Consider the following 115,343-nt stretch of genomic DNA (forward strand, 5'->3'; position numbering starts at 1 on the left):
CTAGTGACATTTACAGCAGCATTAAATTTAAATTTATTGCTAGATCCAAATTTAGGAGATATAAGTTTTGAAATACTAAAATTCTTATCAATACCTGCTGCTCCAAACCCGGCTTTAAGATCTTTACAAAATATTTTTTTCTGAGCAACTTTTTTCATAAGACCCACATTGCTTAATTCTTTATACATACCCATCTTTTTAAGTGCTTTAAAATCTTTACTTAACCCTAGTGGTGTTTTAACAGCTCCGTATGCTAATGTTGCAACTGACAAAGTAGAAAAAGTTATTTTTCCGTATTTTTCTCCTCCCTTCTTGCCAGCATTAGCACCCTCTTCTCCACCAAATAGATATCCACCAGCATATCCTAATCCACCACCCGCAACTGCCAAAACATCTGAACCACCTTTTTTGTCCAACCACCTTGACCCTGTAGCATTGCCTGTGCTCTTGTAGTTAGCTAATGCGGCTATATCATACCCCATAGAACTAGCTCCCTTAAACAACTCAAACCCTGTACATAATTGAGCTCCAAGTGTAGCTCCAAGCAATGGGCCTAGCGCCGCTAAGGAAAGCCCCCCAGTTGGCATAGCAAGTAAAACTACAGCAACAATCGCAACCACTGCAAGAACATCTTTTGCAACTCCTATCAAATACCTATTTCCACCCTGCCTATACCAATCTTTAATCCCATCTTTAAGACTTCTTATTTCCTTTTGGCTTAATCCCTTTCCACCTAAGATAACATTTGATAATATAGAAATACCATCAGTCTTTACCGCGTCAAGAATAACAGCAAGTCTACTAACCTTAATCCCTTTTTCTTTTTCAAACGCTTTTGTATCTGTAGTTATACGGCTAGCAACACGCTGATCTGTTTTTTGAGCCTTTTGAGAAAATTGGCTCATTTTTGTACCAAATAAATTAAGTTTATCAATTTTAGATTGATACTGTATATTCTTTTTATTTATACACTCATTAGCATTTGCAAGATTGCTCCGCGATGTAGGTACCAATTTAATATTACTAACTAAATGTTCAAAATTTTCTTTTTTACTTTCAAATATATCTGCCAATCTAGTAGCAGTTGAAGTCGCATCACTAATTGCGCCATAATCAATAACCATTACACTCATGATTTCCTCCTATATTTATAATATATTACACCTATGTATTTACACTATTGCCCCATTGATAAAATATTAGCTTTCATGCTCTCTATTTTGGCATCAGCAGCTGCCTTTAGCGCATCTACCGCTTGTCCATTTCCATCTTTAACGTTCTTTTCAACCTCAGCAATTTCCTTTTGAACATTAGCTTTAGCTTCTAATATACTAGCTTTTACAGACGCTATTTTAGCATCTCTAATCGCTTTTTTTTCTGCTGCCTCTTGTTCAATTTCCCTTTGGACAGCGTCAATCTCATATTGAATATTATTCTGAGCACTTATGACATTAGCATCACTCTCAAGTGATCCTTCCTTTAAGTTAGTTATTCTTTCAATTGTATTTCCTAAATTATCACTTTTAACACTACTTATAAAAAATTCGTGTAACCTAAGTGTTTCACCATTAATATTGTCAATTAGAAAACTATCTTGTACCAAAGACCTTTTATACCTTATTAATTCCCTGTGAATTTCCTTCTTATCTATAATTCTCTCCTCCTATTTTCCTACATTTATGCCCCTTAGCTTTAAAATGCACCGCCACCTCCGTTACCACTATTAAATGGATTAGTGCTATTCCCAGTAAACGGATTATTACTACCACCATTAAACTGGTTATTATTATTCCCTGTAAACGGCTTATTGTTACCTCCTAAAACAGGAGGAGTGTACGGTTTTTGAGGAACTGCTGCCTTAGGCTTTAGTTGACCTGCTAACTGAGTATCCCAATCCACATAAGATTTCATACAATCTTGCAAATCCTCTTTTATTGTAAATAAATTATCCTCTTCATCCTTAAGCTGAGTTTTAAGTCTACCATACTGCTTCTCAAAAGAATTCTTGCCTTTTCCCTCCCAATCAAATAATAATTTTTCTGTTGAATCAAATACCCTTTCTCTGGCTACTCTGTAAGTTTTCACTGCTTTTTCAAACCCATTAATAGCCTCCTGGAAATTTTTTGTATCTATTTTTTTTACACTGCCTGTATCTCCTATCATTTATTAACCCCCTACTCATTAAGTATTGTTTTGATTTTTTCAACTTCGCCTCCAAAACATAAATATCCATCACCAGGTTTTATTGGTTTGCTAAATTCTTTCTGCTGTTTAAATTCTATATCAACAAACTTTAAGTTAACTACATCATCAAATACGATTACCTTCTTATTTTCTTTTATTTGTTTAACTATTTCTGGAGTACCATATGCTACTGCTGCGTTATCCAAATTTGTAAATATAACAGCAACTTTTAAGTTCTTTAACTGTTTCGTCATTTTTGAAAACTTATCATAAAGCTCTTTATCTTTCGCTGTTTCCTCAATAAAGCTAGAATTCTCTATAACTAGTAAAATTAATGGATATTCTTTTAGAAGTTCACTCTCAGGTTTTGTACCTCTTCGCTGTATTAAATCACTTTGTCTATTTTCAAGTTTTTCTATAATGTTATCAATCATTCCTGCTATGTCAGCTGTATCAATTGTATATTGTTTAACATAACCAAAATCCTTAACACTTTCAAGTTGACGCTTCATGCTATCGAAAACATATGCTTCTGTCAAATTATTGAAAATAGTTTTATTTATAGTTGTCATAAGGTGTTTAATAAAGTTTGTTTTCCCACTCTTTTCTCTTCCCATAATAGCGAGCATTCCTATTGTTAATAAGTTTATATGATTAAATGCTACTGTTGAATAATCAATACCAATAGGAATTTCATATGGGCTAGCAAACTGAGCTCTATTACTTTCAAATACCTCACTACCCTTAAGTATTTCTGGAACCTCAGGAATTTGTCTTGCTTTCTGCATCGCATACTTAGCTTTGTTATCCTCTACAAATGCCTTCAATTTTTCTGCTCTAATTATTTCCTTATCACCCTTTACGCATAATGCAGTCTGGAATTCTACAATATGCTTATCCATCATGTATAGAGCTCGTCCGGGAGTATCCTTTGGTTGAATCCTACATCTTTCAAAAATGTTAGAATACTCACCTTTGTCATTACAAGTATATGCAATTCTAGTACCAAAATTGGCAAGCGTCTTATATCCCATTGCATTAGTTTGTGTTGCTGTTGTAATTATATTAATTCCCACACTTTGTCCTTCACGTGATAAATTTAATAATTCATCATCATATAAAGGATAATATTCCCTAAATGCAGAAATATTGTCAATTACGAAGAGTATTTGTGGTAAATTCTTAAATCCTGCTTCTTTATATGCCTCAAATGTTCCAACACTATTATTTGAGAAAAAGGTTTTTCTAATATCAATCTCATTATGAAGCATTCTAAACAAATTACTTATTCGTTCTTCCTCAGCTGGTAATACAATACCACCTATATGGTTTGAGTTTTCAAACACCTTCATTGCCATATTTCCACAATCTATTACATAAATATTTACTTCAAGCGGTGTATAATTATCCATAATTGAATATATCATTGTCTGAAGTATCGTTGTCTTTCCTGATTGTGATGAACCGATAATAAAGGTATTACTATCTGATAAATTAATATTTAATTCAGTTTGTAATTGTTGTTCTGGATCATCATACAGCCCAACCGTCGCCATTATACCTGTCACAATGTCTATTACACAAGATTTTAATATATCTAGATAAATTACATTCTCTAATGGAGGTTGGCAAATACCTGCTAATTTTTTAATGTTATCAACTTTGCAATAATTATTTACATATTCAATAACAGCTTGCAATTGAGTCTTTACATTTTTGTCCTCATCAGTCTTTTTATTAGAGTATATTAACTGTTTCTTACCCCATAAATTTAGTTTATTTAATTCAAAAACATTACTATTTCCACCATCTGCTACTATTGCTTTTGCTCCACTGTAGGCAGATTGGAAAAGTTCAAATATTTCATTGTTACCGACTTGCAGATATGCCCTACCTGGTTCAACAATTTCAGCAGCTAGCGGTGTTTTGATTACTTCGTTACTATCCTCTTTAGTTTGAACTTTAAGACATAATTTAAACTTAGAGTTACTCCAAATCTGGTTATCTACTACTCCAGATGGCTTTTGAGTTGCAAGTATTAAATGAACACCCAAACTTCTACCTATTCTTGCCGTACTTATTAACTCCTTCATAAATTCTGGATACTCACTTTTGAGTTCTGCAAATTCATCTACAATTATTATTAAATGAGGTATTGGATCTGTTGCCTTTCCATCCCTATAAAGCTTTATGTATGCATCAATATGATTTACATCATACCTTGAAAACATCTCCTGTCTACGGCGTAGTTCCGCCTTTATCGATAGAAGTGACCTATCTATCTCTCTACCATCAATATTTGTAATTGAACCTATCAAATGTGGTAATTCCCTAAATTGATTGGCCATTCCGCCACCTTTGAAATCAATAATCATAAATCCAACTTCATAGGGATGAAAAAGTGTTGCCATTGATAATATATATGTTTGAAGTATTTCACTCTTACCTGAACCTGTAGTACCTGCAACAAGTCCATGTGGTCCATGATGTTTTTCGTTAAGGTCTAAATATACTATCTGATTTTTAGTTCTAACTCCTAGTGGCGCAGCCATGCTTTTATAAACCCTTGATTCTGACCATCTAGTGTTTAAATCAAGATCATCCACTGACAAAATGTTAAGTAATTCAAAGAGTGATATATTTTTAGTTAGTTCGCTTTCTAAACTAACTGCATCAACTGATACTGCAGTTAACTTCAAAATAGCATCTTCCATTGTTTTGTCTGGTATCTTAGAATATTCAAACTTTGAAACATAATCTCCATTATCACTTTGTAATAAACAACCAGTACTACTATTATCAAGCCTTATTATTTCGCTACATCCCTTGGGAAGAAGTTCTTCATATTCTTCAAAGAACACAAAAGTAAAGTTGTACTTATTACATGTTTCTATATACTTAGATACCGGATGTTTTTCAATACCCTTCTTATCAAAAACAAAAATAACATAACTAGTTTCTATCTGGTCATTGCTTCTCCTTGATAATCCAGCTTCTCTTTTAGAGAGTTCTATAAATAGATTCTCTAATATGTAATTTCTACTTTCTTCGTCATACATTAAATTTCTAATGCTATTGTCTTCATCTTCGTTATTAACATTTTTAAGCCATCTTAACCATGCAAACTTTTCATGGTCCTCTTCTTTAAACATGTAAAATAGCTTTACATCTTTATAAAATTGCCTAGTTGTAATGTCCAATGTAATAGTTTTTAAAATATCATATAATTGATCACGCTTACCTACAATACCAATTGTATTGGATTTTGAGAACTTTGATATTATTGGTGAATTCGCAATAAATCGATACTTTTTTTCTATCTTTTCTGGCATTGACACTAATTCATCATCAGTGTTTTTAAATTCTTGCTTAGTATATTTTATTTTGCAATTTGCTTCATTTATACCTGTTCCAAGTCTTACAAACATGAAGTCCTCATCATTTAAATCTCTTTCAAAGAGATCCTTACCAAAATCTTTTATTGTGGTAATATCATCATCAATAGATCTATATACTTTTTCTAAAATTCTCTGTTCATTACTACGTTTGCCCTGAATTTCTTTTTCTTTTTCTTCTATGTATTCCAGGTATTTTTCCTTACGTTCAATAATAGACTTCTTATAACTTTTTCCATCCGTCATAAATGTAATAATAGACACTAAAACTCCAATGCTCATTGTTGCAGCACTGTATATAATAAACGAACCTCCACCACCCATTGATCCTCTAAGCATAACAACAAGTGCTAACATAGCGAGGGCAGGTAGCAATGTTACTATAATGTTTTTCTTTGGTTTTTGTGGTTTTGTTATTGGCTGCAATACTTCAATTTCTTCTGAGGGTATTACATACTTTACTCTTGTACTTCTATTAAACTTTGGATACTTAAATGCACTTTTCTGTTCGACAGCATCCATATAGTTTAGTTTATCAACTATTAAATTCTCATTTCTAGATGTATATAGGTGCTTATCCTTTAAATAAAAGCTGTATCCTACAAGCTCAAAAAAGTCATAATCCAAAATTTGTGAATATTCATCTATCTTTGTTCCATTTATATAAACACCATACTTTGTATTATTATCTGTAATGTAATACTTATTGTCTTTTAAACTTAGGGTAATGGTGTCACTTTCAAGAAGCGTATCACAAATATAAATATTGCACCTATCAGTTCCGCCAATTGTTATAGACTGTACTTCACCAATATCTATAATACGTTCATAATTTTTTTCTACCAACCCGAAATCAATAAAAAAATTAATCCTGAATATTTCACCGTTGGAATTCTGGTTCTTGACAATAATTTCATCACCATGAGATAAATCCTTTGAATATATTTTCATTACACCATCTACAGTAAAATAAACGCTATCCCCTCCGTTTAACTGCCAACCATCATTAGTCCTAACTAGATTAAACTCGAATTCACCAAAGAAATTATCTTTATTAAATCTGAGCTGACAGTTTTTTGTAGTTCCTACGTTAATTAAATCTTCTTCTGAATTTGATAGCTCATATTCGCGGTAAATATTTTTCCCGAAAATTATTATCTTATATTTAGTATCCTTAAGCACTACTTTTCTCCCCCTACACAGTAATATTTATTACTGTACCGTTTCTAAGTTTATAATCTTTCAATTTAGTATTACCTTTGAGCAAAGCTATCGGATTTTCAGTCTTTAGATAACACTCAGTGATACTACTTACATCTATTCCTAAATTAAAAGCCTGATTCAAAGAAACCACAAGGTCCTTTGCTGTTATATCCAATGGTATTTCAACATCAAATTTTTTACCACTTTTATGAATATATATAACTACAACAATTTTATCCATATCAAATCTCCCCCAATCAAATGAGCGTATAGGCTAGCTTTTGAAAATGTTTATTCATAGCCAAAAATTCAAGGTCAAAGCTTGCATAATCAAGTTCAAAACATTCTATATATTCACTTATTGTACACTTATTATTTAAGTTACTACTTATAAGCCAATTAACTAATTGTCCAGAATACTTATTACAAATAAACATATATTTATTATTATCAGAGCAATCAATGTTTTCAAGTAAACTGTCTAACTTAGAAACAGATACCGCATCCTGACCTGTTATTATCATAACCCTATCACAATAACTCATCATCATCGTTTTTTCGCCCGTAAAATCTGATGAACAATCTACCACTACATAATCATATTGTCCTGCTTCTCTAACAGCTTCTATTAAACGCTTATAATGCTCCATATTAATATTTAAAGAAGATATAGACTGCTTAAATGGTAATAAATAATCAAACATTTCCACTCCAACCGCTGAAGATAAATACTGAGTAATATTTTCCTCTCGCTGTATAATACGTTTTTCAAAGCTATGTGGACAAAATTCTTTATTTTTCAACATAAAATTATATCGCTGCAAGGTTTCTGTATTTATGTATAACACATGTTTATGACACTTTGCAATTGCTGCACTTATACCTAGTGCCACAATAGTTTTACCAGAACCTCCTGAAGGTGAATACACCATTACTACTTTAGTATCTTCCTTCTGATTAATTCTTCTTAACAACTTTGGTGAGGGATTACTCATAATCTCATTAAAAATCTCCTTAACACTTGTATACTTATATATTTTATTAATACTCATATCTTGAGTACTATTAACATCATTTGATTCCGTTAGTATAAATAAGTTTTCAATAGAGTGTTTTTCAAGGTCACGTGTATATAATGTCTCATGTATAATCAATATGTCTATCTTCTTAAGTGAATTAAAATAAGATTTAAAATACTCTTTATCTGATATAACTTCTATATTTGCTTTATCTCCAAACTCCTTAATAAATTTTAATTCTAGTGGCATTAAATATTTTTCGTCTGTATCCGCTAACACTACAACCAATTTGCTCATGAAAAAACACTTTCCTTCCATAATATACTGAACATATAAGTATCATTTACTTGCTGATTCTAGCAAGAATTAAGGTAATATTGTCTGTTTCACCACGATCTTTAACTTCATTTATTATACTTTCACATGCCTTTTCTAAATCCATCTTTTGTTTGCTAACCATTTCCAAAATTTCATTTTCTCCAATGGTCTTATAAATTCCATCACTACACACCATAAAAATATCATTTTTTGAAATTTTGCCTGTTGCACAGTAATAATTAATTTCGGCTCTATTTCCTAAACATTCTGTCAAAGCGCTCTGCTTATATATTTTTCCGTTTATTGTCTTATCCACAAGACAAGAATGATCTATAGTTAATCTTTCAATTTTCCTTGTTACTTTATAAATTCTACTGTCACCTATATGTACAATATAATAGATATTCTTATGAATAAATAAAACAGATAACGTCGTAGCGGTTCTAACATTTTTTAATCTTGAATAGCTCATAATCTCTTCGTTACATTTAGTAAAACATTCAATTAAAGATGGTATCAATTTTCCCGTATCATTATAAAAGTTTCTAAAATCACAATTCCACCATTTATTAAAATTTGAAATCGCTATTGCACTGGATATCTCTCCGTCCTTTAGCCCTCCCACTCCATCTGCCACAGCAAATAATCCTGCATGAGCGTCCTGAACTTCAACTACTTTGTATACAAAACTATCTTGGTTAACTGCTTTTACTATTCCCTTATCTGATATTCCAAAAGAATTAATTTTAAAATTGCCCATGTGATATTTGTCATTCCTCTCGCGTTAAACCCTGCCTAAGTCATTTAGCAGTTTTAACCATAAAGTCACTGTTTGACAATCTTACTTTATCTCCAATTTGTATTTGAACCCGTTGCCCCTTTTGTAGTTTAACTAAATTAACATAAGTTCCGTTAGAACTTTCAAGGTCCTCAATCACATAAGAATTATTAATGTAGGATACCTTGCAATGAACCCTGCTTATTGTTTTATTAAATTGAATAACTCCATCAACAGCTTCAGGGTTTTTACCTATGATAAATTCAGGTTTACTAATAACAATCTTTGTGTTTTCTTTTGTCCCAATTCCTGTTAGCGAAATAGAAGGTACGAATATGCCGTCTAATACTTCAGTAGCTCCGCCTTCATATATTGGCTTGAAATCCATATTACTTGGTGCCTGCACCTTTTTCTTTTTTTTCAAAACAAAAATATAAATCAGTATTGATGTTATTAAATCAATAACTAATATTACAGCAATTGAAATCATAGATGTTTTAGACTTATAATTAAAACTAAGTATTATTCCTACACAAATGAGCACTGTACAAATTTGAATAATAATTAATATAGGTGGCTTTATTAAGTGTATCTTTCTATCATTAGCTTTTGGTTTAATATTTTTAGTTTTGGTTTTAGGTTTAAGTTTATGCATAAGTTTAAGTCTAGGTTGAGCCTTATCCGTATCTATAACCTTTATATTTTCAATTTCTCTGTCCTCAAAATTATCATCTCCAGGTGCTAGTGATTCACTTCCTTGTCCTGTATGCAATGAATTTATAGGTAGCTTCTTACTACCTTCTGATGGTGCCTCTCCACTTTGATTACCAAATTCATTCTTCATTGGATCTCTTATAATAATATTTTTCTTCATATTTTCTTTAATTTCATCTAATCGATAATTCTCATTTTGAAGATCATTATAAAGTCCATATACCATTTCTTTATTTAGATTATTATTTTCAGAAATTGCTTCTGCTAAATTTTTCTTAAGTTCTCTCTCAAATATTCCAATGCTACTTAAGCTCGTATGTGTGTTAACTGGAAGGTATATAAAAAAAACATTCAAATTATTGCTATCAATAAAAATTTTATCTAAATTCACCTCAACGTTCTCACACTGCATAAACCCATTATGTTTAACTTCTGATACAATATTGAGCACTCTAGATACTATTGATAAAAAATTTTCCGGTGTAAGCTGGTGTAATAATGACTTAAGGCTTTTATATTTCGAAATATCATAAACTAACTTTGTTTTTCCATTATGTGAAACTTTAACACATTTTATAAATCCATTTTTCTCTTGATTCTGTAACACCTTATATCCAGTTTCGAAAAAAAGGTATTCTTGTTCCAATATATAACTTATATTAGAATTGTATCTATTTTCTTTAATTAGATCATTTACAACTAAATTGTTCATTTAAGTACCCATTCCCCTTTTTACTAACCGCTCCATCTGTTATTTTTAAAATGTTATTTTCATTTTGAAAAATTTTCAATCATTTATTTATTTTACCTATTATAGAAATAATACCATTCTTTAGCTAAAATATCTACAGCTAATTCGATATTATTATGATTTTCTACATTTTTTTAGCTAATATTACATATTAGTCTATACGTGCAGCAAATTTCTCCCTATTTTTCTTTATATTTTATATTTACATAATACTATTTAACAAACTCAAATATAACTCATTGTTTATTATAAAATAATTTGTTAGTTTATTAATATTTAGAATGTAATTATTTCACTTCCTATTTGAAAATTTTATTTCTCCATAGGTAACGTAAATATAAAATTACTCCCTTTGTCAACTTCACTTTCACAATAAATTGTTCCATCATGTGCTTCTACAATACCCTTTGCTATAGAAAGCCCAATCCCCGAACTCAAAAATTCTGTATCATAGGCACTTATCTTAACAAACTTTTCAAATATTTTCTCATGATATTCTCTAGGAATTCCTTTACCGTTGTCTTTAACAAAAACTTTCATTTTTTCTCCATCTATAAATGCACCTATAGTTATTTTTCCACCAGAATGAGTATATTTAATAGCATTAGAAACTAGATTATTTAATACCCAAGTTATTTTCTCTTTATCTACAATTACATTAGGTAAATCAACTTCTACACTATTATATAAAGTAATTCCTATGTTTTTTGCCTGGACCTCATAATTTTTAACACAGTCACTTGCAATCTCAGCTATCGAATATGCTTTTATATTATATACTGCCTGATCCGACTGTATCTTTGAAAGTCTTAGAAGATCACTAACTAGATCTGTAAGCTTTTCAGTCTCTTCTTTTATAGTATCTAAAAGCTCTTCCTGTTTTTGATTTATGACTCCTACATTTTTCTCAAGTATTAAGCCTACACCCATCATAATAGATGTAAGTGGAGTTTTAAATTCATGAGAAATTGTAGCTATAAAATCTGTACGCACTTTTTCAAGCTCCTTATATTCTGTTATATTTTTTAAAAGTACCACTATAGCATTAATTTTATTTTCTTTATCATAAACTACAGTTACTATAATATTAAAAAAACAAGTTCTATCATTTACCTTAAGGCTTATTATCTTTTCAGTAATCGGAACCTTATTGTCTACCACACAAAAAATATAATCATATAATTCCATATTTCTAATGGTCTCTAAAAAATGACTATTAATCACATTTTGTTCTAATACTCCGAAAATGTTTTCACAAGACTCATTTAATAATTGAATTTTATAACTAGCATCAAGTACTATTAATGGATCTGTTATACTTTTTACAATTGCAATAGATTTATTTCTCTCTGAAAGTAACTTCCCGGTAGTACTCTGCTCAAATTCGTAAAGCCTATTTGTCATATTATTAAATTCCATTGCAAGCATTCCAATTTCATCCTCATTTATCACAGGTGCTTGTTTATTAATTTCTCCTTGTTTAACTGATTTTATAGTCTCAGTAAGTAGATATATAGGTTTTAAAGACTTATTTGTAAATATAAGCGATATTATTAATCCTATAATTGCAGCTATGGAGGAAATTAATAATATAAAATGCATTGCATTTAATGCATTACTTTTTGCATTATCCCTCCCTTTAAACATAGCTTTCTCATTCAGTTTTGCTAAAATTCCTAAATCGGCTTTAACCTTAACTACAGAAGGATAAATTTTAGAATTGTAGAATTTTATATTTTCCTGGCTTGTGTGAGAAGTTTTATATTCGTGAAATTTTGAGAAAGATTTAACAAACAGAAGATAGTCCTCACTTATTTTATTAGTATTATTAGCTTCACCAACTTCAGTTATATTAGTTTTTGCAACATTAAGCCACTTATAAAATTCTTCATTGTTATTATAAATAATATCTATTGTACTTTTATTTTCAAAAGCAATATATCTAAGAATTGTCTTATCCTGAGTTTCAATAACCTCAGTCATTTTAGTTGAAGCATCAATACTCTTGTAATTGTTTGTTATTAATCCATCTATCTTTCCACCTACTCTGTATATGTTAAAGCTTGAGAGCAGTCCAATCATTACTATAACTAAAACTAAAAACACATTAATAATTACAATTTTGCTTTTTAATGTTTTAATAAAACACACCCCCTCGTAAAATTCAATATACCTTTTAATTGTATTCTAGTGAACGGGATCTGCAACCACAAGCACATCAATATATTTGGTATCTCTCATTATCGTTCTAACAATTGAACCCCTTAAAATCTCATGAAATCTAGTTCTAGCAGATGGGCCTATAATTATCTGGGTTATATTATTACAAGTTTTTCATCCACTTCATTTGCAACTTCTCTTAAAGTAAGTTCTCTTAATGCGGTTAGCTTTCTTTTTCATAAGCCTCCACCTACTATCACATCCTAAACATATTTTCATTATCAATATAATTTCTATATAATCATTATATTATGTTTAAATATGTGAATCATTAAATAGTTCATAAATATTATTAAATAATTCTGCTTCATCAAATTTATTTAAGTTCTTATTTACCTCACTTATTAAATTATAAATTTCTTTATTATAAGGGTTTATTCCGAGTACTATTTTTAAAGTATTATGTGCTTCTTCAAATTCTCCCTCTTCAAGCAACTTCTTTGATTTTACTATTAATACCTCTTCTTCTTCTAAATCTTTTGAACTTTCAACAAAACTTTTATCAAGGTTTTCATTTGAAGTAAAGATTTCTTCTAAAACAGAAGTAACTCTATCTGGCGAAAATGGTTTCTGAAGGTAAGCTGCGGCTCCAAGTTTTGTGCAATCAACAGCATTTTTTACCGTAGCAAATGCGGTCATAATAATAACGGGACAATTAAAACCCATATCGCGAATTATCTTTAAAACCTCTGTTCCGCTCATTTCCGGCATTCTTATATCTAAAAATATTATATCAATACTTTGCTTTTCTTCTTTTAATATATCTATAGCTGATTTACCAGAATCCGCAGTAAGAACTTTATAACCTTTTAGTTCAAGACATGTGGTTAATAACATTCTTATATTTTTTGTATCATCTATTACCAAAACCTTTTTCATATTATTCACCTACCTCATTAATTTTATTGTTCACATAAATCTAAGATTGTACTGAAATAATTACATTATATAATAGATTTTTTCCTTTTTAAAGTGTGCCTTTGCTTTTTAATATATTTGCTATATCTAAATTAGCCTTTTTGTTAAATAACACTTGGCTTATTCCAGTCATAGCTAGAGGATATATTAAACCACATAAAACAAAGAGCAGCACAGTTAAAACACTGATTTTTTTAACATATCTTTCATTTCTATCTCTCCTCATAAATTATCACCTGCGAAGCTGTATTATTCGCTACTTCTGAAACCTCATTTAAGCTAATTAGGACGTCTGCTACGTAATATCTTAATTACTTACTATTTTCTAAAAAATGCCTAACCCATTTGCTCGCCTATACCAATCGCCCTTCAAAGCCTGTTTCTTAAGTCTATAGAGATTATAATCCCAATTATCTTTTTACTAAAGCCAAATAATAGCTCGCTTAAAATGTTCTTGTATTCATTAAAGTTCATTAAGACAAACTGTATGCGAGCCTCGTAGTTCTAAGTCGATTATTGACCGTTTTTCTTAGTAGCCTATTTAAAATTGATAATAATACAAATTTAATGTAATATATTGGATTTTGAAAACCAAAAAACATTACATATCTTTATTTTTCTGTTATACTACTATTGAAATCAAGCAAACTAACTCTACAATAAACTTACGAGGAGATTAATAAAATGAAAGATTTTGCATTTATATCCGATTTTGATGGAACCCTTACTAAAAAAGATTTTTATAAAATATTATCTGATACATACTATAAAGAAGAACTTTCACCCATATTTAAATCTTGGAAAAATGGAGAAATGAAGGATAGAGAATATTTGAACTATGTTTTTAATAACGTTAATAGAAACGAAGAAGAGCTTCTCGAAGATATTTTAAATATTGCCTTTGATCCTACAGCTATTGCTTTTATTGATAAGGTTAAAGATGCTGGTGGAGATTTTATTATTATAAGTGCAGGAACAAATTATTACATAGATAAGGTACTTGAAAAAAACCATATAGAAGGAGTAGATGTTTATGCAAATAAAAGTGTTTTCAAAGACAATGGAATTCACTTTGATTTAGATGAACATGATGAATTTTACTCAGACTTATATGGCATTGATAAATTAATTGTATTAAAAAAGTTAAAAGTTAATTACAAAAAAGTATTTTATGCTGGAGATAGTACTCCCGATCTTAAACCTGCATTAGAAGCAGATGTTGTTTTTGCTAAAGGGAAATTAGTAAATCTTTTAAAAGAAAAAAATAAAGATTTTATAGAATTTGAAAATTTCTCAGAAATTTGGGATAAGTTAAAGATACACTTATAAAAAATACACTTATTTACTTAACATTTTCTTAAGTAAATAAGTGTATTTTATTTTAAATTTTCTACATTATTAGTCTATGTAAACTTCTCTTAACATCTTAATTTCTTTTGCATGGCCTTCTAATTCATTAGGAGTTTCTAAATAAAATGGTAAGTGGCGCAACTTTGGATGATTAATAATTCTAGTAATCGCCTCTATTCCGATAGATCCTTCGCCTATTGTTTCATGACGATCTTTATGACTTTCAAATGGATTTTTGCTATCATTTAAATGAATTGCATATAATTTATCAAGACCTATAATTTTGTCAAATTCATTTATGACCCCATCTAGATTATTAACTATGTCATAACCAGCATCATATACATGGCATGTATCAAAACATACTCCCATTTTCCCATGTAATGTAACTCCATCAAGTATTTGTTTTAATTCCTCAAAAGTCCTACCTATTTCCGTTCCTTTACCAGCCATTGTTTCAAGAAGTACAGTAGTTGTTTGTTCTGGCTTTAGTATAGAATTTAGCATATTTATAATATACTCTATTCCAATCTGCGTACCTTGTTTTACATGACTCCCCGGATGGAAATTATAAAAGCTGTTTGGGAAAAATTCCATTCTTTTTAAATCATCTTCCATAATCATTACCGCAAAATCTCTTGTTTTCGCATCAGCAGAGCATGCATTTAATGTGTATGGAGCATGTGCTAGAATTGTAGCAAATTTGTTTTCTTTTAGTATTTCGAGAAGCGCTGCTACATCACTTGGATCAATTTCTTTTGCTTTACTACCTCTGGGATTTCTAGTGAAAAACTGGAATGTATTTGCTCCTATGCTAAGAGCATCTTCCCCCATAGCCTTATAACCTTTAGATACTGATAAATGACAACCTATATTTAACATACTTATTCCTCCAATAAAAAATTATAAATATATTTTGCCCTATTCTACAATAATTAAGTCTTTTGTATAATGGTTTAATACCTCACAACCATCCTTGGTAACTATTACTAAATCTTCAATACGAACTCCTACGTCACCTGGAAGGTAAATACCTGGTTCAATAGAGAAAATTTGTCCGACCTGAACTTTATCAGTGTTCGCAGCAGAAACATCTCCAAAGTCATGTACTTCTATTCCTATTGAATGTCCTAACCTATGAGTAAAATATTTTCCATAACCTTTTTCTGTAATATAGTCTCTAGCTGCAGCATCGATATCACAAAATCTAACTCCCTCTTTAACTTTCTCAATTCCTCTTTTATTTGCTTCCTTAACAATATTGTAAACTTCTCTACTGTGGTCTGATACTGTTTTATAAAAAACAGTCCTAGTCATATCTGAGCAATATGAATCTTTTTTGCATCCGATGTCAATAACTATACTGTCACCTTCTTTAACTTTTGACTCATCCATTTCATGATGAGGGTCAGCAGCATTTGCACCATAACCTATAATTGGATCAAACGAATGTCCCTGAGTGCCCATATCATCCCATATATCTGAAAGTAACTTTCCCATCTTTTTTTCAGAATATTTTTTAGGAATAAGTTTTATCATTTTATCAACAGCAGTATCATTTAGTTTTGACGCTGCTCTCATTAAATCTTTTTCATTCTCATCCTTACACATTCTTACCCTATCTAAAATCTCAGATCCATTAACAAATGTACTACCGCCTTTGAGCTTCATTAGTTTTATTAAGAAATGAGCTGGCCAATTTTTATCTATACCCATTGGCGCATCTTTATCAATATTTTTTGCAAGAATTTCTACTGGACTCTGAGTATCATTGAACCATATTTTTTCTACCCCTAAATCTTCATTTATAGGGAATAACTCATTAATAAACAATTTATTTTGTCCATCTAAATTAATATAGAGCACAAGCATTCTCTCTCCAGATAAAATCCATTTCCCTGTAAGATAGAATATAGCTGCAGGATCAGAAACTATCATTTGAGGTATTTTTTCTTTTGCCATAATTTTCAAAACTTTGTTAAGTCTTTCCTTTAACATTAAAATCCCTCCTAATATATTGTGTTATCCTGCTTTCAATTTATCATAAAATTCAAATAATGTACATGCTTTTTCATATATTTAAATGACCCCAGCATTTCAAACAAAAAAGGCTCTGCTAAGCCTTCTCTACTTTTAATGAACTTATATTAAGATAATTTAATATTTATTTTAATCTCTCCATTTACCAAGCAGTAAGCTATCTCCTCTTCAACCTTTATATATACATCTAAAGTCTTAAGTTCTGTAATCTTATGAGATTTTGTCCATTCTTTATATACTTCTTCTAGTATTGTTCTTTTTGAAATCTCTTTACCTTGATATTGGACATAGAAACCAACATCAATCTTCTTGGCTATTGTTCTTTTGGCTGCTGTCTTTTTTACAGAAGTAGTTGCCTTTGTGGCTTGTGATTTAACATTTTTTGCGATATCTTTTACCACACTAATAGTCTTTTCAACATTTTCTTTTGTGGCATCAGACACTATTGTTATCGCCTCTTCCGTTCCCGCATTAATAGCTTCTTTATCAGAAACTAAAGTATTATCTTTTTCCATATTATTTACCCCCATTTATAAAAAATTTTATATGTTACCTACTATATTCGATATTTTTCTTTAAAACCCTTTTTTTAGGAGAATATTATAAATATTATGATATAACTCTCTGTAATTCACTACTTTGCACTATAAATTTTTTATGTTAGTTTACTTAAGATTTACATTCACACTTGATAGAATGTGGAATATATTAAAGTACACCTATAACTTAATTAATTTCACAATTATGCATTAAGAATTACATTGCCTCTATGTGATGGTCTAATGCTAAGCTAGCCTAATACTTAAGTTAAAGTATAAGATTCTTATTAGAGTACCCAATTAATTTACTTTAGTAGACTCTTAAACTTTTACTTACTAAATAAGGAGGTTATTTATATGAGTCATAGACATAACAATAATTGTTGCTGCAAACCTGTTAGTTGCTGTAAACCTGTTTGCAACTGTGAAAATACCTGTGGAAATGGATGCGGTGGTGGCTTCGGTAATTGCGGAGCTGGCAGTGGCATTTGGATACTTCTTTTACTATTAGGTTGTGGCGGTATCGGCGGACGTGGTGGTCGAGGCTGCGGTGGCGGCTTTGGCGGATTATTTTAGTTAGTTTAAAAAGGCACTTCTAATAATATTATTAGAAGTGCCTTTATTTATTTATTTATTTATTTATACATAAGTTCTAGTTCTTTTTGAACTTCATCATTTTCTACGAATTCATCATAAGTCATTATTTTATCCATTAATCCCTTAGGAGTAATTTCTATTATTCTATTTGCAACTGTTGCAATTAGCTGTGAGTCATGAGACGTTAATAGCATTGTTCCAGTATAGCTAGTTAATCCATTGTTTAAAGCAGTTATAGATTCTAAGTCTAAATGATTAGTAGGCTCATCAAGGATTAATACATTAGCATTGCTAAGCATCATTTTAGATAACATACATCTAACCTTTTCTCCACCAGACAATACACTAGCTTTTTTAAGAGCTTCTTCTCCTGAGAAAAGCATTCTACCTAGGAAACCTCTAATAAAGCTTTCAGCCTTATCCTCAGAATACTGACGAAGCCAATCAACTAATGTACAATCTACTCCATTAAAATATTCAGTGTTATCTTTTGGTAAATAAGCTTGAGTTGTAGTAATTCCCCATTTAACTTCACCACTATCTGGCTCCATCTCTCCCATTAATATCTTAAATAATGTAGTTTTAGCTATTTCGTCAGCTCCTGTAAATGCTATCTTATCTCCCTTACTAACTATAAAAGATACATTATCAAGAAGAACTTCTCCATCCACAGTTTTACTTAAATTCTCAACTGTTAATAAATCATTTCCAGCTTCTCTTTCTGGTTTAAAACCAACAAACGGATATTTACGAGAAGAAGGTTTTATATCATCTAAAGTCAATTTATCTAATTGCTTTTTACGAGAAGTAGCTTGCTTTGCTTTAGACGCATTAGAACTAAATCTTGCAATAAAGTTCTGAAGTTCTGCTATTTTTTCTTCTTTTTTCTTATTTTGATCCTTAGCCATTTGAAGTGCTAACTGACTAGACTCATACCAAAAATCATAATTTCCAACAAATAATTGAATTTTGCTAAAATCTATATCTGCAACATGAGTACATATTTTATTTAAAAAATGTCTATCATGAGAAACAACTATTACAGTACTCTCGAAATTTAGCAAGAAACTTTCAAGCCAATTTTTAGATTTTATATCCAAGTTATTTGTAGGCTCATCTAATAATAGAATATCAGGTTTTCCAAATAGTGTTTGGGCAAGAAGAACCTTAACTTTTTCTGATCCTGTTAATTCCTTCATTTTTTTGTTTTGAAGCTCTTCATTTATTCCAAGTCCCATGAGTAGTGTTGAAGCTTCTGATTCTGCTTCCCATCCATTAAGTTCTGCAAATTCACCTTCTAGTACTGAAGCTCTAATTCCATCTTCATCCGTAAAATCTGATTTAGCATATAATTCATCTTTCTCTTTCATTATTTCAAACAATCTTACATGTCCCATCATTACTGTATTAAGAACTTCATTTTCATCAAATTCAAAATGATCTTGTTTCAAAACTGCAAGTCTTTCTCCTGGTGTTATGAAAACTTCACCTGTATTTGCTTCAATTTCGCCTGATAATATCTTAAGAAATGTTGATTTACCAGAACCATTAGCGCCAATTAATCCATAACAATTACCAGGATTAAATTTTATATTAACATTATCAAATAATTTACGTGCACCATATCTTAAACTTATATTATTTGTACTAATCATATATTTATATATACCTCCATATTAACTGAAAATTCTACACATAGCATATGTAGTCTTTCCACAAAAAATTTTAATTTTATTATATCCTAAACCACTAAGTTATTATAACACATGCAAGGAAACTAGGCTATTGCTATTTATTATCAGTTCTATTATTATGTCCTGCATTCCTATCTTTAGTTATAATTTGGGGTTCAGTAATCTCCCCCCTGTGGATTTCTTTTTGAGTGATTTCTATATTAAAATCTCTTTCATAGTTTTTAATAAGATCAAGTTCTCTCTCTACTGCTATTGATAGTGCAAGGCCACGCTCTCCCATTCTTCCCGTTCTACCTACCCTGTGCAAATAATCTTTCGAGTTTTCCGGTATATCAAGATTAAATATATGGGATACGCCTACTATGTCAAGACCCCTAGCTGCTAAATCAGAAGCCACTAACAATTGGATTTTGCCTTCATTAAAATCCTCAAGTGCTTTCTTTCTATTTTCTTTTTCAGACGATCCATGAATTCCCTCTACTTTTAGATTATGATATCTAAGTTTTGAAGTTGTAATTTCTACTTCATCACTTTTGTTTATAAATATTATTGCCTTCGAAGGTTTAGTTGCACTTATAAGTTTCCGTAGAAGCTCAATTTTATCTCTTCTTTCTACTACAAAATATATGTGCTCTATATTTGGGTTTACAACACTTTTATCTCCTACTTTAATAACCTTAGGTTCCTTCATTAAAGTTTTTGCAATTTCAACTACTTTTAGTGAAATCGTAGCAGAAAATAACATAATCTGTCTATCACGAAGTGTAGTTTTTATTATCGCCTTTACTCCATCTATGTTATCCTCATCTATCATTCTGTCACCTTCATCTATTACTATAGTTTTAACGAAGTGTGATTTTAATTTCTTCATTGTTATAAGTTCTAAAATTCTTCCAGCAGAGCCTACTAATATATGAGGTTTTTGCTTAAGAGACTCGAGTTGCCTTTTAATATTAACATTACCTATTATACTAGTTGATCTAACTTCACTCCTTGAGTTAACTGATAACAATTCCACCTGCTTATATATTTGCATTGCAAGCTCATGAGTTGGCGCAAGTATAATTGCTTGAATATCCTTTGATGTTACATCTATTTTTTGAAATATAGGTAATAAGTAAGCTAAAGTTTTACCAGTACCTGTTTCTGACTCTCCTATGATGTCCGCGCCAGCAAGCCCCATTGGTATAGCCTTTACTTGAATTTCTGTAGGACTTTCAATGCCTTGTTTTATAAGACCTTCTATAAGATTTTGTTCTAATCCTAGTTCATTAAATAATTTTTCCATATTTCCTCCTTTTTTCTAAGAAATCTTATTGTTAGCGTATTTAAATATTGTTGCTTTTATAGCTAAATAATCTATTTCTTCTGGTAATTCTTCTTTAATAGGTCTGAGCTTTGTTGCTCCGATTTTCTCTATAACCTCAAGAATAAGTGCTTCCTGATTTTGGGGAATAAAATCATCTAAATTAACATCAAGACCCTCAGCCACACATTTAAATATATGTTCTTGAACCGTCAGGCTTTTAAGTTTCCTCTCGCTGATTATCTCCTCTATGCTTTTGCCATCCTTATACATGTTATATGTAATAATATAACTTGGCACCTTGTCTTCATTTTTAGGGTCTCGCTCAATCGCACTCTCCGTTTTACCGCCATCCTCTTCATTATATAGTATTTCTGCATTAATTTCTATATTGTTTTCCTGCATATATTTTTTAATAACTTGAATAAATTCTTCTCCATACTTATTAAGCTTAGATTCCCCTACACCTTTTATGTTTAGCATTTCTTTTTCATTTACTGGGAAATATTCACTCATCTCTCTTAATGCACTGTCTGCAAATACAATATATGGCGGAACTTTTTCACGCTCAGAAATTTCCTTACGCAAGGTACGCAATATCTCAAATAAGCCAGTGTCCTTAATTACTTTTGCTTTCTTTTTATCAACCTTTTGATATACTTTTTCCTTGTTTTTAAGTACGAGTACTGCTCTTTCTTTTAAATGAACCACTGGGAACTGTCCATCTGCAAGTGACAAATATTCTTCTGCTGTAAGCACATTTATAAGGTCTCTTATCTCTTTAACCGTATATTGCTTTATTATCCCATAAGTTGATAATTTATCAAATCCAAGTTCCAAGACCTTTTTGTTTTTAGATCCACGCAGAACGTCTGCAATTAATGAAGTACCGTACCTCTCCTTCATACGAAGAATACAAGAGAATATTTTTTGTGCCTCTATAGTTATATCTACAAGTTCACTCTCATCATTGCAAGTACTACAATTATCGCATTTATCTTGAACATTTTCTTCCCCAAAATACTCTAAAATAAACTTTCGTAAACATCTTGTCGTATGTGAATAATCCACCATAGCTTGAAGTTTTTTATATTCATTTACCTTTCTTTGAGGCGCTACTGTGCTTTGCTCTATAAAAAACTTTTGAAGTAGGACGTCCGCCGCTGAAAATAACAATATACATTCACTTGGTTCACCATCTCGCCCTCCACGTCCTGCTTCTTGGTAATATGCCTCCATGCTTTTTGTTAAATTATAATGGATTACATATCTAACGTTTGATTTATCTATTCCCATACCAAAAGCATTAGTAGCTATAATTATGTTGATATCATCATACAAAAACTTTTCCTGATTTTGCTTTCGCTCTTCGTCATTAAGGCCTGCATGGTATTTTCCTACACTATATCCTTTTTTATGTAACAATTCATAAAGATTATTTGTTTCCTTCCTTGTCGCTGTGTAAATTATCCCCACTTTGTCTTTATTGTCCTCAATGTATTTCAGTACAAAATCTCTTTTATTTTCACCACGGATAACAGTAAAGCTTAAATTTTCTCTATTAAAACCAGTTACATAAACATCAGGCTCTCTTAATTTTAATAGCCTTATAACATCTATTCTTACGTCCTGCGTTGCCGTGGCCGTAAATGCTGCTATAATTGGTCTCTCTGATAATTTATCAATCAAACTAGAAATTGCTGCATAACTAGGCCTAAAATCATGTCCCCATTGTGATACACAATGAGCTTCATCCACTGCTAAAAGCGATATTTTTAATCTATTTAACATATTGCAGAAAAAGTCTGACTCTAATCTTTCTGGTGCAACATAAAGGAGCTTAAACTCTCCGCTTGCCACCTTATCAATTCTTTCATTGACTTCATTAATACTTAATGAGCTATTTATATATGTTGCAGCTATCCCTATACTATTTAATGTGTCCACTTGATCCTTCATAAGGGATATAAGTGGTGATATAACAAGTGTTACCCCTTCTAGCATTAAAGCAGGTATTTGATAACACACTGACTTTCCTGCGCCTGTAGGCATTACAGCAAAGGTATCTTTCCCATTTAATATGCTCTCTATTACATCTTCTTGTCCTTTTCTGAAATTATCATATCCATAATACTTTTTTAATTTTTCTTGTGCTTCACGCAACATATATTTCTTCCTCTCATACGTAATAATTGCTTACAACAGTATAACATTATTTTAAAGACTTTGTACCCTTCTGATTATGAACTTTGGATTTAACATATATATAAATATAAAAATAGACTTACTCCTTTATTTTAAAAACATAAGAGTAAATCTATATAATTTTTATCTCCAATACATTTTCGGCTATAGCTAAAACTTCATTAAAGTGAAAAGGCTTAGTAATGTAATTATCGCACATTACTTGTCTTCCTCTATATTTATCATCTTCTCGCCCTTTAGCTGTTAAAAGCACTATATATATACCTTGCAACCTTAGTTCCTTTTTCACTATATTACATACCTCATATCCATTTATTGTAGGCATCATAATATCTAAAAAAACCAAGCTAGGCCTCTCACTTTTAATTATATCCAAAGCTTGCTTTCCATCTTCGGCTAAAAGTATCTCTACATCTTTCTCTTTAAAATCCTCAAGTATCTCCTCTAGTAATAATCTATTATTAACTTCATCATCTACTATTAATATTTTCTTCATTTATACCTCTCATTTCTTATCATAAATAAAAACAATAATTACATATTGAGTATTCTTCTAAACTCTTTAACATAGTGTCTACTTACAGGAACTTCCTCTTCCCAGTCTTCTATTTGAAGAACAAAAGTACTATTGAACCATGGTACTATTTTATAAATGCTATCTAAATTTACTAAATAACTTTTATGACTTCTAAAAAAGTTTTGATTAATCAACTTATTTCCTAATTGATTTAACGTATAATTTGTTGTATATGCAGCCTTTCTAGTAAAGGCAAACACCTCTTTATTAATCACTGTGCAATATAATATGTCCCTTGGATGCACAAGAAAAATACATTCATCCTTCCAAAGTGCTAACTTTACCATACCTACATTTGATATTTTTTCTAAAAGTACTCTTTGTTCTAAAAGTATATTTTTACTACAATTATGTCTTTCCTCTATCTTATCCATGGTGAGAGCGAGCCTTTTCTCTGAGAATGGTTTCAAAACATAATCAATAACATTAATTTCAAAAGCTCTTATAGCATATTTATCAAATACTGTTGCAAATACAATATTTACTGAAAAATCCAACTTATATATCTCCTTAGCCAAAGTAATACCATCAATTTCTGGCATTTCTATATCTAAAAAAACAATTTCCGGTTTAGATTTCTTTATAAATTCTAAAGCTTTTAATGGGCTTAAAAACTTACCTATAATCTCTATTTCACTCTTTTTATTTAAAATAAAACTTAATTCGTCTAAAGATAATTGTTCATCATCTACTAAAACTACTCTTAACATAAAAACCCCCACCCATACTAATATTTCATCATACTTGCAATAATGCATTGTTACAATTTTACTTCACGCTGAAAATATTGTCAATTTAATGCTATAATTAATCCTTTTAGTCAATATATATAATAAGAAATCAAACAAATTTTATATGTTCTATAGGTATATACAAGGTTATATATGTTCCAATTAGCAATGTACTAATTACTTCCAACTTGGCATTATATAAATCTTTATATAATGAATTTAAGTTTGAAGTAGATCCATAATTTTCACCATCTAATATTTGTTTTATTTGAGACTGTTCCATTCCAACACCATCATCTTTAATCCTTATTACTATTTTATCCATTTTTCTTGTAATTATAAAAGTTATAGTACCACCATGAATTTTCTTTAAAATTCCATGCTTAATTGAGTTATCTATTAAATTGTATAATGAATTTTTAGGTATTAAAAAATTTATATCTTCTTCTATGTAATATTCACAATTCAGTCTGTCCCCAAACCTTACCTTTTGAATATATAAATATGATTTTATGTATTCTATTTCTTCTTGTAATAGTATAGTTTTATCTGTTACATTAAAATTAAATCTCAAATAATTACTAAGTTCTAGAACAACATTCCTAGCTTCCTCAGAATTTTGCCTACAAAGTGATACTATACTATTTAATGTATTAAAGATGAAATGTTGGTTAATATAAAGCACTTTGGGCTTCACTTCCCTTTCATCTTCAATATTCTCTAATTTATTGGACTTCTTTATTTTATTTACTTCCATTGATTTTTCTCCTTATAACTATTTATAAAAACATTATTTTCTATTTATTAAATATATCGTTGATTTATATATTTACCTTAGTTACATAGCCCTAATATTAAAAATTTAATCTTTACTCATTAACTACTGGACATTTACAAACTATTAACCTACTATTAATTAAGAGATTCGAATTAAGTTACATAAATTTATAGGAGGTTTTTAATTATGGCAACTGCACATTCATTTGACGTAGTATCCGATGTAGATATGCAAGAAGTAGATAATGCGATAAACCAAGCATTAAAGGAAATTAAACAAAGATATGATTTTAAAAACACTATTACTGAAATCAAGTTAGGTAAAGAAGATATTAAAATAACATCTGATGATGATTTTAAATTAAAATCTGTTATAGAAGTTCTTGTAGCAAAATTAATTAAAAGAGGAATATCTGGAAAGGCATTAGATCTTGGTAAGCAGGATGTTGCTACTTTAGGTTCTGCAAGACAAACAGCTAAAATTATAAAAGGAATTTCCACAGAAAAAGCTAAAAAGATAATTGCGGAAATTAAATCTAGTAAACTTAAAGTTCAAGCTCAAATTATGGATAACCAGCTAAGAGTTAGCAGTAAAGATCTTGACACTCTACAAGAAGTAATGGCTTTAATAAAATCAAAAGATTTTGATATTGCATTACAATTTACTAATTTTAGATAATTATATTTAAAAAGACTATCTCAAAGTGATTAAAAATTACTTTGAGATAGTCTTTTTTATGTCCATAAATTCTTACACTAATTGCAAACTATTATGAATATTGTAATAATTAAACTATTTTGTATGTTGTATAAGATAGTATAATAATGTTTAAAATGACATAGCATTATATTTTTTTTGCATAATACGTAAATGATTGCTAATTTTTATTATTTTTTTTAAATATTTTCATAAACCTATTGACGTTTTATGTATTATTTGCTACAATTTAATTATAAATAAGTCGAAAGATGTTCGAGGAGGAAATTAAATGAAATCAACAGGTATTGTAAGAAAAGTGGATGAACTTGGAAGAATTGTTATTCCTATAGAATTAAGAAGAACTTTAGATATAGATATCAAGGACGCTTTAGAAATCTATGTAGATGGTGATCAAATCATTCTTAAAAAATATGAACCAGCTTGTATTTTCTGTCAAAATGCAAGAGACGTTGTAAACTATAAAGGCAAAAACATTTGTAAAGATTGTCTTGCTGAATTAGGTTCAGGTAAATAATTTAGGATATTTTTTTTAAATTAAGTATAAGCCTACTAAACAAGAACATAAAAAAGATATCCTTCTAAAGGATATCTTTTTTATGTTCTTAACCTAAACTCGCTACTACATTTTGAACAAGTCACAATAATTTTACCCTTGCGTTTTGGCACCCTTAATTTCTGTCTACATTTGGGACAATAAGTTATCATATAATTTCTTTTTTCTTTAAATTGCTCTAATGGCTTATATTTTTTAATTTTAATCTTAAATTTTTTTATATTTTGTTTAAAACTTTGTCTAAAATTTTTAATTTTATAATGAAAATTTCTTTGTATATTTTCATAGACAAATTTTTCATTATTTCTTCCAGACATGTTAGTTGACCTACTTCTCCAAATTGAATAGATAATAAGTGTCGCCGCTAAAATCCAAGACCTAGTTACAAGCAAAAATATTCCTAGCACTAAGGTTACTTTTGAAAATCTATCCCAACCATAAAGTTCTTTAGAAGATTTAACAAACATTTATACTATTCCTCCTTATTATACTTTTAAATAGATACCGATTCTAAATTGCCACTCTCATATAGTTTATCACTATAAAGCTTTAATCATTATTAATTTTCTGTAAAAGATACTTGATGACAATTAATTGTTTTTTTCAATTTAATATTCCTATCTCAATTCTATATCCCTTATATTTTGTCGAATATTTTTGTCGTTTATAGTTTTAAATTTGTTTAGATTAAACTTTTAATAATTCTATTGACTATTTGTGTAATCCATGGTATTCTTAAATCAAGAAATAAGTCGAAACACATTGATAATATACACACAAAAGATAAATCTTATTTCGACATTAATTGCAAGATTTAAGTACCCCCATAATAAAAGGAAACTATTTATGTCCTATTAGTAAACTATTATCGTATTCATGGATGTAAATATTTTATGTAGATGTATTTGTAGCTGTTATAAATAAATTATGTTTCCTTTCTTTATCCCCCCCCAATATATTAATAAATATACTTTAAGTATAAAAAAAACTTGAGCATTCGCTCAAGTTTTTTTATTTCAAAATGTATTATTTCCAAAAATCACAAATTTCTTCACTTGCATGAATATTGTTATTAATTATTTGATAATTGTTCCATTCTTTTGGAAATAGTCTTCTATACCTTTGATTAAGAAATCTATCATCTATTAAAAGTACAGTTCCTCTGTCCTCTTCTGTTCTAATCACTCTTCCTGCTGCCTGTAGTACTTTATTCATACCTGGGTACATATAAGAATATTCATACCCACAATTGCTTTTATTATTAAAGTAATCTTTAATAATTTCCCGTTCAAAGCAAATCATAGGATGCCCTACCCCAATGATTATAACACCAATCAATGCGTCACCTTTTAAATCAATTCCTTCTGAGAAAATACCACCTAAAACTCCAAACCCTAGAATATTATCCTTACCATCTCTATTAAAATTCTTAAGGAATTCTTCCCTAGCCTCTTCAGTCATTGCATTACCTTGAATACTAACTTTCACATTTGGATATATCTTTGAAAACCTATTAAAAACGACGTCCATATATTTATATGACGGAAAAAACACCATGTAATTTCCCTTTTTAGCCTTTATCACAGAATATATATATTCTACTATTTTGGGGTAACTGTTTTCTCTCCTATTATATCTAGTAGAAATATCCTTAGCTATCATAACTTTAAGTTTATTTTTATCAAATGGGGAATTTAGCGTTAAATTGTAATCCTTGCTTTGCCCACCTAAAATTTCTTTAAAATATGATAGAGGAAGTAGTGTTGCAGAGAAATATATCACCGATCGCCCTCTTTTAGATGCTTCTCTTAAAAGCTTAGATGGATCTAAGCAAAATATTTTTAACACTACATCATCTTCTATACTTTCTACATAAGTTATATATTTATCATCGTATAGTTCAGCTATTCTTATAAAACTGAGTGAATTAAAATACAATTCTAAAAAGTTATCATATATTTCAGATTTTTCATTTTTAGTGAGCCATATTTCTAATATCTTAGTAAGCCTTGTAAGAAGATTAAATACTTCTACGGGTTCAGATTCTTGTTTATAATACCCATCTTCATTGCACATTTTTTTCATATTTAACATAAAAGAATTTAATTTACTTAATATCTTATACATTTGATCATTTTTGCCTTTTATATCTTTTTTCAATTGTAAAAGTAATTTCTTATTAATTTGGGATGAAAACATTTCTCTTGCCCTATCTACTAGGTTGTGAGCTTCATCAACCAATATAGTATAATCGCCCTTGTTATCGGTAAAGAATCTTTTTAAGTAGACCCTAGGGTCAAATACATAATTATAATCGCATATAACACAATCAGCCCACAAAGTTAAATCTAATGAAAATTCAAAAGGACATACATTATGTTTATTCGAATACATCTCAATTATATCTCTACTAAACGTATTTTCATTCTTCAATATATCAAAAATGGCATCATTAACCCTATCAAAATGTCCTTTTGCAAATTTACATTGTTCTGGATTACATGCACTGCCCTTACTAAAACATACTTTATCCTTTGCAGTTATTGTAATGGTCTTAAACTCAAGACCTCGCTCTTTCATTTTATCAAATGCATCCTGTGCAACTTGTCTTGTTATAGTTTTTGCAGTTAAGTAAAAAATTTTTGAGGTATACCCTTCGCCAATGGCCTTAATGCTTGGGAACAATGTAGATATAGTTTTACCTATTCCAGTGGGAGCTTGCACAAACATTTTTTTGCCTTCTACTATTGTTTTGTATACAGAAACTGCTAGTTCTCTTTGTCCCTCCCTATAACTATCAAAAGGAAACTTTAAATCTTTTATAGTCGTGTCACGCTTCATATTCCACTCATTTGTAATGTTCGCCCATATAAAATAATTAGAAATAATTTCATCAAAGAACTCTTTGAGTTTATTAATTGAAAAAGCTTTAATAAATCGCTTAGTTTTCTCGCTACTTATTTCATAATATGTTAATTGAACATTAATAAGCGTAAGATCATTTTGGATCCCATATATATATGCATAACACTTAGCTTGAGCCCAGTGGATATTATTGTAATCTTCTTTTATAAATTCTATATCTTTAGTAACTGTTTTAATTTCATCTATGGTGACTTTTCCATCTTTTATTAGAATACCATCGGCTCGTCCATCAATTACAATAGTAATATCATTATGTATTGTTATATGTTTCAAACTTACCTCAGATAAATATTCCTCGTTAAATAAGACAGAATACTTTTCACTATTTTCTTTTTGAATCTTTTGATGTGCTTTTGTACCCTCTACAGCCCTGCTGCTTCCCATAAACCGCATATCCAAATCCCCAGCTCTTAGTACAAACTCCACTAAGTTACGCACAGATATTTTTATGTCTCTACTTTTATCCACAGGTTATACCTTCTTTATTATTTAAACGACATTTCAGAAGGTAAATCTCACCCTTCTATAAGTGTGAGATTTACCTTCTGAAGTCGTTAATATTCAACTCCGAAAGAGATGATTTAACTATTTTTCTGAGATTCTATTTTTTCTACTAATTCATTTAAATATGTCCAACGCTTCATTAAATATTCAGTCTCTACTTTAATAGTTTTTTGCTGCTGTACCAGTTCTTCTAAATATTCAAAGTCACTACTACCAGCATTAATTTTTTTATTAACATCTACAAGTTCTGATTCCTTCTGCTCAATTGCACCGTCTATTTCATCAAATTCTTTTTTTTCTTTAAACGTAAACTTCAAAGGCTTATCATTTTTAATGTCTTGATTATCATCCATAGCAACTTCTTTATTATCAAGCTCCTTCTTTTCTTCTTTATTCACATCATTATTACCTTCTAGCACCTCGGGGTTTTTTTCTATATATTCTTGATAATCAGTATAATTTCCAACAAATTGTACTATTTTTGCATTGCCCTCAAAACTGAATATTTTATCAGATACTCTATCTAAAAAGTATCTATCATGTGATACAGTTATAACAACACCATTAAATCCGTCTAAATAATCTTCAAGTACAGCTAGTGTTTGAATATCAAAGTCATTAGTCGGCTCGTCTAAAAATAATACATTTGGAGCTTCCATAAGAATTCTTAATAAATACAACCTTCGTTTTTCTCCACCTGATAAGCTAGAAATAAAGGAATGTTTCGTATTTTTATCAAATAAAAATCTCTCAAGCATTTGCGAAGCTGTAATCTTTTCTCCACTACCTGTAGATATGTATTCTGCACCTTCTCTTATGTATTCAATTGCACGAAGTTTTTCATTCATCTCACCATTTTCTTGATGGAAAAATCCAATTTTTACTGTTTCGCCCCATTCAACGAGCCCTGCATCTTGTTTTAGTACTCCACTTAAAATATTCATTAGAGTAGATTTTCCCATTCCATTAGGCCCTATAATTCCAACCTTGTCTCTCCTTGTAAATATATGACTAAAATCTTCAATTAATTTTTTTTCACCAAACGCTTTATATATATGTTCAACATTCATAATTTTTTTACCAAGTCTTGTAGATGCCGAAGATAGTTCTAAGTTGTCACTTGAAGTATCTACTTTTCCATCTTTGAGTTCATCAAAACGGTCAATTCTAGCCTTCTGCTTTGTGCTTCTAGCTTTTGCTCCACGTCTTATCCACGCTAGTTCCTTTTTAAACAAACTCTGCCTTTTTCTCTCTAGTGTATCCACTAAAGCCATTCTCTCAACTTTCTTTTCTAAGTATACAGAATAATTACCATCGTAACTATATAAATTACCCTTGTCTAGTTCAAGAATTTTATTTGTTATTCTATCTAAAAAATACCTATCATGGGTAATCATAAGTAGAGCACCTTTTCTTTTGTTTAAAAATTTCTCTAACCAATCAATTATTTTATTATCCATATGATTTGTAGGCTCGTCTAAGATCAATAGATCTGATGGAGTAATAAGTGCACTACATAAAGCTACTCTCTTTCTTTGCCCACCTGAAAGTTCACCTATACGTTGCTTAAAATCAGTTATCCCAAGCTTTGTTAAAATAATTTTAGCATCATCTTGCACTTGCCATCCATTACATGCATCCATTTTATCATTTAGCCTCATGAGTGTATTTAGAGTAGATTCACTTTCTGGATTCTCTTGTAATTTTTCTAAAACTACCTCATATTCCCTTATGACTTTCATAACATCAGTATCACTCTTGAAAATCTGCTCAAGCACTGTAGCTTCTGAATCAAACTCAGGATTTTGAGATAAATACTCTATATTAACCCTATTGCCCTTTATAATTCTGCCCCCATCTGGGACTTCATAGCCAGCAATTATTTTTAAAAAAGTTGATTTTCCAGTACCATTAACACCTATTAATCCCATTTTATCTCCATCACTTATACCTAGTGATACTTTATCAATGAGTATTCTCTCACTATAACTTTTACTCACTTCTTCTATTGTTAACAAATTCATATATGTACCATCCTTTTCATGGCATAACACCATGCTTTAATTATAACTAAATAAATAGCTAAGGTATAGTGGAAAATTTTTAAAAAAGCCTTCCTCTATCCAAAGATATATATTATTTATGTATTCTTAGTCCTTATCAATAAAAAAGTCGCCTTTCGGCGACACCTTAAACATAATCTTAAATAAAATTTATTTTTTACGTGTAACTAAAAGAGGATTGTTTATTTTCTTTTGTTTAGCCAAACTAATTTGATATTCTATCAACTTATTTTGAGAATCAATTATCTTATACTTATAAGACTGAAGCTTAAATTTCATTTCTTTATTTTCCGTTTTAATGCTTCTATTTTCTTCACTAGAAATTTTATTGATCTCTTTCATACCTTCTAATTGATGTTGCATATCTATATTTTCCTGCTCTAGGGTTTTTACATATTCAGTTTTTTCTATATTTTTACATTTATTAAGCAATTCCTGATTGTAATCTTCCATATGGCTTAACTGTTTTTTTAAATCTTCCAACTTACCTGTCAATTCCTTATCATGTTTATCTAATTCTTCACCCTTAGTTGATAGTTCCTTGCAAAGTGAATTGCTTTTAAACATATCATCACCTAAATTTAAAGCCGTTAAAATTGCTGCAGAAGAGGTACTAAGTTTTTCATTATTTCCCATTATATTCTTTATCTTTTTATCAACATAACTGGCTACCATATGTAAATATTCTTCTCTTTCATCACCTTTTAAATTATATTCAATGCCATTTATTTTTATTGTTACAACGTTCATCTAAAACACCCTCTTAGACAGATTAGTTAATCCCATTGTACCACAATATAACTTTTAATAAAACCAATTTTTTGAAATTAATCATACAAATCAAACAATTAATACCTTGATATACTTAATAATAAATATGCATTACATAATTGAAACTCCCTTACTTTAAGGGAGTTTCAATTATTTGCTATTCTCTAAGCTCTGCACCAACTTTATTCTCTAAAGTTCTTAATATTTTCTCGTGTACCTTATTTACTTCATCGTCAGTTAATGTCTTATCTGCCCTTCTGTAGACTATAGCATAGGCTATACTTTTCTTACCCTCTGCTATCTGCTTACCCTTATATACATCAAATAACTTAACACTTTCTAAAATATTACCACCTTGCTTTACAATTACATCCTCAATGTCTTGAACTAAAACTTCATCATCAACTAAAAGAGCAATATCTCTTGTAACAGCAGGAAATTTTGGAAGTGATTTATACTTATTATTTAAATCTGTATTTTTATATAATACATCCAAATTTAATTCTGCGACAAAACATCTTGGTAACACATCATAGTTCTCTGAAACACTCGGATGAATTTCTCCAACCACACCTACAAGTTCTCTCTTCACATACAAATTTGATGTTTTTCCTGGATGATAAGTAGGATTTTCACTTTCCCTTTTATATGATGCATTTTTTATTCCCAAATTATCCAATACATTTTCAACGACACCCTTTAAATCCAAATAATCAACATTTCCATACATTCCTATTGTTAATATATTTCTTTCCTCTGGAAGCTTATCTAAACAAGCGTCAGGTATATAAACCTTACCTATTTCAAACAATCTAACCTCTTCATTATTTCTTGAATAATTTCTTGATAAAGAGTCCATCATAGATGCTATAGTTGTAGTTCTCATTATGCTATAATCTTCACCTAGTGGATTTTTTATAGTAACCACTTTCCTTAATTCACTCTCTTCTGGTACTAAAAGCTTATCAAATATTTTAGGACTTACGAAAGAATAACTTATTGATTGATTAAGAGAACTTGCAGTTAAAGAAAGAACTACTCTATCTTCTAACTTTTGCTTCTCACTTTTCCCACTTTTTGAAGTTTCGCAATTAGGTAATGTAGATGGTATATTATCGTAACCATATATTCTAGCTATTTCTTCTGCAATATCTTCTCTGATATTAATATCAGATCTATGGGAAGGCGCCTGCACAATTAGAAAATTACCTATTATTTCAGTAGTAAGTTCTAATCTATCAAGATATGATTTCATATCATACTTAGATATATTTGTTCCAAGGAAATTATTAATCCAATTTATATCCACTTCTAGAGTATGAGATTTAATTATTTTTGGATATACATCTATGCATCCCTGCATTATTTCACCCGCACCTAATTCTTCTACTAAATGACAAGCTCTATTAATTGCCATTTCAGCCATATTAGGATCCAAATCTTTTTCAAATTTTGAAGATGCATCAGTTCTTAACAATAATTTTTTCGATGCAAGTCTTATATTAACTCCATCAAAATTTGCGCCTTCAAATATTACGTTTGTGGTGTCTTCTTTAATTTCTGAATTAAGACCTCCCATTATACCTGCAAGTCCTATAGTTCTATCTCCATCTTTTATGGTTAATATACTGTCATCTAACTCTCTTTCTTTTTCATCTAATGTAATAAATTTTTCACCATTCCTAGCTCTTTCGATGACTATGTTATTAGTAGTAATTTGCCTAGCATCAAATGCATGCATAGGTTGACCAAGCTCAACCATAACAAAGTTTGTAATGTCTACTATATTATTAACAGGTCTAATTTCCGCTTCTATAAGTCTTTCTTGCATCCACTGTGGTGATGGCTCAATTTTTACATTTTTTATACCCTTTAACATATATCTTTTGCATAACTCATCCTTAACATCTACCTTATATATATTCTCTACATTCTCCTCTGCAGTAGCTTTATAATCAAGAGCTGGCTTTCTATATTCTGTGCCTAATGTTGCAGCTGTCTCTCTAGCTATTCCTATAATACTAAGACAATCCGCTCTATTAGAAGTTATCTCAAAATCTATTAACGCACTTTGAAGATTTAATACTTCTTTTATATCTTTACCAAGTGGTGTATCCTTTGGTAGTATCATTAACCCCTCAACTGGTTCGTCCACAGCTATTCCAAGTTCTTCCTCAGAACAAAACATACCATTCGATAATATACCACGAAGTTTGCCCTTCTTTATTTTCGCTCCTCCATGTAGTGTTGATTGATGAAGCGCTACTGGTACAATATCATTTTCTTTCATGTTAGTAGCTGCTGTAACAATTTGTGTTGGTGCACTAAGTCCTATATCTACCTGACATACAACTAATTTATCAGCATCTGGATGACTCACAATTTCTATTATTTTTCCTGTAACAACATTTTGAATTTCAGCACCCGAAATAATAACTTCCTCAACTTTTGAACCAGACAAAGTTAATTTGTCACCGAGCTCCTGTGGTGAAATATTTATATCAACATAATCTTTAAGCCATTTAACTGGAACTTTCATAATATATCCTCCTATCATCTGTGTTAGTACAAAACAAGTATTAATTGTTCCGCCCCTTGTAACTATATAAATACCAAATAATTATTAATTTAGAATTGTTTTAAAAATTTCATATCACTTTCATAAAGTGCGCGAATATCGTCTATTCCGTAGTTAAGCATTGTAATTCTATCAAGCCCAAATCCAAAAGCAAAACCACTATAAACTTCTGGGTCAATTCCACAATTTCTTAAAACATCTGGATGAACCATTCCACAACCTAAAAGTTCTATCCAACCGCTTCCACTACAAACCTTGCATCCTTTACCCTTGCACACAAAACAAGTAGCATCCATTTCAGCTGAAGGCTCTGTAAATGGGAAGTGATGTGGTCTAAACTTTGTTTCCATCTTATCTCCAAACATCTTTTGCGTAAATAATTCTAAGGTTCCCTTTAAATCAGCAAATGTAATTCCCTTATCTACTACTAATCCTTCAATTTGATAAAAAATTGGTGAATGAGTAGCATCTGCTGCATCTGACCTGTAAACTTTACCTGGTGAAATCATTTTTATAGGTGGTTTCTGGTTTTCCATAGTTCTTATTTGTACTGGTGATGTTTGAGTTCTTAAAACCACACTATCATTTATATAAAAAGTATCTTGTTCTCCTCTTGCAGGATGGTTTTTAGGTATATTTAATGCTTCAAAATTATAATAATCTGTTTCTACCTCAGGTCCCTCTTCTATTACAAATCCCATAGATAAGAAGATATCATTAATTTTTTCAAGTGTTAGCTCAAGTGGATGTCTTTTCCCTATTATTTGTTTTTTTCCTGGCATAGATATATCTATAACTTCACTTTTTAACTTTAATTCATTTTCTCTCTTCTTTAATTTGTCTGAGGCTTTAGTTATAATTGACTCAATATCCTCGCGTACTTGATTGGCTAATTTCCCAATGACTGGTCTTTCTTCATTTGATAGATTACCCATACCCCTTAATATTTGTGTAAGTTCACCTTTTTTACCTAAATATTTAACTCTAACATTTTCTAATTCTGTTTTAATATCTGCTCCTTTTAATTCTTCTAAAACTGCAGCTTTTATCATTTCCAACTTTTCTTTCATAATGAAAACTCCCTTCATATTTATGTAATATATGTATTTATATTTTTTTATAAAACAAAAAAAACCATCCCCAACAAAGGGACGGAATATCCGCGTTACCACCCTAATTGACTAATAAATAGTCCTCTTAGATAAATTTATCGGTTCTACCCGCTAGCAGTTACTTTATTTCACTGTTAGAACTCCAGAGTGAACTTCAATATAAAAATTATTTTCGAAGCTCTCAATCTAAGGCTTCTTATCCCTGTAAACATTTTTATATTTACTATCTCTATCACAGTTTATTATTCTTCGTTAATTTATGAAAGTATACAAAACATTATAACCATAACTACATAAAATTTCAACTATGAATTGAAAACTATATAATGTTTTTTTGTCTTACAACTTCATACATCATAATTGATGATGCTACTGCCGCATTTAATGATTCTGCACCACCAGGCATAGGAATTTTAATTTTCAAATCACATATCTCATAAACTTCATCGCTAATTCCATTTCCTTCATTTCCAACCGATATGATAATTTTACCTTTTAAATCTACATCGTAAAAATTTTTATCAGTAGCGAGTGAACTAGTTACTAATTTAAATCCACTCATTTTAAGTTTTTGAACTAGTGATAAATCATTATCATAAATAATAGGTATTTTAAAAATAGAACCCATTGTAGCCCTTAATGTTTTCTCATTATAGATATCCACAGTTCCCTTTGTAAGTATAACTCCTAGGGCCCCTGCCGCATGTGCAGTTCTAATTATAGTTCCCATATTTCCTGGATCTTGAATCCTGTCCGCTAACATATAAAATCCATTGTCATATTTGATTTCTACAGGTTTATTTCTAACCGATGCGATAATCCCTTGTGGATTATCTGTATCACAAATGTTTTTAAATAAACTATCAGTAACACCATAAACTTTAGTATTTACCTGTAGCTTATTTTTCATACTGGAGCTCTCAAATTTATCCTCGCCTCTAGCACTTATAAATATATGTACCACTTCAAATCCTGATTCCAAAGCTTCTTCTACAAATCTAAAACCCTCAACTAAAAACATATTACTACTTGTTCTATATCTTTTTTCCTTTAATTTTCTAATATCTTTAATCAATAAATTATCCTTACTCTGAATATATTCCAAACGAAGTACCCCTTATTTAACTAAATTTTCTAACGCATTTAATTCTTCAATGCTACCTATAGCCACAATAATATCCCCTGATTCAATAATATTATCAGCCGATAGCGAAACATCAACATCATTATTTCTTTTTATAGCCATTACATTTATTCCATATTTAGCTCTTATATTTAATTCTCTAAGTGTCTTGTTATGCCATTCTATCGGGCTCACAACTTCAGCAATACTGTAATCAGGCGATAATTCTATGTAATCTAATATATTTGATGACACTAAATTATGAGCAACACGTTCACCCATATCTCGTTCTGGGAAAACAACTCTATCAGCACCTATCTTGTACAATACTTTAGCATGTAATGCATTGGTTGCCTTTGTAATTACATATTTTACTCCCAATTCTTTAACTAATACTGTTGCCAAAATACTAGACTGAATATTATCACCTATACCAATAACTGCACAATCAAAATTACGAATGCCAAGGGCTCTCAAACTATTTTCATCATTTGCATCAACTTGAACCGAATGAGTAACTGAATCTGAAATACTTTGAACTACCTCCTCATCAGAATCAACTGCTAAAACATCGTTTCCCAAAGCATATAATGTTTCAGCAACTGATGTTCCAAATCTTCCAAGTCCTATAACAATAAACTGTTTCTTATTCATTACTTCCACCCCTATCCAATTAAAATTTTACCTTCCGGATATTTTATAGTTCCAGATTTACCGCTTCTTCTTTTAGCTAATGCGAGCATTATAGTAAGCGGTCCCACTCTTCCAGCATACATGGTAAGCGTTATTATTATCTTCCCGACTATTGTTAGCTTTGTAGTTAATCCTAATGTTAATCCAACTGTAGCAAATGCTGAAGTGGCCTCATATAAAAAATATTCAAAAGGAATATTGGATGGCTCCGTAATTGATAATACCATTGTAACTGCTATTACAATTCCCAGGCCAAGAACAGTTATTACTAAGGATTTGTACACAACTTCTTTATTTATACGTCTTTTAAATATTTCAGTATCTTCACGTCCACGAACTACAGATACCACCGTCATAAAAAGCACAATTGCAGTAGTCGTTTTTATTCCACCAGCCGTTGAACCAGGAGACCCACCGATAAACATTAAAATTATCGTTAGAAAATTTCCTGCGCTAGTCATCTTGTCTAATGGAATAGAATTAAACCCAGCTGTTCTAGGTGATACTGATGCAAATATTGAAGATAAAATTTTACCCTTCACAGACATCCCTTTCATAGTGCCCGGATTATTCATTTCAAAAATGAACATGAGAATTGCACCGGTGACGATTAGTACTATTGTTGAATAAATAACTACTTTAGAATGGAGTGATAACCTTTTGTTTCCCTTAGAATTATAAATTTCTACCCAAACATAAAAACCTAATCCCCCTACTGCAATTAATGCTGAAATTGTAAGTATTACTACAGAATTATTAGCATAAGCAGTAACACTTTTAAAATTCCCCATCAAATCAAATCCAGCATTGCAAAATGCAGAAACAGCATGAAATACACTATAATAAATCCCTTTTGCAATTCCAAATTCCGGAATAAATTGTGTTGCAAATAAGACTGCTCCTACTCCTTCAACTGAGAATGTAAATATCAATACATATTTGATCATTTTTACTAACCCCTGCAATGAATTTACATTCATTGCTTCCTGCATTACTAGCCTTTCCTTTAATGTTATTCTCCTTCCAAAAAAGAAAAAAACTAAAGTTGCAACGGACATAAATCCAAGTCCGCCGGTTTCTATTAATAGCATTATTACAGTTTTCCCAAAATAAGTCCAATATGTTCCCGTATCTAGAGTTACAAGACCTGTAACACACACAGCAGATGTAGAAGTGAATATACAATCTATAAATGGTGTAATTTCACCACTTTGAGACGATATTGGTAAGCTAAGTAGTATTGCACCTACAAGTATTACTATAGCAAAACCTAATGCAAGTATCTGAACTGGAGTATATTTCTTTTTCTTGTTAAGAGTTTTTAAATCTAATTCCAAATTATCCACCTCTACACCTTTAATTATTCAAAAATAGTGTTTTTTTATAATTACATTTCATTAATTATAGCACTTAACATATTTTTGTCAAAATACAATAAAAAATGCAGCCATAAGGCTACATTTTCAGATAAATACTTTTAAAGTTTTAATTGTTTTTTTGCAACTTCTACTAATTCAGCAAAAGCTTTTGGATCATTTATAGCAATTTCAGAAAGCATTTTTCTGTTAATATCTATGCCTGCAAGTTTCATACCATTCATAAATCTTGAATATGAAAGGTCGCTTAATCTTGTAGCAGCATTTATTCTAGCTATCCAAAGTGTTCTGAAATCTCTTTTCTTTCTCTTTCTACCTATATATCCGTTTCTTAAACCTCTCATTACTGCTTCATTTGCTGTTTTAAATAACTTACTTCTTCCACCGTAGTAGCCTTTTGCGAGTTTTAATACTTTCTTATGGTTTTTACGAGAGTTAACTGCTCGTTTAATTCTTGCCATTTAATATACCTCCTAATCACCATTTTTATAAGTATGGTAATAATTTTCTCATGTTTTTTATTTGAGTTGTTGAAACATATGCTGTTTTTCTAAGATTTCTTTTTCTTTTAGGACTCTTTTTTGTTAATATATGACTTGTAAAAGCCTTTGCTCTTTTTAATTTTCCTGACCCTGTCTTCTTAAATCTTTTTGCTGCGCCTCTATGTGTTTTCATTTTAGGCATGTAAAATTCCTCCTCTCGGTTATGCTTTTTTGGGAGCTAAAATCATTATCATATTTCTTCCCTCTTGTCTCGCTGGTTTTTCAACAATATAAACATCACCGATTTTTTCTACAAAAGATCTTAATATCTTATGCCCCGCTTTTGAATTTTCAATTTCTCTTCCTCTAAATCTTACAGTTATCTTTACTTTGTCTTCATCTAATAAGAACTTTTTAGCATTGCTAGCCTTAATAGAAATATCATGGTCTTGTATTGTTGCACTCAATCGTATTTCTTTAAGAGTTACAACCTTTTGTTTCTTTTTAGCTTCTTTTTCTTTCTTTTGTTTTTCATATTCAAATTTACCAATATCCATTATTCTACATACTGGTGGTTTTGCAGTTGGTGACATCATAACAAGATCTAAGTCACTATCTTCTGCAAGCTTTATTGCATCTTTAGTATCTAAAATGCCAAGTGCAGAACCATCTGCTGCAATAACCCTTATTTCTTTATCTCTTATTTCTTCATTCATCATAAAATTTTTGTTTTTACTAATAATTTTCACCTCCAGGTGTACTTGCTTAAATTTTTTTATATTATTCAATAATAAAAAGGACGGCATAAATGCCGTCCTTAATAGTAACAATTTAAATTACTAATCAACCTAACTAGCTTTGCTGTTAGGTGAGAAACGGCTGTTTCTTCTTGTTAAAATAATTCTATTATATAAAATATCATTTAAAAATATTTTTTATATTTCATTCACAACAATTTATATTATATTATAATATTGTTTAATTGTCAATTATAATATTGTTTAATTTTTAATTATATATGATATTGTTTAATTGTTACTTATAATTTGTATAATATTGTTTCTTTATATATTTGACTAATATCGTTTATTTGCTTCACTCATATATAACCTTTTTACTACCATATAACAACCTTATACTAATATTCCATTTTTAATCTTCTCACATTCAATACACGTATCACAATAATAAACTTTATCTGTAAAAACCTTGCTTATCGTTTCAATTAACTCCTTATTTTTACAATGCTTGACGCAGTGTATAATCACTTTTTTAGGAGCACTAGATATCATGGTGCTAATTATAAGTTCTTCTTGGTTTTCTATTGAATCAAATTTAACATCTGGTAACTCACCCATCATACTTTCTACTAAATTATTACCTTCTTTATCTCTTAAATGATAATTGCCATCTTTTTCAATTAGAATATTAACTTCATCTACCTTGCTCTCCTGAATATCAACGAAGTATTTAAGAAGTTTTATAAACTCATTATATTCTTTTTCTACCATATATTCTTCTACAACTTTATCAACTATACTCTCTAGGTCCTCATTTAGTTCTTTTGACCTGAATGTTAAAAATCCACTTATATTAATTTCATTATTTTCTTCTATACATTTTGTTATTTTATCAATAATAACATTTTTTCTATTTATACAATATACCATATTAGAACCAGATATTTCCCCCTCATTAAACAATGCTTTTTGTATCCTAGGTTTAACTTGTTTTATTTCATCATATTGTAGAAAGAAATATGTTTCAGTAAGGAAATCATTTATTCCTTTTTTACAAAACTCGCTTGTTACTATTTTATATAACATATTTGCAACATTCAAATTAAATGTTTTGATACTACTATCACTTATATTGTCATCACTACAAAAGAACTTAATAAAATGCATATCTTCTACTATGCTTTCAGATATACCTAAAATTGTTTTTTTATATTCAAAACATTTTTTTATCGCATTTATCTCGTCAATAATGTATTCCATACTCCTATTATATACAACGGTTAATAAAAGCATTTCGCACACTCCCTTCTTATTACGGTAGTATGTGTGTAATATTAATGTATATGCAAAATAAATTAAACAATTATCGACATATTGCAAATTGTAATAACTTTATGTTATAAAATATATATAATAAAATACATATTAAATAGGAGTTCACAATGAAAAATATTATTGTAGATTTTAGAATTCATAATGATGAAAAAAAATGTTTGATTTCTAAAGGGTATAACTTGCTTATTTGCCCTCCGAGTAATCTTTTATATGATGCTGTATGTGGTCACCCCGATATGCTTTTGCACATTTTAGGAAATACCATTGTAGTACATAAAGATATGGATAGTGACTTTATAGAAAGCCTAGTTTTACAAAATTACAAAGTTTATAAATCAAAATCCGCTTTAAAAATGAATTACCCTTATAATATCTGTCTAAATTCATTAAGCATACGTAATCTTTTTGTTCATTTTATTAATTATACCGATGAGAATCTTTTATTGATTACAAAAGATAAAAAATTAGTAAATGTAAAACAAGGTTATACAAAATGTTCTACTTGCATTGTAAATGATCATGCAGTTATAACTAGTGATGTTACTATTGCCAAGGCTCTAAACCTTGAAAAGATAGATGTATTATTACTTCCTCCTGGTGATATTCTTCTTCCAGGGCTTAATTACGGTTTTATCGGTGGTGCAACAGGTCTTATCGAAGATAATGTTTTAGCTTTTTATGGTCACTTAGATTATTATTTATATGGAAAAGAGGTATTGGCTTTTTTAAATAAGCACAAGGTAGAACCTGTGTTTTTAAGAGATGGCAAGCTCGTTGATCGTGGTAGCATTTTTAGGATTTAGTAAAAATATGAGTGTTTCCGAAAGAACTTTCTCCTGCATTGCTCCAAATAAGAGTTTAAAACGTAACCTAAATGGTTTCCTAATAGTATGCTATAACGAAAAGTATATATTGCTCTAAGGCTTTCACTTCGCTTAGTAATTCTAAAATTTATTATATTTGTAGCTGCTAAAACCCGCAAACTCGCTTTCGCTCAAACATGCGGTTTTCTTTACGCAGCTTCAACTAGAATAAATTAAGAATTACTAAAGCTTGTTCAAATGCCTTTTACACAACATATACTTTTATTAGCATCCTATAAGAAAATTATTTATTATATAAAATAAATACATTAAGTTGAAAAATAAAAAACTTAAGTGCTTATTTAATATTTCAGTATAAATCTCAGCAATCCTAATGATTAAGAGCATCATTACCTATTACAAATTTCCCAAATCTTTTAAATGGGTATGTAATAAACTGTGCTTTCCCTTTTATATCCTTCCCATCGATATATGGATTTTCCCATTTTCTAGCATCCAATGAACTTGCTCTATTATCACCGAAAAACAAATATTTATTTTCTGGAACTTTAAATTTTATATCTAAATCTTCCTTATTTACTACATACGGCTGAGCGATTTCACTTCCATTTATAAATACACGCCCTTTCTCTTTTACAACAACCTCGTCTCCAGGAAGTCCTATTAATCTCTTTATCATTACCTCTTTTAGTTCATCAGATTTGAAAACTATTATATCTCCACTTTTTAATTTCGCTTTATTATAAACTTTTGTAACAAGAATTCTATCTCCTGACTTTATAGTTGGATACATTGATCCTGATGGAACCTTAACTTGGAAAAATAGTAGGTTATTTATTAAAACCACCAAAATTATTGCTGCAAGTATCGGTAATAACCATTCTTTGATAATATTTTTTAAACTCTTCATTAATTTAACCCCCTTGTATAATTAAGATGTGATAATTGGAGTGAAAACAGTCATATATATATATAACAAAATCCATAATTGAATCGCTAATTTAAAAATTTTTTGAGGAATCAACAAAAGACGAGATGAATAACAAAAACTGCCTTGATATGAATTATAACAAAGTTTTTGATATATTCTTTCTTTTGTTCCCTCCGGTGGATCAATTTGTACATCTATCGATTTAAACATTTTTTTAAAAATTTCATCCTCTTTTATCATATAATTCATCTCCTTCTATCTTGTTATATTCTTTTTTAAACCTGATTTTTGCTCTTTGTAATATGCCATCAATAGATTTCGGAGTTTTACATAAGTATTTTGAAATATCTTTTACACTATAGTCATCTATATATTTCAGAATAAGAACATACTTATAAATAGGCTTTAATTTATTTAAGGTTTCTAAAATCACCTTTCTAGTTTCCAAATTGATAACCATAAATTCAACATCTTGGTTATCTACTAGATAATTCAATTCTTCTGCATAATTAGGCCCCTCCTTCCTAATATTATCTCTATAATAATTCATTATTTTATTTTTTGCTATTCCACAAAGCCAAGTTTTATATGAACTTGTAGCTTTGTAGTTTGTAAGTCCTTTCATAGCACTGATAAATATCTCTTGAACTAGGTCTTCAGTAGCTTCTTTATTTGCTGCTAATCTTAAAAATACAAAAGAATAAACATAATTAAAATTTTTTTCATATATTTCCTTAAAATTTTCTTTATTCATTTTAAAAATATTTTTTATCATTTTTTCCACCTAACTACTTTTAATGCTAAAGTATATTTTCTATAACTATTAATAATTTACCATATTTTCAAGTCCTTTCATATCTTTAGTAACATAAAAAGAGGAAATCCCCTGAAAAAGATTAATAATATAATAAAAAATCTACAATACTTTCACATTCTATTTTTATACAATAAAAAAAGTAGCCTAGATACTGAAAGATCAGTATCTAGACTACTTTTTAATATTTTGGAGGCGCCACCCGGATTTGAACCGGGGAATAAAGGTTTTGCAGACCTTGACCTTACCGCTTGGCTATAGCGCCATATTATGAAACTTTAAAATAATTGGAGCGGAAGACGAGATTCGAACTCGCGACGTCCACCTTGGCAAGGTGGCACTCTACCACTGAGCTACTTCCGCAACACTGGTGGCTAAACCCGGAATCGAACCAGGGACACGAGGATTTTCAGTCCTCTGCTCTACCGACTGAGCTATTTAGCCTTAATGCTTTTTAAAATTTATAAAATTTTAATGGCGACTCAAAAGGGACTCGGACCCTCGACCTCCGCCGTGACAGGGCGGCACTCTAACCAACTGAGCTATTGAGCCATATGTGGTGGGAACAATAGGGTTCGAACCTATGACCCTCTGCTTGTAAGGCAGATGCTCTCCCAGCTGAGCTATGCTCCCACATGTATTAATGCAACTATTATAGTCTACATCATTTCATAAAACTTGTCAACAACTTTATGTGTTAATCGTTTTATATACTTGATTACTTACTACTTTGTCGATCATTACTTTACTATATTATAAAATTTCCTTGAAACTGTCAACCTCAAATACAGTCTATATCCATGATTATCTCAATTAAAATCGTAGATAATTGAATTTTCTCCATTTACCTACGATTTTCAATTTATAATTATATTCCCCTATACTACCATTTAAAAACATAATTATTATTTAAGATTTAGCCTCTTTAAGTAAGTTTCCAATATCCTCATGATTAAATTCATAATTTTTGTTACAAAAATGGCATTTAAGTTCTTCTGTTTTACCATCGTTATATATTTCCTCTAAATCCTTTTTGCCTATGCTTATTAATGCCCTCTCAACTCTTTCTCTAGAACAATCACATTTATACATCGGCTTAACCTCTTCATGTATTTTTAATTTCATATCTTCAAAAATAAATTCCAAAATTTCCTCAATGCTCATGCCTTTTGCTATAAAATCAGTTATAGATGGGATTTCTTCAAGTCTATATGTTATCATATCAGCCAAAAACTCATCAGCATCAGGCATCATTTGAATTATAAACCCTCCTGCAGCTTTAATACTCATATCTGTTTCAACTAAAACACCTAGTCCAACAGCAGATGGCGTTTGCTCTGAAACAGTAAAGTAATATGCTAAATCATCTCCAATTTCGCCTGTGCGTATTGGAACTTGACCTATGTATGGTTCCTTCAGCCCCATGTCTCTTATAACTCTTAAATAACCATCTTTCCCCACTGCGCCACCTACATCAAGTTTTCCTAGAGTATTTGCAGGTAAATCCACATTAGGATTTCCTATGTACCCTTTTACACTTGAATCCGCATGGGCTGTTACGACTACTCCCTTCGCTTCTCCCCCTCCATCAATTTGGAGCGTTAAACTGTCTTTCTCAGACTTTAGAAGTGTGCCCATAAGCGTACCCGCTGTTAGCATTCTACCAAACGCAGCGGCTGCTGTAGGAGCACATTGATGCATGGTCACTCCCTCATTTACTAATTCTGTAGTTATTGCTGCAACTATTCTAACTTGACCGTCCTTTGCAGTAGCTCTAACTAACTTATCCATATACTAGCCTCCCATAAAATCATTTTTTTAGTACATAACATATTCTTTCTGTTTTATCATTTACTGGTTTATCCTCGTAACTATCCATTTTCTTAATTATTTTAAACCCAATTTCTTTTATAAGACTTTCCACATATTCTTCTTTATAAGCCCGCTCTAAGTGCATCTCATCAAATCGTCTATATACTTGTCCTTCTTTAACAAAAAAGGTTAAATTCATTTCCACTGTATCATTTTCTAAATAATTTTCCCAAATATAGACTACATCATCACTATCGTAATTATAAATATTATTGCCGAGCACCGTAGTCAACTTATAATAAGAGTTAAGATCAAAAATAAATAACCCATCATTTTGTAATAAATTATAAACTCCTAATAAATATTTTTTAAAATTTTCTTCTTCTAATATATAATTGCTAGAATCTAAGCAACAAGTTATAAGATTAAACTTATTATTTAAATTAAGTAAACAAATATCCTGACATACAAATTTCGCCTTTATGAGTTCTTCCCTCATTTTTTTCTCTGCTTGGCTTAACATATCACTAGATAAATCAACTGCCCATATATTTTTAAATGAATTTGCAATTTCTATAGTAAGATTTCCTGTACCACAGGCTAAATCTAAATAGCTCTCCATATTTAGGTCATATTCTTTGCAAATACATAATATGTTGGTTGCCCATTTTTTATAATCAATATCAGCATTGATTAATTCATCATATATGCGAGCAAACTCTTTATAACAGTCCATATTAACATTTCCCCTTTTCCAACAACTTCTTCTTTAAAACTATATTGGTATATAATATACTACCCTATACACTAAATATTGTCCAAAGTATTTTATTAAATATCTTTAGAAATCTTTGTTTTTAGGCAAATTTATACTCTTTTTTCGTTTTGTCATTAATCCTCCAATTCTACCTGTTTCTTCTGCTGTTAATCCGCTCCAACCACATTCATCTATTTTTCTAGTTAACCCTAATTCTTCTGCTATTTCATATTTTAACGTCTCTCTAAGCATTTCATTCCTAGTTAACTCTTTATTTGTTTTTAATTTAGCTTTTATAACTTTTTTTAAAGGTGTTTTTCCCATAACATGCCTCCCAATTGTAATTGTAATATACTATATTTTTTACAATTTAGAGGTTTTTTATTCATAATAGCTAAAAAAGTAAGTATTATATTATTTCCTTTAAGATTATTAATTTTCGTTTTTTTAATGAATGATTTTGATCTTTTTTAAAAAAAGTATATATATTTTCACATATGGGCTATATAATATAATAAAGAAAAATATTTTAGTGAGTATTCGTATCTTTTTTAAATTTATTATGAATTAACAAAACGAAATTATTTTTAAAACGAAATGTTTCACTAAAAGCGATCTAAATTAATAGATATATAGTAGTAAATATAAAATAGTTATATGTTTAATTATTATTATTTTCCATATAGCTACGAGGAGGTAATCTTATGAGTATTTTTAAAGGTTCTGGCGTTGCACTAATCACTCCATTTAACGAAAGAGGGGTTGATTTTAAGAAACTTGAAGAATTAATAGAATGGCACATTACCAGCAAGACAGATGCTATTGTAGTATGTGGTACTACTGGTGAAGCTTCTACAATGACTGAACAAGAAAAAAAAGAAACTATAAAATTTGTAGTTGATTTAGTTAATAAGAGGATTCCAGTAATTGCGGGTACGGGTAGTAACAACACTGCCGATGCAATAAGTATGAGTAGATGGGCGGAGAAAATAGGAGTAGATGGATTACTTGTTATTACACCTTACTACAATAAAACTACTCAAAAGGGCTTAATTGAACATTTCAAAGCAATTGCAAACAGTGTCACTTCACCAATCGTTATCTATAATGTTCCTTCAAGAACAGGCATGAATATTAATCCAACCACACTTTTAGAATTATGTGTAATACCAAATATTGTAGCAATTAAAGAAGCAAGTGGAAATATAGGTCAGATAGCTCAAATTAAAGCACTATGCAGGGATAACTTAGATGTATATTCAGGTAACGATGACCAAGTTATACCTATACTTTCCTTAGGCGCTATAGGAGTTATATCTGTTCTTGCAAATATAATCCCTACAGACATGCATAATATGTGCAAGTTATATTTTAATGGTGAACATGAAAAAGCTTTAGATATTCAACTTGGGTACCTTCCTCTTAACAACGCAGTATTTATAGAAACTAATCCTATCCCTGTGAAAACGGCTATGAATCTTATGGGAATGGCTGTTGGGCCTTTAAGACTACCTTTATGTGAAATGTACGAAAATAATTTAGAATTTCTAAAAAAAGAATTAAAATCATATAATATCCCTTTAAAGGAGGAAAACTAATGATTAAAATGCTTCTAAACGGTTGCAATGGAAAAATGGGCAAAGTTATTTCTCAAATGGCTAAAGATTCTGCTACAATATCAATTGTTGCAGGTGTTGATAGAGATTCATCTAATTTAGACTACCCATGTTATGACAGTATATTAAAATGTAAAGTTGATGTAGATGTAATTCTAGATTTTTCAAGACCGGATGCTTTAGATAGTTTGTGCACGTATTCTAAAGAAAAAAATATTCCTATTGTATTTTGTACTACTGGGTTCTCTCCAGAGCAATTATTAAGGATTGATTCTCTAAGTAAAGACATCCCAGTATTTCATTCTGCAAATATGTCTATAGGTATAAATATCGTTAATAATTTACTCAAGAATATTAGCAAAATGCTTTATAAAGATTTTGATATTGAAATAATAGAAAAACACCATAACCAGAAAGTTGATGCACCAAGTGGTACTGCTCTACTTCTTGCAGATACTATTAAGGATTCTATAAACGATGACATGTTCTTTGTTAAAGGAAGAGATGGATCAAGCAAAAGACAACCTAAAGAAATAGGTATTCATGCCATTCGTGGTGGAAACATTATTGGTGATCATGAAGTTATATTTGCAGGAAAAGGCGAATGTATTGAAATCAAGCATACTGCCATATCAAGAGATGTTTTCGCTATAGGTTCACTTAAAGCATGTGAATTTATATATGGAAAAAGCAAAGGTCTATACAATATGGATGATGTAGTTAATATGTCAAACTAGCCTTTAATAAAAAATATGAGTGCATCCATATGAAGTTTCTCCTGCGTGACTTAAAATAAGAGTTTGAAACGTGAAAGTTGATTAAGAAATTCTAGTGTTTTGCAAATATAAAATACTCTTCCTCTGGGTCGTTCTTTGGGGGGACATAACAATTATTAATTGTTATGTCACTCACATTCGGCTTACAGCCGGTTCGCTAGCCTTCCTTATAGTCAGGCTTACGAGAATTTTATATTGGCAAAATAAGAATTTTAAATCAACTTTCAATGTTTCTACCCTTCTTATTTAAAGTCACTTCCGGAGAAACTTCATACTATTTTAGTAAGGCTACATTCTTTTAAATTATCTTAAAAGGAGTGTAGCCTTATTCTAAGTTATGCATTTCATAGTTTAAATATTACAGTACCACAGGTAAGGATTTAATCCATTTTTCCATTCTATCTAAAGCCTCTTTTAACACCTCTAAACTATAAGAATATGATATCCTTATAAAACCCTCTCCTCCTATGCCAAAAGCTGAACCAGGCACAACAGCAACCTTCGCTTCATATAACAATCTATTGCAAAATTCTTCACTACTCATAGAAAATCTAGTTATAGATGGAAATATATAAAAGGCACCTCTAGGAAGCGTTATATCCATCCCCATTTGCTTTAATCTTTTATATACATATTCTTTTCGTTTTTCAAACTCTAATTTCATATTATCCACATCATGTTTGCAAGAAAGTAATCCTTCATATGCGCCCCATTGAGATATTGAAGTGGCACATGAAACATTATACTGATGTACTTTCATTATATTATCCATAATATATTTACTTGCACAAACATAGCCTACGCGAAGCCCTGTCATTGAAAACATCTTAGAAAATCCACCTACTAAAATCACCTTGTTTTTTAATTCATCAATTTGAGCTAAAGAATAGTATTTTTCATAACATAATGAGCTATACATTTCATCACTTATTATATAAATATCTTTCTCTTTTAATATTTTAACAAGTTCATCTCGCTCGGAGCATGATAATATTGCTCCAGTAGGGTTCGATGGATGAGACATAACTAAAAGCTTAGGATGATGCTCATCAATAAGTTTAGTTATTTGCTCAAAATTAATAGTAAAGTCTTCATTTAGATTATAATTAACCACTTCCCCACCAAAAATCTTAACACAACTCTCATAAGCAGGATAGGCTGGCGTAGGCACTAAAACCTTATCTCCAGCATTTAAAAACGCCGCAAATATACATAGAAGCGCTTCACTTCCCCCTACAGTTACCGTTACCTCATCAGCTAAATAGTTAATATCCATTTCTTTCAAAAAATTAGAAATTTCATTTCGAAGTTCTGGAATACCAGCATTAGTTGTGTATCCAGCTTTATTATCATCTATAGCTTTAATCATGGCATTTTTAATATTTTTAGGTACTGGAAAATCAGGTTGCCCAAGTGTAAGTGAAATTGCTCCCTGTACTTTTGTAACCTTGTTGGAAAATTTTCTAATTCCAGAGATTTCTACTCTATTTACGTTGTTTGAAAATAAATTATTCATTATATCATCCTTTTCTAGTGTTTGCATTATAAGTATTTTACTATATAATAGAATAAAAATCAGTATTTTTTTAATTATTCTGATATATTGATAACATTTTGTTTATTTAATGTAGATTTTGTTATATCATTTACATTATGTATAACAAAATAAAATGCATAGAAAAAATAATTTGGCTTAATACTTATAATACGAAAGGAGAGTTACTATGATGAATTATGATTTAACAGACCCTTATGAAATTGCAAGATACATAAAAGAAGCTAAGAAGGCTACCCCAATTAAACTTTATGTCGATGGGGATTTATCACAATGTGAGTTTGGAAATATAGAAAACTTTGGTAGTGGAGATTTTTATATACTTTTCGGAGAAAGTGAAGAGGTATCAGAATTTCTAATAAAGTATAAAAACAGGATCAAAAAATCCAAACTAGAACAAGACAGACGAAACTCTGCCATTCCTTTGATAGACCTTAAAAATATAGATGCAAGAATTGAACCAGGTGCAATTATACGTGATAAGGTTACTATAGGTAAAAATGCTGTTATTATGATGGGCGCTGTAATTAATATAGGTGCTGAAATTGGTGATGAAACTATGGTAGATATGAATGCTGTGGTTGGCGCACGTGGAAAACTAGGTAAAAGAGTTCATTTAGGAGCAGGCGCTGTAGTAGCAGGAGTCCTTGAGCCACCAAGCAAAAGTCCTTGTGAAATTGGAGACAATGTTTTAATTGGAGCAAATTCCGTAATACTCGAAGGAGTAAAAATTGGTAAAAACTCTATAGTTGCAGCTGGATCCGTAGTTGTAAATGATGTCCCTGAAAATGTTGTAGTTGCTGGAACTCCAGCAAAAATAATAAAAAATGTAGATAGTAAAACTAAAGACAAAACTAAATTACTTGATGATTTAAGAAAGTAATAGCACAAAGAGCATATATTACTACAATTGCGTTTCACTTCGCTAAGTAATTCTAAAATAATTTAAATGAAAAATGCTAAAAAGTACAAACTCGCTATCGCTCAAACATGTACTTTTCTTAACGCACTCTTCATTAAAATTATTTTGAATTACTAAGCTTGTTCAAATGCAATTTACGTAATATATGCTCTTTTTTACTAACTAAACTTATTAAATATAATCTTTGTATAATATAAGTTCTTTTCACCTTAAAAAATAGAAGATACTAACGCTTGTTCGAATGTATTTTACGTAATATATGCTCTTTTTAACTAACTATACTTATTAAATATAATCATCATATAGTATAAGTTCTTTTTACCTGTAAGAGGTATAAATACTAAGAAGTTCAACCATGTACTTTTCTTAACGTATCATTAATTAAAATTAGTAAGAATTACTAATCTTATTCAAATGCACTTACCGTAACATATGCTCTTTTTTAATAACTAAACTTATTAAATATAATCATCATATAGTATAAGTTCTCTTTACCCTATGATAAATTGAAGATGCTAAACAGTACAAACTCTCAAAAACTAAAGTATGTACTGTTCTTAACGCATCTAACAATAAAATCAGTAAAGGATTACTAAAGCTAAAAAAATATACTATATAGCGTCTAAAACTTCAAAGCTCTGCTCATCTTCTACTATATTATTTGATTCTACTATGCTTTCACCATCTTTATTAACTTTCTCCATTTTGGATATAGATACCTCGTATGCTACTTTTTTTATAACTTCATCATCTGATAATTTCTTTTGATATTCTCTACTTTGAAGCCTTCCCCAAATTCTTATATTATCTCCTACTTCAAGACTTTTACAGAATCTAGAATTTCTTCCCCAAGCAATTGTAGGGATATAATCGGATTTATTATACAATCTGTTAACTGCTAAAAGCATATCAGCGATTTCTCTTCCAAAAGGTGTAGTCCTATATACTGGATTTTTGCAGATATAACCATCTAAGAATATTTGATTTGGATTTTTACTACGTTCTTCACATATTTTAATATCTCTAGCAAATACTGTTAATATTAATCTATTAGATCCATTAACAAATTTATTATAAGATCTAAGTTGACCTTCAACTATGAATTCATTTCCTATCTTAATATCAATTCCTGCTATTAGTCTTTCAGAAATTGTTATTGTTAAGATATCAGTTGTTTCGCTAAGTCTCCATACCTCGAAATCAAATACGTAAAACCCCTCACCATACATTTCATGACTAAATTTCAGTTCAGATACTACCTTTCCTTCTAAATAAATCTTATTGTTTAACATAACATTATCCATCATAATCCCTCTTTCCCCTTAGTTTTTTTTATTAGACTTTCCTTAGAATATAAATATTCATTTTTCTGATGTAATATACCTAATACTCAAATAATTTTTTTACATTTATTTTTCCATAATTAATATTAATTGGTATTCCCATTATAATACAAATGCACATTGAATTTCAATACATTTATATTTTATTTTTGTATTTGTTTTCCCGCTGCATCTATATAATAATTTTTTTTGTATATAAGGTCCGATACTTTCACGAATGTGTATCCTTGCTCCTTCAAATATTGTAAAATTTTAGATAGATTTTGAGGTGTATATTTTGCATTATTGTGAAATAAAAGTATAGAACCTGGCTTAGCATTTTTTATTATTCTATTATACTCAATTTCTGCGCCTTGTTCTTTCCAATCAATACTGTCTACGTCCCATTGAATACAATAATGATTCGTCGCTTCTACAGTTTCAACGACTAAGTTATTATATTCCCCTGATGGGCATCTAAAAAGTGTTGTTCCCTTTCCTGTTATATCCATTATTTTAGCATCCGTCGTATCTATTTCTTTAATCATTTCTTCTTTAGATATTGTAGTCATCATAGGATGCTTATTAGAATGATTTCCTATTTCATGTCCTTTCTCATACATTGTTTTTAACTTACCTGGATACTGGTCTACCCATGCCCCCACTACAAAAAATGTTGCTTTAGCATCGTATTTATCTAATATCTTTAATATCTCATCTGTTTTATCATCACCCCAACTTGCATCAAATGAAATTGCAATTTTTTTATCCTTAGTATCTACGTTGTAAATTGGTAATTTACGCTGTGCTCCTACAAATGCACCATTAGTTTTAAAATTATAAATTCCTATAATCGTAGAAACTCCGATGAAAATCATACAAAACATTATTAAATTTTTTTTTATGTAACTCATACCATCCTATTCTCCCCTTATACCTTATACTTTAAATTTATATTCTAAAACTCAATAAATATGTATAATTTAACTTACTAATTTGTATTTTATAAAAATTTATATTTTATAAAAATTTATATAAAACATAAAAATTAATAGCACCGAATTATTTCAGTGCTTTTTATGTTATACTGTTTATAGTTAATTTTACATTAAAAAGACAGTTCACTAATGTTTTAATTAGGCTAATTACAAGGAGGGACAGATATGTTTGAAGATGCTTTAGAATTAGCTGAAAATAAGCTTCTTTTACTTTATATATTTTATAAAATAAAGCTCCCTATTTCCAATATCCAAATAACTCAAATTATTTTAGAAAATAATTTTATAAATTATTTTACTCTGCAACAATATATTACAGAACTTATTGCGTCTAACCTTATTAAGCATACTGAGCAAAAGGGTAAACATAGATTGGTCATTTCACAAAAAGGTGATAATGTCCTCTCCTTATTTAAAGAAAGAATTTCTGAAAAGAAGATTGATCTTATCGATAATTATTTAAAAGCTCATATTGAAAACATCAAGAAAGAATTAACAGTTAGTGCTGATTATACAATAGAAAACAATAACAACTATTTAGTTAACCTAATTGCTTCTGAAGATAGTTTTACACTTATAGATATTAAACTTAGTGTAACCTCAAACAAACAAGCGCAAAATCTATGCGCCAAATGGAGAAAAGAACCTTCTAAACTTTATGCTAAAATAATAAACCTTCTTATAGATGACTAATCTTCTTTTAGAAGCTTTTTCATCTTATAGAAGCGTCATTCCTGTAGGCTCTGTGCCAATAGAAATGACTTTTTTATTTTCTGTTATTTTATCAATTCTAAAAAGCAAATTATTATAATTATCACCTACATACAAATATTTTTCATCCTCTATTATTCCTCTAGGCATCCCTCCAACTTCAATTCTTTTTATCTCTTTGTATTTATTTATGTCTAATATACTCACTGTGCCATCTCCAAAATTTGATACATAACAAAATTCCCCATTAAAGTACATGTCCACAGGTGAATTCCCAACAGGTATTTTATTTAATACATTACAATTTTTTAATGAAATAATATTAATGCATCCTTTATTGTCCATACCTATATTACTCTCACAAACTAAAATATAATTTCCATCTGGAGTAATTACCGCTTTAGTAGGATATGCTCCTACCCTAATTTCTTTAGTATTTCCATTCTGAGCACACTCTATTAATGTTATGCTGTCACTATTCATATTTGCTACTATAATAAGGTCCTTTTTTTTGCAAATATAAATACTATGGGGTGAATTACCACAAGGAATTGCCTCTACAATGTTTTTTTTCTCTAAATCAAAAACTATTATATCATCAGAGTCTCCACAGATAACATAAGCCTTATTATCATAAACGGATAAATCATTACAGTGCATTCCTATAAAATAACTCTCTATTTCATAATTATAGGTATTAACAATAGAAATACTATTATCATAACTATTAGCTGTTAATATCTTATTTTTATAAACATATATACCATGAGGACCAATTCTTTTGAGATTTTGGTTATCCAAATATATTTTTTCTTCTTCTATAAACAAATCTAGGTTAACCTTTGATATGCAATCCGATGAAGTACTACATACATACAAGTTTCTCAAATTCCTCACCTCCTCATAACCATAATATGAAGATAGTTATAATATGCTAACAATGTTTTAATAAAAATTAATTTCTTGAAAAGAATACGCTTCATAGTATATAATAATTAGTATGATTAATAAATTCTCGAAAGATGGAGGCGTAATTTATGTATAGTTATAAACCAAAAGGCGTTTGTTCAAGAAATATAGATTTTGAAATAGTTGATAATAAAATAACTGAAATTGGCTTTACAGGAGGATGTGCAGGTAATTTACTTGGAATTTCAACCCTAGTAAAGGGGATGGATGTTCAGGAAGCTATAAAAAAACTTAAAGGTATTAAATGTGGAGACAAAAGTACTTCATGTCCTGACCAATTAGCAATAGCGCTTGAAGAATTCGTTGCAAATGCTTAAACAAATAAAAAGATACAACCTATGAAGTTTCTCCTGTGTGACTCCACATAAGAGTTTGAAACATGAAATTTCATTAAGAAATTCTAATCTTTTGCAAATATACAATTCTCTATCCTCTTAATAGTTCTCTTGGGGGACATAACAATTATTAATTGTTATGCGCTCTCATTCGGCTTATGCCGGTTCGCTAGCCTTCCTTTCAGTCAGGCTCACGAGAATTTTATATTTTCAAAAGAAGAATTTTAAATGAAGTTTCAATGTTTCTGCACTTCTTATTTGGAGTCACTTCCGGAGAAATCCATACTATTATTCATTTACACTACGAGATATAGCATATATTACTGTTAATGACCGTGGACATTTCGTATTATTTTCCTCATATCTCCCACCATGTATAGAGATCCTGACACTAATAGTAAATCATCATCCTCGCAGTAGCTCAATGCTTTTTTATAAGCCAACTCGTAGTCTTCAATTGACTCACATTTTGATGTATATTTTTCTACTTGAACTTTTAATTCTTCCGAAAGCTCTGCACGCTCGCTGTGAGGAGTAACAGTAATAACTCTGTATACCTTTGGAACTATAGTTTCTATCATCTCTTCCACTTGTTTATCTGCAAGAATTCCTAGAATTAATATAATCTTATTGTAGTTAAAATACATGTCAATGCTTTCTGTAAGGTTTTTAATACCATCTATATTATGAGCGCCGTCTATAACAACTAAAGGCATTTTATTCATCACCTCAAGCCTCGCTGGCCACACAACGTTTATTAGCCCAGCTATTATGTTATCTTTACTAATAATGACGCCTTGGCCCACAAGAGCCTCTATAGCATGTACCGCTACAGAGCAGTTTAGTAATTGATGCTTACCTAAAAGTGCTAAATCAATAATATAATCATTATTTAAAGTTTTAATTTCTATTTTCTGAGTTATCGCATTATGTTTATAAGGCACTTGTCCTTCCATTAATGCACTAACAACCTGCTTTAAATTCTCTTTCCCTAAATATACAGCTGAATCCCTAGTCACTTTTATTAATTGACATTCTTTTTCTCTACATGTTTTTTCTATTACATCGTAACTTTGTTTTTTCTGTGGATACACAACTACAGGGATTCCCCTCTTTATGATGCCTGCCTTTTCATAAGTTATCTTTTCCAAAGTATCTCCGAGTATTAAAGTATGATCAAGACTTATGGATGTTATAATGCTTAAAATAGGTGTAATTACATTTGTTGAATCAAGCCTTCCTCCAAGCCCTACTTCTATAACCGCAAAATCTATATTATTTTTATAAAAATATAAAAATCCAGCACAAGTTATAATTTCAAATTCTGTTGGATTAATGTATCCAAGTTCCACTACCTTTTCTACGGCTTTAGAAACTTCTGTTATAATATCGCTTAAATCATCTTTAGAAATGTTTTTATTGTTTATTTGTATCCGTTCTTCAAACTCCTCAATAAATGGTGAAATATATGAACCTACCTTATATCCAGCTTCCACAAGAATACTACTCACCATCGCCGAAGTAGAACCTTTCCCATTAGTCCCTGCAATATGTATACATTTTAATTTTTTATGTGGATTTCCTAAAAGTTCTAATAATTTTTCAGTTCTATCAAGCCCAAGTTTGCTACCAAACTTAGCTGTATTTGTTATATAAGATCTAGCCTCATCATAGTTCATGCTTATCATTCCTTTCAAAACTAAATAACTACTTTCTTTTAAATTCTATACCAACTTAGAAACAGTTACCAACCTTTTGTTATAAATAGATATAATATTTATTTCTATTGTATCAAATACTAATGTAAATTAAATAAAAAAAGAGAAAGAGCGATAAATAATGTTATCACTCTTCCAATTACACTTTTTCATTATATGTTAAAAAATTATTTAAATAAATGACAAGCTACAGAATGTCCTGGTTTTATTTCTTTTAGCTCTGGTGTTTCACTTTTACAACAATCCATAACGTATTTGCATCTTTGACTGAATCCACACCCAGGTTTAGTGTTTATTGGACTTGGTACTTCTCCCTCTAGCATTATCCTATTTTTATTTTTAGATTCAATAGGATCAGCAACAGGAATAGCTGATAATAACGCCTTAGTATATGGATGTAATGGATCTTCATATAGAATTCCACTCGGTGCAAGTTCCACAAGCTTTCCTAAATACATTACACCTACCCTATCAGATATATGTTTAACCATAGATAAGTCATGTGCTATAAATAAATAAGTTAAACCAAGTTCCTTTTGAAGCTTAATTAATAGATTAACTACTTGAGCTTGAATGGAAACATCTAAAGCAGAAATAGGTTCATCACATACAATAAATTTAGGTTCTATGGCAAGTGCTCTAGCTATGCCTATTCTTTGCCTCTGACCACCAGAAAATTCATGTGGGAATCTAGATGCATGCTCTTTATTTAACCCAACCAGTTGAAGTACTTCCTGAATTTTTTCTGCTTTCTTTTTTCCTGTATAGAGTTTATGTATATCTATACCTTCGCCTACAATATCTCCAACAGTCATTCTAGGATTTAATGATGCATAAGGATCTTGAAATATTATTTGTGCGTGCCTACAAAAGTCCCTTTTAGCTTTACCCTTAAGTCCATGGATATTTACGCCTTCAAAAATTACTTCTCCAGCTGTTGCTGGATACAGTCCCATTACAGTTCTTCCACATGTGGTCTTACCGCAACCTGACTCACCAACTAGCCCTAATGTTTCCCCTTTTTTAATTGTAAAGGAAACATCATCAACAGCTTTAAGTGTTTCGTTTTTTCCAACTTCGAAATATTTTTTTAAATTTTTAACTATAATTAAATCTTCGCTTTTATTTTCAGCCATTATTTTGCACCCCCAATTTCAAATGGCACTTCTACTTTAGGTGCATTCGGATGTTGTAACCAACATAAAGCTTCATGAGTATCAGTGATTATAGTAGCTTCTGGCATTTCTTGTTTACATATTTCCATAGCATATTCGCACCTTGGAGCAAATGGACAACCAACTGGAGGTTTTACCAAATCAGGTGGCGTTCCCTTAATAGAATACAAACTATCTTTATGACCAGTTTCTAATCTAGGAACTGATTGAAGAAGTGCCCATGTATATGGATGTTTCGGATTATAGAATATTTCATCCGTATTTCCTCTCTCTATTATCTTACCTGCATACATAACTTGGATTCTATCTGCAACATCTGCAACTACGCCTAGATCATGTGTAATTAAGACAACAGCTGTACCTAGTTTATTCTGAAGTTCTTTTATAAGATCCATTATTTGAGCTTGAATTGTAACATCTAGTGCTGTTGTAGGCTCATCTGCTACAAGAATTTTAGGAGAACATGCAAGTGCAATGGCAATCATTGCACGCTGCCTCATTCCGCCAGAAAATTCATGTGGATATTGTTTAACCCTTCTCTCTGCATTTGGAATGTTAACAAGCTTCAACATTTTTATAGCCTCATCCATAGCCTCATGTTTTTTCATATTTCTATGGATAATTAAACTTTCTGCTATCTGCTTTCCAATAGTCATGGTAGGATTCAAAGAAGTCATAGGATCTTGGAAAATCATACTAATTTCAGCACCTCTAAAATGCCTCAATGCTTCCTCATTCATTTTTAAAATATCATTACCTTTATATAATATTTCAGAACCATCTTTAATCTCACCTGGTGGAGTTTGTATTAATCTCATAAGAGACTTAGCTGTTACTGTTTTTCCACAACCAGATTCTCCTACAACTGCAAGAGTTTCACCCTCATTTACCTCAAAACTTATGCCTCTTACAGATTGAACTTCTCCAGCATATGTATGATACGAAACTCGTAAATTTTTAACTTCAAGTAACTTTGACATACGTTCGCCCTCCTTACTGTCTAAGTTTTGGATCAAGAGCATCTCTTAAACCATCACCAAGTAAATTAAATGCTAACATAGTTACACTTATTGCTATTGCTGGGAATATAAATTCATGAGGATGAAACATCATCTGACTTTGACCAGCAAAAATTAATGCTCCCCAACTAGTTTTCGGTGATTGAATACCAAGGCCAAGAAAGCTTAAAAATGCCTCATCAAAAATAAAAGCAGGTATATCCATAGACATATAAACAAGTATAATTCCAATTGTATTAGGAATTAAATGTTTCGCAATAATTCTAGTCGGACTGGCACCTAGTGCTTTAGCAGCTAAAACATACTCTGATTCTTTAAGTTGCATAACCTGTCCTCTAATTAAACGAGCAATTCCTGTCCATCCAGTAATGCAAAGTGCAATAATTATTGTTCCTTCTCCTGCTGGCAATACTAATAACAACAAAATAACAACAATAAGATATGGTACACTTACAATTATTTCAACTATTCTCATAAGTATTGTATCAACTATGCCACCAAAATATCCACATATACCACCGTACACACATCCAACAAAAAGTTCAATCAAAGTACCAATAAACCCAATCCTTAATGATACTCTCGCACCCATCCATAACCTTGCAAACATATCTCTTCCTAAATTGTCAGTTCCAAACCAATGTTTTGCCATTGGACTTTTATCTAAAATGTCATAATTTTGAGTTTGATAATTTACTGATGAAATCATTGGTCCAATGATGGACATTATTATAACTATTATCAAAACCACCATAGAAAGCATAGCAACTTTATTTTTCTTAAGTCTTCTCCATGCATCTTGCCAATAACTTACATTAGGCCTTACCATAACATCTAAATCTTTCTTCGAATACCCTATAATTTTAAATAAATCTTTGCTATATTTTTTCATGCCTTCTCTCCTTACCCTTTCCTTTGAGTTAATTTAATTCTAGGATCAACTAAAACGTAAACTATATCTACAATAAGTAAAGAAACAATGTACAAGAAAGCAAAAAACACAGTTAATGACATAACTACAGTATAATCTCTATTAGAAATTGCAGAAACTAATTCTCTACCGAGCCCTGGCACACTGAATATGCTCTCTACAACTAATGAACCAGTGATTACATATGCTATTCTAGGTCCTATCATTGTAACTACTGGTAATATGGCATTTCTTATAATATGTTTCCATACTAAAGATACCTTACCAACTCCTTTTGACTTTGCAGTCAAAACATAGTCTTGATTAATTACTTCAAGCACTGAAGTCCTCATAAACCTTGCATTTGATGCAAGTCCAGCCATAGCAAGTGCAATGGAAGGTAATAATGAGTATCTATATATATTGAATAAGCTGCTATCAGACCATCCCGCTATTTTCAAACCAAATTTTGCTCCAAGGCCATATTGTAGAATAATTGCTAAAACAAAACCCGGAACGCAAACTCCAATAAGAGCAATGAAAATTACGGTATAATCTACCCATGTATTTCTCTTAAACGCCGCAATAATTCCTAAAAATATTCCAAAAACAAGTCCTATTCCTACTGCTTGAAGAGCTAATCTTAATGACACTGGAAATTCTTTTGAAATAATATCATTAACCTTCTGACCTGGATAATGTATTGACATTCCTAAGTCCCCGTGTACTAAATTCTTAATATATGTACCATATCTTACATACTCTGGTTGATCTAGTTGATATTTTTTCATAATTTGCTCATATACTGTTTTATCAAGAACCTTACCTGCTGAAGCGGATATTGGGTCTCCTGGTATAGCATTTATAAGGACAAATGTAATAGTCGCAACAACCCAAAGTGTAATGATCATATAGCCAATCCTCTTTATTATATATTTAGCCATACAAATTCTTTCCTCCTATCATAAAATTACTGCAACAAAGCCAAATCGGCTCTGTTGCAGTGTTTAATTAAAATCTAATTACTATTTACCTGAAATATATGCAGTTTTAAGATCAAACCAAGCACCAAATAATGGTACATATGTTCCCTTTAAATAATTCTGAGTAAATGAATTAGTTGCTTTGTAATAATATGGAGAAACTCCAGCATCTTTAGCTACAAGAATCTCTTCTGCTTCTTTAAATATAGCTAATCTCTTAGTAGTATCTAATTCCGTTTTTCCTTTTGCAATCAAAGCATCATATGCTGGATTGTTGTATTTACCATTATTATTACCATTAGTAGATGTAAACACATTAAAGAAAGAAATAACATCATTATAATCAGCACCCCAACCACCAGCACAAATATCGAATTGACCTTTTGTTCTAGCCGCAAAATATGAAGGGGAATCTACTGAATAAGTAATTGAAACATTTATTCCAAGATTTTTTTTGTATTGATTTTGAATAAACTGAGCTTGAGCTGTTGAAAGTGAAGTTGCTTTTGGCATTAATAATTTTAAAGTGATTTTTGATGGATCTGAACTTAAGCCTGCTTCTTTTAAACCCGCAGCTAAAAGTTTTTTTGGATCATCTTTAACAGTTTTTAATGGTTCTGGTACTACTGTTCTATATTCATCTTTTCCAAGCATTATCTTTGTAGGGATTAAACCTTCAGCAACATAATGTTGTTTAAATACTGTAGTTATTTGAACTTGTCTGTCATAAGCGAGTGATAAAGCTTTTCTTACACTAGCATTTGATAATGCTTTAGTCTTATTATTAAAAATATAGTAATATACTGATGGATCATAACCCTTGAAGTATGAAATCTCACCTGCTGTTGCTTTCTTTTGTAATGCAGCAGTGTAATCAGTATCTCCTTTAATCATATCAAGTTCTCCAGCATCAAACATTTTATTGTAAGTAGCTGGCTCATCAATTATCTGAGCGTTAACAGTTGTTAATTTAACGTTTGCTGCATCCCAATATTTATCGTTCTTTGTGTATACAACTTTAGCACTTTTTACATGGTCTGATACTACGAATGGTCCATTATAAACCATGCCCTTGAAATCTTGACCATATTGATCTCCTAATTTTTTCACTATATCTTCTCTTTGTGGAACTAGACCTTTAAAGTTTAATGTACTTTCAAAATAAGCACTTGGTGCATTAAGTGTAACCTGGAATGTATTATCATCAATTGCTTTAACTCCTAAATCGCTTGGTTTAGCTACTCCTGTATCAGTTGCACCCTTAACTCCCATTTCATTTAGCATTCCAAGATAATCTTGGCTTACTTTTGGATTAGCGAGTCTTTGCCATCCGTATACATAATCTTGAGCTCTAATTGCCTTTCCATCAGACCACTTACTAGCTCTTATATGAAAAGTGTAAACTTTATGGTCAGCACTAACTGTCATCTTATCAGCACCTGCAAGGATACTTATAGTTTTACCATCCTTAGATACTTCCCTCATTAGTCCTTCATCAACATTTGTAAGTGTAGTAAATGATTCATGATCACTAACTACTGAAGGATCAAGTGATGTGTAATCATATCCTAAAATGTTTGCAGTTTGATCAGCATCAAGCTTAGCCTCTGTTGATTTTGTAGTACCTGCACTATCTCCACTTTTAGCTCCACAACCTACTAGTGCCACACTTAACACTAAGGCTACAATTAGTACTGAAACGATTTTCTTGCTTTTCATTAATAGTCCCCCTTAATTAATAAATAATTACTTCTAAATAAATGAAATTCACTCTCAATAAAATCAAAGAAAAATAGTACAAAATTCAGCTTCGCATCCTCTAAGTAAATATACTTACTTTAAAATATTTATTCAAATGTAAATTTAGGTTGTCGAGCTTCATATATCCATTCTTTCTACAATTTGAATTGGAAATAGATTAATTATTTAATTTTTGTAATATTTAATATTATTAGAATACTAGCAAATAAATAAATAAATGTCAATATAATATTTTATAATTAATATCATATTTCTTCACATTATTTATAATTTATTTGTATATTGTTAGTGTTTTATTCATATACGTTGTGAATTATGCATAAAAGCATTGTTTAATAATATTTACGTGTATATTTATACATTTTTTTCAGACAATACTAAATTTAATCCTCCTTAATCCACATTGTTAATATAAATTAAGTAAAAACTTCATATTTTTTTATTATTGCTAATATCTTTCATAATCTTCAATGTCATGAGCCTTTTTTATTCTTTTTTTTCAATATTCTTTTTTTGAAAATATTGAATTTTTTCATCCAAGTTTTTCTTACTACAACAAAATAAAAAACTATAGAATAGACATCACTTAAATGTCTATTCTATAGTTAATAATTTGTTCTGTTAAATCATCTCATTCTGAGCTGTGTAAAACTTCGAAAGGAGATTTTTACTTCAAATTTTCTATACTTAAAATTACTGAATTATACATTTCTTTATATTTTTCACCTTTAGCTTTTTCTTCTTCTACTACCTCAGCTGGTGCTTTAGCTGTGAATCTTTCATTACAAAGCTTTTTCTCTACCCTATCTATTTCTTTTTTTAGTTTATCTTTTTCTTTGTTTAATCTTTCCAATTCTTTTTCTAAATCTACAAGCTCGAGTAATGGCATATATATTTCAGCACCTTTAGTTACTACTGTAACTACATTCTCTGGTGATTGTGATTTAGATTCTAAAAATTCAACTTCACTAGCTGATGCAAGTTTTTGAAAGTATATCATTCCTTCTTCAAATGCTTCTTTTGCCTCAATAGCATATATAAATACTTTGGCTTTTCTTGAAGGTGCTACATTCATTCCTACCCTAGCATTTCTTACATCTTTTATTGCTTCTATTATATAGTTCATTTTTTCTTCTGATTTTTCGTCTTTAAGCGACTCATCAAATTCAGGCCACTTAGCGATTGTTATAGATTCATATTCATTCTCTAAATGAGTATAAATTTCTTCTGTTATAAATGGCATAACTGGGTGAAGTAATTTAAGCCCTGTTTTTAATACTTTGTTCAATACATTTAATACTATGCCTTTGGCTTCACAATCATCTGCATATAATACTGGTTTAACAAGTTCAATATACCAATCACAGAATTCTGTCCACATAAAGTCATGAGTTTTTTGAAGTGATATTCCTATTTCATATTTCTCAATATTCTCTGTAACTTCTTTTGTCACAGTATTCATTCTTGATAATATCCACTTGTCTGCAACTGTGTAATTTTTACTATCCTTATATTTCGTCATTAATTCATAATTATTATTCATCATAACAAATCTAGATGCATTCCAAATTTTATTAGCAAAGTTTCTAGCTGCTTCAACCCTTGATTCATAAAATCTTATATCACTTCCTGGTGAATTTCCTGTTGCAAGTGAGAATCTTAATGCATCTGCGCCATATTGATCTATTACATCTAATGGATCAATACCATTTCCTAACGACTTAGACATTTTTCTTCCTTGCTCATCTCTTACCATACCATGTATAACTACTGTATCAAATGGTACTTCCCCTAAATTATAAATTCCTGAAAATATCATTCTTGCAACCCAGAAGAATATAATATCGTACCCAGTTACCAAAACACTTGTTGGATAGAATTGTTTTAAATCCTCGGTGTTATTTGGCCAACCAAGTGTTGAGAAAGGCCATAACGCAGAACTGAACCAAGTATCAAGCACATCTTTATCTTGATTAAGATTTGTACTGTTACATTTACTGCAGTTTGTTGGAGCGTCAACAGAAACTATAACTTCACCACAGTCTTTGCAGTACCATACTGGAATTCTGTGTCCCCACCATAACTGCCTTGATATACACCAATCTTGGATATTTTCCATCCAATTGAAATACGTTTTATCAAATCTCTCAGGAACAAATTTTGTTTTATTTTCTCTTACTGCATCAATAGCTGGTTTTGCAAGGGATTCCATTTTCACGTACCACTGCTCAGATAACATTGGCTCTACAGTAGTTTTACATCTATCATGAGTACCTACATTATGAGCATGGTCTTTTATTTTAACAAGTAATCCAGCCTTTTCTAAATCTTCTACCATTACCTTTCTTGCCTCATATCTATCAAGACCAGAGTATTTTCCATACCCATCGCTTATAGTTGCATTTTCATTTAAAATTACTATTTGCTCTAAATTATGTCTTTTACCTATTTGATAATCATTAGGATCATGTGCTGGAGTAATTTTAACTGCACCTGTTCCAAACTCTATATCAACATAATCATCTGCAACTATTGGTATTTCCCTGTTTACTAGTGGAAGCATTATTGTTTTGCCTATTAAATGTGTATAACGAGGATCTTTAGGATTTACTGCAACAGCGGTATCTCCAAGCATAGTTTCTGGCCTTGTAGTAGCTATTTCTAAAAATTCATCTGTGCCTACTATTGGATATTTTATATGCCAGAAATGACCCTCTTGTTCTTCAAACTCTATTTCTGCATCTGAAATTGCTGTCATGCATTTTGGACACCAGTTAGTTATTCTATTTCCCTTATAAATAAGTCCATCATTATATAATTTAACAAAAACTTCTCTTACCGCATGATTTAAATTTTCATCCATAGTAAAACTTTCACGGGTAAAATCAACAGAGCATCCCATTTTTCTTATTTGGCCCCTTATTTTTGCTCTATACTCATTAGTCCAATCCCAAACTTTTTCAAGGAAAGCTTCTCTTCCCATTTCTTTTTTCTTAAGACCTTGTTTTAAAAGTTCATTTTCAACTTTTACCTCTGTTGCAATACTAGCATGGTCTTCACCTGGAAGCCACAACGTGTTATACCCCTGCATTCTTTTTGTTCTTATTAGGATATCTTGAAGAGTATTATCAAGAGCATGACCTAAATGTAATTTCCCTGTAATGTTTGGTGGAGGCATCATTATTGTGAATGGTTTTTTCTCTTTATCAACTTTTGGTGTAAAAAAACCTTTTTCTTCCCACCATGCATAAAGTCTTTCTTCAAAATCTTTTGGATTATAATTCTTATCAATATTGTTGTTTTCTTCCATAATTAACTCCTCCTAAATGATATTTATTAGATTGATTTTTTTAGCGCCAATTTTTAGACAATAAAAAAAGAGCCTTCGTCTGTAAAAGGACGAAAAGCTCCGCGGTACCACCTTTTTTCCTGCAAAATTGCAGGCTCTTTATAATTTAACGATTAAGAAAACCGTCTTATACCCTCTATTCATAATACATGAATGTGGCAAAGAAGCTCCAAAGCAACCTTCAAGGTTTTTCATATAAAAGATCTTACAGCCTATGGATCTTTCTCTCTTAATACTAATTTTCCCCTACTCCTCTTTATCTAAGCCTTTATATATAATATGTTTTAATTGTTATATAACTATACCATATAATATGATTTAATTGTTATATATTATTTAATTTCCATTATACATGCTAATTTTTATATGTCAATGTTATAGATTTTATAACTTACCATAAATATAAAATATATAAAATGTCACACTTATACAATTTTTCATATTATATAATCATAACTACTATATAATATGGAGGTATCTATGAAGATTAAAAAGATGTCGATTTTTTCTATACTTCTCTCCCTTGCATTAATAACTACCTTATTTTCTGGCTGTACACCAAAAACTAAGACTACTCCTCTCGTAAAAGTAAAATTAAATGAAGTGGTCCGTTCCATATTCTACGCTCCAATGTATGCTGCTATTTCTCAGGGGTTCTTTAAAGAAGAAGGCCTAGATATTGAGCTTTCGACTGGTCAAGGTGCAGATAAAACTATGCAACAAGTCTTAAGCAAAGCTTCCGATATTGGTCTTGCAGGGCCAGAACAAGTTATTTACATCTATAATCAAAAACGAGAAGACTATCCAGTTCTTTTTGCACAATTAACTCAAAAGGACGGTTCTTTCTTAGTATCTAAAAAAGCTGAGGCAAACTTTAAATGGGAATCCTTAAAGGGCAAAACTATAATAGGCGGAAGGCCTGGTGGGGTACCTGAAATGGCTCTTGAATATGTTTTAAAAAATCATGGTATAAATCCTGGTGTTGACGTAAATCTTATTACAAACCTTGCATTCACAGCTACTGCTGGTGCTTTTAAAGCCGGCACAGGTGATTATGTTGCTCTTTTTGAACCAACCGCTAGTACATTAAACAATAATAATTCTGGAAATATTGTAGCATCAGTCGGCGATTCTGCTGGGATCATACCTTATACCTGTTTTTTTGCAACAAAATCTTATATAACAAAAAATCCAGCTGTATTGCAAAAATTCACTAATGCAATATACAAAGGTCAAAAATGGGTTAATAGTAATTCTGATAAAGATGTAATTACTTCAATAAAATCCTACTTCCCTGGTACAGATGAGGCTGTACTTATTTCATCTATAAAAAACTACAGAAATATAAATGCCTTCTCAACAAACCCAACATTAGGAGCAGAAAACTTAACAAAACTTATGGATATAATTCAATCCTATAAATCATCACTAATACCTACAAGACCTGACTTTGATACAATAGTTAACACTACATTTAGTAAGAAAGCAGTAACAACTATAAAATAAAAAAAAAGCATGAAATTTCTCCGGTTAGCCTTAAAATAAGAGTTTGAAACGGGAAATTCTATTAAAAAATTCTAGTGCTTTGCAAATATAAAATTCTCTAACACTCACATTCGGCTTTCAGCCGGTTCGCTAGACTTCCTTCTAGTCAGTCTCACGAGAATTTAATATTGGCAAAACAAGAATTTCTAAATAAAATTTCAATGTTTCGACACTTCTTATTTTAGGCCACTTCCGGAAAAATTTCATACTTATATATATATCTGTCACCTAAGGAGACAATCTTGTGTGACATTAAAACAAAGTGATCTAAAAACTAAACATGGATTTTTAAAAAAACTGTGATATTGAAATGTTTTTCTTGAATTGTGCTAACAAAAGTATATATTGCGTAAAATGCATTTGAACAAGTCGTAATCATTCTTAATTTATTTTAATTACAGATGCGTCTATAAAAATACATGTTTGAGCATAGCGAGTTTGTATTTTTTAACATCTGTAATTACAATAAATTTTAGAATGACTTGACGATGTGAAAGCATTATAGCAATATATACCTTTTGTTATAACATAATTCAAGAAAAAACTTTAAATTAATAACTTTCGCAAATAACTCATATCAATCTAGTAGCAAATCTATGTTTAATTAACCATGTTTTAGCAAAGTCAACTCCATCTTTCATTTCAAATAACGTGCATTCTGCATTACCAAGCATTCCTTTTTGTACATTATAATTATCCTCAAACGCTTTTCCAATTAGCATGAAATCTTCTGTATCATACTCATAATCCTCAAACCATTTCCAGCACCTATCACCATTCTCAAATATTGCGGCACCCACACGTTCTTTAGGCATTTCATTTATAAGTGATTCTGAAAGATGAAAACTGGTGCAAGAATTATATCCTACTCCTAGTAAAAGAACTTTTGCTTTTAAATTATACATTTTGCCAAGAGGTGAATCCATACCAAGCTGTGGAGTCAATGGATGATTTTCAATAATATGCATTGCCTCTTTTCCATTTGCACTAAATGATACATGTGGATGATTTGAACGTATTGTGCTAGGAAATGTTCTAAATAATTCCGCAATGCGCCCCATTCCTCGTGTTGGTGAGATTTCGGGGTCAAATGCTGGCATATTATCATATATTGTTTGTATCCATTCTTTCGGTACCGGTGGGTTACACCACTGTGCAGGGTCACTCCACTCTCCGCTATGAGCTGGCATAACCAATGTTCCATCACTTCCCACTGCATTCATTAATGCAGTTATTACAGTCTGCGCCCCACCACAAACCCATCCTAATTTTGACATTGAAGAATGAACTAATAATATATCACTGTTATTTATACCAAGTCTCATTAAATCTTGATAAATAGTATTAATAGTATTAGGTTGTCCTGTTTTATTGATTATTTTCTCTTCACTCATTTATTTTGCTCCTTTTCTAATTACTCCCTATACTTTTGTTTTCATACATATAAAACAATATTTCACTATTAGAAAATAGTATATTTGCTTAATTATACTACTAATCAAAGTTAATCCGCCAATATTGAAATCTTCAGTAGCAACCACATTATTTGTTCTTCGCAGCATAGCATTTACCTTTGCGAGTAATATTCCCATACCAAAAGGCTTTGTTATATAATCATCTGCCCCAAGCTCCATCCCTCTAATTTGTTCGCCCTCTTCACTTCTAGCTGAAACAATAATTACTGGAACATTAGATTTATTTCTAATGATTTTTAAAAAGTAAAAACCATCAAAGGTTGGAAGGTTAATATCTAATATTATAAGATTAGGCTCTATATGCTGAACATCTTCTAATACATTGTCAAAATCATTTAAGAGAATAGTCTTATAATCATAAGCATTTAAATATTCCTGCATATACTTTTTTAATTTTAAATCGTCTTCTATTATTAAAATTTTATTCATAGTAAATCTCCTGATTTTATATTTATAATGCTAATTATACCATTTTTTAAAGTGTTGAGATTATATTTGAAATTAAGGATACTCCAATAATTATTCACTAGAACACCTTCAAAAAAATAAAAGGCACAAGAAGATTTAAATTTAATGATATAACAAAAAGACTGCACTATTTTAAGTACAGTCTTGATTGCCAATATAAGAAAGTATGAACTATCATTATTCACTTATACTCTTATAGCAGACTAATTTAATAGAGTAACTTCCAGAATAAATACCTACATTATTTGATGGATGCATCATAAATTGTTCCAATTGAATTGGATAACATCAAATTGAATTCTTTATCAGTTTGCTTTGCAGTCAATCCTTGCGATAAGGCACGGGAAAAACTAGCTATCAGCCCGTGATTGTGCGTAAGTTTTTGATTTGCTTCACTTTGAGTGTACCCTCCTGATAAAGCCACAACTCGTACAACATGCGGATTATCCATTAAGTCGTGATAGAAGTTATCTTCCGTTGGTATTGAAAGTTTAAGCATTACTTTGACGTCTTTATCAAGGAGTGCTAATTGATTAGAAATTTCAGATTTTAATATTTTTTCTGATTTTCCCTTATCCACGCTGTGGATATCAACCTCTGGTTCGATAATTGGAACCAACCCAGCTTCAAATATTTTCTTGCCAATATCGAACTGTTGCTCAACTATTTTTCGAATTCCTTCTGAATTAGCTTCCTTAATGACTGAACGCATTTTCGTCCCAAAAATGTTTTTTTCACTGGCACGTTTTAAAAGGCCTTCCAAATTAGGAATCGACTTCATGAGTTGAACGCCATTTTCCATTTCAGCCAGCCCTTTATCGATCTTTAAAAAAGGCACAACACTTTTGTTTTCCCAGAGAAAATCAGCAGTAAATTTATCACCAATCTTACGATCCATAGTGTTTTCAAATAAAATAGCACCCAAAATATGCTTTGAATTGAATGTAGGGTTCATTATAATACGCGTTCTCATCTCGTGTACTAAATTAAACATCTCTTCGTCATTTGAATAACGGTCTTCCGAAATTCCATACTGCAAAAGCGCCTTAGGAGTACTTCCTCCACTTTGGTCTAAAGCAGCAATAAAACCTTTTCCAGCATGCATTTGATTCATTTGTTCCTGATTCATATAATTATCCCCTTTCATTTTTATTACTAAGTAATATCTTTAATTACATTATAACACTTATTAAGTACAGATATACAACTCTATTTCCATCGATAAGGAATTTGAAACACCGTGTTTTTTACTACACTATTCCATGCTATTCCATATTGGACATATAAAATAATATAACATTAATGATAATATTATTATAACTACCATATACATAATTGCATTTAATATAAAACTAGCGGAAGTTATAAAACCTACTACTATTGAAATCAAGCAAGCAGATATATATAAGTACCAGCCTAACTTCTTCCAGCTAAATATTAGTATAAACCCTATAAGTTGAATTAAAGCTAAAATCATTGTTCTTAATACATAGAAATTAAATAATCCTCCTGGTTGTCTTGAAAAATAATATAAATTATCTTGTATACTTAAACTATATACTACTATTAATACCAATAAAATTACTGTTAAACACATTCCCCTTTCTTTGTTTTCCTTGACCACCATTTATCATCCTCCATAATATTTTGATCAAATATTATTATTGATGCCTTTTTTATCTACCTTATAATACTTATGTTACTTTTGTTGATTTTAAACTAAATTATAATAATTTTTTAATTATTATTTAAATAAATATAAATTATGTTATCTTTTTATTACCCTATATCCTGCATTAAAGAGGCTTGAAAAAAAACTAGTAGAATCCTATTAGCAAAGTCAAGAAATGCCTAGATTAAAACATAAAAACGTAGAAGCTAAAAAATGCTACTCATTTTTAAATGCTTTAGAATAGAATAAACTCATCCCTCCGGGATTAAAACATATGGAGGGCTAATAGTTTCAAAATCTACTAATATTCCTAAAAAGGAGAGGACAAAACAACTATTAATTGTTTTGTCCTCTCTTTTAGTCTGATTACAATTTTTTTTCATTACATAAACTAAGATTCTGTAACACTCGTTATATACTATCTTTCTCACTACTAAACAACAATTTTCTCCGGAGTGACTTGCAACTAGAAATGACAAAACTATTGCAATTTCATTTAGTAATTCTTCTTTTGCGAGTGTAAAATTCCCGTAAGACTGCCAGGACGGCAGTCTAGCGAACCCGAGACAGGACGTCGAGTGTGAGCGTTAGGGGATTTTATACAAGCAAAAGATTAGAATTTCTTAATGCAATTTCTAGTTTCGAGTTCGGTTGCAATTCACACAGGAGAAATTTATACTTTTTAGTCTACTCTTTTGTCACTAGCTGCCTCATCATAAGCAGTTTTTATTTCTTCTTCACTCTTAAGATTTTTAAAAGCAATAGACATCATAAGTTTAATCCTATTAATTTGATTTACCTCACTTGCACCTGGATCATAATCTATAGCCGTGATATTAGCTCCTTTATTTCTTCTCTTTAATTCCTTAATCATTCCTTTACCTGATACATGATTAGGTAGACAAGCAAAAGGTTGTACACAAACTATATTTTTTGTGCCACTTTCAATAAGTTCAACCATTTCAGCTGTTAAAAACCATCCTTCTCCTGATTGATTACCTAAAGATATAATAGGAGATGCTATATCCGCTAATTCCTGTATTGTTTTTGGAGGAGTAAATCTTTTACTCTTTTCAAGAACTAATTTCATATGTTTTCTATAACTTTCTATATATTGAATAGCCACATTATTTATTATTTTATCAGTTCTACTTTTACCTAAATACTTATATTTAAAGTCAGCATCATAAGCACAGTATAAGAAAAAGTCAATTAAATCTGGCATAACTGCCTCTCCACCTTCTTTTTCAATAACATCTATAATATTATTGTTAGCTATGGGATCGAATTTAACTAAAATTTCTCCAACTAGTCCTACCTTAGGTTTAACAATATTTTTGATTTCTAAAAGATCAAATTCAGAGACAATACCAGTTATATTGTTTTTAAACTCTTTCTTGTTTCCTTCTGCTACTGCTATCTTGCATACTTTTACCCATTTTTCATAAAGCAAATTAGCCGAACCTTCTACAACTTCATACGGCCTAACTTTGTATAGTACTCGCATAAGCAAATCACCATAAACTAAAGCCATAAATGATTTCTTAATTATTGGATAACTAAATTTAAAACCTGGGTTTTTCTCAAGTCCAGCAGCATTTAAAGATATAACTGGTACCTGTGGAAAACCTGCGTCCTTAATTCCTTTTCTAAGGAATCCAATGTAATTTGTTGCCCTACATCCCCCACATGTTTGAGAGATTATAACAGATGTATTTTCTACATCATATTTGCCTGACTTAAGAGCAGCAATTAGTTGCCCAACAACTATTATTGTAGGATAACAAGCATCATTGTTTACATATTTTAAACCTTCATCTACAGCTTTAGTATCCACTGATGGCAATATTTGTAGATTATATCCTGATGAATTAAATGCTTCCTGTAAAAATTGAAAATGTATAGGCGACATTTGTGGGCATAAAATTGTATGTTTCTTTCTCATTTCTTTTGTAAATATAATTTTTTTATCAGGCTCTTGTACTTTGCTTGGCAATACACCATTCTTATCTCTTTCATAAAGTGCAGCTTTTAAAGATCTAATTCTAATTCTTGCTGCTCCCAAATTATTACCCTCATCAATTTTTAAAGTTGTATATATTTTACCGTTATCTTCGAGTATTTGAGCAACCTGATCTGAAGTTACTGCATCAAGTCCACATCCAAAAGAATTTAGTTGAATAAGTTCAATATTTGACTCTTTTGATACAAAACTTGCTGCTGCATATAACCTAGAATGATAAACCCACTGATCCACTACTCTTAAAGGCCCTTCAATAATGCCTAAATGAGCCACAGAATCTTCCGTAAGTACAGGCATATCAAAGTCAGTAATAACGCTTGGAATCCCGTGATTAATTTCTGGGTCTATATGATAAGGTCTGCCAGCGAGTACTATACCCCTTTTTCCCGTTCTCCTAATATATTCTACAACTTCTTCACCCTTATTTCTAATATCTAATTTAACCTTTTCAGTTTCAGTCCATGCTAGCTCAGCTGCTATAACAACTTCCTTTTTGCTAATTCCAAAACTAACTAATTCATCTGCTAATCTCTTATCTAGTGCCTTCTTATTATCTAGAGAAATAAATGGATTAAGGAACCTAACATTTCTTTCTTTTAATATATCCATATTGTTTTTTATTACCTCAGGATATGAAGTTACTATGGGACAATTATAATGATCATCAGCATTTTTTCGTTCTTTTTTTTCATATGGAATACAAGGATAAAATATTAAATCTATTCCCTTATTTATAAGGCTCATTATATGTCCATGTGCAATTTTAGCAGGGTAACAAGCAGACTCTGATGGAATTGTTTCTATTCCCATTTCGTATACCTTTTTAGATGATCTTTGGGATAACTCTACTCTAAATCCTAAATTCGTAAAGAAAGTAAACCAAAATGGATAATTTTCATATAAATTAAGCACTCTTGGAATTCCTATTGTTCCTCTTTTCGCTTCTTCTTTTTTTAGTGGAATATAATTAAATATTCTTTTATATTTATAATCATAGACATTAGGTATTTCCTCTTTTTTGTTACTAAGTCCTAGTGCTTTTTCACAGCGATTACCAGATATAAATTCCCGATCATTATCAAATTTATTAATTGTAAGAACGCATTGATTAGCACACTGCTTGCATCTTCCCATGGTCGTCTCGATAGCTAAATTGTCCAATTGTTCTAAGGATAATAATGTAGAAACGCTGCCTTCTTCATCTCTTTCTTTTGCAATAAGTGATGCACCAAATGCGCCCATTAGACCTGCAATATCTGGTCTTACAGCCTCTCTTCCTGAAATAATCTCAAAAGCTCGAAGTACAGCACCGTTATAAAAAGTTCCTCCTTGAACTATTATCTTTTTGCCCATGTCTTTTGGATCTCTTATTTTAATAACCTTTTGAAGTGCATTTTTTATTACCGAATAAGAAAGCCCTGCAGATATATCGCCTATAGAAGCCCCTTCCTTCTGTGCCTGCTTAACTCTAGAATTCATAAACACAGTGCACCTTGAACCTAAGTCAACTGGACTTTTAGCCTTTAATGCCACCTCTGCAAACTCTGCTACTCCCATGTTTAAAGAGTGAGCAAATGTTTCTATGAAAGAACCGCAACCAGATGAACAAGCTTCATTTAACATTATACTATCGATTACGCCATTTTTTACTTTTAGACATTTCATATCTTGTCCACCAATATCTAGTATAAAATCTACTCCAGGCATAAAAAAATCTGCTGCCTTATAATGAGCTATGGTTTCAATCTCCCCAATGTCCACCTTTAATGCTGCCATTATTAGTTTTTCGCCATAACCTGTCACTGCCGAATTTTTAATAGTAACACCTTTAGGTATTATAGAATATATATGTTTTAGTGCTTTTCTAACTGAAGTTAATGGATTGCCTTCATTACTACCATAAAAAGAGTGCAAAATTGCCCCTTCTTCATCTATAAGTGTAACTTTAGTTGTTGTAGAACCAGCATCTATCCCCAAATAACAATTTCCAGTATACCCTTCAAGTTCACGTCTTTTAGCCTTATACTTGCTTTGCCTTTCATTAAAAACCTGTAGCTCATTGTCATCTGCAAAAAGTGGCCTAAATCTACGAACATCATTACTTTTCGCCTCCATCAATTTTGGAAGCTGATTTTTTAAATGTTCAAATGAAATAGTACTATTATCCTTTGAAGACATTGCAGCACCTACGGCTACAAATAGCTGAGAATCCTTTGGAAAAATAACTTGATCCTCTGTAAGTTTTAAAGTTTCGATAAACCTTTGTCTAAGTTCAGACAAGAAAAACAATGGTCCACCTAAAAATGCAACATTACCTCTAATTGGCCTACCACATGCAAGTCCGCTAATGGTTTGATTAACTACTGACTGAAAAACTGACACAGCTATATCTTCTTTTGCAGCACCTTCATTTAACAAGGGCTGAATATCTGTTTTTGCAAAAACTCCGCACCTAGCAGCTATTGGATATATAGTCTTATAGTCTTTCGCAAGTTCATTAAGTCCAGTTGCATCCGTTTGGAGAAGGGATGCCATTTGATCAATAAATGCCCCAGTACCTCCAGCACAAGATCCATTCATCCTTTGATCTATCCCTCCATCAAAATAAATTATTTTTGCATCTTCTCCACCCAGTTCTATTGCTACATTAGTTCTTGGTATAATTTTCTCTATTGCATAAGTACTTGCTATTACTTCTTGAATAAAAGGTATATTCATCCATTTAGCTAATGCTAGTCCACCAGATCCCGTTACAACTATAGTAATATCGGCCTCTGGAAAATTATTATAAGCTTCATTTAAAAGCTCTGCGATTGTACTTTTAATATCTGAAAAATGTCTCTGATACTTGCTATAAATCGTTTTTTCTTGCTCATCTAACACTACTATCTTAACAGTAGTAGATCCTACGTCTAACCCAACGTGTAATATATTTCTCATAATCATCTTCTCTTTCCTCGCAAGTTCGATTTATTTTTGTTTCTAAAATCTATTATATATATTTATGCGTCTTGATATAAACCCATTATTTTTGAAAATTTTTCTTTCATATATCCTATTTTTAGTTTATATATTTTTATTCTTCAAAAACATAATTTATTCTCAAAATCGCAACTTATTAGCATATTCTTTCCATTAATTATATCATTCTAATATTTATTTTACATATCAACAAGGTTTAAAAAAAATTATTAGACTAGTATATAACATTATAACTCAATAAATATGATATTTTCAACCTATTTTTACTTAATTACTTTAGAAACTAATGTCAATTATCTTTTATTCCTATAAGAATATCTAATAACCACAATTTTGATTTAATAGTATTTATCGTCATCTTATAAAATGTTCATTAACAATACAATATGAGCTCTCATATACTAAACTATAACTTTGAGGGGATGATAAAGTGATTAAAGTAGAAATTAATAATATATGTATGAATTACCACTCCTTAACTGCAGAAACTCATGCTTTAGCAGATATCTCCTTTGGTGTACAAGAAGGTCACTTTTTAAGTATTGTAGGACCTTCTGGTTGCGGAAAATCTACGCTATTAAATATAATAGCAGGCTTAATTTCTCCGTCATCTGGGGAAATTAAAATTAATAGTAGCGCTGATAGCGTAAGTTTTTTAAAAATCGGATATATGTTTCAAAAGGATCAATTGTTCGACTGGCTAACTATATGGGACAATGTACTGCTAGGCCTTAAAATTAACCATTCTATTACAGTTGCCAATAAGGAATTAGTAAAAAGACTTCTAATAAGTTATAATCTCTGGGAATTTAGAGACCATCATCCTAGAGAATTATCTGGAGGCATGAGGCAAAGGGTTGCTTTAATTAGAACCTTAGCTTTAAGTCCTGAATTACTTCTTTTAGATGAACCTTTTTCAGCTTTAGACTATCAAACTAGATTAAACATTAGTGATGAGGTTTCTGAAATTATAAAAAAAGAGAAAAAGACCACAATAATGGTAACACATGACATTGCAGAAGCCATCGCTATGTCAGATGAAATTATTATCCTTTCTAAACGACCTGCTGTAATTGTTAAACACATGACACTAGAATTTGGTGAAAACTTTTCTTATCCATTAAAACGTAGAGAAGCTCCAAATTTCAGTATTTACTTCAATGAAATTTGGAAGGAGTTGAATAATAATGCTGATTCAAAGCGATGAACAGAAAAAATATATTAAAGACGTAAAAAGAAAAAAATACATTATTATTTTTACAAGGATAATAATATTAATAACATTTTTTAGTCTTTGGGAAATAGCCGGCAGACTCAAATGGATAGATTCATTTCTAACAAGTACACCCTCGAAAATGTTTACATCGTTTATACAAGTATATAATGAAGGAACACTTTTAACTCATATCTCTGTAACATGTTTTGAAACCATAACAGGTTTTTTACTTGGAACAATTTTAGGCGCCCTTATCGCAGTATTATTGTGGTGGTCCGATTTTGTATCCAAAGTTTTAGACCCATATTTAATTGTATTGAACGCTTTGCCTAAAGTAGCCCTTGCACCTATTATTATATTTTGGGTAGGCAATGGTATAAAAGCAATAATAGTAATTGCTCTTTTAATATCAATAGTTGTAACTATAATAAGTATCCTAGGTGGTTTTAGAGAAGTTGATGAAGATAAGATAAAACTTTTAAAGACATTTGGTGCCTCGAAACTTCAAATATTAATTACTCTAATTATTCCTGCTTCTATTCCTACTCTCATTTCTGCACTTAAAATAAACGTAGGGCTATCATGGGTTGGTGTAATTATGGGTGAATTCTTAGTAGCTAAAGAAGGTTTAGGTTTTTTAATAATTTATGGTGGTCAAGTTTCCGAGCTAGATATGGTAATGATGAGTATAGTAATACTCGCAATATTAGCTTACCTTATGTATGAGGTGGTAGCATTTATTGAAAGAAAAGTGGTTTTTAAAAACAAATGAAATTTTACTTATAATGAATATAAATTAAAACCCTTGGACAGTATTTATATTGAATAACCAATTCAATGAAGTACTGTCCATATTAGTCTCATTTAAATTAATAGTGATCTAATATTAAATTTAAATGAGATTTAGGATAACTAATTTGTAATTCTTTTATGAATCATAAGGAGGGTAATAATGGAATACTTTCAAAAGGCTAACGATATTTACAATACTAAAGATTATAATAGAGCAATATCTCTATATAAGAAAGCTGCTGAGATGAAAGATAATGAGGCTGGCGCGCTTTATAATAGTGCAGTATGTTTTATTCACTTAAAAAAATATGAAGATGCAATCCCTTTATTCCATGCTGCTATATCACTGCGCCGTGAAAGCAAATACTTTTTCAACTTAGCTTACTGTTATGCGATGTGTTTTAACAAACCAAAAGCATTATATTATTTCAATACCGCTTGGTCACTAAATAATGATGATGAAGATTGTGAAAAGGCTATTAATTTATTATTAAAAAGTTATAAAAAAACCCCCTAATTTCAGAGAAAACTCCCTGATTTCAGGGTTTTTTTTTACCACTCTCCAGCTATGCTCTCTTGCTTATGATCTATAGTAAATCTCTTAGTATCAAAATAGTCTCCTCCTATTAAAAATGTAGGATCTACATTAATCCATTTATTCTCTCCTGCTATATATACTTGATTCCAAGCATGACTGACCCAATTACTTCCATTAAAGCCTTGACCAGTTATAATTCTAACCTTTATATTGTTAGCTCTGCACATAGCGACGTATAGACATGCATAATCGAAACATATCCCACTTTTAGAATTAAAAGTTGGAATGGCCCCCGATGTCATTTGTGTATCATTATTTAATACTCTATTTGCTTTTTCATCGCTATAAACTATTTCACTACCTACCCATTTATATATAGCCCTCGCTTTATCCTTTGTTCCACTTTTACTTTGAACCAAGTTAATTGCGAACTTGTTTATCTCATCATTAGACTTAACTCCTTGCTCTAGTGTAATACCATTGTAATAAATTATGCCCTTATGCTTGTTGTTTTGTACATTAGTCTCAGATGTAGAAGGATCTTTCACAACTATGGTAAAGGAATTATTAACAATATTAGGAAGTTTTTTCGCAAGTTTCGAATTAGTAAGAGGAATGACTACTTCCTTTGATATATAATTATATGCTTGTGATTCTTCCAGATATTTATTGTATGTATCCGCTACATTGAGAAGTGACATAAAATTCAATACAAAAGTAATAACAATTACATAAGAAATTGCCTTAGGAACTTGAAATATTGCACCAACAATTCTATTAAATAAAATACTCTTTTTCTTTAGCTTATTCTCTATAGTATCAAATAAAGGATAAATAGTAATATGAGCAATAATATTAACAACAAAAGTTATGATGCTGTAAATTATCATTATCAAAAGTGGCATAAGTAATATATAAATTACCAATGGATTACTATTAATAAATTCTATAGCCTTTGGCGGTATATTTTTATATATATTTGCATAAATACCTTCATCATGTTGAATAAATATTTTTTTAGTGTAATAAATACCTAGACACAAAGAAAACAAAAAAGAGAAGCTTTGAAACACGCCTTCAATAGATCCTTTTAAATATTCCGATGAAAACTTAGATATAAAACCTCTAATTATTGGGTATATAAATAATAATAGCAAAATCATACTTACGGGTTGCCTAAACAATACTATCACCTGCTTTAATTCGTATCATCTTTTTCCTCCGACTTATTATATTTTGAGGATGAGATAAACTAAAGTTATAATTCACCTCATATCTATTCATCTTCCACACCGTTAATCAAATTTCTTAATACTTTTTTGATTTGTTCCCACCTAAAACCACGCCTTAAAAGATAATCGTAAAGCCTTTTGTATATTTTTCTCTTATCAGTCTCTGACTTAATTAATATATTGTACCTTTTACTAGCTAGTTCATACAATTTATTATAATCTTGCGCGGATGTATCTTCATAGTTCTCACCTTTGGACAAAGGTATCCCTTCTACAAGGTCATCATCCTTGTCATCACTCGCGATTTCATCCATAACTTTTCTGATTAGTTCGTAATCATATCCACTACGGGCTAAATAATCTGATGTTTTTTTGTATAGTTTTTGGTGGTCTTTTTCACTCTTAGCTAATGTTACAATCTTTTTATTTGCTAACTTCAAAGCTGTTTCCATTAGCTGTTCACTAGTTATTTTATTAAGTTCTTCATTAATCAATTCTTTTGGTAGAAATTTTTTTAATAAGGCAAATTTAATCTTATTTTTACCACAAGATCTAATTTTCTCTTTTATATATAACTTAATAAATAGACTATCATCAATAAAATCATACTGCCTTAAAAAGTCCATTACCCGTTCTATGGTTTTAACATCAAATTCTTTCATCGTTAATTTATCTATTACTTGCTTTGTTGACTTAAAACTTCTTTCTAAAAAGTGAAGTGCACAAGTTTTTCCTTTTATATAATTATCTTCATTAACTATATTTTCAAGGCTCTTCTTGTCCATGTCTCTACCCTTACTTATATTATGAATATAAACAAGCTGAGCATCACATGCAAAAGCATACTCCCCATCCATATAGATGTTAACTCTAGCCTTGTTCTTCTTTTGGAATTCAATTTTTGTAATAAGACTACTCAATATTAGCCTCTCTTTTCTGGCAAAAATATGTGAATAGTTGGTTTTTGTAATACTTTTCTAGAAACATTATATAAATCCTCACTTTTAATATTTCCCATATTTTTCATATCGTCAGTAAATTGATATATATCTTCATTATCCATAGCCTGATGAAGTACATAATTCGAAAGATCCGTAGAATCCTCAAGTGTTGATGCAATGGCAGTTTTCATTATTTTTTTCATTAAAGATATTGTATTATCATCAAAAATTATTTTCTCAGTTTCGATGTCTTTAATTACAGTATCAATTACATTGATTGCCTCATCAACATTTTTTTCTGATACCGAGGTATAAATATAAAGTGTTTTAACATTATTGGAAGTATCTAAATGAGTATAAACATCATAAGACAATCCTCTTTTCTCGCGAAGTTCTCTAAATAATATGGAATTAGAACTTTCACCAAACTTAAAATTTAATATTCTAAGTGCTAGTTCCTCGTCTTTAGATAATCCATTAAATGTATACAAATAAAGTATTGTACTTTGCTCAATTTCTTTTTTATATGATATTTTTTTTATAAATTGTTGTTTTTCAGTCACTATTTTTTTCTTTTCAAATTTGTTCTTAGTCCATTTACCAAAACACTTACTTACAATATTTATTATGTCCTCATGTTCAAATGGGGATACAATAGATATAAAAGAATTGTTCGGCAAATAATATTTATTATAAAACTTAACAAGTTGCTCCCTGGTAACATTTTTTATAATATCTTCATTTCCAATAGTATCTTCCCTAAGCGGACTATATTTAAACGCAATTTCATTAACTTTTTGAAAACTTAAGTCTTCAATGTCATCATTAATTGTTCTAATTTCAGATAATATAACGCCTCGTTCCTTTTCAATCTCACCAATTGGAAAAGTAGAGTTTAAAAGCATATCCCCCATGAGTGTTATAGCATTCTCTAATTCCTCATTTAAAATCGTAGCACTATATACTGTAGAATTAAAATCAGTATAAGCATTATATTCTCCACCTAAATTTTCTAAATCACTGTTTAGCTTCTCATTTGTTCTAACCTGCGTACCTTTGAACAGCATATGTTCAATAAAGTGCGCTATTCCTTTTTCATCTTTTTCTTCAAAAAGCGAACCTATATTTACTCCAGCATGAACTGCTGATATTTGACTGTCCTTTTTAATAGTAATAAGTTTTATACCATTGATTAGCTCTGTTTGTTTTGTGTTGAAAATTTCTTTAATCATCATATTCTCCTTTAACCGAAAACTATATTATTAATTATCATCTTAAAATACAATATTAATACATTCAAGAGGTAATTTACACCTTAACTTTCAAAATAATTTACTTACATTTAAGTAAAACGTATATGTTGTTTAACTATATCATACTTTTAACTACTTTAAACTATATTCTTAACCAATTTAGAGCACATTTTTTTGTGAATTATAGCAAAAGCTATTGACTAATTAGGATTTATATACTAGAATTAAAGTTCGAGTCAAATACTCATAGACAGTTCGCAACCATCCTGTCTTAAACTAAAACTATGGAGGCACAAAATTGAATATTAAATTAAATGAAGGAACTATGTCTGTAAAAATAAGAAAAATCGTTTTTGCAGCAATGGTGGCTGCTATTTATGCGGCTTTAACTCTAAGCTTATCGTTTTTCAGCTTTGGAGTTATTCAATATCGCGTAGCTGAAGGGCTTACTATCCTACCTTACTTCGCATCCTTTTCTATTCCAGGATTGCTAATAGGTTGTATAGTTTCTAATATTATAAGTCCACTAGGTATTATGGATATGGTTTTCGGTTCCCTTGCAACACTTATATCCGCAATTTTAACTTACTATATTGGTAAGAGCAAACTAAAGTTTAAAAAAATACTTGCTCCATTACCAGCTGTGCTAGTAAATGCCTTTGTTATAGGCATACTGTTAAAGCTTTTATATGTCAAGGACATGCCCCTTTTACTTTGTATGCTGCAAGTTGCATGGGGAGAATTAGTCTGCTGTTATGGAATTGGATTACCTCTTATTTATATTATTGAAAAGAACTCAATTTTGAGGAGTTTTTTAAAGTAATAATGAAAAGCAATTTAATTTTGTTTTTTTAGTTTAATATTTATTGTTTTGTATAGAAAATTGTAATAATAGATGTATTTGATACTTTATGAGAAGAAAGAGGAATTTTAATTAATGGAAAAAATTAAATTTGATGAATTAGGACTAAACGAATCTGTACTACACGCTATACAGGATTTAAAATTTGAATACCCATCTGATATCCAAGAAAAAGCTATTCCAGTAGTACTTGCTGGCTTTGATATCATAGGTCAGGCTCAAACAGGAACTGGTAAAACATTAGCATTTGGTGCACCCATTTTAAGTAGAATGGAAAAATCAAATGGTAAAGTTCAAGCAATAATAATGTCTCCAACAAGAGAACTTGCTGTTCAAGTTGCTGAAGAACTTTCTCGAATTGCAAAACATGAAAGAATTAAGATATTACCAATCTATGGTGGTCAATCTATCGATAGACAAATATCCGCTCTAAAAAGAGGAGTAGATATTGTAGTTGGAACTCCAGGAAGATTACTAGACCATATTAGAAAAGGCACTTTAAAACTTGCAAATGCTAAGTTTCTTGTTTTAGATGAAGCTGACGAAATGTTAAACATGGGCTTTATTGAAGATATTGAAAGTATTATAAGTAATTTAAGTTCAGATAGACAGACTTTACTTTTCTCAGCTACTATGCCAAGAGCTATTAAAATATTGTCAAAGAAATATATGCATCCAGAAACAAAAATTATTGCTATAGAAAAGAAATCTTTAACAGTTTCTACTATAAAGCAATTTTATTATGAAGTAAATAATAAAAACAAATTTGAATCATTATGTAGAATTCTTGATGTTGATGCTCCTAAAACTTGTATACTATTCTGTAAAACTAAAAAAGGTGTAGATGAGTTAGTTGATGCATTACAACCTAGAGGTTATACTGTAGAAGGTATGCACGGAGACATGAAACAAAGCCAAAGAATGAACACTCTTAAGAAATTCAAAGAAGGTAATTTAAACTTCTTAATTGCAACTGATGTAGCTGCAAGAGGAATCGATGTTGAGGATGTTACTCATGTAATAAATTATGATTTACCACAAGATAGCGAATCATATATACATAGAATTGGTAGAACTGGTAGAGCAGGTAAAGAAGGTACAGCATATAATCTTATAACAAGACGTGAATTATCAGCTATAAGACAAATTGAACGTGATACTAAAAGTGTAATTAACAAAAAAACTGTACCTACTATAACAGATATTTTTGCTGCTAAATCAGATACTATTATAGATCAAATAAAATTAGTTCTAAAAGAAAATTTGTATGAAAACTTTCTTCCACTAGGACAAAATCTTATTTCAGAATTTGGTGATGAAGATGTAGCTGCTTCTTTAATAAAAATTATTTTTGATAAAGAAGTTAACTATAACTATGCAGATGATTCTACAACAACAACATCTGATACTGTTAGACTATTCTTATCTATAGGAAGAATGGATGAAGTTATGACTAAGGATATTATCGCTTTCTTATGTGAAACTGCTAATATTAACAAAACTGAACTTGGCCGTATTGACATCTTAGATAAATTTTCTTTCTTAGATGTACCTTCAAACTTAGTTGATGCTATTTTAAATAATAGTTCAGGTAAGAGATTAAATAGCAGAAAAGTAAATATTGAAGTTGCTAAATCTAGAAGATAATTCTAACAAAACAAAAAGAGTACCTATTATGGGTACTCTTTTTGTTTTGTTAATTTTATACACAATATTTTTATATATTGTATGTTACCCCCCTCTCTAACATACAATATATAAGGGGTGATAACTATGAACAAATTCAAAAAACTACTTTTTACTTTAACCTATATCTTATTGATTGAGATATGTCTAATATATTTTATTTATAAATGAAAATATTAAAATCCTTATTTACATTATTTCAGCTTTATAGATTTCCTCAAAAGCACATAATTTTTGCACAATACCACTACTCTTAATATATCTTGGCGCTAAAATTGTATACATCGTTGTACTGTACTTTGAAGTTTCATTTTCATCTTCTTCATCATCAATCACAAATTCTATATTCTTAACCTTTATGCTAACACTGTCAAAATATTTTTCTAACTTTTCCACCATGTCTTTTTTATTAACATATTGAATTTCCAATTTTAGAACATTAGTATTTTTAAAAAGCTTAGTTTCGAAAGTCTTAAGAAATACTAATACTATAAAAACACATACAGTTGATAATATCGTTAAAGTATAATACCCCAGTCCAATTGCAAGGCCTATACAAGCAACTGTCCATATGCTTGCTGCCGTAGTAAGTCCTTTTATTGATCCCTTATCATGTATAATAGTACCTGCCCCTAAAAAGCCTACCCCTGTTATAACTTGTGCTCCCAGTCTTCCAATATCTACTTTCATAGCCGATTGGAGCTCTGGATGTTGCAAAATCATATTCGTTGTTTCTTGAATAGAGTATAATTGTATCATTGAAGTAATTGCCGCACCTAGACATACTAATATATGTGTTCTAAACCCAGCTGGTCTATTTTTAAACTCTCTCTCATACCCAATTAAACCACCGACTAAAACTGCAAGCGCAAGCCTTATTGCTACTTGATATACTAACATGTACCTACCCCCATAAATCCATTGATAACATTATAATTCAACTCAAATATTTTAATTCAATACGATTTGATTTTAACCACTCTATAACAAATTCATTTATACAATGGTCCTCATATTTATAATACTCATCTGTAGTGCATTCATCGTCTTCGCATCCATCAATTGTATTTTGTTTATCCATTAGAATATGTTTAAATTTTTTTGTAGGCTCATTGCTTTTTAATGCCTCCGTTAATTCTAATTTCAAATCAGAATTACTGATTTTAGTTTTAACATATTCCTTCATAGCTTTTATATAAAAATCCTCATCTATTAGTGGAGTAATTAAATACCTATTTGCCTTATCCTCATTAATAAGTATTGCAACACTAACAAATTCTTTTAACCAATTATCAAAGGTATTTTCCTCTAATGTCCCATTTTCTAACGCTAAACTTACTTCTGTGGGAATATATATAACCTCACCAGTAACCGAATCTAGATAACTTTTCCCTAAATTATCATCAACATGCGAAATTGTTTCTATAAGTGCTTCCATATCAACCGCAACGTAATTCAAAACTTTTCCTCCTCGAATTGTACAATAATTATTTAATGTTTACAATAAAAAGCCAATAAACCCAAATGGTCTATTGGCCTATTTACTTATTCTTCAAATGTTGATTCATATTCTTCTAATACTTTTGCGAATTCTTCCTCATCTTCTACTGCAATATATTGTTCTTTATCGTCTACTAATTCTATTTTATAGACGAAAGCATCATCTTCTTCTCCTACTGGAGCGAGCAGTGCATATTTATTTTCATCTAATTCAATAATTTCAATTATTTCAAAATCAACCTTTTCTCCATCTTCATCTAGCATTGTAATAACTTTATTTTCTTCCATGACAATTCCCCTTTCAAACTTAATAAACACATTATACCGTTAACCTCGCCAACATGTCCATATAAAAATATAGATTTAAATTATTTTAATCACTATATCCATCCATTCCTCTAATAGATACTTCTCCTGATACAATATACTCAACATTGCCACTAGAATTCTCAACAACTAATTCACCTTTATCACTTATATCAATTGCTTTAGCTATCGTTACTTTCCCTCTATTTATTAATTGAATTTCTTTACCTATAAGTACAGAATTTTTTCTACATATCTCTAAAGTTTCTTTTATACTATCATTTTCTACAAAATCATTATATAACTCTTCAAATATATTTAAAATGCTAGCAAGAAGTAGCTTCCTATCCATAAGTTTACCACTTTCAATCTTAATTGACGTAGCCACATCTTTTAAATCAGTTGTAATATCTTCTTTTTCTAGATTTACATTGATTCCAATTCCCATAACTAAGTAATTTACATGATCTATTTCTCCGCTCATTTCTGTTAATATACCACATACCTTTTTACTATTAAGAATTATATCATTAGGCCATTTAATACTTGTTTTAACCCCCATTTCCATAATAGCTTTTTGAACAGCAGCTGCTCCAAGAAGAGTTATCTTTGATATATTTTCCGTAAGTATATCAGGTCTAAGTATAATTGACATCCATATACCCTTATACTTTGGTGATAAAAAATTTCGGCCTAGCCTTCCACGTCCTAATGTTTGTTCTTCGCTTATAATAACTGAGCCATGTTCTTGTCCCATTTCCGCAAGCTCTTTGGCCTTAGTGTTTGTCGACCCTATAGAATTACAGTAAATAATATTTTTGCCTATACACTCTGTATTTAGATGATTTTTAATTTCCTCAAAGGTTAGTATATCAGGTGATGAGATTATTCTATAACCCTTCCTTGAAATAGCTTCAACTTCGTAACCATCCTCTTTAATAACCTTTATATGTTTCCAAATAGCCGCACGACTGACTCCTAAAACCTCACTAATTTTTTGACCCGACACAAAATTATTTCCACTGGCCTTAAGTAATTCAAGAATTTTTTCTTTCATAATATCAACACCTTTTTTATTTTGTAATATAGCTAGGAATGTGCTTTCAGTTTATTATAATCTCCTATATTCCTCTTGTTTATATCCATGTTTACCTTTAAGTGTTATATCAATATCCGAAAGTAACTTATCTTTATCAACTGGTAACGTTCCAGAAAGTGATACATAATTTGAAGCATGATTACTTCTAAAAATACAATTAGTAACTTCTACATTTTCAAGAAATTCTCTTAACTCCTGAACTACTTCTTCCGAAGTTAATACATGGAAGATATCATTTTGTATATCTTTATAAATAGATGTTCCGCTTTCTAACATTAAAGTCAAAAACCCAACATAATCTGGGTTTATAGCACTTATAAGTTTCGCCGACTCTATAGCATTCTCACTGATTTTTTCTCTTCCACCTATACCCGAAATCAGAGTAGTTGATAATTTTATACCGCTTTCCTTAACCTTTCTACCTGCCATAATCAAATTTTGGGCAGTTACACCTTTGTTTATACTCTTTAATATTTCATTACTTCCAGATTCAACTCCAAGATACAAAATACCAATTCCCAGAGCCTTAAGCAAACTAAGATCCTCTACTGACTTTGCTAAAATATCATTAGGCGTAGCATAAACCCCCACTCTCTCACATCCTGGAAACAACTCTTTAATCTTTAATAAAATTATTTTTAATTCACTAGTTTTAAGAACTAAAGCATCCCCATCTGCTAGAAATATTCTTTTAACCACACCATAATCTAACTTAGCCTGCTCAAGATCAGCCATAATCTCTTTTAATTCACGTACCCTAAACCTCTTATCTTTATACATCCCGCAAAAAGTACATCCATTATGTGAACACCCAATAGTAACCTGTACAATAAGACTATAAGCCTCACTAGGCGGTCTATACACTATCCCCTCATACTCCACTAAACTCATCTCCCAATCTTTCAAATTACCCCCTATAGCCTAAAAGGCTATAGTTCTTTTAAAATATCCTGATAATTCCCTTCCATTCTCTCATACCCAAAGCATCCATTTCTTCCACAACTATCCCCATAGCCTAAAAGGCTATGGTTCTTTTGAAGCATCCTGATAATCTTGTTAATTCCAATAGTATACTAATAACATAATACTTCGGCAATAAGTGTATATATTGTGTAAACAGCAATTGAACAAACCTTAGTAATTCTTAATTTATTTTATTTATATCTGCGTAAGAAAATCGCATGTTTGAGCGAAGCGAGTTTGCGGTTTTTAGCAGATTTAAATAAAATAAATTTTAGAATTACAAGGTGAAGCGAATGCTGTTCTAACAATATATACACTTATGGTAGAAGGCACCATATCCTAGGAAGCTATAGAAACTTATGTAGATTACTTAGAAGACAACAACTGCGCTTCACACTTTTTAATGAAAGATTTGATGTTCTCTTTTTCCTCGGAGATTTTAGTGTCATTCATCTCACCTCTGCCAAGTCTATCACACTCCGATAACAAAGCAATTTCTTTAATAGATATATCTGCAGCCATTTCTTTAATATTTCCAAATGGTAAGTTTTTTGTTACAAAAAGAGTTTGCATATGCCATCTAACTAAAGCTGTCACCTGATTAATTAGTGCTTCATTATTTGTAAGTGCACAAAGGAACTCTCTGCTAAGATTCGCACCAACTTTATCATGATCATATGATGTTATCTTTCCTTTTTTAACTTTTGTAGTAGGTGCTTTCCCTAAATCATGTAATAAAGCAGCCCACATAAAAGCAATAGGATTCTCACTAATTTCTTTTCTCTTTGCAGCATTATCTATAACTAACATTGTATGTTTCCATACATTTCCTTCAGGATGGTGAACTGGTGATTGTGGAGTCTCAATCAGATTTCTCAATAATGTATACGGATATAGTGTGTAAATATCTTTATTATTTATAATTTCATCAAAATATAAAGACGGATTTTTATCCTCCATTAGATGTTTTTGAAATTCTTCAAACATTTTAACCATACACTAATTCCTTTCTGTTTATTATTTTATTTCATAATTTTTTATTGTTATAACAAAAGAGCAAGTTATCTTATCTAAACTATATACTATTTTAGTTTAGATAACAAACGCTTGCTCTTTTTATTAATATCACTTTATTAGTTATTCTGACTTGTTTCCGCCATACTCACTTTTATTAGTTGTAAAAACACTATCATTGTATGCACTTTCCTCAATGGATTGAATAATTTGATTTTTAGAATGCGGATTTTTGGATTTTGTGTCTTTGTTAATATAATTACGGGAATTATCCTTACTAACTTGTTCACGACTCTTCATACAGAACCTCCTAATTACTTATTATTATAGATTTAAAAAACACAAATCATCCCTTATATACTGCGATATTAATGCTCGCTATACTTCTTTAATACTTTTTTAAACTCATCACCCTGACCTATTGATTTATATTCTACTTCGCCATTAACTACAACTGACTTATAAGCATATGCCTCATCTGAATCTTTAGGTCCAACTATTACATAATCAGTTCCATCCATTTTAATAGCATCAATTAGTTCTAAATCAACTTTTTCTCCATTTTCATTTAGCACAGTAATTATTTCATTAGTTTTCATAAACAAACCTTCTCTCATGTAATTAAACATTTATTTCTACGTGCAATCTTATTTTGTTCCTAATTTAATGTTTTATACCATCTATTTTTGCGCAAAAAAGTATATATTACTCGTATTGCAATACGCGTAATATATACTTTTTTCATTTTTATTTTATATACTTATCATAAATTATAGATAAAAGTTTATCTTTAGTATTAAGCTCCGAATTTTCTAATACTATGTTTAAAAGAAATTTTAGCATAACACCTATTTGAGTTCCTGGCTTAATAGAAAATTCACTCATTAAATCTTTACCGTTTACTGCTAGTTCTTTTATAGATAATGGAGCCTTAGATTCTATTATAGCTATAGTTTGTTTCTCCACTTCATTAATTTCATCTAATCTAATTTGAGGAAACCGCGACCCTAAAGCATCTGCTCTTTGAAGCGTAAAGAGGTCAAATACTATTTTAGTGCTAACTCTATTAATAAGACGTTTTACAGAAATCTCTGTTGGCTTTGTAAGTACATTCATATGCTCTTTCACTAAAATTTCAATTTCAGTTATACTCTCATTATCAAATTTAAATCTTCTAAGTATTTGACCTGCTATTTTAACTCCCTTTCTATCATGGTCATAAAAATGTCCTATCCCACTCACATCAATAGTAAAGCAATCTGGTTTAGCGATATCATGAAGTAATCCTGCCATTCTTATGTTAAGAACTGGTGGGCATTTTTCTACAACTACTAATATGTGTGAAAATATATCTTTGTCATGGTGAGGATTTCGCTGATTAAATCCTACTGTTAATTGAAGTTCTGGCAATATAATCTGCAATAATTTAGTTTCTTCAAGTAATTTAAAAGCTTTTGTAGTGTTATTAGATACTAACATTTTACATAGTTCATCTCTAATTCTTTCAGTACTTACATTTGATATAAGGTTACAATTCATTTTTATAGCAATCATGGTTTTTTCTTCTATATCAAAATCTAGTGAAGCTGCAAAACGAATAGCCCTAAGCATTCTTAGAGCATCTTCCTTAAATCTTTTATTAGGTTCTCCTACAGCTCTAATTATTTTGTTTTTCAAATCGGAAATACCGTCAAAACAATCTATAAGACCATCTTTCTCGTTGAACGCTAAAGCATTTATAGTAAAATCACGCCTTGCTAAATCTTCTTCTAAATTTGAAACAAAAGTAACACCACTCGGTCTTCTATTATCTAGATATTCACCATCTATTCTGTAAGTTGTAACCTCGTAGCCCTCTCCATTTACCATAACAGTAATAGTCCCATGTTTTAATCCCGTCGGAACAGTCTTATCAAAAATTTTAATTATCTCTTCTGGCAGGGCATTAGTAGTTATATCATAATCCTTAGGAACAGCTTTTCCGATTGTAGCATCACGTACACTACCCCCCACTATATAAGATTCATATCCATTATTTTTTAAAGTATCCAAAATTATTTTTACATCATTTGGTATAAACATAAGTCCTCCAATATTATTTCCCATTTATTTATTACAATTTAAATATACATTGCTATTGGTATAATCTCAATTACAGGTCCATCAATTACTAGATTGTTTGAATCATAATCGTTAATTAAAGTTGTATCTTTTAGAAACCTGTTTTTAAATTCTTTAAAATACTCCTCATTTAAATAATCAAAATAAGTTCCACTAAGCAAATCATTGTTATTTATTTCAGTTTTATTTTTATTTGGAATTCTTACCACCTTACCAAGAACAGTAATTTTCGCACCTTCAATATAATCTAAATTATCTGCCATATGTTTTATCTCCAGGGGCACTATAACCTTTGTATTACTATCACCAATATTACTACTAATAAACTTTATACATTTTTCAGTTTTGCAGACTTCCATATCATCTTTTAGAATTTTTAAGACTTGCCTTTTAACTTTATGTTCTTGACTTTCATCACCATTTTCTAGTGGCTCCGGTGAAAATGCTAACTGCATTTCCATAACTCTAATTATATCTTCTATATATTCTAATACTGGATTTTTATATAATTCGCAAGTGAACTGAACAAAATCAAATTCCTTAATATTTGCCACATCGCTCCCACTCGTGATGACCTTTAACATATTTTGCTCATTTAACATATTCTTTAATCTTGACAAAATCGTTATTACAATTGAAACTCTTTCTTCAATTTTCTGAGATGTAAATTCATTTAAAAATTGAACATTTAAGTCACCTTCCATTATTTTACCACAGGTAGCTTCATATAATGGTGTATTTGTACTAATCGTTAATAGCTTCCTTGTACTTTCACTTTTTATTTCAGCAAATTCCTCAATTACAACTGTATATAAATTATTTATCATATCTCCATTAGTATATAAAGGTATTAGTGCTCTGTTATCCATATTTTCATACCCCCATAAGTCATTGTTTTCAACACTGCAAAACTTTCAGTAATGCACTATAAAACAATACTCATAACTATTTTATATTACTTTTTACAATTTAGAACAATAACTTGTAATGGGATTCTTTATTTACAACTAAGTATACTATTTTTTCTTTAGTAATATTGATTTCATAACTGCAGTTTCGCCATATTTATTGCGCAAACTATCTATAGTTTTATCTATAACTCTTTTCTTTTCATCATTAGTATTATCAAGATCAAAAATTGATATTTGTTTAAAATTATCATCACATAAATTATTAAGAGAAACCCCCAGTAATCTTATGGGCTCACCTTTCCATAATTCATCAAAAAGAGTCCTTACTGTTTTTAGTATCTCCTGAGTTACATCCGTAGAGCTTTTTAAAGTAGTACTACGTGAATAATCAATGAATTCATTATTTCTTATAGTTACTGAAATAGAATAACAACACTTTTTTATATTTCTTAATCTACTAGCCGTGTGTTCAACTAATTCTAGCAATACTATATATGCTTCATTTTTATTTTTAATATCATTTGCCAGGGTTGTTGAATTATTTATTCCTTTTAACTCCTGCTTATTTGATCTTACCTCTCTATTATCTATGCCATTGGCATACTCCCACATCATTCTACCACTACTTTTAAAATGGTATTTCAAAAATTGAACATCGTACTTCGCTAAATCTCCTATAGTAAATATATTTAAATTATTAAGCCTTGGAACACTTCTACGCCCAACCATAAAAAGCTCTCCAACTGGAAGATGCCACAATTTTTTTTCTACTTCATTTTTATAAAGCGTATGCACTTTATCCGGTTTTTCAAAATCAGATGCCATTTTTGCTAGTAGCTTAACATCTGACATACCTATATTCACTGTAAACCCTAACTCTTTTTTTATCCTATCTTTAATATCATATGCAAGTCTTAGTGCTGCTTCTTTAGACGTATTATAACTTGTTACATCTAAATAACACTCATCTATAGAAAATTTCTCAATAAGTGGTGTATAGTCACCAAATATTTTTCTCATAGCCTTACTACAGCTTTCATATAACATAAAGTCAGGTGATACAACTACAAGGTTTATACATTTCTTTCTTGCAGTAAATAAGCTCTCCCCCGTTACTATTCCACTCCTTTTAGCTATCATAGATTTTGCAAGAACTACCCCCCTTCGCGACTGTTCATCTCCACCTATTACAGCAGCGATATCCCTCAGGTCTATCTTTCCTCCTTGCTTTAACTTATCTGTAGCACTCCAAGAAAGAAATGCCGAATTAACATCTATATGAAATATAAGTTTTTCGTTAAATTTAGTCATATAATCTCACCCTTTTTATAAAACTTCTATAAGAGATATTATATATATTTTTCATATAAAAAAGCAACCTATCCTTAATAAAGAATAGGTTGCTTTAGAATAATTAGTTAATATATCTTATGCTTTTATATTAGCCTTTATATAATCCTTTATTTCATCTGCATCACCAAATGTAAGTACTGGTTCTGATAGTTTTTCACATTCTTTAAAGCTAGAATTTGTAATAGTTTTACGTGCTCTTAATATTGAAGCTGCACTCATACTAAATTCATCTAGTCCAAATCCAAGAAGTACAGGAATAAGATTTGCGTCTCCTGCCATCTCACCACACATATTTACCGTTATTCCGGCTTTATGTCCATTATCTATTACTATTTTAATAAGTCTTAAAACAGCTGGATGATAAAAATCATATAAATATGATATTTTCTCGTTCATTCTATCTACTGCCAAAGTATATTGAATCAAATCATTAGTACCAATGCTGAAGAAATCTACTTCTTTAGCTAATACATCTGATATTATTGCAGCAGATGGTATTTCTATCATGATACCAACTTCAATCTTCTCATCAAAAGTTACTCCCTCAGACTTAAGCTCTTTTGTGCACTCCTCAAGTAATTTCTTAGCTGCTCTAAGCTCTTGAATATTACATATCATAGGGAACATGATTTTAAGCTTACCGAAGGCAGATGCTCTTACTAAAGCTCTTAATTGAGTTTTAAATATATCTGTTCTATCAAGGCAAAGTCTTATAGCTCTATATCCTAAGAATGGATTCATTTCCTCGTCCATAGGTAAGTAATCTAATTTTTTATCCCCACCTATATCTAATGTTCTTATAATAACAGGTTTTCCATTCATCTTTTCAAGAACTGATTTATATTCTACAAATTGTTCTTCTTCAGTTGGTAGAGCATCGTTTGCCATATATAAAAACTCAGTTCTAAATAATCCTATAGCTTCTGCTCCATTTTTAAGAACAGCTCCTAAATCTGCTGCTGACCCTATATTTGCAGCTATTTCAACTTTTTTGCCATCAGTTGTTATAGATGACATTGTCGCATATTTAAGTAATTGATGTTTAGATTCAATAAATTCTTCTCTTTTGATTTTATATTCATTCAAAGTTTTCTCGTCTGGTTTAATAATAACTAAACCTTCTTCTCCGTCTACGATAATTAAATCACCATCTTTAATTTGATGTATATCACTACCTGCACCCACAACTGCTGGTAATTCTAAAGAACGTGCAATAATAGATGTATGAGCAGTTCTTCCTCCTATTTCAGTTACAAAAGCTAAAACCTTTTCTTTATCAATCTGCGCCGTATCTGATGGAGTAAGGTCTCTTGCAACTAATATACATTCATCTTGAATGTCTGCAATAGACGCAACTTTTATTCCCATTAATATATTCATCACTCTTTTACTTACATCCCTAATATCTACTGCTCTTTCTTTCATATATTCATTATCCATATTTTCAAAAACAGCAGCTGTTTCTGTAGATACGGTTTGTAGTGAGTATTCAGCACTTACCATCTCATCATCAATTTTCTTTTGAATAGCACCTATAAATTCTGGATCTTCAAGCATACATAAATGTGCTTCGAATATTTCTGCTTTTTCATTTCCTAATTTTTCTTTTACACCTTCAACCATTTTTTCAAGCTCTGAAATTGCTTCTTTCAATGCATTATCAAACCTAGCGACCTCTCCCTTTGAATCGGAAACCTTGCTTTTCTTTACTTCGACTACTTCATCGCTAATAACTAATGCTTTTCCTATAGCTATTCCAAATGATACACCTACTGCTTTTAACATAATTTTACCCTCCAGTTATTCCTGTTTTATAATTTCAATTATAATTTTTTTCTACTAATTTGTAAGCCCTTGCTCGATAAGTTTCACCATAGCAACTGCAGCAGCTTCTTCATCCGCCCCACTTGCTTTTATTATAACTTCATCATCTTTAGCGGCTGCCATACACATTATAGCTACTATACTTTTTGCATTATACTCATTACCATCTTTTACTATAAGAACTTCTGATTTAAATTTTGAAGCCTCTTTAACTACTGATAATGCTGGTCTTGCATGTATTCCAGTTTCATTTTTTACCGTCGCCTTCTTTTCTATCATAATGTAACCACCTTTAACTTTTTAATTTTATTATCATAATTTCATTGTTTTTATCTACATTTCCTAAAGCAAATTCTACAGATTCCACTTCTGCATTTTCAGTAATGATTAAAACACATAAACTACTCTCAGCTTTTGCTTTAATTAATTTCTAACATTTTAGAATTGCCTTTCTATAAGATAAGTAACAATTATTAATAAATCATTTAAATATTAGTTTGCTCATTGCTACATATTTTAAATACATTTATTATAATCTATTAAAGTAACCAAATCTACAAAAATAGCTTAATAACTCTCTTTTTTTATATTTTTAAAATAAAAGACATAAACTAATAAGATGCCTTATTAGCATTTTATTTGGTTCATGCCTGATCTAATCAGCAACATACCTAATAATATAAGGATCAAAAGTTTATATGGAGATAATTAAAACCGATTTCAAGTTTTATCTAACCATTTATATATTTTAAAATATATTCTACAATTATTCAATAGTTTTTTTAAATATTACTAAAGTTCAGCATATTAGCACTTAATTTGTAATATTTTGTTTGATAAAAATTAACTTTTAAAACTCTTGTATACATTATAACATTACTATATATAATATTGTAAAAATATTAAGAAACTTCTCTAAATAAATACAAACACCCTAAAACACTTTAGGATGTTTGCTTAAATCTTTAAGCCATAAACATTTTTATATCATCTTCTACATTTCCTATTCCAGCTATTCCAAAATTTTCAACTAATACATTAACAACATTTGGAGATAAGAATGCAGGTAGTGTTGGTCCTAAATGAATATTTTTAACACCTAAGTGAAGTAATGCTAATAATACTATTACAGCTTTTTGTTCGTACCATGCAATATTATATGTTATTGGTAATTCATTTATATCAGATAATCCAAATACTTCTTGCAGTTTCATTGCAATAACTACTAATGAGTATGAATCGTTACATTGCCCAGCATCTAAAACTCTAGGAATTCCACCAATATCTCCTAGTTCTAATTTGTTATACCTATATTTAGCACAACCTGCAGTTAAAATAACTGTATCTGTTGGTAACTCTTTTGCAAAGTCAGTATAATATTCGCGGCCTTTCATACGTCCATCACAACCAGCCATTACGAAGAATCTCTTAATTGCTCCTGTTTTTACAGCATCTACGACTTTATCAGCAAGTGCTATTACTTGATTATGAGCAAATCCTCCAACTATTTCTCCTCTTTCAATTTCAGTTGGTGCACTACATTTTTTAGCATGCGCGATTATTGCTGAAAAATCTTTAGCTGCTCCGAAAGCTCCATCAGCTATATGGTTCATTCCGTCGAATCCAGATGCTCCAGTAGTATAAACTCTCTCTTTATAAGAATCTTTTGGAGGAGTAATACAGTTTGTTGTCATAAGTATTGGTCCATTAAAACTTTCAAATTCTGAATTTTGTTTCCACCATGCATTTCCGTAATTACCTACTAGGTGAGTGTATTTTTTGAACGCTGGGTAATAATTTGCTGGCAACATTTCACTATGAGTATATACATCTACGCCAGTGCCCTCTGTTTGTTTTAATAATTCTTCCATATCCTTTAAATCATGTCCACTAATTAATATTCCTGGGTTATTACGAACTCCGATGTTTACCTTTGTAATTTCTGGGTTACCATAAGTAGTAGTATTTGCGTTATCAAGTAATGCCATAGCATCTACTCCATATTTACCACACTCAAGTGTCAATGCTACTAATTCATCAACCGATAAAGTGTCATCAGTAATTTGAGCTAAGCCTTTTTGCATAAATGCATATAAATCACTATTTTCATATCCTAAGTTGAATGCGTGGTCAGCATAAGCTGCCATTCCTTTGATACCATAAGTCACTAGTTCTCTTAAAGATCTTATATCTTCGTTTTCTGTTTTAAGAACGGAAGCATCTATAGATTTACTCTCATATTCTGCAGGTGTTCCTGTCCATGTTGCACATTCAGGTAAGTTAGCATCTATCACTCCACCAGCATTTACAAGTTCAGTTTTAATTGTTTCACGTAATTTTAATGCCTTAGTTATTGCTTCTACAAATCTAGCTTTACTAAAATTAGCATTTGTTATAGTCATAAACAAACCAGTTACTACAAATTTGTTTACTTCTTTATTTTCTACTCCGAGTTCTCTTGCTCTTGTAGCATAAATTGATATTCCTTTTAAAATGTAGATTAACAAATCCTGCATTTTAGCTACATCATCTGTTTTACCACAAACCCCTTTTATTGTACAGCCTGTACCCTTTGAAGCTTCTTGACATTGATAACAAAACATACCCATTGTAAATTCCTCCTGTTTTTTTGGATAGACAACAATCTTATATAATCATCTTCCATATATTAAAATTTATAATTTGACTATTTAACATCAGCATAAGTAATTTAACCACCCCGCTGAACTACCTTTATTATACTTTGGGATACATTGAAAGTCGGTAACAAATGTTACAATAATAAGACTTTATATATATTATTCTTATTCTTCCATCGTTTTTTTTGAATACCTTCATTAATAGTAGATTAATTACATTAAAATTTATTGCATATTATGGTATAATTAATTTGTAAAACAATTAGGAGTGGATATTATGAAACATAGAAATGTTAATGATTTAATAAAATCAAGCCTTTTTCTTGCGCTTGCTATAGTATTTCAAGTAGTTGGAAAAAGCTTTCCAGGGATAAGCCAGTTTTTTGTTGGTCCAGCCGTTAATGCTATCCTTATACTCACAGCTATAATTTGTGGTTGTACTTATGGAATACTAGTAGGTTCTTTGACCCCTCTACTAGCCTATCTAACAGGTCAACTTGCTAGTGCTTTAGGACCTTTCATTCCCTTTATAATTACTTCCAACATATTATTTGTACTTAGTTTTATAATTTTAAGTAATCGAGGTAAATATGGACAATATTTAGGAGTTATAATTGGATCATTTGTAAAATACATATTCTTATCTATTTCAGCCTCAAAACTTATCCCATTATTTGAACTAAACATACCTACGAAAATAGTTAACAAACTAGTAATTACTATGGGAATACCTCAGCTTATAACTGCACTTATTGGAGGATGTTTCGCATTAATCATAATCGGTGTTTTAAGGAAACGAAAAGTTTTTATATAAGTACTATAGCGACGCACACAAAAATATTATTATATTTTTTTAATAATATTTATATTCCAAAATATATTTTTTCTATAATTTGCTTGTTAATATTATTTTTCTACATTTTTCTTTGTAATATTGACATTAATTCGCATATAATGTATAATATATAACATGTACATAAGATTTTTAACTTTAAAGGAGGAAAAAATTATGATGTTTTCAAATTGGTTTAAAGCCCGCAAAAAAGAAATACAAAGAAAAGAAAAAATAAGAACAGCGAAAAAGGTAATTTTTGGTGCCGCAGCTGGAAGTCTTAGCGGTATAATCGGAGGTTTACTTTTTTCACCTAAATCTGGTAAAGAAACTAGAAAAGATATTGCCAATTCATCAAAAGAACTTAAAAACAATATCAAAGAAAAAAGTATAGTACTTAAAGGAACTATTGACAATAAAGTTAGTGATGCTAAAGACGGTATAGTTGATGCTAAAGCAAAAATTTCAGAATATTTGAATGAAAAAAAAGCAACAACTCAAGATAAAGTTTCAGATGTAATTACTGAAACAAAAGATACTATAGAAGATATATCTGAAATCATTGAAAAAGCTGATGTATCTGATAAGAAAAATAAGAAATAACCAAATTTAATAAGGAATAGTGGTGCTATTATGTATGTGGATTTTTTTAAATTAGGTGAAGGTTTATTAATTTTTCTTGGTATAATAATTTTAATTATACTTATAGTAGGATTATTAAAGCTTATTAAAACTATAACAAGTGTAAATTCAATTATTAAGAGGAATGAAGATGATATTGAAGAGATAATATCAGTACTTCCAAAAACATTTAAAAATTGGTTTGAGATAACTGACAATGTAAAAGATGTTACTGAAGTAGTCGTTGAGAAAACCGCCAGTGCACTTAAGTCAACAGAATCTTTTCAAAAATATTTAGTATACATAGTAGATATTTTAACTATTGCAAAAAATGTTTTTTCAAGTAAAAAGTAGGATAACTCCTGCTTTTTTTTTAACCTTATTTTTCGGTCATATACTAAAATAAATATCCATTTTGCTCTTGGATATTTATTTTACAAACTGTGATATAATATATTTCATATACAAAACTATGTAACTGGAGGAATTGATATGGATATGAACTGGAGTTTAAACGAGCTCTACACGTCATTTAAGAGCAAAAAATTTAAGGACGATATGGTTTCTTTTGAAAATTCTATAGAATATATAAAAAAATGGACACTAGAAAATTGTAAAACTTCAAACAATCCTAAAGAAAAAATTGAAACTTATATTAATTTTGAAAATGAATTTAATGACCTTGTTAATAAACTTTATAATTATGCAGAGTTATCCACAAGTGTGGATACAAAAAATGAAGTTGCAAACAAGATATCAGAAAGAATAGCTTTTAAAATGTCTGAGCTAGCTAAACCCTCTACTATATTTTCAAAATGGTTAAATTCAATAGAAGATTTGGATTCTTTAATTGAAGATTCCCCTCTTTTAAAATCACATAATTATTATTTAAAAAACTTAGCTAAAAACGCCAAGTTTTTGCTTAGTGATGTTGAAGAACAACTCATGGCTAAAATGAAAAATAGTGGATCGGACGCCTGGTCTAGACTTCAAAACGTATTATCCTCAAATCTAATAGTTGATATTAATATAAACGGTGAAGCTAAAAAACTTCCGCTATCTATGGTTAGAAATATGGCCTATGATAATGATAAAAGTATACGCAAAAATGCCTATGAATCAGAACTTAGAGCTTATGATAAAATAGCAGAATCCTCAGCTTCCGCCTTAAACTCCATTAAAGGTGAAGTTATTACATTAAGTTATGCTCGTGGATATGAATCAGTTCTCCAAAATACACTTGAAGATTCTAGAATGGATAAGGAAACTTTAGACGTTATGCTAAGCGTTATGATGGAAAGCATTCCTTCGTTTCAAAAATATTTTAAAAAGAAAGCCGAACTATTAGGACATTCGAATGGTCTTCCTTTTTATGAATTATTTGCACCAGTCGGAAACGTAAATATGCACTTTACCTTAGACGAGGCAAGAGTGTTCATAGTTAAAAACTTTAGAGCCTTTAGTGATAAGCTGGCAAATTATGCTGACAATGCCTTTGAGCATAACTGGATTGACTCTACTCCAAAGGAAGGTAAAGTAGGTGGTGCATTTTGTGAAAATTTACATAGCATTAAAGAGAGCAGAATTTTGTCTAACTTCACAGGGAGTTTTAACGACGTTTCAACTCTTGCTCATGAACTCGGTCACGGCTATCACGGTTTATGTTTATCTAATGAATCAGCATTAAACAGTGATTATCCTATGCCGATTGCTGAGACTGCCTCAATATTTTGTGAAACAATTATAAGTAATGCGGCAATCGAGAGTGCCACGAGTGAAGAATCATTTGTAATACTAGAAAATGATATATCTAGTAATGCGCAAGTTATTGTAGATATTTTAAGTCGTTATTTATTTGAAAGTGAACTTTTTAAACGTCGCGAGCATAGTTCGCTCTCTGTAAATGAATTAAAAGACATTATGATTAAAGCTCAAAAGGATGCTTATGGCTCGAGTCTTGATGAAAACTTTTTACATCCATATATGTGGATATGTAAACCTCACTATTACGATGCTTCCAGTAATTTCTACAACTTTCCTTATGCCTTTGGTTTATTGTTCTCAAAAGGTTTATATGCAAAGTATCTAAAAGCAGGAGACTCATTTATTCATGATTACGATGCTTTACTTTCAGCTACTGGGAAAAACGATTTAGTAGACGTGGCAAAAATAATGAATATAGATCTTCATTCTATTGATTTTTGGAGAAGTTCTCTAAAACTTATTGAGTTAGATATAGAAAAATTTATTAATATGAAGTAAAAAAATATATATTACGCGTATTGCAATACGCGTAATATATACTTTTTTTGTGTGTAAAAACATTTTTTAAACAACTATTTACCTATTAATTTTCTCTATTTTTTAACATAATAAGTCGATCTTTAATTTTTTTCTCATGTCCATTTTCAGAAGGCTTATAATAGCAGGTCTCAAGTAGCTCATCCGGCAAATATTGCTGTTTTACATAATTTCCTTCATAGGAATGTGGATACAGATATCCTACTCCAGCCCCCAGCTTCTTTGCCCCCTTATAGTTTTGGTCCCTTAAATAAGAAGGTATACTTCCTATGTTTTTCTCTCCTATATCCTTAAGCGCATTATTAATAGCCATATAAGAGGCATTACTCTTCGGCGCTGATGCTACATATATTGCAGCTTGTGCAAGTATTATTCTAGCTTCTGGCATTCCTACAAACTGAACTGCCTGCGCTGCATTATTTGCAACTACCATAGCAATTGGATCTGCATTCCCAACATCCTCAGATGCAGCTATTACAATTCTCCTTGCAATGAATTTAGGATCTTCTCCGGCATATATCATTCTAGCAAGATAATGCACGGCAGCATCTGGATCAGAACCCCTCATACTTTTGATAAAAGCAGATATTACATCGTAATGTTCATCTCTATTCTTATCATATTGTATATGTTTCTTTTGCATACATTCCTCTGCAACCTCAAGTGTTATGTTTATAATTCCATCAATATCTCTATCCGTTGTTAGTACCGATAATTCCAGGGCATTAAGTGCACGTCTTGCATCACCATTCGCCATGCTAGCAATGTAATTTATAGCATCTTCTTTCAAACAAATATTAGTATTCCCAAAGCCTGACTGTTTATCAACAAGCGCCCTTGAGATAATACATTTAATATTCTTTTCATTTAATGGTTCTAGTTTAAACAACATAGACCTAGATATTAATGCATTATTAACTTCATAGTATGGATTCTCTGTGGTCGCTCCAATTAAAATTAATGTACCCTTCTCAACGAACGGCAATAACGCATCCTGTTGTGCTTTATTAAATCTATGAATCTCATCTATAAATAATATTGTTTTAACATTATACATTCCTAAATTATTCTTAGCCTGAGTTACCACTTCTCTTAATTCCTTTAATCCATCCGTTACTGCATTAAGTCTAACAAAATTAGATTTTGTAGAATTTGCAATAACCTTAGCTAAACTAGTTTTACCAGTACCTGGTGGCCCATAAAGTAGTAAAGAGGTTATTTTATCAGCTTTTATAGCTCTCCATAAAAGTTTTCCCTTACCTAAAATATGCTCTTGACCAACATAATCTTCTAATTTGCCAGGTTTTAACCTTTCTGCAAGGGGTGCTTCTTTTAATAAGTTTTTTTCTGCTTGTAATTCAAACAAGTCCACATAATCACCTTCAAATTTTTCGTCTTGTGTGTCTTACTTCCCTATATTTCATACCCTTAACTTAAGGATTTCTGTTTTATTTTTTCTGTCATCTCATGTATTTTTACTATTCCAACTTCTCTTAATTTTTTATTTTCATCTTCAATGCTCTTTGTTTCCTCAATACCCTGCATAATAGTATTCCAAGTTTTCTCGAGTGTTTCAATTTTTACGCTTGTTCCTCCTGCAAGTTTTGCTATATCAACACTTTGCATTCTTATATTTTCAGCATTTTTCATTAATAATTCATTAGTAGTTCTATCAAGCTCTGCAAGTGAATCTGATACCAATCTTTGCTTTTTTAGAGCAATAGCTTGAATTATTCCATTTTTAAATACAGGGATAGTTATTATAAAAGCAGAATGTACTTTTGATATCAATTTATAATTTCCCCTTTGAATCATTTTAATTTGAGGAGCAGTCTGTAGTGACACCATCTTGGCCATTTCCAAATCATATATCCTTTGTTTTAACATTTCAACAGTTTCTTTAGCATTTTGATAATTTATCACATTTATTTGTTCACCATTTGCAGCTAGTGATTCAAGTTTTGGAATATCCTCGCTCTCATACTTTTGGACGACCATATTACCTGCAGTGATATATTTCTCTAATTCTCCATAATACTCAAAGTTTTGATTATACAAGTTTTCAAGCAATAAATTAGAACTATTTATTTCCTTCTTATATACACTAAGCTGAGTATAAATCTTGTCTATCTCTCCACCAATGGTTTTATATTTTCCCATCATTTTGTCAATTGCCTGACTTGGTTTACTAAATAACTTAGCAAAAAATCCAGTTTTTTCTTCCTCAAAATCTTGTTTATCAAACTTTTTCATTATACTTGTAAGTTCCTTTATCATAACACCCGAATTTTCAATGCTATTGGTCTTGATAGAATTTAATATTTGATCGGCAAATTTTGATATTTGAAGTGCTGGTTCATTACCAAATTCTAATACAGCATTTGCATCTTTAATATTAATTTTAGATGCAATTTGAATCACTTCTGGCGATGTTTTAAGCTGTTCACTTATACTCATGGTCCTTTTCTCTATTAAATCATTTCCAATGCTCTCATCCTCTATTGTAAGTATTTGATCAACTTTTTCCATAATTTCACTCCTTTTATATATTGGGACTTATTTTTATACCATATATCTTACTTAAAGATTTAATTTTATAAATAAATCTATAAATTATTGAATAAATTTTTAAAAAATCCTTTTTTCTTATCAACATTTTTTTTAAAATACAACTTAAAACTAACATTCTCAAGCCGATGAATGTCGTACTGCTCAGGATCAATAAAATTTTCTATGTCATTATATCCTGAAGGATTATAAATAATAATATCTACCCCCATAGAATCCATAAAAGAAAGCATAATACAGTCTTCAAAAGATAAATTCCCATCTTCTTCATTATTATAAATTACAATCTTTGGAACCTCTTCTGGGTAATCAAATGATTGCAAGAGTTCTAAAATTTTCTTATCTAAGTTTATTAAGACTGAAAAAATATCTACTTGTAAATCCCTTAAGTCTTCATGTTCAACATTTTTTATTATAGGATTAAGGCACAAATCTTTAATTTTTTCTGCCATATTCCTCTGAAGTCCAGACCTAAGATCCTTATATTTCCACCAAGATGAATTAATCATTTCCGTAGTATTAAACTTTGAAAAAACATTATTGGGATATACTTGATCAAACTTTCCATATTCTAAATGTACAGCATCCATTATAGGTAATTCATTATAGAATTTAGTAAACTTCTGGGTTATTACCCCGTTAATCTCTTTCCAATAGATATCAATGTTTTCATGTATGCCACAAATTTTAGAGAAAATATTTGGTATAACCACAGTTGACCCTTTAACATTAAACCCTTCCCTTATGTTTGCTTTTTCCTTAATCCATATATATATTTCCTCATAGGTAGTATTAAGGGTAACTGCCTCCACATTATAATCTGCAAACTGCCAAGGTCTGTAAAACCCAGAATCATCTGTATATAAAGTCTTATCAAGCTCCTCCCTCGCACTAAATGCAGTTGTCTTAATTCTATCCTCACTATTACTCGGGAAAGGTTTTATTTCCGCCTTAAAATTATAAACAATCTCCCTGGAAAAAGAATTAAATTTATCAATTTCCTTAAATAATCCAGAATTTTTCGGATTAAAATATAAAATATCACAACCGAGTGTTGATAATAATATTAAATAAAATACCTCTGCTTTTGAAATATCACCATAAAAAATTATCTTTGGATTAATCCTAGTATAATCGAAATTTTCGAATAACTCTTTAGAATAAGTGTATAACCAATGCATATTATAATTTACAATTAATTTAATATCATCATTATCAATTAACTCATTACTCTTAATATAATATTCTATAAGACCCTTTAAATTATTCTTAATTTGCTGGAGCATTACTTTATTAGAAAGCTGAGGGAAAAATCCATTATCACTTATTAAATTTATAATTAAAGAAACATCTAAAACTTGCGTCGAAAATACCTTTACCCAGATATCATTCAATACATTTTGCAACCTTATACTAATGTCTTTATCCAAGCCTTCACTAAATTTAATATAAGATGACCCAACCTGCCTTAACTCCTTGTCTAACCTATATAGATTTTCATAATACTCTTTCTCACTATTTTTTATACCAATAAACCTATAAAAGTAATTAGGGACAGTAACAACATTAGAATTATATTTAAAACCATCCCTTTTATATATTTCTGTTTTTAAACTGCTTATTATATCTTCATTAATCTCCAAATTTACGTTATTAATTTCTAAATTATTCAAACTATTCTTTTCCATATTCACCTAACCTTTTCAATTGTATTTCCTTGTAAATATAGTTTATTCATCAATAATAATTATACCATATTAAGCCCAAGATTTTTCAATCAAATATATTGGTATGGGAAGTAATATACATATTAACATAAATAAACTTATAAAAGAAATCATTAAAATATATTTAACAAAAGAGATACTAAAATTTAATTTAGTATCTCTTTTGTTGAATACAAATTGAAACATAACAAATAATAATTGTTGTATTCTCCTAACACAATCCGCTACGAAATTTTATCATAATAGATTTATTGTAAGTATTATATTTCTCAGTAGTGACTTGCAATAAGAAATGAAAAAACAATTAAAATTCTGTTTAGTAATTCTTCTTTTGCAGATATAAAATTCTCGTAAGACTGCCAGGACGGCAGTCTAGTGAACCCGAAGCAGGACGCTGAGTGTTCGCGTTAGAGAATTTTATATAAGCAAAAGATTAGAATTTCTTAATAGAATTTTTTGTTTTGAATTCTTATTGATAGGCACACATGAGAAATTTCATACTTTATCAACATTTATAAACGCGGCAATATTTTTTCTAATCTACTTATTAATATACTAGATAAAATCCCAATAAAGTATCCTGTAACAATCGCTGCAATTAATAACACCGGTAAATACACATATATTCTTAAGTCATTAATTATAAATCCTGCTACTAGTAACTGGCCTATATTATGAAATACAGCCCCACAAACACTAATTGTAGGTATACTTATGTATTTTTTTAGATACTTATAAAGTAGTATCATTATTATATTACTAAGTATTCCTCCAGCAAGACTAAACATAAATGCTGGCATACCTCCTCCAAATATAGAACCTAATAAGGTTCTTAAAAACATTATTAGAAATGCCTCTCTCCATCCAAGTAAAATCAATGCAACTAAGGATATTGAATTAGCAAGACCTAATTTTATACCTGGAAATAACACCGGTATCTGAGCCTCTATTAAATAAATAACTAAAGCTATTGCAACTAATGTACTAAGCAAAACCATTCTTTTTGTCTTTGTCATATTTACACCTACATCTTTTTAATTTTAAAATGTCCCACCATCTATGCCATCATTTTTTTCTGCCTGAATATTAATTATAAGTTTATAAGGTAAACATACAATTATCTCACCCGGCTTTGAAATCCAACCACTTTTTACACATTCCTTGTGAGGACAATCGGCATCTTTTACACTAATACTATTATGCTTAACTGCTATAACATTATAATGACCATTATCCGTTTTTAAAGTGAACTCTTGTGGCTCTACTACCTTACTTAAATCAATAGTTTTAATTACCGTGCCTGCACGCTTAATAACTGCAATATTTTCTGAACCTTTAATTGAGTTTTTGTATATTAAAGTAGCACCTATTGTTATTAACACAATAATCAAAAGTATTATTCCAACTATCTTATCGCCCTTTTTCATAAGTAAACTCCTTACTTGTTAATTTAAAATTGTCTTTAAGTCCTGGAGTAATGTATACTTTTTTATCCTTTGTTACAAAAATAGCCTCTACACCTTTAATAGACTCTACCAATTTAAGACCTTTATCGAGCCCCATGATATAAGTACTTGTAGACAGTGCATCTCCATCCACTGACTTATCTGATACTATAGTTGTACTTATAAGACTTTGCTGAGCTGGATATCCAGTCTTTGGATCAAATATGTGATGATACCTTATGCCATCCTTTATAAAAAATCTTTCATAGTTACCTGATGTAACTATTGATTTATCAGTAACACTAATCGTTCCCAAGTATTCACCACGTGTACTTAATGGATTTTGTATCCCCACATTCCAATCTTTACCATCGGGATTGCTTCCTATAGTATAAACATTACCACCTAAATTTATAATAGCACTACTAATTTTATTGTTTAATAAAACCTTTTTAACCTCATCAGCAGTATATCCCTTTGCTATAGCGCCGAGGTCTATAGCTTGATTCTTTCGTTTTAATTTAACCGTCAAATTTTTCTTATCTAAAACAATGTCTTTATAATTAACTAACTTTAATTTATCATCAATTTCAGTTTTCGAAGGTACTCTCTCCTTATCTGTTCCTATACCCCAAAGCCCTACAATTGGCTCTATTGTTACATCAAGGGCACCACCAGTTAATTTACTGTATTGAACTGATTTTTCTATTACCGAATATGTGTCTTCACTAAGTTTTTGTCCTGAAATTCCAGCTTTCGCATTTAATTTAGAAATTTCAGAAGTTTTAACGTTAACAGACATTTTACTTTCTATATTACTTATTCTTTTTAAAACCAATGCTGTTGCTGTTTCCGCATTTTTACCATATATCTTAAAGTTCATAATTGTCCCCATCATATATGTTTCTTTTTCAACCGGTTCATCATTTGTTGCACAAGATATTAAGAATGTTGGAATAATTAATAGTAAAAGCAAACAACTAATTTTATGTAATTTTTTTATGTTAACTCACCGCCTCAAACTTGTCTTTAAATATATTATACCATAAACATAATTCAAATAAACTCCCCACCTTAGCTTGTAATATATGGATTTAACACTAAGTATTATATTAAATTTTCCTTTACTATTTCTAATATCCTTATACTGTTTAATCCTTTCACTGCCATAAGATGTTATAAATTGCATATATAAAAAACATGTGTTATACTGATAAAAAATTTACAGAATTTAAGTTTTTTTGAAGTATCATTTTTCTATATATATAATGTACTAATTTATGGGAGGTACTTATGAAAGATACCCTTAAGAATAATTTAAGAAAAAATATGCTCATTATAAGAAAAAATATGACTGATCAAAGTGTATCCGCTTTTAGTTTGAAAATTATGGACACAATTATCAGCTTACCGCAATTTATAAATTGCAAAAATATAATGTTGTACATGAGTTTTAATAATGAAGTGGATACATACAATCTTGCTACGTGGTGTCTTAACAATAATAAAACGGTGATTGCACCATATTGCATAAAATCCAGTCATAAAATAGTACCTTTTATAATAAATAACCTTACAAATGATCTTTCTAAATCTACCTTTGGTATTATGGAGCCAAAATATGATATATTAATGAAGGCAAATATTGAAAATATAGATTTAATAATAGTTCCTGGTGTAGTATTTGACGAAGATTGCAATAGAATTGGTTTCGGTGCTGGTTATTATGATAGATTTCTATCTATGAAAGCAAAGGACACGATTGCTATTGGCATAGCTTATGACTATCAAATAATTGATAAAGTTCCAACTGATGAGTATGATGTGCCGCTTAATTTGATAATAACTGAAAAAAGAATAATATCTTTGAAATAGAAAATTATAAGCATTCTTGTAACATAATTACTATATTTTATTATACTGATGTTGGAGGTGATCCCTTTGGAAAAGAAAATAGCTGCTTTTTTTGATATTGATGGCACCCTTTATAGGGAAAGTTTAATGACAGAGGTATTCAAAAAATTAATTAAAAGCGAACTAATAGAAAATGATAAATGGTACAAAGAAGTAAAACCCTATTATGTTAAATGGGATAAACGAATAGGAAATTATGATAATTACCTACTTAAAATGGCTGATATTTATACCGAGGCTATAATTGGACTTCATAGGTCTCAAATTGAGTTTATCGCTAGTCAAATTATAAAACAAAAAGGAGACAGGGTTTATACCTATACTCGTGATAGAATTAAGTGGCATAAGAGTCAAGGCCATATAATTATCACCATATCAGGTAGTCCCATCGAGCTTGTACGTGAAATGTCTATAAAATATGGATTTGATGATTACGTAGGAACAAAATATGAATTGAACGAACATAATATGTATACTGGTGGCATTGTTCCTATGTGGGACAGCGTTAGTAAAAAAGCTTCAATAGAATACTTTGTGGATAAATATAATATTGATTTGAATAAAAGTTATGCTTACGGAGATACTTCAGGAGATTTCACCATGTTAAAATTAATTCGTCACCCTGTAGCTGTAAACCCTACCAAAGAACTTCTAATAAATATTCTAGACAATAAGGAGTTAAAAGAGAAGATTAATATAATGGTAGAAAGAAAAGATGTTGTTTATAGGCTGCTTCCAGAACATATCCACATATAACTTTTTCTTTATTTTCGATAAAATATACTTTATTTCACCAAAATACTACTATATAATATTATATAGTAGTATTTTATTTTTTGGAATTATCAAACTATATTTTATTTTAAAAGGAGTTATATTATGTTAAAAGATTTATTTATTAATTCGACAATACTAATCTCTTTTATTTTTATAATTAGCCAAATATTTAAAAATGAAATTTTAAGCTTATCAATATCATATAAATACAAATTTTTATTTGGACTAACTCAAGGAGTCCTAGGTATTATATTAATGTTATTTACCATCCACATTAACCCTAAAGTTATTATGGATCTTCGACATATTCCAATACTACTTGCAGCTTTTTATGGTGGTGGATTTGCCTCAATTATTGCTGGCATCACCATTGCACTATTTAGGATTAGCTACTTTGGCGTTAGTACCCCCGCTATAATAGCATCTATTAATATGCTTAATGTTGCAATTGCTTGTGCTATTATATCAAGGATGAATTTAAAAGGATTTAGAAAATGGATGTATATGAACATTATAAGCTCCTTATTTATTACTTCTACATTCTTATTAATTATTAAAAATTCAATAATACTTCGCAATACTCTTATTTATTTTTGGATAGCTTCTATAATTATTGGAACTCTAGCATATTATATTTCAAACTACATGAATATTTCAATCAAATTACTTGATAGATTAGAACATGAGTCAACTATAGATTTTCTTACTGGCTTAAGTAACGTTAGACAATATGATAATGCCCTAAATACATCTTTTTTAAATGTTAGAAATAGAAACGAACACTTATCTATTCTTATAATAGACATAGATTTTTTTAAAAAAGTAAATGACACTTATGGTCATTTGGCTGGTGATGCCGTATTAAAACAATTAGGGATTGTATTATCTACCTCTTCTAGAAGTTTTGATGTTGTATCTAGAATAGGAGGCGAAGAATTTTCTGTTATATTACATGATTGTCCAACCAATCAATCCATGGAAGTTGCAGAGCGCCTAAGATCAGACGTTGAACTCAATGAATTTATTCTCCCAGATGAAACTAAAATTAATATATGTGTTTCCATAGGCTCTGCCACCTACCCCGATAACGTAAACAATTTAGAAAACCTAGTTCATGAGGCTGATACTGCATTATACGCTGCTAAACATTCTGGAAGAAACAAAGTATGTCATCCAGAATAACTTTGCAATGAAAGTTCACTAATACGTTGCTAAACAATTAATAATTTTTAAGAGAAGCTAAATGACTTCTCTTAATTCATAAGTTATTTTCTCATCATAAATACTTCCTTATAATTTATATCCTTGTATACTCTCTCCAATTCATTAATAAGTTTTGCGTCTTTATAGTCGTACACAGATATAGCAGTGTCTGTACCCCTTTCATACAAACATAACTGATTTTTAGATACTTGAATTGAATATATATATTTACCCGTGTCATCTCTTAACCGAATATCATAATCACCATTATTTACTTCTTGATTACCTTCTGTACAACTTAGTGTCTTAATATACTTCACTATACTTTCCATATCTTGTTTTTTTGTAACTGTTTTTATTCTACCTAATTCTTTATTTTCACTTCTTATAGTGTAATTTGAAAATTCAATACTTTTAGCTGAGGCTATTGGAATATTCTCAAATGGCGTTACCATTTGTTTACTCTCTTGTTTTGCACATGCAGTAAGTAAAAAAATTAACCAAACACTAATTACAATAAGTATAAACCTCTTTTTCAAAACAGCCACCCCCCCTAAATTTTGTATTTTTGAGTAACCTTATCTAATCATACAGCATATCACTATAATTATTCAATTATTCAACAAAAATATATAAAAATTGCTTCTCTAACTTAATTCCTTTTTCCCTCTTTAACCTGCACATAAAAAGATACTACTGTCGCTACGAGTATAACAAGGCATACTAAGTCATAAAGAATAGAAAACATTGCAGATTTAGGACTATTATCAAAAATACCCCTAAAAAAAAGCATAAAATTAAGGCATAAACTTAGAATCAAAGCTAAGTTTATAGTATATTTCTTTTTAACCAAAAGTCGCACCTCCATATATATTAGTTAAATTATATCATTATTGGGAATCTTGTGTATATATTTTTAAAAATGGAATAAATAATTTAAGTCTAATTTCAAAATTCAAGGTAGTATATTATAGATATACAGATACTTCAAATCAACTTAGGGGTACATAACAATGTTATGTACCCCTAAGAATATTTTTGATACCTGTTTAAAATCGTATTTATTTCAAGTATGTAATTTCTCCGAAGGGCTTGCACTATGAAATATAGAACCTATTGAAATTCAATTTAGAAATTCTTTTTTTACGAATATAAAATTCTCGTAATCTTTCCAGCGATACAAGCAATGACTGAAAATTTCAGTATGTATTTTCTCCAAGTGACTTGCAATAGAAGTGCAGTAACTATTAAATTTTCATTTAGAAATTCTTCTTTTACGTATATGAAATTCTCGTGAGACTCACAGGGATACAAACAATGACTGATAATTTAGTATGTAATTTCTCCGAAGAACTTGCTATACGAGACGCAGAAGCTATTGAAATTTGATTTAGTAATTCTTCATTTGCGAATGTAAAATCCTCGTAATCTTTCCAGCGATACAACCACTGACTGAGAATTTAGCATGTAATTTCTCCAAAAGACTTGCACTATGAAATGTAGAAGCTATTGAAATTCAATTTAGAAATTCTTTTTTTACGAATATAAAATTCTCGTAAGACTCACCGGGATACAAACAGTGACTGATAATTTAGTATGTAATTTCTCCGAAGAACTTGCTATACGAGACGCAGAAGCTATTGAAATTTGATTTAGTAATTCTTCATTTGCCTATATAAAATTATCGTAAGCTTGCCAGGACGGCAAGCTAGCGAACCTGAGGCAGGACGCCGAATGTGAGCGTTAGATAATATTATATTTGCAAATGATTAGAATTACTTAACCAAATTTCCTAGTTTCAAGTTCGTTTGCAAGGTCATAGGAGAAATTTCATACTTTTACCTTATATTTCTTTTAATAAATTCGCCATTTCTATTGCAGTTACTGCAGCATCATAACCTTTGTTACCTGCCTTAGTGCCAGCTCTTTCAATAGCCTGCTCAATATTTTCAGTAGTAAGTACACCAAAAATAACTGGAACTCCAGTCTCA

General features: G+C 30.3%; 104 protein-coding genes, 5 tRNA genes and 3 other annotated features (1 of these 112 running past the window's edge). Of the genes, 23 read left to right on the top strand and 86 right to left on the bottom strand.

Annotated elements, in window-relative coordinates:
* The 11 genes from KPL44_RS12495 to KPL44_RS12545 all read right to left on the bottom strand — a co-directional run.
* Positions 1 to 1,133, bottom strand: a 1,133-nt coding sequence (locus tag KPL44_RS12495; protein WP_216250697.1) for a hypothetical protein, incomplete at its 3' end; no start/stop codon positions are given.
* Between the two features lie 44 nt (positions 1,134 to 1,177).
* Positions 1,178 to 1,603 (bottom strand): hypothetical protein, encoded by a 426-nt coding sequence (locus tag KPL44_RS12500; protein WP_216250700.1) that lies wholly within the window; start codon positions 1,601 to 1,603, stop codon positions 1,178 to 1,180.
* Between the two features lie 89 nt (positions 1,604 to 1,692).
* Positions 1,693 to 2,163 (bottom strand): WXG100 family type VII secretion target, encoded by a 471-nt coding sequence (locus KPL44_RS12505; RefSeq protein ID WP_216250703.1) that lies wholly within the window; start codon positions 2,161 to 2,163, stop codon positions 1,693 to 1,695.
* Between the two features lie 11 nt (positions 2,164 to 2,174).
* Positions 2,175 to 6,761 carry a type VII secretion protein EssC gene (essC, locus tag KPL44_RS12510; RefSeq protein ID WP_216250706.1) on the bottom strand — a complete coding sequence of 1,529 codons (4,587 nt, stop codon included), beginning with the start codon at positions 6,759 to 6,761 and terminating at the stop codon, positions 2,175 to 2,177.
* 13 nt (positions 6,762 to 6,774) lie between these two features.
* Positions 6,775 to 7,023, bottom strand: a complete 249-nt coding sequence (locus KPL44_RS12515) for an EsaB/YukD family protein (protein WP_216250709.1) — start codon at positions 7,021 to 7,023, stop codon at positions 6,775 to 6,777.
* 16 nt (positions 7,024 to 7,039) lie between these two features.
* Positions 7,040 to 8,119, bottom strand: a complete 1,080-nt coding sequence (locus KPL44_RS12520; protein ID WP_216250712.1) for an AAA family ATPase — start codon at positions 8,117 to 8,119, stop codon at positions 7,040 to 7,042.
* A gap of 25 nt (positions 8,120 to 8,144) precedes the next feature.
* A complete protein-coding gene (locus KPL44_RS12525) occupies positions 8,145 to 8,879 on the bottom strand; it encodes a PP2C family protein-serine/threonine phosphatase (RefSeq protein WP_216250716.1) in 735 nt (244 codons plus the stop codon).
* A 40-nt stretch (positions 8,880 to 8,919) separates the two neighbouring features.
* Entirely contained in the window at positions 8,920 to 10,323 is a 1,404-nt protein-coding gene (locus KPL44_RS12530; RefSeq protein WP_216250720.1) for an FHA domain-containing protein, read from the bottom strand.
* A gap of 351 nt (positions 10,324 to 10,674) precedes the next feature.
* A complete protein-coding gene (locus tag KPL44_RS12535) occupies positions 10,675 to 12,513 on the bottom strand; it encodes an ATP-binding protein (protein WP_216250723.1) in 1,839 nt (612 codons plus the stop codon).
* A 324-nt stretch (positions 12,514 to 12,837) separates the two neighbouring features.
* On the bottom strand, positions 12,838 to 13,461 hold the full coding sequence (locus tag KPL44_RS12540) for a response regulator (protein WP_216250726.1): 624 nt from the start codon (positions 13,459 to 13,461) through the stop codon (positions 12,838 to 12,840).
* Positions 13,462 to 13,549: 88 nt separating this feature from the next.
* Positions 13,550 to 13,726 carry a potassium-transporting ATPase subunit C gene (locus KPL44_RS12545; protein WP_216250729.1) on the bottom strand — a complete coding sequence of 59 codons (177 nt, stop codon included), beginning with the start codon at positions 13,724 to 13,726 and terminating at the stop codon, positions 13,550 to 13,552.
* A gap of 458 nt (positions 13,727 to 14,184) precedes the next feature.
* Here KPL44_RS12545 and KPL44_RS12550 point away from each other — a divergent pair, with 458 nt between their 5' ends.
* Positions 14,185 to 14,829 (top strand): MtnX-like HAD-IB family phosphatase, encoded by a 645-nt coding sequence (locus tag KPL44_RS12550; RefSeq protein ID WP_216250732.1) that lies wholly within the window; start codon positions 14,185 to 14,187, stop codon positions 14,827 to 14,829.
* A gap of 69 nt (positions 14,830 to 14,898) precedes the next feature.
* Here KPL44_RS12550 and KPL44_RS12555 read toward each other — a convergent pair whose 3' ends face one another.
* The 3 genes from KPL44_RS12555 to KPL44_RS12565 form a co-directional block, all read right to left on the bottom strand.
* Positions 14,899 to 15,732: a deoxyribonuclease IV gene (locus tag KPL44_RS12555; protein WP_216250734.1), complete on the bottom strand. Its 834-nt coding sequence runs from the start codon at positions 15,730 to 15,732 to the stop codon at positions 14,899 to 14,901.
* Between the two features lie 39 nt (positions 15,733 to 15,771).
* Positions 15,772 to 16,848, bottom strand: a complete 1,077-nt coding sequence (locus KPL44_RS12560; RefSeq protein WP_216250738.1) for a M24 family metallopeptidase — start codon at positions 16,846 to 16,848, stop codon at positions 15,772 to 15,774.
* A 149-nt stretch (positions 16,849 to 16,997) separates the two neighbouring features.
* Positions 16,998 to 17,405: a DUF6465 family protein gene (locus KPL44_RS12565; RefSeq protein WP_216250741.1), complete on the bottom strand. Its 408-nt coding sequence runs from the start codon at positions 17,403 to 17,405 to the stop codon at positions 16,998 to 17,000.
* A 381-nt stretch (positions 17,406 to 17,786) separates the two neighbouring features.
* Here KPL44_RS12565 and KPL44_RS12570 point away from each other — a divergent pair, with 381 nt between their 5' ends.
* Positions 17,787 to 18,005 (top strand): ground-like protein, encoded by a 219-nt coding sequence (locus tag KPL44_RS12570; protein ID WP_216123953.1) that lies wholly within the window; start codon positions 17,787 to 17,789, stop codon positions 18,003 to 18,005.
* A gap of 59 nt (positions 18,006 to 18,064) precedes the next feature.
* Here KPL44_RS12570 and KPL44_RS12575 read toward each other — a convergent pair whose 3' ends face one another.
* The 6 genes from KPL44_RS12575 to KPL44_RS12600 form a co-directional block, all read right to left on the bottom strand.
* Positions 18,065 to 19,681, bottom strand: coding sequence for an ABC-F family ATP-binding cassette domain-containing protein (locus KPL44_RS12575; protein WP_216250743.1), 1,617 nt, complete (start codon positions 19,679 to 19,681; stop codon positions 18,065 to 18,067).
* 133 nt (positions 19,682 to 19,814) lie between these two features.
* Positions 19,815 to 21,008: a DEAD/DEAH box helicase gene (locus KPL44_RS12580; protein WP_216250747.1), complete on the bottom strand. Its 1,194-nt coding sequence runs from the start codon at positions 21,006 to 21,008 to the stop codon at positions 19,815 to 19,817.
* A 15-nt stretch (positions 21,009 to 21,023) separates the two neighbouring features.
* Positions 21,024 to 23,192, bottom strand: coding sequence for a DNA helicase RecQ (gene recQ, locus KPL44_RS12585; RefSeq protein WP_216250749.1), 2,169 nt, complete (start codon positions 23,190 to 23,192; stop codon positions 21,024 to 21,026).
* 151 nt (positions 23,193 to 23,343) lie between these two features.
* On the bottom strand, positions 23,344 to 23,727 hold the full coding sequence (locus tag KPL44_RS12590) for a response regulator (protein WP_216250751.1): 384 nt from the start codon (positions 23,725 to 23,727) through the stop codon (positions 23,344 to 23,346).
* Positions 23,728 to 23,765: 38 nt separating this feature from the next.
* Complete coding sequence (locus tag KPL44_RS12595; RefSeq protein WP_216250753.1) at positions 23,766 to 24,518, bottom strand: LytR/AlgR family response regulator transcription factor; 753 nt, start codon at positions 24,516 to 24,518, stop codon at positions 23,766 to 23,768.
* Between the two features lie 130 nt (positions 24,519 to 24,648).
* Positions 24,649 to 25,296 carry a sensor histidine kinase gene (locus tag KPL44_RS12600; RefSeq protein ID WP_216250755.1) on the bottom strand — a complete coding sequence of 216 codons (648 nt, stop codon included), beginning with the start codon at positions 25,294 to 25,296 and terminating at the stop codon, positions 24,649 to 24,651.
* A gap of 207 nt (positions 25,297 to 25,503) precedes the next feature.
* Between KPL44_RS12600 and KPL44_RS12605 the strand changes: the two genes are divergently transcribed.
* Positions 25,504 to 25,995, top strand: a complete 492-nt coding sequence (locus KPL44_RS12605; RefSeq protein ID WP_216172607.1) for a YajQ family cyclic di-GMP-binding protein — start codon at positions 25,504 to 25,506, stop codon at positions 25,993 to 25,995.
* Positions 25,996 to 26,305: 310 nt separating this feature from the next.
* Positions 26,306 to 26,551 (top strand): AbrB/MazE/SpoVT family DNA-binding domain-containing protein, encoded by a 246-nt coding sequence (locus tag KPL44_RS12610; RefSeq protein ID WP_071614011.1) that lies wholly within the window; start codon positions 26,306 to 26,308, stop codon positions 26,549 to 26,551.
* A gap of 80 nt (positions 26,552 to 26,631) precedes the next feature.
* On the opposite strand, the gene KPL44_RS12615 is transcribed toward KPL44_RS12610, so the two are convergent.
* The 13 genes from KPL44_RS12615 to ytxC form a co-directional block, all read right to left on the bottom strand.
* Positions 26,632 to 27,057: a zinc-ribbon domain-containing protein gene (locus KPL44_RS12615; RefSeq protein WP_216250756.1), complete on the bottom strand. Its 426-nt coding sequence runs from the start codon at positions 27,055 to 27,057 to the stop codon at positions 26,632 to 26,634.
* 559 nt (positions 27,058 to 27,616) lie between these two features.
* The gene (locus KPL44_RS12620; RefSeq protein ID WP_331702137.1) at positions 27,617 to 29,983 is read right to left on the bottom strand and encodes an ATP-dependent DNA helicase; all 2,367 of its coding nucleotides are present in this window, start codon (positions 29,981 to 29,983) and stop codon (positions 27,617 to 27,619) included.
* Between the two features lie 113 nt (positions 29,984 to 30,096).
* Entirely contained in the window at positions 30,097 to 32,043 is a 1,947-nt protein-coding gene (locus KPL44_RS12625; protein WP_216250757.1) for an ABC-F family ATP-binding cassette domain-containing protein, read from the bottom strand.
* A 189-nt stretch (positions 32,044 to 32,232) separates the two neighbouring features.
* Positions 32,233 to 32,832, bottom strand: a complete 600-nt coding sequence (locus tag KPL44_RS12630; protein ID WP_216250758.1) for a cell division protein ZapA — start codon at positions 32,830 to 32,832, stop codon at positions 32,233 to 32,235.
* A 178-nt stretch (positions 32,833 to 33,010) separates the two neighbouring features.
* A complete protein-coding gene (gene pheT, locus KPL44_RS12635; protein ID WP_216250759.1) occupies positions 33,011 to 35,392 on the bottom strand; it encodes a phenylalanine--tRNA ligase subunit beta in 2,382 nt (793 codons plus the stop codon).
* Between the two features lie 89 nt (positions 35,393 to 35,481).
* Complete coding sequence (gene pheS, locus KPL44_RS12640) at positions 35,482 to 36,501, bottom strand: phenylalanine--tRNA ligase subunit alpha (RefSeq protein WP_216250762.1); 1,020 nt, start codon at positions 36,499 to 36,501, stop codon at positions 35,482 to 35,484.
* Between the two features lie 74 nt (positions 36,502 to 36,575).
* Positions 36,576 to 36,788, bottom strand: a binding site (T-box leader).
* Between the two features lie 74 nt (positions 36,789 to 36,862).
* Positions 36,863 to 37,648: a TrmH family RNA methyltransferase gene (locus KPL44_RS12645; protein WP_216250764.1), complete on the bottom strand. Its 786-nt coding sequence runs from the start codon at positions 37,646 to 37,648 to the stop codon at positions 36,863 to 36,865.
* A 12-nt stretch (positions 37,649 to 37,660) separates the two neighbouring features.
* Positions 37,661 to 38,320 carry a potassium channel family protein gene (locus tag KPL44_RS12650; RefSeq protein WP_216250766.1) on the bottom strand — a complete coding sequence of 220 codons (660 nt, stop codon included), beginning with the start codon at positions 38,318 to 38,320 and terminating at the stop codon, positions 37,661 to 37,663.
* Between the two features lie 11 nt (positions 38,321 to 38,331).
* Complete coding sequence (locus tag KPL44_RS12655; RefSeq protein ID WP_216250769.1) at positions 38,332 to 39,696, bottom strand: TrkH family potassium uptake protein; 1,365 nt, start codon at positions 39,694 to 39,696, stop codon at positions 38,332 to 38,334.
* Between the two features lie 140 nt (positions 39,697 to 39,836).
* Positions 39,837 to 40,196, bottom strand: coding sequence for a 50S ribosomal protein L20 (rplT, locus tag KPL44_RS12660; RefSeq protein WP_071614021.1), 360 nt, complete (start codon positions 40,194 to 40,196; stop codon positions 39,837 to 39,839).
* A gap of 25 nt (positions 40,197 to 40,221) precedes the next feature.
* Positions 40,222 to 40,419 carry a 50S ribosomal protein L35 gene (gene rpmI / locus KPL44_RS12665; RefSeq protein ID WP_071614022.1) on the bottom strand — a complete coding sequence of 66 codons (198 nt, stop codon included), beginning with the start codon at positions 40,417 to 40,419 and terminating at the stop codon, positions 40,222 to 40,224.
* Positions 40,420 to 40,438: 19 nt separating this feature from the next.
* Positions 40,439 to 40,966 carry a translation initiation factor IF-3 gene (gene infC / locus KPL44_RS12670; protein WP_216123996.1) on the bottom strand — a complete coding sequence of 176 codons (528 nt, stop codon included), beginning with the start codon at positions 40,964 to 40,966 and terminating at the stop codon, positions 40,439 to 40,441.
* Positions 40,967 to 41,002: 36 nt separating this feature from the next.
* Positions 41,003 to 41,114, bottom strand: a sequence feature (ribosomal protein L20 leader region).
* A gap of 236 nt (positions 41,115 to 41,350) precedes the next feature.
* Complete coding sequence (gene ytxC / locus KPL44_RS12675) at positions 41,351 to 42,250, bottom strand: putative sporulation protein YtxC (RefSeq protein WP_216250772.1); 900 nt, start codon at positions 42,248 to 42,250, stop codon at positions 41,351 to 41,353.
* A gap of 149 nt (positions 42,251 to 42,399) precedes the next feature.
* Between ytxC and KPL44_RS12680 the strand changes: the two genes are divergently transcribed.
* Complete coding sequence (locus KPL44_RS12680; RefSeq protein ID WP_216250775.1) at positions 42,400 to 43,095, top strand: DUF6873 family GME fold protein; 696 nt, start codon at positions 42,400 to 42,402, stop codon at positions 43,093 to 43,095.
* A 391-nt stretch (positions 43,096 to 43,486) separates the two neighbouring features.
* Here KPL44_RS12680 and lepB read toward each other — a convergent pair whose 3' ends face one another.
* The 11 genes from lepB to KPL44_RS12735 all read right to left on the bottom strand — a co-directional run bounded on the left by lepB (position 43,487) and on the right by KPL44_RS12735 (position 47,754).
* On the bottom strand, positions 43,487 to 44,026 hold the full coding sequence (gene lepB, locus KPL44_RS12685; protein WP_216250780.1) for a signal peptidase I: 540 nt from the start codon (positions 44,024 to 44,026) through the stop codon (positions 43,487 to 43,489).
* Positions 44,027 to 44,047: 21 nt separating this feature from the next.
* The gene (locus tag KPL44_RS12690) at positions 44,048 to 44,287 is read right to left on the bottom strand and encodes a hypothetical protein (RefSeq protein ID WP_216250785.1); all 240 of its coding nucleotides are present in this window, start codon (positions 44,285 to 44,287) and stop codon (positions 44,048 to 44,050) included.
* On the bottom strand, positions 44,271 to 44,822 hold the full coding sequence (locus KPL44_RS12695; RefSeq protein ID WP_216250788.1) for an RNA polymerase sigma factor: 552 nt from the start codon (positions 44,820 to 44,822) through the stop codon (positions 44,271 to 44,273). The genes KPL44_RS12690 and KPL44_RS12695 overlap by 17 nt, the downstream gene beginning before the upstream one ends.
* A 229-nt stretch (positions 44,823 to 45,051) precedes the next feature.
* A tRNA-Cys gene (locus KPL44_RS12700) sits at positions 45,052 to 45,126 on the bottom strand.
* A gap of 23 nt (positions 45,127 to 45,149) precedes the next feature.
* Positions 45,150 to 45,224: transfer RNA gene (locus KPL44_RS12705), tRNA-Gly, on the bottom strand.
* A 5-nt stretch (positions 45,225 to 45,229) separates the two neighbouring features.
* Positions 45,230 to 45,305, bottom strand: a tRNA-Phe gene (locus KPL44_RS12710).
* 31 nt (positions 45,306 to 45,336) lie between these two features.
* Positions 45,337 to 45,413 (bottom strand) — tRNA-Asp (locus KPL44_RS12715).
* Positions 45,414 to 45,418: 5 nt separating this feature from the next.
* Positions 45,419 to 45,494, bottom strand: a tRNA-Val gene (locus KPL44_RS12720).
* Between the two features lie 276 nt (positions 45,495 to 45,770).
* Positions 45,771 to 46,652 (bottom strand): Hsp33 family molecular chaperone HslO, encoded by an 882-nt coding sequence (hslO, locus tag KPL44_RS12725; RefSeq protein ID WP_216250791.1) that lies wholly within the window; start codon positions 46,650 to 46,652, stop codon positions 45,771 to 45,773.
* Positions 46,653 to 46,671: 19 nt separating this feature from the next.
* Entirely contained in the window at positions 46,672 to 47,409 is a 738-nt protein-coding gene (locus KPL44_RS12730; RefSeq protein ID WP_216250795.1) for a class I SAM-dependent DNA methyltransferase, read from the bottom strand.
* 105 nt (positions 47,410 to 47,514) lie between these two features.
* Positions 47,515 to 47,754: a small, acid-soluble spore protein, alpha/beta type gene (locus tag KPL44_RS12735; RefSeq protein WP_216250796.1), complete on the bottom strand. Its 240-nt coding sequence runs from the start codon at positions 47,752 to 47,754 to the stop codon at positions 47,515 to 47,517.
* A 380-nt stretch (positions 47,755 to 48,134) separates the two neighbouring features.
* Between KPL44_RS12735 and dapA the strand changes: the two genes are divergently transcribed.
* Together dapA and dapB are read left to right on the top strand one after the other, a co-directional pair.
* Positions 48,135 to 49,028, top strand: coding sequence for a 4-hydroxy-tetrahydrodipicolinate synthase (dapA, locus tag KPL44_RS12740; protein WP_216250799.1), 894 nt, complete (start codon positions 48,135 to 48,137; stop codon positions 49,026 to 49,028).
* On the top strand, positions 49,028 to 49,783 hold the full coding sequence (gene dapB / locus KPL44_RS12745) for a 4-hydroxy-tetrahydrodipicolinate reductase (protein WP_216250802.1): 756 nt from the start codon (positions 49,028 to 49,030) through the stop codon (positions 49,781 to 49,783). The genes dapA and dapB overlap by 1 nt, the downstream gene beginning before the upstream one ends.
* Positions 49,784 to 50,180: 397 nt before the next feature.
* Here the strand turns inward: dapB and KPL44_RS12750 are convergent, their stop codons facing one another.
* Positions 50,181 to 51,338 carry a pyridoxal phosphate-dependent aminotransferase gene (locus KPL44_RS12750; protein ID WP_216250805.1) on the bottom strand — a complete coding sequence of 386 codons (1,158 nt, stop codon included), beginning with the start codon at positions 51,336 to 51,338 and terminating at the stop codon, positions 50,181 to 50,183.
* A 211-nt stretch (positions 51,339 to 51,549) separates the two neighbouring features.
* On the opposite strand from KPL44_RS12750, the gene dapD reads away from it, so the two are divergent.
* Complete coding sequence (dapD, locus tag KPL44_RS12755; protein ID WP_171296460.1) at positions 51,550 to 52,260, top strand: 2,3,4,5-tetrahydropyridine-2,6-dicarboxylate N-acetyltransferase; 711 nt, start codon at positions 51,550 to 51,552, stop codon at positions 52,258 to 52,260.
* A 650-nt stretch (positions 52,261 to 52,910) separates the two neighbouring features.
* On the opposite strand, the gene KPL44_RS12760 is transcribed toward dapD, so the two are convergent.
* Positions 52,911 to 53,603, bottom strand: a complete 693-nt coding sequence (locus KPL44_RS12760) for a single-stranded DNA-binding protein (RefSeq protein ID WP_216251088.1) — start codon at positions 53,601 to 53,603, stop codon at positions 52,911 to 52,913.
* Positions 53,604 to 53,785: 182 nt separating this feature from the next.
* A complete protein-coding gene (gene pdaB, locus KPL44_RS12765; protein WP_216250807.1) occupies positions 53,786 to 54,535 on the bottom strand; it encodes a polysaccharide deacetylase family sporulation protein PdaB in 750 nt (249 codons plus the stop codon).
* A 249-nt stretch (positions 54,536 to 54,784) separates the two neighbouring features.
* Here pdaB and KPL44_RS12770 point away from each other — a divergent pair, with 249 nt between their 5' ends.
* Complete coding sequence (locus tag KPL44_RS12770; RefSeq protein WP_216250809.1) at positions 54,785 to 55,312, top strand: DUF4364 family protein; 528 nt, start codon at positions 54,785 to 54,787, stop codon at positions 55,310 to 55,312.
* Between the two features lie 24 nt (positions 55,313 to 55,336).
* On the opposite strand, the gene KPL44_RS12775 is transcribed toward KPL44_RS12770, so the two are convergent.
* Positions 55,337 to 56,218 carry a YncE family protein gene (locus tag KPL44_RS12775; protein ID WP_216250813.1) on the bottom strand — a complete coding sequence of 294 codons (882 nt, stop codon included), beginning with the start codon at positions 56,216 to 56,218 and terminating at the stop codon, positions 55,337 to 55,339.
* A 149-nt stretch (positions 56,219 to 56,367) separates the two neighbouring features.
* On the opposite strand from KPL44_RS12775, the gene KPL44_RS12780 reads away from it, so the two are divergent.
* On the top strand, positions 56,368 to 56,616 hold the full coding sequence (locus tag KPL44_RS12780; protein ID WP_216250815.1) for a TIGR03905 family TSCPD domain-containing protein: 249 nt from the start codon (positions 56,368 to 56,370) through the stop codon (positions 56,614 to 56,616).
* 344 nt (positions 56,617 to 56,960) lie between these two features.
* On the opposite strand, the gene KPL44_RS12785 is transcribed toward KPL44_RS12780, so the two are convergent.
* The 7 genes from KPL44_RS12785 to KPL44_RS12815 form a co-directional block, all read right to left on the bottom strand.
* Entirely contained in the window at positions 56,961 to 58,313 is a 1,353-nt protein-coding gene (locus KPL44_RS12785) for a bifunctional folylpolyglutamate synthase/dihydrofolate synthase (RefSeq protein WP_216250817.1), read from the bottom strand.
* Between the two features lie 206 nt (positions 58,314 to 58,519).
* Complete coding sequence (locus tag KPL44_RS12790; RefSeq protein WP_216250820.1) at positions 58,520 to 59,488, bottom strand: ABC transporter ATP-binding protein; 969 nt, start codon at positions 59,486 to 59,488, stop codon at positions 58,520 to 58,522.
* A complete protein-coding gene (locus tag KPL44_RS12795) occupies positions 59,488 to 60,507 on the bottom strand; it encodes an ABC transporter ATP-binding protein (protein ID WP_216203606.1) in 1,020 nt (339 codons plus the stop codon). Before KPL44_RS12795 ends, KPL44_RS12790 begins: the two co-directional genes overlap by 1 nt.
* A 13-nt stretch (positions 60,508 to 60,520) precedes the next feature.
* Positions 60,521 to 61,438 (bottom strand): ABC transporter permease, encoded by a 918-nt coding sequence (locus KPL44_RS12800; RefSeq protein ID WP_216250824.1) that lies wholly within the window; start codon positions 61,436 to 61,438, stop codon positions 60,521 to 60,523.
* An 11-nt stretch (positions 61,439 to 61,449) separates the two neighbouring features.
* Complete coding sequence (locus KPL44_RS12805; RefSeq protein WP_152753148.1) at positions 61,450 to 62,400, bottom strand: ABC transporter permease; 951 nt, start codon at positions 62,398 to 62,400, stop codon at positions 61,450 to 61,452.
* A gap of 81 nt (positions 62,401 to 62,481) precedes the next feature.
* Positions 62,482 to 64,158, bottom strand: a complete 1,677-nt coding sequence (locus tag KPL44_RS12810) for a peptide ABC transporter substrate-binding protein (RefSeq protein ID WP_216250827.1) — start codon at positions 64,156 to 64,158, stop codon at positions 62,482 to 62,484.
* Positions 64,159 to 64,867: 709 nt separating this feature from the next.
* On the bottom strand, positions 64,868 to 67,510 hold the full coding sequence (locus tag KPL44_RS12815) for a valine--tRNA ligase (RefSeq protein ID WP_216250829.1): 2,643 nt from the start codon (positions 67,508 to 67,510) through the stop codon (positions 64,868 to 64,870).
* An 82-nt stretch (positions 67,511 to 67,592) separates the two neighbouring features.
* Positions 67,593 to 67,821 (bottom strand) — a binding site (T-box leader).
* 208 nt (positions 67,822 to 68,029) lie between these two features.
* On the opposite strand from KPL44_RS12815, the gene KPL44_RS12820 reads away from it, so the two are divergent.
* Positions 68,030 to 69,055, top strand: a complete 1,026-nt coding sequence (locus tag KPL44_RS12820; RefSeq protein WP_216250831.1) for an ABC transporter substrate-binding protein — start codon at positions 68,030 to 68,032, stop codon at positions 69,053 to 69,055.
* Positions 69,056 to 69,666: 611 nt separating this feature from the next.
* Here the strand turns inward: KPL44_RS12820 and KPL44_RS12825 are convergent.
* The 5 genes from KPL44_RS12825 to KPL44_RS12845 form a co-directional block, all read right to left on the bottom strand.
* Entirely contained in the window at positions 69,667 to 70,488 is an 822-nt protein-coding gene (locus KPL44_RS12825) for an aminoglycoside N(3)-acetyltransferase (protein WP_216250834.1), read from the bottom strand.
* A gap of 27 nt (positions 70,489 to 70,515) precedes the next feature.
* Positions 70,516 to 70,998 carry a response regulator gene (locus tag KPL44_RS12830; RefSeq protein ID WP_216250835.1) on the bottom strand — a complete coding sequence of 161 codons (483 nt, stop codon included), beginning with the start codon at positions 70,996 to 70,998 and terminating at the stop codon, positions 70,516 to 70,518.
* A gap of 280 nt (positions 70,999 to 71,278) precedes the next feature.
* Positions 71,279 to 72,166 (bottom strand): fructose bisphosphate aldolase, encoded by an 888-nt coding sequence (locus tag KPL44_RS12835; protein WP_216250837.1) that lies wholly within the window; start codon positions 72,164 to 72,166, stop codon positions 71,279 to 71,281.
* Positions 72,167 to 72,292: 126 nt separating this feature from the next.
* On the bottom strand, positions 72,293 to 72,664 hold the full coding sequence (locus KPL44_RS12840) for a hypothetical protein (protein WP_216250839.1): 372 nt from the start codon (positions 72,662 to 72,664) through the stop codon (positions 72,293 to 72,295).
* Positions 72,665 to 73,391: 727 nt separating this feature from the next.
* Positions 73,392 to 77,672 (bottom strand): 2-hydroxyacyl-CoA dehydratase, encoded by a 4,281-nt coding sequence (locus tag KPL44_RS12845; RefSeq protein WP_216250841.1) that lies wholly within the window; start codon positions 77,670 to 77,672, stop codon positions 73,392 to 73,394.
* A 502-nt stretch (positions 77,673 to 78,174) separates the two neighbouring features.
* Between KPL44_RS12845 and KPL44_RS12850 the strand changes: the two genes are divergently transcribed.
* The 3 genes from KPL44_RS12850 (at position 78,175) to KPL44_RS12860 (ending at position 80,239) form a co-directional block, all read left to right on the top strand.
* Positions 78,175 to 78,921: an ABC transporter ATP-binding protein gene (locus tag KPL44_RS12850; RefSeq protein ID WP_253201766.1), complete on the top strand. Its 747-nt coding sequence runs from the start codon at positions 78,175 to 78,177 to the stop codon at positions 78,919 to 78,921.
* Entirely contained in the window at positions 78,902 to 79,702 is an 801-nt protein-coding gene (locus KPL44_RS12855) for an ABC transporter permease (protein ID WP_216250845.1), read from the top strand. Before KPL44_RS12850 ends, KPL44_RS12855 begins: the two co-directional genes overlap by 20 nt.
* Before the next feature lie 180 nt (positions 79,703 to 79,882).
* A complete protein-coding gene (locus KPL44_RS12860) occupies positions 79,883 to 80,239 on the top strand; it encodes a tetratricopeptide repeat protein (RefSeq protein ID WP_216250848.1) in 357 nt (118 codons plus the stop codon).
* 35 nt (positions 80,240 to 80,274) lie between these two features.
* On the opposite strand, the gene KPL44_RS12865 is transcribed toward KPL44_RS12860, so the two are convergent.
* The 3 genes from KPL44_RS12865 to KPL44_RS12875 form a co-directional block, all read right to left on the bottom strand.
* Complete coding sequence (locus KPL44_RS12865; RefSeq protein WP_253201755.1) at positions 80,275 to 81,423, bottom strand: transglutaminase domain-containing protein; 1,149 nt, start codon at positions 81,421 to 81,423, stop codon at positions 80,275 to 80,277.
* Between the two features lie 113 nt (positions 81,424 to 81,536).
* Positions 81,537 to 82,412 (bottom strand): recombination regulator RecX, encoded by an 876-nt coding sequence (recX, locus tag KPL44_RS12870; protein WP_216250854.1) that lies wholly within the window; start codon positions 82,410 to 82,412, stop codon positions 81,537 to 81,539.
* 2 nt (positions 82,413 to 82,414) lie between these two features.
* Complete coding sequence (locus KPL44_RS12875; protein WP_253201756.1) at positions 82,415 to 83,665, bottom strand: M16 family metallopeptidase; 1,251 nt, start codon at positions 83,663 to 83,665, stop codon at positions 82,415 to 82,417.
* Between the two features lie 319 nt (positions 83,666 to 83,984).
* Between KPL44_RS12875 and KPL44_RS12880 the strand changes: the two genes are divergently transcribed.
* Complete coding sequence (locus tag KPL44_RS12880; RefSeq protein WP_369700372.1) at positions 83,985 to 84,509, top strand: QueT transporter family protein; 525 nt, start codon at positions 83,985 to 83,987, stop codon at positions 84,507 to 84,509.
* 114 nt (positions 84,510 to 84,623) lie between these two features.
* Positions 84,624 to 86,195, top strand: coding sequence for a DEAD/DEAH box helicase (locus KPL44_RS12885; RefSeq protein ID WP_216106903.1), 1,572 nt, complete (start codon positions 84,624 to 84,626; stop codon positions 86,193 to 86,195).
* 228 nt (positions 86,196 to 86,423) lie between these two features.
* Here the strand turns inward: KPL44_RS12885 and KPL44_RS12890 are convergent, their stop codons facing one another.
* From KPL44_RS12890 to hcp, 14 genes are all read right to left on the bottom strand, one after another.
* Positions 86,424 to 87,134 carry an MgtC/SapB family protein gene (locus KPL44_RS12890; protein ID WP_216250857.1) on the bottom strand — a complete coding sequence of 237 codons (711 nt, stop codon included), beginning with the start codon at positions 87,132 to 87,134 and terminating at the stop codon, positions 86,424 to 86,426.
* A gap of 37 nt (positions 87,135 to 87,171) precedes the next feature.
* Positions 87,172 to 87,693 (bottom strand): UPF0158 family protein, encoded by a 522-nt coding sequence (locus KPL44_RS12895; protein WP_216250861.1) that lies wholly within the window; start codon positions 87,691 to 87,693, stop codon positions 87,172 to 87,174.
* Between the two features lie 86 nt (positions 87,694 to 87,779).
* Positions 87,780 to 88,022 (bottom strand): DUF1292 domain-containing protein, encoded by a 243-nt coding sequence (locus tag KPL44_RS12900; protein ID WP_216250864.1) that lies wholly within the window; start codon positions 88,020 to 88,022, stop codon positions 87,780 to 87,782.
* A gap of 85 nt (positions 88,023 to 88,107) precedes the next feature.
* A complete protein-coding gene (locus KPL44_RS12905; RefSeq protein ID WP_216250866.1) occupies positions 88,108 to 89,097 on the bottom strand; it encodes a biotin--[acetyl-CoA-carboxylase] ligase in 990 nt (329 codons plus the stop codon).
* Between the two features lie 54 nt (positions 89,098 to 89,151).
* Positions 89,152 to 90,021 (bottom strand): radical SAM protein, encoded by an 870-nt coding sequence (locus tag KPL44_RS12910; RefSeq protein ID WP_216251092.1) that lies wholly within the window; start codon positions 90,019 to 90,021, stop codon positions 89,152 to 89,154.
* Between the two features lie 447 nt (positions 90,022 to 90,468).
* Positions 90,469 to 91,098 (bottom strand): HDIG domain-containing metalloprotein, encoded by a 630-nt coding sequence (locus tag KPL44_RS12915; protein ID WP_216250869.1) that lies wholly within the window; start codon positions 91,096 to 91,098, stop codon positions 90,469 to 90,471.
* A gap of 141 nt (positions 91,099 to 91,239) precedes the next feature.
* The gene (locus KPL44_RS12920; RefSeq protein ID WP_216250872.1) at positions 91,240 to 91,416 is read right to left on the bottom strand and encodes a hypothetical protein; all 177 of its coding nucleotides are present in this window, start codon (positions 91,414 to 91,416) and stop codon (positions 91,240 to 91,242) included.
* Between the two features lie 68 nt (positions 91,417 to 91,484).
* The gene (locus tag KPL44_RS12925) at positions 91,485 to 91,715 is read right to left on the bottom strand and encodes a DUF1292 domain-containing protein (RefSeq protein ID WP_216250875.1); all 231 of its coding nucleotides are present in this window, start codon (positions 91,713 to 91,715) and stop codon (positions 91,485 to 91,487) included.
* A 148-nt stretch (positions 91,716 to 91,863) separates the two neighbouring features.
* Complete coding sequence (locus KPL44_RS12930) at positions 91,864 to 93,222, bottom strand: CCA tRNA nucleotidyltransferase (RefSeq protein ID WP_216250880.1); 1,359 nt, start codon at positions 93,220 to 93,222, stop codon at positions 91,864 to 91,866.
* Positions 93,223 to 93,236: 14 nt separating this feature from the next.
* Positions 93,237 to 94,106, bottom strand: coding sequence for a DUF6414 family protein (locus tag KPL44_RS12935; protein WP_216250882.1), 870 nt, complete (start codon positions 94,104 to 94,106; stop codon positions 93,237 to 93,239).
* Positions 94,107 to 94,253: 147 nt separating this feature from the next.
* Positions 94,254 to 95,459 (bottom strand): Y-family DNA polymerase, encoded by a 1,206-nt coding sequence (locus KPL44_RS12940; RefSeq protein WP_216250885.1) that lies wholly within the window; start codon positions 95,457 to 95,459, stop codon positions 94,254 to 94,256.
* Between the two features lie 117 nt (positions 95,460 to 95,576).
* Positions 95,577 to 97,286 (bottom strand): phosphoenolpyruvate--protein phosphotransferase, encoded by a 1,710-nt coding sequence (gene ptsP / locus KPL44_RS12945; RefSeq protein WP_216250887.1) that lies wholly within the window; start codon positions 97,284 to 97,286, stop codon positions 95,577 to 95,579.
* A gap of 54 nt (positions 97,287 to 97,340) precedes the next feature.
* Positions 97,341 to 97,604, bottom strand: coding sequence for an HPr family phosphocarrier protein (locus KPL44_RS12950; protein WP_216122897.1), 264 nt, complete (start codon positions 97,602 to 97,604; stop codon positions 97,341 to 97,343).
* A 686-nt stretch (positions 97,605 to 98,290) separates the two neighbouring features.
* Positions 98,291 to 99,934 carry a hydroxylamine reductase gene (hcp, locus tag KPL44_RS12955; RefSeq protein ID WP_216250889.1) on the bottom strand — a complete coding sequence of 548 codons (1,644 nt, stop codon included), beginning with the start codon at positions 99,932 to 99,934 and terminating at the stop codon, positions 98,291 to 98,293.
* Positions 99,935 to 100,241: 307 nt separating this feature from the next.
* Between hcp and KPL44_RS12960 the strand changes: the two genes are divergently transcribed.
* The 4 genes from KPL44_RS12960 (at position 100,242) to KPL44_RS12975 (ending at position 103,679) form a co-directional block, all read left to right on the top strand.
* On the top strand, positions 100,242 to 100,778 hold the full coding sequence (locus KPL44_RS12960; protein WP_216250892.1) for an ECF transporter S component: 537 nt from the start codon (positions 100,242 to 100,244) through the stop codon (positions 100,776 to 100,778).
* 195 nt (positions 100,779 to 100,973) lie between these two features.
* Positions 100,974 to 101,399: a YtxH domain-containing protein gene (locus KPL44_RS12965; protein ID WP_216250895.1), complete on the top strand. Its 426-nt coding sequence runs from the start codon at positions 100,974 to 100,976 to the stop codon at positions 101,397 to 101,399.
* Positions 101,400 to 101,429: 30 nt separating this feature from the next.
* A complete protein-coding gene (locus KPL44_RS12970; RefSeq protein ID WP_216250898.1) occupies positions 101,430 to 101,771 on the top strand; it encodes a hypothetical protein in 342 nt (113 codons plus the stop codon).
* A 138-nt stretch (positions 101,772 to 101,909) separates the two neighbouring features.
* Positions 101,910 to 103,679, top strand: a complete 1,770-nt coding sequence (locus KPL44_RS12975; RefSeq protein ID WP_216250901.1) for a M3 family oligoendopeptidase — start codon at positions 101,910 to 101,912, stop codon at positions 103,677 to 103,679.
* Between the two features lie 85 nt (positions 103,680 to 103,764).
* Here KPL44_RS12975 and KPL44_RS12980 read toward each other — a convergent pair whose 3' ends face one another.
* The 6 genes from KPL44_RS12980 to KPL44_RS13005 all read right to left on the bottom strand — a co-directional run bounded on the left by KPL44_RS12980 (position 103,765) and on the right by KPL44_RS13005 (position 110,434).
* Positions 103,765 to 105,090 (bottom strand): replication-associated recombination protein A, encoded by a 1,326-nt coding sequence (locus tag KPL44_RS12980; RefSeq protein ID WP_216250902.1) that lies wholly within the window; start codon positions 105,088 to 105,090, stop codon positions 103,765 to 103,767.
* Positions 105,091 to 105,146: 56 nt separating this feature from the next.
* Positions 105,147 to 106,247 (bottom strand): toxic anion resistance protein, encoded by a 1,101-nt coding sequence (locus tag KPL44_RS12985; RefSeq protein ID WP_216250904.1) that lies wholly within the window; start codon positions 106,245 to 106,247, stop codon positions 105,147 to 105,149.
* A gap of 77 nt (positions 106,248 to 106,324) precedes the next feature.
* Complete coding sequence (locus KPL44_RS12990) at positions 106,325 to 107,974, bottom strand: YceG family protein (RefSeq protein WP_216250906.1); 1,650 nt, start codon at positions 107,972 to 107,974, stop codon at positions 106,325 to 106,327.
* Positions 107,975 to 108,525: 551 nt separating this feature from the next.
* Complete coding sequence (locus tag KPL44_RS12995) at positions 108,526 to 109,029, bottom strand: Gx transporter family protein (protein ID WP_152753184.1); 504 nt, start codon at positions 109,027 to 109,029, stop codon at positions 108,526 to 108,528.
* Positions 109,030 to 109,053: 24 nt separating this feature from the next.
* Entirely contained in the window at positions 109,054 to 109,440 is a 387-nt protein-coding gene (locus KPL44_RS13000; RefSeq protein ID WP_216250908.1) for a NusG domain II-containing protein, read from the bottom strand.
* Positions 109,424 to 110,434, bottom strand: coding sequence for an FAD:protein FMN transferase (locus KPL44_RS13005; RefSeq protein WP_253201757.1), 1,011 nt, complete (start codon positions 110,432 to 110,434; stop codon positions 109,424 to 109,426). Before KPL44_RS13005 ends, KPL44_RS13000 begins: the two co-directional genes overlap by 17 nt.
* 317 nt (positions 110,435 to 110,751) lie before the next feature.
* Between KPL44_RS13005 and KPL44_RS13010 the strand changes: the two genes are divergently transcribed.
* The 3 genes from KPL44_RS13010 (at position 110,752) to KPL44_RS13020 (ending at position 113,331) form a co-directional block, all read left to right on the top strand.
* Positions 110,752 to 111,333, top strand: coding sequence for a 5-formyltetrahydrofolate cyclo-ligase (locus KPL44_RS13010; RefSeq protein WP_216250910.1), 582 nt, complete (start codon positions 110,752 to 110,754; stop codon positions 111,331 to 111,333).
* A gap of 48 nt (positions 111,334 to 111,381) precedes the next feature.
* Positions 111,382 to 112,128 (top strand): HAD-IB family hydrolase, encoded by a 747-nt coding sequence (locus KPL44_RS13015; protein ID WP_216250913.1) that lies wholly within the window; start codon positions 111,382 to 111,384, stop codon positions 112,126 to 112,128.
* Between the two features lie 123 nt (positions 112,129 to 112,251).
* The gene (locus KPL44_RS13020; protein WP_216250915.1) at positions 112,252 to 113,331 is read left to right on the top strand and encodes a GGDEF domain-containing protein; all 1,080 of its coding nucleotides are present in this window, start codon (positions 112,252 to 112,254) and stop codon (positions 113,329 to 113,331) included.
* Positions 113,332 to 113,414: 83 nt separating this feature from the next.
* Here KPL44_RS13020 and KPL44_RS13025 read toward each other — a convergent pair whose 3' ends face one another.
* The 3 genes from KPL44_RS13025 to ribH all read right to left on the bottom strand — a co-directional run.
* Positions 113,415 to 113,891 (bottom strand): hypothetical protein, encoded by a 477-nt coding sequence (locus KPL44_RS13025; protein WP_216250918.1) that lies wholly within the window; start codon positions 113,889 to 113,891, stop codon positions 113,415 to 113,417.
* A gap of 113 nt (positions 113,892 to 114,004) precedes the next feature.
* Positions 114,005 to 114,205, bottom strand: a complete 201-nt coding sequence (locus KPL44_RS13030; RefSeq protein WP_216250920.1) for a hypothetical protein — start codon at positions 114,203 to 114,205, stop codon at positions 114,005 to 114,007.
* Between the two features lie 990 nt (positions 114,206 to 115,195).
* Positions 115,196 to 115,343, bottom strand: the final stretch of a protein-coding gene (ribH, locus tag KPL44_RS13035) for a 6,7-dimethyl-8-ribityllumazine synthase (protein WP_216109154.1). The gene runs 314 nt beyond the window's last position; 148 of the gene's 462 nt are visible here — the last part of the coding sequence; the start codon falls outside the window, past its right edge; it ends in the stop codon at positions 115,196 to 115,198.

This window comes from Clostridium sp. DSM 17811 (assembly GCF_018861905.1).
Lineage (GTDB): Bacteria > Bacillota > Clostridia > Clostridiales > Clostridiaceae > Clostridium_AD > Clostridium_AD frigoriphilum.

Bases quoted from the DNA above. Each gene is read 5' to 3' on its own strand.
- KPL44_RS12925 (WP_216250875.1), bottom strand. From the start codon at position 91,715: ATGAAAACTAATGAAATAATTACTGTGCTAAATGAAAATGGAGAAAAA.
- KPL44_RS12935 (WP_216250882.1), bottom strand. From the start codon at position 94,106: ATGGATAACAGAGCACTAATACCTTTATATACTAATGGAGATATGATA.
- KPL44_RS12800 (WP_216250824.1), bottom strand. From the start codon at position 61,438: ATGAAAAAATATAGCAAAGATTTATTTAAAATTATAGGGTATTCGAAG.
- KPL44_RS12835 (WP_216250837.1), bottom strand. From the start codon at position 72,166: ATGAATCAGGAACAAATGAATCAAATGCATGCTGGAAAAGGTTTTATT.
- KPL44_RS12760 (WP_216251088.1), bottom strand. From the start codon at position 53,603: ATGGATAATGTTATGTTAAACAATAAGATTTATTTAGAAGGAAAGGTA.
- KPL44_RS12985 (WP_216250904.1), bottom strand. From the start codon at position 106,247: ATGGAAAAAGTTGATCAAATACTTACAATAGAGGATGAGAGCATTGGA.
- KPL44_RS12865 (WP_253201755.1), bottom strand. From the start codon at position 81,423: ATGATTTTGCTATTATTATTTATATACCCAATAATTAGAGGTTTTATA.
- KPL44_RS12975 (WP_216250901.1), top strand. From the start codon at position 101,910: ATGGATATGAACTGGAGTTTAAACGAGCTCTACACGTCATTTAAGAGC.
- KPL44_RS12850 (WP_253201766.1), top strand. From the start codon at position 78,175: ATGAATTACCACTCCTTAACTGCAGAAACTCATGCTTTAGCAGATATC.
- rplT (WP_071614021.1), bottom strand. From the start codon at position 40,196: ATGGCAAGAATTAAACGAGCAGTTAACTCTCGTAAAAACCATAAGAAA.
- KPL44_RS12825 (WP_216250834.1), bottom strand. From the start codon at position 70,488: ATGAGTGAAGAGAAAATAATCAATAAAACAGGACAACCTAATACTATT.
- KPL44_RS12690 (WP_216250785.1), bottom strand. From the start codon at position 44,287: ATGATAAAAGAGGATGAAATTTTTAAAAAAATGTTTAAATCGATAGAT.
- KPL44_RS12795 (WP_216203606.1), bottom strand. From the start codon at position 60,507: ATGTCAAAGTTACTTGAAGTTAAAAATTTACGAGTTTCGTATCATACA.
- KPL44_RS12570 (WP_216123953.1), top strand. From the start codon at position 17,787: ATGAGTCATAGACATAACAATAATTGTTGCTGCAAACCTGTTAGTTGC.
- KPL44_RS12960 (WP_216250892.1), top strand. From the start codon at position 100,242: ATGAAACATAGAAATGTTAATGATTTAATAAAATCAAGCCTTTTTCTT.
- KPL44_RS12940 (WP_216250885.1), bottom strand. From the start codon at position 95,459: ATGACTAAATTTAACGAAAAACTTATATTTCATATAGATGTTAATTCG.
- KPL44_RS12750 (WP_216250805.1), bottom strand. From the start codon at position 51,338: ATGAATAATTTATTTTCAAACAACGTAAATAGAGTAGAAATCTCTGGA.
- pheT (WP_216250759.1), bottom strand. From the start codon at position 35,392: ATGAAAGTTCCAGTTAAATGGCTTAAAGATTATGTTGATATAAATATT.
- KPL44_RS12830 (WP_216250835.1), bottom strand. From the start codon at position 70,998: ATGAATAAAATTTTAATAATAGAAGACGATTTAAAATTAAAAAAGTAT.
- KPL44_RS12845 (WP_216250841.1), bottom strand. From the start codon at position 77,672: ATGAGAAATATATTACACGTTGGGTTAGACGTAGGATCTACTACTGTT.
- KPL44_RS12590 (WP_216250751.1), bottom strand. From the start codon at position 23,727: ATGAAGAAAATATTAATAGTAGATGATGAAGTTAATAATAGATTATTA.
- KPL44_RS12905 (WP_216250866.1), bottom strand. From the start codon at position 89,097: ATGAAAGAAAAAATTCTTGAATTACTTAAGGCCAGTGGAAATAATTTT.
- KPL44_RS12550 (WP_216250732.1), top strand. From the start codon at position 14,185: ATGAAAGATTTTGCATTTATATCCGATTTTGATGGAACCCTTACTAAA.
- KPL44_RS12625 (WP_216250757.1), bottom strand. From the start codon at position 32,043: ATGAATTTGTTAACAATAGAAGAAGTGAGTAAAAGTTATAGTGAGAGA.
- KPL44_RS12730 (WP_216250795.1), bottom strand. From the start codon at position 47,409: ATGGACTGTTATAAAGAGTTTGCTCGCATATATGATGAATTAATCAAT.
- dapA (WP_216250799.1), top strand. From the start codon at position 48,135: ATGAGTATTTTTAAAGGTTCTGGCGTTGCACTAATCACTCCATTTAAC.
- pdaB (WP_216250807.1), bottom strand. From the start codon at position 54,535: ATGAGTTACATAAAAAAAAATTTAATAATGTTTTGTATGATTTTCATC.
- KPL44_RS12875 (WP_253201756.1), bottom strand. From the start codon at position 83,665: ATGATTAAAGAAATTTTCAACACAAAACAAACAGAGCTAATCAATGGT.
- KPL44_RS12580 (WP_216250747.1), bottom strand. From the start codon at position 21,008: ATGGAAAAATTATTTAATGAACTAGGATTAGAACAAAATCTTATAGAA.
- KPL44_RS12815 (WP_216250829.1), bottom strand. From the start codon at position 67,510: ATGGAAGAAAACAACAATATTGATAAGAATTATAATCCAAAAGATTTT.
- KPL44_RS12855 (WP_216250845.1), top strand. From the start codon at position 78,902: ATGCTGATTCAAAGCGATGAACAGAAAAAATATATTAAAGACGTAAAA.
- ptsP (WP_216250887.1), bottom strand. From the start codon at position 97,286: ATGTTAAAAGCAGTAGGTGTATCATTTGGAATAGCTATAGGAAAAGCA.
- hslO (WP_216250791.1), bottom strand. From the start codon at position 46,652: ATGGATAAGTTAGTTAGAGCTACTGCAAAGGACGGTCAAGTTAGAATA.
- KPL44_RS12785 (WP_216250817.1), bottom strand. From the start codon at position 58,313: ATGAACTATGATGAGGCTAGATCTTATATAACAAATACAGCTAAGTTT.
- dapB (WP_216250802.1), top strand. From the start codon at position 49,028: ATGATTAAAATGCTTCTAAACGGTTGCAATGGAAAAATGGGCAAAGTT.
- KPL44_RS12545 (WP_216250729.1), bottom strand. From the start codon at position 13,726: ATGAGGAGAGATAGAAATGAAAGATATGTTAAAAAAATCAGTGTTTTA.
- KPL44_RS12995 (WP_152753184.1), bottom strand. From the start codon at position 109,029: ATGACAAAGACAAAAAGAATGGTTTTGCTTAGTACATTAGTTGCAATA.
- KPL44_RS12505 (WP_216250703.1), bottom strand. From the start codon at position 2,163: ATGATAGGAGATACAGGCAGTGTAAAAAAAATAGATACAAAAAATTTC.
- KPL44_RS12540 (WP_216250726.1), bottom strand. From the start codon at position 13,461: ATGAAAAAGGTTTTGGTAATAGATGATACAAAAAATATAAGAATGTTA.
- KPL44_RS12885 (WP_216106903.1), top strand. From the start codon at position 84,624: ATGGAAAAAATTAAATTTGATGAATTAGGACTAAACGAATCTGTACTA.
- KPL44_RS12515 (WP_216250709.1), bottom strand. From the start codon at position 7,023: ATGGATAAAATTGTTGTAGTTATATATATTCATAAAAGTGGTAAAAAA.
- KPL44_RS12970 (WP_216250898.1), top strand. From the start codon at position 101,430: ATGTATGTGGATTTTTTTAAATTAGGTGAAGGTTTATTAATTTTTCTT.
- KPL44_RS12950 (WP_216122897.1), bottom strand. From the start codon at position 97,604: ATGATAGAAAAGAAGGCGACGGTAAAAAATGAAACTGGAATACATGCA.
- KPL44_RS12915 (WP_216250869.1), bottom strand. From the start codon at position 91,098: ATGGTTAAAATGTTTGAAGAATTTCAAAAACATCTAATGGAGGATAAA.
- KPL44_RS12555 (WP_216250734.1), bottom strand. From the start codon at position 15,732: ATGTTAAATATAGGTTGTCATTTATCAGTATCTAAAGGTTATAAGGCT.
- KPL44_RS12695 (WP_216250788.1), bottom strand. From the start codon at position 44,822: ATGATAAAAAATATTTTTAAAATGAATAAAGAAAATTTTAAGGAAATA.
- KPL44_RS12860 (WP_216250848.1), top strand. From the start codon at position 79,883: ATGGAATACTTTCAAAAGGCTAACGATATTTACAATACTAAAGATTAT.
- KPL44_RS13010 (WP_216250910.1), top strand. From the start codon at position 110,752: ATGAAAGATACCCTTAAGAATAATTTAAGAAAAAATATGCTCATTATA.
- dapD (WP_171296460.1), top strand. From the start codon at position 51,550: ATGAATTATGATTTAACAGACCCTTATGAAATTGCAAGATACATAAAA.
- KPL44_RS12575 (WP_216250743.1), bottom strand. From the start codon at position 19,681: ATGATTAGTACAAATAATATAAGTTTAAGATATGGTGCACGTAAATTA.
- KPL44_RS12650 (WP_216250766.1), bottom strand. From the start codon at position 38,320: ATGAATAAGAAACAGTTTATTGTTATAGGACTTGGAAGATTTGGAACA.
- KPL44_RS12680 (WP_216250775.1), top strand. From the start codon at position 42,400: ATGAAAAATATTATTGTAGATTTTAGAATTCATAATGATGAAAAAAAA.
- KPL44_RS12600 (WP_216250755.1), bottom strand. From the start codon at position 25,296: ATGGAAGTAAATAAAATAAAGAAGTCCAATAAATTAGAGAATATTGAA.
- KPL44_RS12780 (WP_216250815.1), top strand. From the start codon at position 56,368: ATGTATAGTTATAAACCAAAAGGCGTTTGTTCAAGAAATATAGATTTT.
- KPL44_RS12615 (WP_216250756.1), bottom strand. From the start codon at position 27,057: ATGTTTGTTAAATCTTCTAAAGAACTTTATGGTTGGGATAGATTTTCA.
- KPL44_RS12525 (WP_216250716.1), bottom strand. From the start codon at position 8,879: ATGGGCAATTTTAAAATTAATTCTTTTGGAATATCAGATAAGGGAATA.
- hcp (WP_216250889.1), bottom strand. From the start codon at position 99,934: ATGGGTATGTTTTGTTATCAATGTCAAGAAGCTTCAAAGGGTACAGGC.
- recQ (WP_216250749.1), bottom strand. From the start codon at position 23,192: ATGTTGCGTGAAGCACAAGAAAAATTAAAAAAGTATTATGGATATGAT.
- rpmI (WP_071614022.1), bottom strand. From the start codon at position 40,419: ATGCCTAAAATGAAAACACATAGAGGCGCAGCAAAAAGATTTAAGAAG.
- KPL44_RS12790 (WP_216250820.1), bottom strand. From the start codon at position 59,488: ATGGCTGAAAATAAAAGCGAAGATTTAATTATAGTTAAAAATTTAAAA.
- KPL44_RS12520 (WP_216250712.1), bottom strand. From the start codon at position 8,119: ATGGAAGGAAAGTGTTTTTTCATGAGCAAATTGGTTGTAGTGTTAGCG.
- lepB (WP_216250780.1), bottom strand. From the start codon at position 44,026: ATGAAGAGTTTAAAAAATATTATCAAAGAATGGTTATTACCGATACTT.
- KPL44_RS13000 (WP_216250908.1), bottom strand. From the start codon at position 109,440: ATGAAAAAGGGCGATAAGATAGTTGGAATAATACTTTTGATTATTGTG.
- pheS (WP_216250762.1), bottom strand. From the start codon at position 36,501: ATGAAAGAAAAGTTGGAAATGATAAAAGCTGCAGTTTTAGAAGAATTA.
- KPL44_RS12990 (WP_216250906.1), bottom strand. From the start codon at position 107,974: ATGGAAAAGAATAGTTTGAATAATTTAGAAATTAATAACGTAAATTTG.
- KPL44_RS12565 (WP_216250741.1), bottom strand. From the start codon at position 17,405: ATGGAAAAAGATAATACTTTAGTTTCTGATAAAGAAGCTATTAATGCG.
- KPL44_RS12920 (WP_216250872.1), bottom strand. From the start codon at position 91,416: ATGAAGAGTCGTGAACAAGTTAGTAAGGATAATTCCCGTAATTATATT.
- KPL44_RS12610 (WP_071614011.1), top strand. From the start codon at position 26,306: ATGAAATCAACAGGTATTGTAAGAAAAGTGGATGAACTTGGAAGAATT.
- KPL44_RS12735 (WP_216250796.1), bottom strand. From the start codon at position 47,754: ATGGGAAAAACACCTTTAAAAAAAGTTATAAAAGCTAAATTAAAAACA.
- KPL44_RS12770 (WP_216250809.1), top strand. From the start codon at position 54,785: ATGTTTGAAGATGCTTTAGAATTAGCTGAAAATAAGCTTCTTTTACTT.
- KPL44_RS12605 (WP_216172607.1), top strand. From the start codon at position 25,504: ATGGCAACTGCACATTCATTTGACGTAGTATCCGATGTAGATATGCAA.
- KPL44_RS13020 (WP_216250915.1), top strand. From the start codon at position 112,252: ATGTTAAAAGATTTATTTATTAATTCGACAATACTAATCTCTTTTATT.
- KPL44_RS12900 (WP_216250864.1), bottom strand. From the start codon at position 88,022: ATGGAAGAAAATAAAGTTATTACAATGCTAGATGAAGATGGAGAAAAG.
- KPL44_RS12810 (WP_216250827.1), bottom strand. From the start codon at position 64,158: ATGAAAAGCAAGAAAATCGTTTCAGTACTAATTGTAGCCTTAGTGTTA.
- KPL44_RS12840 (WP_216250839.1), bottom strand. From the start codon at position 72,664: ATGGTGGTCAAGGAAAACAAAGAAAGGGGAATGTGTTTAACAGTAATT.
- KPL44_RS12890 (WP_216250857.1), bottom strand. From the start codon at position 87,134: ATGTTAGTATATCAAGTAGCAATAAGGCTTGCGCTTGCAGTTTTAGTC.
- KPL44_RS12595 (WP_216250753.1), bottom strand. From the start codon at position 24,518: ATGTTAAGAGTAGTTTTAGTAGATGATGAACAATTATCTTTAGACGAA.
- KPL44_RS12965 (WP_216250895.1), top strand. From the start codon at position 100,974: ATGATGTTTTCAAATTGGTTTAAAGCCCGCAAAAAAGAAATACAAAGA.
- KPL44_RS12930 (WP_216250880.1), bottom strand. From the start codon at position 93,222: ATGGGAAATAATATTGGAGGACTTATGTTTATACCAAATGATGTAAAA.
- KPL44_RS12530 (WP_216250720.1), bottom strand. From the start codon at position 10,323: ATGAACAATTTAGTTGTAAATGATCTAATTAAAGAAAATAGATACAAT.
- KPL44_RS12820 (WP_216250831.1), top strand. From the start codon at position 68,030: ATGAAGATTAAAAAGATGTCGATTTTTTCTATACTTCTCTCCCTTGCA.
- KPL44_RS12805 (WP_152753148.1), bottom strand. From the start codon at position 62,400: ATGGCTAAATATATAATAAAGAGGATTGGCTATATGATCATTACACTT.
- KPL44_RS12630 (WP_216250758.1), bottom strand. From the start codon at position 32,832: ATGAACGTTGTAACAATAAAAATAAATGGCATTGAATATAATTTAAAA.
- KPL44_RS12560 (WP_216250738.1), bottom strand. From the start codon at position 16,848: ATGTTAAAGGAAAGACTTAACAAAGTTTTGAAAATTATGGCAAAAGAA.
- KPL44_RS13015 (WP_216250913.1), top strand. From the start codon at position 111,382: ATGTTGGAGGTGATCCCTTTGGAAAAGAAAATAGCTGCTTTTTTTGAT.
- ytxC (WP_216250772.1), bottom strand. From the start codon at position 42,250: ATGCTTTTATTAACCGTTGTATATAATAGGAGTATGGAATACATTATT.